The sequence below is a fragment of the Floridaenema fluviatile BLCC-F154 genome, from assembly GCF_041929135.1.
Classification (GTDB): Bacteria; Cyanobacteriota; Cyanobacteriia; order Cyanobacteriales; family Aerosakkonemataceae; genus Floridanema; species Floridanema fluviatile.
Genome location: NZ_JBHFNS010000019.1, coordinates 172,892 through 288,234, shown reverse-complemented (window position 1 = coordinate 288,234; position 115,343 = coordinate 172,892). Strand labels below are relative to the sequence as shown.

Sequence of the window (115,343 nt, the reverse complement as noted above, 5' to 3'; positions counted from 1 at the left end):
TAGAATCTACAGGTCGTCTCTTAGCAAGAGATGAAGTCCCCGCCCAAGACTATTCTGAAGAAGGCGAAGACATCGATGGTTTAATAGCTACTGATGAGATGGGATACGACGACGACGACTTCGGTGATGATGACATCGGAGAGTTAGAAGAAGAAGTTTAATCTTTGAAGGCAGAAGGTAGAGATGGGGAGGTGGGGAGGTCGGGAGATGGGGAAATTTTGAATTGTAGGGGCGGGTTTAGTAGGTAAATTTATACTCACAACAGAAAACTTAACAACGAAACCCGCCAACACAGAGTTTTGAGTTTTTAATTCTCCTCCCCTCTGCCCCCCTGCGCCCCTGCCCTTGGAGCCCCTCTGCCTTTTCCCATGACCAAAATCAATTTAGAGTGTGGAGTGAAGTAATTTCCGTGGATGCTAAATCACTAGATAGCAGGTTACTCAAGTTATCAGGAGTGAATCTGTCTGTAATCCTAGCAGTTGTATTGAGTTTAATTGCAATTTTTCTGGATGGGAAAACAGGTAGATATTTAAACTCAGGAGTTTCTTTGACACTGCCGTTTTGGGTTTGCGCCATAGCAACAGCTGGGTTAGGCTACTGGGTAGTACCAATTTTGCGATCGCTAAAAGCTGGACAAGTAATTCGCGAAGATGGGCCGCAAACTCATTTAAAAAAAGGTGGAACTCCCACAATGGGAGGGATATTTTTTATCCCCGTCGGTGTGATTATTTCCTTAGTTTGGTCAGCTTTAACTTTAGGAGTAAAAGATTTCGGAACGGTAGCAGCAGTTTCCGCTTTGACGATCGGTTATGCTTTTATTGGTTGGTTAGATGATTGGCAAATTTTACGCCAAAAATCCAACAAAGGCATTTCCCCGAAAATGAAATTAGCTTTGCAAGTTGGTTTTGCCATCTTATTTTGTCTCTGGTTAATTTGGCAGCAACCAGCAAATATTACCACCATCAATTTACCATTCGGGTTAGCATTACCTTTGGGTTTATTGTTTTGGCCTTTAGGAGTTTTTGTCTTAGTCGCAGAAAGCAACGCTACAAATTTAACTGATGGAGTAGATGGGTTAGCAGGTGGACTTTGTGCGATCGTATTTTTCGGATTAGCAACCCTAGTCGCCCCAACTCATCCCGGATTAATGATATTTTGCGCCTGTTTAAGTGGCAGCTGTTTAGGTTTTTTAGCCCACAATCGTAACCCAGCAAAAGTATTCATGGGCGATACAGGTTCCCTAGCATTAGGAGGTGCTTTAGCATCTGTAGCCCTATTAAGTAACACGCTTTGGAGTTTATTTATCCTTAGCGGAATCTTCTTTATCGAAACCCTTTCTGTAATGGCACAAGTTAGTTATTACAAAGCAACAAAAGGACCCGATGGAGTCGGAAAACGACTGTTTAAAATGGCCCCATTACATCACCATTTAGAACTTTCTGGTTGGTCAGAACTTCAAGTCGTTGCCACTTTTTACACCATCAACGGAATTTTATATCTCCTCTGTTTGTTGATTCGTTAGTGTTTGATTGGGGACTGGGGACTTGGGACTGGGGACTGGGAAGAGAGTTTTAAATTGTAGGGGTGGGTTTAGCAGATAAGTCTGTAATCCCAACAGCAAAATTAACAACAAAACCCACCCTGAAAGAGTTTTAAGTTTTGAATTCTGTTCCCATCTCCCCAATCCCCAGTCCCCAATCCCCATTCCCCAATCCCCAGTCCCCAATCCCCAAAAAGCCAAAATGAGCGACCAAATATTACCAAAAATTTCGGTAGTGATCCCAATTTATAACGGGGAAAATGATTTACCGGATTTAATTAATTGCTTACAATTACAAACTTATCCGATCGAACAAGTAGAGTATTTTTTAGTAGATAATGCTAGTAGCGATCGCACCTCAACCATTATCCAAAACGCCACCCAAAACTTCCCCCAAATTCACTACTTAGCCGAAACCAAAATTCAAAGTTCCTACGCCGCACGCAACGCCGGAATTCGCGCCGCTAGCGGTCAAATTATCGCCTTTACTGACGCTGACTGTCGTCCCCAACCCCAATGGTTAACCGAATTAATTGCACCATTTCAAAACCCTAACATTGGCATTGTTGCCGGGGAAATTATCGGCTTACCCGGAAAAACCATCTTAGAAAAATATGCCGAAAATCAGGATGTATTATCTCAAAAATATACCTTAGCACATCCATTTTTACCTTACGGTCAAACAGCAAATCTAGCAATTAGAAAAGAAATTTTTGTCCAAATCGGCTTATTTCGTCCTTACTTAACCACTGGCGGAGATGCCGATATTTGTTGGCGAATTCAACAAGAAACTCAGTGGAAAATTGACTTCGCCCCCAGCGCAATTGTTCAACATCGCCATCGGTCTACATTAACAGAATTTCAAAGTCAATGGCGCAGATACGGAAAATCAAACCGCTATTTACATGAACTTTACGGCATAAAATTAATGGCGAATGTTCCGAAAACAGAATACATCTATAGTTTGAGTAGATGGATTGTTAAAGAAGTACCAATCACCAGCGTCAAAGCAATTTTCGGTAAAGCTAATTTTTTAGACTTACTCAATACTCCTTTAACTTTAGTCAGCAAAGGAGCAAGATTTTCAGGACAACAGTCAGCACAACTTCCTGAAACAGCAAAAATAATTGAAAAAATAGAATAAACTGCGGGAAAAACTAACTAAAAGGGAGAATTACAACCTTTTCCCCTGACTATTTCGCTTTTCCCTGAATAAATTTCGCTACATTGAATATAGTAAATTCTGAAGGTGATAAGGTGGTACAGATGCCAGGTCAACTATTACTAGTCGATGATGAACCCGGACTAAGAGAAGCCGTCCAAGCTTATCTAGAAGATAGTGAATTCAACGTTAATGTTGCTAGTAATGCTACCGAAGGTTGGGAAAAACTGCAAAGCAATCCTCCTGACTTGGTAATCACAGATATTATGATGCCTCAAGTAGACGGCTATCAGTTTCTCAAGCAAATGCGCGAAGATCCCAGGTTTAAATCATTACCAGTGGTATTTCTGACAGCTAGGGGAATGACGAAAGACCGCATTCAAGGATATCAAGCTGGTTGTGATGCTTATCTTTCCAAACCCTTTGACCCGGATGAGTTAGTCGCCATTGTCGAGAATTTGTTGGAACGTCGATCGTCTGCTGAAAAAGGGTCAGAAGGTACAGATATTGAAGATATTGCCCGACAATTGGCGGAAATTAGGGAATTATTGAAGCAAAGACCTACGATCGCTCAATCCGAGACTCACATTAAAATTGATTTGACCCCCAGAGAACAAAGTGTCCTAGACTTAGTAGCACAAGGGCTGATGAATAAAGAAATTGCCCGTCGTTTAGAAACCAGCGTTCGCAACGTCGAAAAATACGTGAGTCGCCTATTTAGTAAGACGGGCACTAATAGCCGCACTGAATTAGTCCGCTATGCCTTAGAACATGGTTTAACTAAGTGAACTTTCTTTTTTGTTTGGTACTGGGGACTGGGGACTAGGGACTGGGAAACGTTGAGTGTTGAGTTTTGAATTTTAATTTGTCTCCTCTGCCCCCTGCCCCTAGAAACTCTAAAGGCGCAATAGTAAATTAAGCCCATGAGTATCAGTACCGCAAGTATTCAACAACTTATATGTGGCACTTAACTGTTCCACTTGTTTAGTTTGTTCGGGACTGGTACACCAAGGATTAGGATTGCCGTAAGCATAATAAGTCTCTACTCCATCAATACCCAAATAGGCGGCTTCGGGAATTAAAACAGTTGCAGTCTTACGATATCGTGCTGGGTGTGCCAGTACCGCTAAACCAGCAGCCTGATGAATAGCTGCAATTACATTTACTGCTTCAGCTTCTTCATCCATTGGACTCGCGCCTAGTAAATAGGTCAACATTGACGGATGTTTTGGGTTAAAGCCGTAACCCAAAATATGCACTTCGGTTCCCAGAAGTTGGGCGGTAATTTCGATCCCAGTCCAGAAACGAGGTGCTGAGGTTTCCGGGTGAGAATGTTTCCATTCTTCCAGCCAACTTAGGGCTTGATAGAAACCATTAACGCTGTGATGATCTGTGATAGCAAATCCTTTCAAGCCAATAGCGATCGCTTGTTCCACCAACTGTTGAGGTTCTAACTTACCATCAGAACATCTAGTGTGGAGATGAAAGTTAAATTGCAGCGGACAACTCTCGGCATTGACAGTCTGAAAGACTTCTTTGAGTGTTGCCACATCTTGCGCCGCTAGTTGGGCTGAGTCCAAAAACTGGTTTCCCAGTGGGTTGCAAATTGCTGTCATAGAACTAGAGCAGTTAGTGCTAAGCTAGATTGCTAAAAAAAGTAACTAACTGTTAAGACTAAGTTAGCAAATTTACCAGCAGAAGGCAGAGGCAGGGGGACACAGGGGCACAGGGGAAGTTCATTAACTCAAAACTCAAGACTTAAAACTTCCTCCTTCTACATCTTGTTCCGGTTTTGCCAAGCGAGTTCTAGCAGTTCTGCCCAGCGTTTTTGGACTTGTTTCAGGGTGCATTTTAGGGCGGTGGCGATCGCTCGATCGTTAACTTGTTTACGCTTTAATTCCAAAAGTTGTTGCTGTTGGGGTGACAGTTTCTCCCAAAACAGTTCCCATTGGACAGAAGACATACCCAGCTTTTGATCGAGATCTGCACCTAACCATTGATGGACTAACTGCCAGCGATCGGAACGAGCAAACTTTTCCACATAATACTTAAAGCGTTGTTGTAAGTAATCTCGCTGACGGGGAGACAAACCGAGAATTTCATCAATTTCTGGCGCTGACAAATCTTGCAGTTTTAAAATCAGATATTTCACGCATTCTGGTTGTTCTTGTGCTTCCAGATATTGAATCAACTCAGTAATTAAATTTTCTCGCAACAGTTCTTCCGAACGATCGTTACTTTCCGATACCATCGAACTCCGCACTTGTTGTAATGCTGATTCTTGAATCGATGCGCCAGTATCTTCACCTTTAGTTGACTCAGCAGCTAACTCAATATCTATTGCTGTTTCCGCTGGTTGACGATGGGAAAAAGTTTGGGCTCGTAACACAATTAATTGCTGAGAAAAACCAGCTTTTAGAGAAATTTTCCGTCTAGCATATTGTTCAGTAAACGCTAAATATTCCGCAATTTCTAGAGAATGGCGCGGCGTGTAATTTTCCGGGAGTTCAGCTTCTTTACGGAAAACTTTCAGCGACTCGATATAAAAGTTTTGCAGGAAATCTTCGATCAGGTTGTAACGAGCTTGAAAGCTGACTGGCGATCGCATCGGGTTAATATAACGGTAGACAATTGCCGCTAAAGTACTATGTAACTCAATCCGACCTTGCCGAGAACCGAGATGATAATAAGACAAACATTTTTGGACTCGGTGTTTGATTAAAGAAATTTGCCAAGAACGCACTTCACCGGAATTTTGAATCCGAGAACTTTGTTCACAAATTCTCGCTACTTCCTTGGCAATTCGACTCGCTACCCCCTGCATAGAAGCAGGAGAAACTTTCCCCATCTCACTATTTTTAATTTGTGACTGTAGTTCATTACAAACCTGGTAAGTCAGAACTGACCTATCTAAAGCTGACTCATTAGCAAGCAAATCAACATCTATGTTTGCCGAATTTATTAAAGTTGTAGCACAAGGTAAATTCATATATTCCACTCTCATAATTAACCTGAAAAAATTTTCTTGTTTTAACTGTCTACACTTAAAATTTAGGTAAATACGGTTTATAAATGTTCAGGCAATGTGTCACTGTCACAAGCTTTTTATTTTCCTTCGTTAGACCTTCCATCCCAACTAGGTACTTACCCCAATATAAAAAACCGCTAAATTACTTACATAGAGAGAAGTTTCAGCATTTTGACTCAGTAGAATTTCCCCTGTTCCACTTCTCAAATTTACTCGTGCAAAGTGGACAATTTCTCAACTGGTAGATATTGCAGATGGGCAGGGGGACAGAGGAGACAAGGAGACAAGGGGACTCTTTAACTCAAAACTCAAAACTCCCCCATCTCCCCATCTCCCCACCTCCTTATCAAAAAAGCACTCTTTGCGTTTCATCCCTAGCTTTTAAGCTAGGGATGAAACGCGACGAAAGTGGTTTTAACCCGTTCGTCAGTATCCGCTTAGAATCCCCTAGACTTTAGTCAGGGGAGTGTCAACCCATTACCCAAGCGGCGACATTTTCCCATCCTATTCCTTGGCGGATAATTTCTGGTGTTTCGCTCGTGAGGTCTAGAATTGTTGAACCTTCATAACGTGGTTCTTCGCCATTATCAACTATGATATCTACTAATTTTTCTAAGTAGTCGAACAGTTGCACTTGAGAGAAGTAACCATTTTTTTCGATCGAAATTGGCGCTGACTCTTCTTGATCTAACACATGGGCGGAAGTGGAAATAATCGGATTACCCACTGCATTCAGCAAAGCTAGACACACCGGATGATCTGGAACTCGGATTCCGGTAGTTTTCCGCTTCGGATTCATCACGATTTGGGGTACTAGCTTGGTGGTCGGTAAAATGAAGGTGTAGGGCCCTGGAATCAAGCGTTTCATAATCCTGTACGCTGTATCTGTGACAAAAGCGTAGCTAGCCACATCAGATAAGGAAGGACAGAGGAACGTCAGTGGTTTGTCATTTGACATTTGTTTGATACGTCTCACCCGTTCAATTGCTGATTTAGAAGATATATCGCACCCGATCGCATAAACTGTATCTGTCGGATATAGCATCACTGCCCCACTTTTCAGATCGTCCTTGATTTGGTCTATAATGCGGGTTTGCGGTGTCTCTGGGTGAACTTGGTAAACTGTAGCCATAACAATTCCACTAGTAACTATTTATCATGAAAAATTATCCATGACTATGAGAGAGAAGTACAACAAACCGCTGTCTATTAACAGCTAATCGTCTACAATTTTTTACATTATCAATTCAGTTCTCAAGCTTTCAAAGTACCATCTGGGGTACTTTTATGAAATTTGTTCATTTGTGATTAACCAATGACTAATGACAATTGACCGATGACCAATAACAAAGGCAAATGAAAAAAGTAGCTTACCTGGAATGCCCCACTGGAATTGCTGGTGATATGTGTTTAGGCGCACTAGTTCATGCTGGTGTTCCTCTGGATTATTTAATCGAAAAGTTGAGTCTTTTGGGAATTTCTAATGAATACCAATTAAGGACGGAGTTGGTGCATCGCAATGGTCAGGAAGCGACGAAATTTCATGTGGATTTAACTGACGATCGCGACCCTCATCACCATGAAGATCATCATCATATTCATGCCCGCCATTTGCCAGAAATAGAAAAGATGATTTTAGCAGCCAGATTGCCAAGTCAGGCAGAAAAAATGAGTTTAGCTGTGTTTCGCAAATTGGCAGAAGCAGAAGGTGCAGTTCATGGTGTAGCGCCGGAAAAAGTGCATTTTCATGAAGTGGGGGCGACGGATGCGATCGTTGATATTGTTGGGACTTGTTTGGGTTTAGATTGGTTAGGAATTGAGCAATTTTATTGTTCGCCTTTGCCCACAGGTGGAGGTACAATTAAAGCGGCTCACGGTCAAATGCCAGTCCCAACTCCGGCAGTGTTAAAGTTGTGGTCATATCGTCAAGTTCCAGTTTATAGTAACGGAATTGAGAAAGAATTAGTTACGCCAACTGGTGCTGCGATCGCCATTACTCTCGCCTCTAATTTTGGTTCTCCTCCCCCAATGACAATTCAAAAAATTGGATTAGGTGCAGGTTCTCGGCAATTACCTATTCCCAATATTCTCAGATTATGGATTGGTGAAGAAACAACTTCAGCTACTATTAATAATTCTACCACAACCAGTGCTGAATTAGAAACAATCGCGGTTTTGGAAACTCAAATTGATGATTTGAGTCCGCAAGCGATCGCCTACACTTTTGACACTCTATTAACAGCTGGCGCTTTAGACGTTTTCACCCAACCAATAATCATGAAAAAATCCCGCCAAGGCGTATTATTAACCGTCATCTGTCATCCCGAAAAACAATCACTTTGCCAAACAATTCTATTCCGAGAAACCACAACTCTAGGAATTCGCCATTCCCTCCAACAAAGATCAATTCTCCAACGAGAAATCCAAAAAGTCTCAACCCCTTATGGCGAAATCAGAGTGAAAATCGCCGGAACAAAGGGCAAGATCACCAACATTCAACCAGAATACGAAGACTGCGCCCAATTAGCCAAACAAAATAACATTAGTTGGCGAGAAATACATCGAATAGCCTTACAAAATTGGCATAAACTTAACTCCAGCAATTAAATTGTAGGGTGCGTTAGCAAAAAGTAACGCACCATCTAAACTCAACAGTGCTGACAGGTAAAAATTCCCCATCAGCAAATACTAAAATTAAACAATCAAACTACCAGAGTAGAGATTAGCAACCTCTTGATCTCTTGCTAAAGCAAATGCCCGCCGAACCGCAGCATCAGTATTAACTAAACCATAACCAAAAGTCGTATCCCGACCAGGATCGCCCAAATCAAAAGCAGTATCAATCAACACTTGCCGCAATTGTCCGCCAGTTAATTGAGGATTCACACTCCACACCAAAGAAGCCATTCCCGCCATATTCGGATTAGCGCAGGAAGTACCACCGAAGAATGAGCCATTACCAGATGAATTGATCGCGGGAGAATCAGTAGGTGCTACTAACGTCAAATTCGAGCCACGATTAGAGTAAATAGCCAAATTCACAGAAGAAGCATTTTTGAAGCCATTGACTACTTCTGTACCTTCTGCTGTATAGTACCAAGCATTTGCTTCTCCTCCAGGTCTCAGAGCACCAACAGACATGACGTTACTCAATGTAGTTTCAAATGCAGCTACACCGCTAACACTAGTTAAATAAGTATCTATCTCCCCGATATCATTTCCTCGTGGACCTCCATTACCAGCAGCTACAGCAAAGAAAGCAGTATCGCCATAAGAACTGATTAAATCTTGCAATTGTTTCTCAGTATATTTGCCACCACCAGTGAGCCAATATTTAGCTTGAATTCCACCTTGGAACACTACTCGTTCATAACCTTTTTCTTTGGCGTAATTCATGGTTCTTTCAATTGCTGTTTTCAGGTCTATGCCACCTTCATAAAGGTTATTCACATATACATTGCTGTTCCAGTTAACACCAGCTACGCCAAAATTGTTATTAGCGGTTGATGCCATCACGCTGATTGCTTGTTGTCCATGCGCTTTTTCGGGAGCGCCATCTTCAACTTTGGTTTCATCGTAGTCCAAACGAGACAAGTCTGTTGCACCATTGGCTATGGCACTTAAAGTAATCCCACTATCCAAAGAAACTAACAATACTTTATTAGATCCTTGGGTAAAGCGCCAAGCACTAGGAACATCAGTAACAAAGGAATTCCACTGTTCCGAGAAGGAAAGATCGTTAGGACGGACTTGCAATTCTAACTGCGAATTGTCAGCAAATTTCAGGTATTCAATTCCTTGGAAATAGATTTCTCGACCATCAGCCAAAGTCAAATAATCAAAAGCAGTACCACCGAAAATCGCTTGATTGTTTGTGGAACCAGATAAAGGATTGAAAGCACTTAAATTCAAGCCATTAATGCTAGTAACATTGGTTGGTAGAACGTTGAGATTGAGAGTATCTGTACCTCCTCGTCCCAAAACAACTGTAGCGGTTGCGGGTGTACCTGCGTAATCTAATGTTTTACCAGTAAAGTCACCATCAACGCGACTTACTGGCAAAATATTTACAGTTAAGTCTGGAGAAATAGCTTCTTGACCTGCATTATTCCGCGCCACCGTCCGCAGTTGATAATTACCAGCACCAACGGAAACTAAATTCACCAACTGATTGGATAAACTAGCACCAGCACCTAAATCTACAGTAGAAACAACCGTATTGTTGGCTAATATTTCCAAGCGCACATTGGCGAGAGAATCAGCATTAGCTACGTTGTAATCTAAGCGAATCGCACCACCTTGGAAAATAGTATTGGGAGTGTTATCACCAGAAGCATCACTAACTCGGAAATTAGTAAAAGAGGCGTTACTTGCTTGGTTATCTATAGGGTCAAAATCACCACCCTTTATTTCTTCTTCATTAGTAGCCGTACTAGAGATAGGAATAGCTTTGAAATCGCGTAACTCACCAGTTGAAGAGTTGTTATTTTCATTTGTCTCATTCACAGCGGCAGTTGAATCTACCACCATACCGATATAGTATGTCTTGTCGCCACTCCAGAAAGAGTTGTCAGCTTCAGGTAATTTCAGGCTAGCTGTTAGATTTGCGGTATTTGTATTACCTGTTAAGCCGTTAATTGCCGAACTACCTAAGAAAATATCGCTGGGGGTAATTGAGGGAGATTGAGACAGATAAAATCCAACTGTAAATTCTCCTGCGTCTACGGGTTGGGTATTCTGCACAGTAAACTGAACATCTAAGTTACTGCCAGCTGTTAGCGATCCTTGTGCGATGTTAAAGGAAGCTCCAGATAAGTCTGGTAAAGGAGTTAATGGAGCAGCATTAGTAGACAAATTCAGGTTGTAATTAGTGTTGCCGCTGTAGGGATATACTCGAACAAAATAAGTTCCTGGGTCTAAACCTGCAACATTAATTATTTCCGCGTCGGTATCGAAATTTTCGGAAGAAGCGACTATTTCGCCGCCATCTATTAACCCAATTACATCATCTATAATGCCGTTGTTATTCAGGTCTTGAATTAGTTTTAAGTCAGCGTCAGCACTTAGGTTATCAACAACAATGTTGACATCGCTGCGAGTGTCGAGGGTGAAGCGGTAGAAGTCATCTTGGTCAACGACACCAACAAAGTCACTATAATTTTGTGGGTTGGTGAGTGTTCCAATGTCACGCGCAGTATTTAGGGTGTTACCTGCGTTATCTATGGGGATTTCGGCAGGAGTGGCTGATATGCTTAGGTTGTAGTTAGTATCACCTTCATATTGTTCAACGCCAACAAAGTAGGTTCCGGCTGTGAGTAAGGTGTTGATTGCTTCTGCTTCAGTGCCGATGTTGGTGGAAAATTCTAATAGTTCGTTGTCGTCGATTAGGTTGTTGCCGTTTTGGTCTTGAATTAATAATAAGTCTGCGTCTGCACTCAGACCGTTGAGGGCAATGTCAAGTTGGCTGACTTTATCTAAGCTGAAGCGGTATAGGTCGAGGGGGTTGTTATTGCCTACGAAGTCGCTAATATTTGTACTGCCTAAGATACCTAATTCGCGTGCTGTATTTAAGTTGATGTTAAAGGAGTCGGGGGGGAAACCCAAACGTCCTTCTGCTAATCCAAATTCTAAGAAGTGTTTAATTGGGCTTAAGCCGGGGCGAGTGACGGCTGCGGCTACGTCGGGATTTTCTTGTAAGTAAAATATTGGGTCGAAGTCGGGCCCAAAGTAGCGATTTTCATATTGCCCAAAGTTGATGAAGTGTCTAATGGGGGTGAGGGGGTTGGCTGTGTTGGCTGATGCGGTTACAGCTTGCGCTACATCAGGGTTGTCTTCCAGGTAGAGGTCTGTGTAAAATTCGCTGATGGGGTCGCGGTTTTCAAATTGACCTGCTCTGATGAAGTGTTCGCTAGCATTGATTGTGCCTGTGGCAACTGCGGCATCAATGTCTGGGTGGAAGGATAAATAAAAGTCAGTGTTAAAAAATACGTTGGGACTGCGGTTTTCGTTTTGACCTAATTGTAGGAAGTGGTCTAATCCTCTGGCGAAAAGGCCGGATTGTACTGCTTGGGCTACGTCTGGGTTTTGTCGCAGGTAATAAGATTCGTCGAAAAATCCACTGGGATTGCGATTTTCAAATATTCCCAATCCATAAAAATGTGCTGCACCGCTGGCAAACAAGCCTGACTGTACTGCTTGTGCTACGTCTGTGTTCTGCCATAAATAATCATTTTCATTGAACAAGTCGTTGATTTCTAGCATAAAATGTGGAGCTTGTACTCATTCAAAAGGTAGATAAATAAGATTATGTCTGTGATCTTTGCTACATTCCATTTCGTTTAATAAAAGTTATTTTTATTTCGTTAAGGTTTAATTTTATCAATAGACCTCTCTAATAAGGCAGGATGCAAAGGCAGGCAGGATGCCTACCCTACAAGAGTTATTGGAGATGTCTAATAGAAATAAATCTGACTTTGAGAGCGGATATTTGTTATGTTTAAAAATTCGCTAATTCTCTAATTAATTAATCGGTAAATGTTTTTACGGAGAGAGCGATCGCAAAATATAACCACTACATAAATTAACCTCAATTTTTTCTGTAAATGATGCTAGTTTCGGTTAAGCATTTGGGTAATATAGGCTAGGTTTTCTCAGATTATTTATCTCTTAGCGCCAGCAAAATATAGCTGATTCTCTCAACCAGAAAACCTTTTAGAGCAAAATATGTTGGTATCGGGAAGTGCTCTACTTCAACCCAGAAATGTCTTTATGCGTGCAGCATAAAGTGAATTATTGACATTATGCCTACCGGAAACTTTTCAGATTTTATCGATGTTAAATTTTACCGCCAAAGCAATCCTGATTTGGTTAATTTGACTGATGCTCAACTATTAAACCACTTCAATACAGTAGGGATCGATCAAGGCAGAGTTTTTTCACCTTTTATTGACTTGAAATTTTATCAGCAAAACAACTCGGAATTAGCTGGTTTAAAAAATCGTCAATTGTTTGAGCATTTAGTCAATACAGGAATTAATGAAGGCAAAAGTTTTTCACCTTATTTAGACCTCAAGTATTACCGCCAAAATAACCCAGATTTGGCTAGTTCAACTAACAAACAACTTTGGGATCATTTCACTACAATTGGTTTTGCCCAAGGTCGAGCAGGTTCACCAATTGCTTACAATAGTACCTCTGGTTTTGGTTTAGTAAATGCTGCTGCTGCTGTTGCAGAGGCTACCGGACAAAACCCATTTCCAGAAGTAGCTAATTTAGGCGGAAATAGTTGGGATTTGGACGCAATTAAAGCGCCAGAAACTTGGAGCAAAGGTTACACTGGTCAAGGAATTGTTGTTGCTGTTGTCGATAGTGGAGTTGATTATAAACACAGCGATTTAGATGGCAATATTTGGGTTAATCCTAGAGAAATTGCTGGCAACCAAAAGGATGATGACGGCAACGGTTATATAGATGATATCAGAGGTTGGGATTTCGTTACTGATGATAACGACCCAATGGATTTAGACGGACATGGTACTCATGTTGCAGGTACAATTGCTGCTGAAAAAAATGGTTTTGGCGCAACAGGAGTAGCACCCAATGCCAAAATTATGCCGATTAGAGTGCTCGATGGATCTGGCAATGGTTCTGTGATGGATGTGGCTGCGGGAATTCGTTACGCTGCGGATAATGGTGCAAAAGTAATTAATCTTAGTTTAGGTGGGCCTTATGGCACAGCAGCAGAAGCTTCAGCTATTAAATATGCAGCAGAAAAAGGAGCAGTTGTAGTTTCTGCGGCAGGTAATGAACGCCAACTTCAACCGGGTTATCCAGCTAGATATGCTTCGCATTTTGGTATTGCTGTAGGTGCGGTAAATAGAAATAATCAAAAGGCCAGTTTTTCTGATTTGGCAGGAACGTTACCTTTAGATTATGTGGATGCTCCAGGGGTGAGTATTTACTCTACTTTTTTGGGTAATAGCTACAGAAATATGAGTGGTACATCAATGGCATCGCCTCATATTGCGGGAGTAGCAGCATTAGTTTTAAGTGCTAATCCCAATCTCACACCTGTACAGGTGGAAAACATTTTAACTACTACTGCTAATTCCACTGTTGTTCAGTCAGCAAGTCAGGTTTCTAGTAGTAGTCTTTCTACTAATTCTAGCGGAGTTGCTAGTGCTAATGTTGATAGTTTGACTGGAGAAAAAATTGATGTAGTCACTGGTGATTTTATTGCGGAAAATGTGCCAGCAACTAAGAGCATAGCTAGGGTGGATTCAGATTTAATTTTCCGAATTCAAGGTGAGGTTGATTCTTTAGTACCTATTCAGGAAAGTTTCCGTATTGCAGATTTGAGTAATGAACTTCATTCTCTTGGTAATAGTATGCGGGTGAGAGTTCAGGATATTTTGTGCGATCGCGGACTAAACACAAACACTAACAACACCTGGACACAGATAACTGAAACCGAACAATTGTTCACCTAAAAAAAGTTTGTTGTGAGGACTTCAGTCCTCTTCTTCCAAAAGTTAAGGACTGAAGTCCCTACAACAAACTAGAAAATTTTCAGAGAATTTCTACTACTTCTCCAATAGCAGTAGTTGCTTTTAAAGCTGTGTTAGAAACCAAGGAGTGAGCGAGGGTTGTCGGATGTATTAAATCCCAGAATAAATATTGATTGGGATTCACTCCATCTGGAATCGTAAAACCAGCTACAGTTGGGTCAGCACCTGCTCCTGGGACTACATTATTCGTGACATTTGTGAAGCCGAAAGCAGCGGGATTGGCGATCGCATTATTAAACAAACTAAATACATCAACCGGAATAACATTGATGTTGGGATTTTGTTCCAAAGCTGCCAAACTCGCAGTTAAATTTGTGTCATGTGCCGTAGATATTAAAGTTAAACCTTGTTGAAATTGTGGCCCTTGGCTAGCTGGGCCAGGAAGTAAACCTAAATTTGGTAAATTGGGAATCATGAAGTTTCTTGCACCTACAGCAGCAAGTTTTGTTACTGCTGTAGTTAAATTATTTACCACAGTTGTTACATCTGTGATTCCTAATCCTAAATAATCATTAGCACCCGCATATACTACATAAAGTGCATTAGGATCGGCAGTCAAATTAGCAGCAGTAAAACCATCAATTTGTTGTTGTAATCCAGGTAAAGGAGGTAAGCCAGTAATATTCCCCGAATTTTCCGTACCAGTTGTTGCACCACCAAGGGCAAAATTATTAGCTGGATTCTGAGTTAATCCTAATGTTGGTGCTAAGTATTCTACCCAAACTGGTCCATTAGAAAAACGCCCATTAAAATAAGGTGGACTTGGCGGAACTGCGCCTTGAGTTAAGGCAAATATATTACCGTCATCGGAAAGACTATCGCCAAAAACAAACATTTGGCTAAACAGAAGGCGGGGAATTCTGCCTTCAAATTGACCATACTGAATATAGTGTTCTACTCCAGTAATTATGTCTGTTTGTACTGCTTGAGCAACATCTGAATTCCGTTGCAAATAAAAGCTGTTATCGAAAAAGCGGCTAGGATTTCGCCCTTCTTCTGCACCATATTGAATATAGTGTTGAATCCCGGTGATTTCATCTCTGCTAACTGCTGCATTAACATCAGCATTATTGGTCAAATAAAAGCTGTTACTGAATAGAGAAAAAGGGTTTCTTCCTTCGTTTTGTCCGGCATTAATAAAATGGGCAAATGCTGTAGTGATATTAGCATTTACTACATTAGCCACATCAGAATTTTGTTGCAGATAATAAGCCGTATCGAAAAAAGCACCGGGATTTCGTTTTTCAAATTGACCAAATTGTAAAAAGTGTTCTAAACCATTGCGGAAAAAACCGTTGGCAATAGCTGCTGCTACATCCGGGTTAGTATTGGTATAAAAGGTTTCATTAAATAGGTCGCTGTTAGTTAACATAATGTCTTTCCCTCATTGACAAAAACCACCTGAGATTAATTAACATCTGCTTGCTAGTAGTAACCGGATAAATTTTGCTGCGGATTAGCTTTTAAATTTCGGGCTTTAAGTAGACAAACTGAAGTATTAGGAAAAACTCCCGTTTGTTATTTAAAGCTGCCAAGACTCAATTCGTCGGTTAAATTTCCTCAGCAATTAACTAGTCTCTCAAAGGCGACATTAATCTCTTAAGTATTGGCGATTATCATACCACTTGTAGTGAACTTGATTAAATTTTTATGATAAATTCTGTTAAATATCAACATAAAACCCAAAATTACTTAACTAAAGTTTTATAAAGTATTGGTATTTAGCGATCGCAAATAGCTTAAATACTAAATAGAACAGTTGCCAAACATCCGCCTGTTAAATGGGCATTTTGGGGCTGATTCAATGTCCGAAAAATTGTAAAAAAAGTCAAGGTGTCTATGAGTATTAACCTATTTGATCCAAACTTTTACCGGGCTGCTAATGATGGCTTGAGAGCACTAACAGACGAACAGGCTGTCGAGCATTTTATTAATTTCGGCTTAAACGAAGGTCGAGCTTTTTCCCCCTTTGTAGATCTAAAATTTTATCAGTCTAGTAATCCAGATTTGGCTGGTTTAGATAATCGACAACTTTTGACACATTTAGAAAACTTAGGAGTGCAAGAGGGAAGATTATTTTCACCTTTTGTAGATCTTGGTTTCTATCTAAACAGTAATAATGATTTAAAGGATGCGTTTGGGGAAAACCGGGAACAAGCACTAAGTCATTTACAAAATTTAGGAGTCAATGAAAGACGCAAATTTTCCCCGGTTGTTAATTTAGATTTTTATTTGGCAAACAATCCAATTCTTCTTGATGTTCAACCCCTTCAAAGTAATCGATCGCAACTTTTCTGGCATTTAATAATTAGCGGTTTCCGAGAAGGAAGATTATTTAGTGAATTTTTCGAGCCAACATTTTACTTACAAAACAATCCTGATGTTAATGCAGCATTTGGGGGCGATCGCTATCAAGCATTACAACACTTTCTCACTTACGGATTAAATGAAGGTAGAACTTTTTCTGTAGCTTTAGACTTGGATTACTATCGCCGATCGAGCCGAGATTTAGCAGCATCTAATTTAAGCGATCGGCAATTACTCGAACATTTCCAAATACTTGGAGTAAAGGAAAGACGCATTTCTTCGCCATTTTTTAATGGTGTTTACTACTTAGCTAATAATCAAGACTTGAGAAACGCTGGTTTTAATTCCCAGCAAGCATTTCAGCATTTTGTTGCTAACGGTTTAACAGAACTACGCAATGCTAACTTTAGCAATAATCTTCTTTTCAATGCCGTAGCTTCTGGAGATCCTACCGAAAATAGTGCTATTCTTTGGACAAGAACCACTGATGCCTTCACTCAACAAGGTAAAGTTAGCGATTTAGTAGTACAAGTTGCCATAGATCCGCTATTTACTAACATTAAAAGTAACATTGTTACCCAAACAAATCCCGATCGCGACTACACCATTAAAACAGACAACACCTTCTTACAAAGCAACACTCGCTATTACTATCGCTTCCTCGCACCCGGAGGACAAATCAGCCAAACCGGAACCTTTAAAACCGCACCCAACCCCACAGATAAAGTACCCCTTCGCATGGCTTTTAGTGCTGATACAGCAGGCGAATGGCGACCTTATAATTTAAGCAAAGAATTCGCTAACTTAAATTTAGATTTCTTTGTTTACTTAGGCGATGTAATTTATGAAACTAAAAGTGGCAATCCAGAAACTGGCTTAGGTAACTCTCCAGCCACAGCAGATCCTTTTACCGATCCGGCTCAAAGTTTAGCTGATTATCGTCGGAAATATTTAGAAAATTTGTTACCTGTAAATCCCGGTGGTTTCCCAGGTTTACAAACACTTTATGCTTCCCAAGCTAACTACACGCTATTAGATAATCACGAACTTGGCGATCGACAATTTGCTAATGGAGGTGCTCCTGCTGGTGTTCCTGCGGGTGCAGGTGTAGATGCGACAAATCCCATTTTCGATGTGAATAATACCGGGACTTTTATTAATAAAACTCCCGGATTTCAAGATGTAGTATTGCAAGCTTATAAAGACTATCAACCAATCAGAGAAGTCATAGCATCCACACCCAACGATCCGCGAACCGATGGCACTGATAAATTATATTTTTCTCAAAAATGGGGCGCAAATGCTGTTTTTATTAATGTAGACGATCGCTCTTATCGTGACATTCGCATGAGAAGAATTAACGATCAAGGAAGAACTGTAGATGACACAGGCGATCGAGCTAACAATCCCGATCGAACCATGTTAGGCGACACCCAACTTCAATGGCTAAAAGACACACTTTTACAAGCCAAAAATGACAACACCACCTGGAAAATTATCGCCATTTCCACACCAATAGATGAAAATGCCAGCACCAGCGGCAACAAAATCATCCCCTTAGACACCGGAAAAACTTGGATTGGTGGATATCGTGCCGAACGCAACGAAATACTCAAATTTATTGCCGATAATCAAATTAAAAACGTCGTATTTCTCAGCGCCGACGATCACGAATTTCGCGTTAACGAACTAACCTATTTCGATCCAGTCATAGGTTCTCGCGTTCAAGTTCCTAACACATTCACCGTAGTTGGTGGCCCCTTAGCCGCTTTTGGGCCCGGTTTAATTAGCGATCGTAGCTTTGAAAATATTAAATCTTTAGCCGATGGAATTGTCGCCCAACAGCAAGCAACAGGAGTAGATCCACTAGGATTAGATCCCAACTTCCCCGGCTTAGAAAATGTATTTCGCGAAGGCGATCCTAATGCAAATACACTGCGTCAACCAGTGGATTTCTACTCACCAGATACCTTCAATTACGTCACCCTTGATATTAGTACGGAAGGCAATAAACTCTCCGTAAACACTTACGGAATTAACCCTTACAAAGATAATACTTTCCCAGAACCCAACCCAGAAGATCCAGTAAGACGTATTCTTGGCTTTGACATTCAAGCCAGCCTCTAATAATTTTCAGTACGTTGTTGCGCTTTAGCAACATTATCCTAGTAGGAATAAGATTGCTAAAGCACAAAACAACGTACTCATTTCTAAGTAACTAATGACCAATAGCTAATTAGTCTACTCTTACAGAATTGCGATCGAAAGCTCTCTGACTACTATCTAAAGCTTGATCTGCCTTAGACTTCAAATATCCCGCAGTTTCTTCAGCATTCTTCTTCGCACTATTAGCTAAATTTTTGCTAGATTCTTGCAAAGAATCTGTCATTTTGTCAGTTGCTCTAGCTGTATCACGAGTAGCGTTTCTGGCATTTTGTTTGGCATTATCCAACACATTAGGTGCAGATTGAGCAGCATTTTGGGTATTTTCTTTCAAATTTTCAACACCCCGCTGAGTCCCTCTAGTCACACCTTTAGCAGTGTTTTTAGCTGATTCACCAACGTCTTCTGTCAGATTCTCAACTCTTTCATTTAAAGGCGTACCTTTGCGATAGTTTTCCGCATATTGGTCGAAGCTGTCAGCACCTTTTTGAATATTACCTTCAGCCTTCCTGACAATATCATTAGCCTTACTATTTGCAGCGGAAGTATTTGCCCTTGGATCGACATCACTATAGCTGTTCATCCCACCTCTGTAAGGAGAAGAAACAGCATTTGACGGAACTTCAGGTCTAGCATTCTTGTCCAAAGCTTTAGCTGGATTATCGCTACAAGCAGTAGTAACTATGAGTACAACTCCAGCCAGAAAAACGGTTAAAATTCGCAACAAACGAGTCGGATTGAGTAAAGAAATTATTTTGTTCATATTTCACTCCTTAAGTGTAGTGTTTGCAGTTAGTCAAGAGAAATTTTCTCATCCAGAAATTACCTTTCCTTACTAGGATTAACTTGTAATTCTGGCGAGCTAGGTTGTTCAAACTTATCTTTGATGAAAGCTGAAGCGTCGTTGAATGTTTCCCCTACTCTTTCTAAAATTCGCCCATCAGGATCGTTGCGATTAATTACACCTTGACGAGGTGCAGGAATTTGAGTAGCCGATTTCTCTAATTCTCTCTCTCCTCTAGGCCCAATATCGGGAGTTCTAGTGCTAGTAGCATCAGAACCTGGATAGAGTAAATCAGAAGCATCACTCTCAATATTCGCAGCGATTAATTGATGAGAAATTAGCTGAAGATCTGCTCTATTGCGTTCTTTATCGACGGTTTGACTATTCACCCTTGGATCGGTAGATGCCTTGAAATTTGTGTAGCCATCTCCGCCATTTTTGTGAGGATTATTTGCTCCTCCAGCTTGTACGGGTGGATTGTTTGGACGAGCGCCTCTGACATCACCAGGATTACAAGCAGTCATCAAAAATAGCGCAATTCCTGCTAAGAAAACAGTCAATATTTTGGTCAACTTCACCTTTTTAAAGAAATTAGTTAAACTTCTCACTAATCTCTCCCTCATTATTTTTTACCAACGCTTATTAACATAAAAATTAAAGAGTAATTTTTCCATCTAGCTGAGGTTACATTCTTTTTGAAACTTCCAGTAAGCATTTCTCTAACTAGAGAGAGATTCATACTAACAAAGAGCTTTAGGACAATTTCCTAAAGCCCTCTGATAGTAATATTTTTGCTGACAAGTTTTGATTAATTAGGACTTACGCAACTGGCACAATTAGTACAATTACTAGGGTGCGTCAGATCATAAATCTGAATTCACCAAATCAGGGTTTTAGCTTCTGACGCACCCTACAACTAATATTTTTGCTGACGAGTCTTAAATTAATATCTCGTACCAGGACGAGTTGCTTCATCAGGTTCACGGTAGCGTACTGATTCTTCATGTTTGTTGCGACCAGCTAAACCAGCTAAACCAATTAAACCTAATAAACCTAACCAACCCCAATCAAAAGTGTCTCTTTCATAATCCACAACTCGATTGGTCGGGGTGACAGGATCGGTGGTAGTGACTTGAGCGGAAACAGGTGATGTGAAAGGTATTGAAGCTATACTCAAAGTTACTAAGCTAGCGCCGAGAAACTTGGAAAGTTTGTCAGTTTTCATCTTAAAGTTCTCTCCCTATTTATCAAGTATTTACAGACTTACTACAGAATCCAAAACTACTGAGATATCTGAGTTGGTTTCATGCAAGCTAAGTGCATCGCTTTACTATGATGGTGCTAAATTACCTCAGAACCATCATCAATCTTCAGCTAGAGAATCTTTAACCCTAGAACTCACCCTTGAGACATAGACAAAATTAACAGTATTAATCTCCCTATTCTGGAGAATAAATAATTTAATTCAGAAGTTTCAGAATCATACAACCTAATGTATAATTAGCCTTCAGTTGGTAATTCTTCTTTGTTTAATTCTTCCTCTAATTGTTGCTCATCCAGAAGATAGCTCGGTATTTTATTTTCTTGCTTAAGTTGCGAGAAAATTCTCCAAGTATCCCAGTTCCAATTCCGATCGCTACCAGGATTATTAACCTTGGTTTCCCGCATATTTACTAAATTGTATTCCACATTTTCCGCATAAATGGCAAAGGTGATATTAAATAACTCTAGAAAGTAAATCACCCATTGGCATTCAGCTTCGGGATATTTCTGATAGTAATCAATTAATATAGCTACACAAGTTTCTAAGTGCGATCGCGAATTCGGCGACACTAAAATAATTTTTAGTAACACCACTACCAAAGTTAAAGGATTTCCCTGCGACAGCAATAAAACAAATAACTCTGCTGGATCTTCTCGATTTTCAGTTGTTAAAAAATCAATTACCCGATTGCAGCTTCTTAAAACTAATGCTTGATTTAATATTTCTTCATCACGATCGGCATAAATTGTGTCTAATTTAGCTGACAAATTTTGATTAAAAATATTCACAACTCTTGGATTTTTAACCGAAAATAGTAAATAATTACTGAGGCTTTTTTTATAAAACTTATAATTCATATTCTGCGTCTGTTTCATAAAAATATTCGCCAAACTAGTGTAGCTAAAAGGGCCACGCTTGACTAAAATCCTTTTAATCAGACGTAAAACTTCATCTCCCAACCCCGTAGGATTTGTTAGCTTCCTGTGATTACTAGCAGTAGACTGTGTATAAGCAGTATACATAGCCAAATCAAATTTAAACTTATCTTTTAACTCCTTAGAAAGCGCCCTAGCAGCTGCCCGTTGTTCCTCTGGATTTCGCAAATCCATATATTGCGGCACTAAAAGATAACAAGTATAACGATGTGCCCAATGTCCTTCTGTATCAAAACGCGAAGCAAATAACTTCAGTTCTTGATAATCCTTACTTTTAATAAAATTAATTAGCCAATAGCGAATCCGATTCAAATTTTGGGAAATAGTTTCCTCATGGATTTTCGGCTCATTAAAAGCTTCAATCAAATCTTGAATCGACTTCCGCCTTCTCGTAGCATCCCAATTGTTTATCAGAATGTAGCAAGAACGCTTTAGTGTATTTCTAAATTCAGTTTCGTCATTCTCAAAAACTATTTTGTAGACAGCTTGAATAACTTCCTGTTTAGCTACTTCACTTTGATAAATAAACAGATTTTTAAATTCTTGCAATACCATCTCTGGAGGCCACTGCCTAACTATTTTAAGCAGAAACCCATAAATAATATCTTGTGATTGTTGCAGACGTGAACCTTTACCGTTTATCTTGATGGGTGTATCCCGCCGATGCACCGGAGGTTGATGATCCATGAGTATTATATCTAAAGGTGGTAGTGCTTCCCAATTAGGTTGTGTAAAAGAAAGCTGATAACACCCTGATGGGATCTGATTGCAGTCTAGCTTAATCTCACTCAACTGCACAAGATTCCTAATTAAACTTTAATCTAGATGCTACATTATAGCTTAACATTAGCCAGGAGAAAATACTGTTGTAGTAAAAAAACTACTTAGTACTCAGCAACTTATTAACTTTAAAATGGGGGCAGAGGGACTTGAACCCTCACGACCTTTTACGGTCAACGGATTTTCATTCTCTTGCAGCTTTCGCTACTGCCTGAAACTATAACTCAGGCTTTAAGAATTGGACTCTCCCTTTACCCTCGGCTTTACGTTAGGGTAGCTCCCGTCGAGTCTCTGCACCTTCCAAAAAGTTTTGAGTTACTACTCTTTTTCCTTTTGGCTTGGCTCAGGATTGCCCTATCTGTCACCAGACTTAGGTTTCCCTGAATTTGAGAGCCGTCACTTGCAGGATTTCTCCTCCAAGGCTCAGTTTTCTAAGTCCGTAGCGTCTACCATTCCGCCACACCCCCGAACTTAGTTGGAATTTCCAACCTTTTCGGCTGGATATTTATCCTACCGCAAAACTTCGATTTGTACAAACATTTAGGAAAAATTTTTTTTGGGGAGGTGGGGAGATGGGAAGAAGTTACCTCGCAAAAAGAGGAAAACCAAGGAGCGATCTTTGGAATCCCCGTACCTTGAAGTCGGGGAGGATGTCAACCGTTACCCTTTTGCCTTCTGCTTTCTGTCTTCTTTTCTTGCCGATCGTCCTGTAAAATAATTGAGTAACCTTCCCTACCGCGCTGAGTAGTGTTGTTGCTGCTGTAGACAAGAAAGATTATGTTGATTGCACTTTTGTATCTGATTTTGGGTGGAGCTTATTTACTGGTAGTTCCTTTACTGCTGTTTTTCTATATGCAAAAACGCTGGTACACTTGTGGCTCTTTTGAGCGCGGTTTTATGTACTTTCTGGTGTTTTTCTTTTTTCCCGGTTTGTTGTTACTCGCGCCGTTCATAAATTACCGACCGCAACGGCGACAAATTGAAGCATAAAGTTTATTATTGGTCAACCCTAAATGCGTCGGATTGACATTATTTATCTAGGCTTGGGAATTTTCCTGGCTGGGGGATTAGCTTACTTACTCCTGCAATTGGTAGGTTTAGATAGTCAGCAAGCGGGGATTTGGAGTCAGGCTTTGCTGGTTTTTGGGTTAGTTGGTTGGTTGCTAACTTATCTGTTTCGCGCAGGCACGAAGCAGATGACTTACAATCAGCAGCTGAAAGATTATGAGGATGCTGTTTTGGAAAAGCGCCTTGCGGAAATGACTCCTGAAGAATTGGAAAAGCTTCAGGCAGAAATTGAAGCGGAAAAAAAATAGTTTGGTTAGTCTTTGGTAGTTGGGCGCAAGCAGGATGTTAAGATTAACATCCGGCAACTAACCGCTATTAGTTGAATTTTTGATTTATTAATTTTTGCCAAAATGACTTCTATTTCCGATCGCTTCCAGTTCTTACGCTCTCAATCCCAATGTGCTTTAATTCCTTTTATTACCGCTGGCGATCCGGATTTACACGCGACGGCTGAGGCATTAAAGGTTCTCGATCGCAATGGTGCTGATATTATTGAATTGGGGGTACCTTATTCCGATCCTTTAGCCGATGGACCCGTAATTCAAGCCGCAGCAACTAGAGCTTTACAAAAGGGGACAAAGTTGGATGACGTACTGAAAATGTTAGCCGATGTTATCCCTGAATTGACCGCACCGATCGTCCTATTCGCTTATTACAATCCGATTATTCATCGGGGAATCGAAAATTTTTTACAGCAACTTTCCCAGGTGGGAGTAAAAGGTTTAGTTGTTCCTGACTTACCTTTGGAAGAAGCGGAAAGTTTACTGCAACCTGCGAAGAAATTTGGCATCGAGGTGATTTTATTAGTCGCACCAACAAGTTCTCCCGAAAGAATTAAAGCAATTGCCCAAAAGTCCCAAGGTTTTATTTATTTGGTCAGTGTAACAGGTGTTACCGGAATGCGATCGGGACTAGAATCACGAGTAGAAAATTTACTGCAACAAATGCGCCAAATTACTGATAAACCGATCGGGATCGGTTTTGGTATTTCCGCACCGGAACACGCGAAACAAGTCAAAGATTGGGGCGCAGATGCCGCTATTGTCGGAAGTGCTTTTGTCAAGCGTTTGAACGATGGTACACCTAGCGCAGGATTAACAGCAATTGCTGAATTTTGTCAGCTTTTAAAACAAGCGATCGCTTAATTCTGTTACCTGAATCTATGACACAGTTATTTCCGAGATTAATATTATTATTGGGGTTGATACTGGTATTTTTGGGCACTCCAGTTACTTGGGTTTGTCCACCAGCAAACGCAGTGCTTCGACAATATCAAGCTGCACCCGGAGTCATGCAATATCAATCCCGGAATTCACTTCGAGATCCCGCAGGTTATGCTTGGCAATTAGTACTTTTTAAAGAATTTCCCCCCACTCAATCTACCCAATTTATTCTCCGGTTAGTAGGATTTCCCGGTATAGTAGATCTCGCTCATCCCCAATCACTACAAATTAATACTAACACTGGTAAATTACTCACAGCTACAGATTTGTTTGCTAGAGAATCTCCCGCACCTAATGTCGGTCAGTATAATGTTACTGATGTTATTACTCAACTCTCCCAAAACAGCTTTTTAAAGCTCACTATTCCCCTAGAAAATAACAACAATATTACTCTAAAAGTTCCATCCTCAGTAGTTACTGAATGGCAATGGTTCGCAACCGAAGTTAAATAAATTATTCTGCGTTTTTCACTAAGTTTTAGATATAAATCAGTTAAAATATATTTAACTGCAACGCAAAATATATTTTTCAATTACTAAAATTCCTATTAGTAATCTGTGGATTTTATCCCTATCAATTAGGCAAAATGCTTTGATTTTATAACGATTTGAGGCGATCGTAGAAGATTTTATAAATAATTAAACTCGCCGCTAGCCGACTACTAAAATCCTATTTGTCACTGTGAATAAGCGGAATTGTCCCCTAATTAAAACTTTCTTGACTGACGGGTTACAAAGTGAAATCAAAAATGAAATAGTAAAGTTTTGCTAAAAAAGGGAAGTAAAAGTATAAAATTTTTTAAAATAGAACCGAGTCAAGAAAAACCGATAGAGATAATTTACAGTGCAGATCATGTTAGATACTAAAGATTGTTTGGAAAACAAATGCCCGATTCAGTTTACCCTGGACTTAATTGGCAATAAGTGGTCTATCTTAATTCTGCGAGAACTTTTTTTAGGGTCGCGGCGCACCCACCAGTTTTTAGATGCCTTACCAGGAATTAGTAGTAAAACACTAACCATTCGACTGCGCGAATTAGAAGCTCATGGTTTAGTAGAACGCCAAGTCTATCCCGAAATTCCCCCGCGTGTAGAATACTCGCTGACAGACAAAGGTAGAGAAATTCAACCCGTAATGATTGCCTTATATCGCGTCGGACGGAACTGGTTAAAAGACGAAGCTTGTGTTTGTCCCTTGGAAAAAACCATATTTGCTGAATTGGAAACAGCCATTTAATCGGAATTTTTCCGCAGAAATTTCAGTTTAAAATTGATAATTAATTCACATTGACACTGCATCGTAAAAAAACGAGGATTCTTTAAAAGGAGAACCCACATCAGGCATTGCTCGTATCACAACTCCCAAAAAAACCGTTTACTCGGATTTCAGTGTGATGCGATGGGCGGTGTCAATTGCCCCTACTCCCTTCCAGCAGTGCGTAAACTGCTGATTGGGTCTACTTGTTGTAATTAAATTAACTTGCTAACCTAAACTCAGCAGCGACTAGCTACTGGACAAAGTGGTACATAAATATATACTTTTCTATAAACCATATAACGTTTTGTGCCAGTTCACAGACGAAAACCAAAGTCGGGAAACAACTCGGCAAACTCTGAAAGACTATATTCCCATTCCTGAAATCTACCCAGTAGGTCGCTTGGATCGAGATAGTGAAGGGCTACTATTACTGACAAATGATGGGAAACTGCAACATTTGTTGAGCGATCGCCGCTACAAACACCCACGCACCTACTGGGTACAAGTAGAACGAATCCCCGGAGAAATCGTCCTAGACCAACTGCGCCAAGGCGTAAAAGTCCAAGACTACCAAACTAGACCAGCATTAGTACAACTGTTGCCCAGCGAACCCACATTACCACCCCGCAATCCCCCAATTCGATTTCGCCAAAATGTCCCCACAGCTTGGCTAGAAATGACACTTACAGAAGGAAGAAATCGACAAGTGCGAAGAATGACCGCAGCAGTTGGGTATCCTACTTTAAGATTAGTCAGAGTAGCAATTGCCCATCTCCGTTGGCAAGATTTAGCCCCAGGAGAGTGGCGCAACTTAACAGCAGAAGAACTAAAACCCCTGTTGCGTCTGCACCAAGGAAATCAACGCCAGCCAAAATCTAAATTTTCTGTTTAATTTAAACTTTTAGCGAAATTCCGTCCCGATCTCCATCAATTACAATTCAAAATGCAAAAATGGGAAAGGAGAATATGGAACAGTTACCCTGAACATAGAGCTAAAAGTAAATCAAAGATCTCTAACTTTAGTTGTTGATTCTAGCGATCTGCGCCAAACTTTAGCCTGACTAACTCTGTTAGCTTTTTTCTATCCATCCTCGAATATTGAGGAAATCCTCAAATGCTGATCTGTCCACAATGTCAATTTGAAAATCCAGTCACTAATAAATTTTGCCAGCAGTGTGGTGCCTCTCTCACCCACAAAGCTTGTCCCGAATGTGGCGCACAAGTTACTTACAGCGCCAAAGAATGTCCCAAATGTGGCACATTTACGGGAACAGTTTGGCAAGCGATTATTTCACCTCGCACCGTGGCTCAAGTTTCAGTTTCTCCGAGTCGGGAAGTTAGCGAAACAGCTAATCCTTCCTTATCAGAGAAATCTGACCTAGAATTGCCTGATATACTTAGCAAGACTGAATCAGTTAATACGGAAATTCAAGTAAGCTGGGAAGAAGAACTGGCAGACCAAATACCAGACAAGAACTCAGCAGAAGCAATATCTGAATTCTCTCCAGAGCTATATTTAGACCAACAACAACGCTACCAACTCTTAGAACCACTACCGTCAGAAATTACAGAAGAAGTTAAGGTGCGAGTGTTAGATTGTCAACCTTTGCAAGCTTCACCGATCGAAGTTCTGATTCATCAGCAAAGTCAAGAACCAGAATTAGGGAAAGAACCGGATAGTAAGCAGATTATTGATTTATGGCAAACTGTACCGGAAATTGCCAAAGCTTATCTAGCTCTGAAAACAGAATTTGAACCGATCGTACCCACTCTTCACGATGCTTGGGTAGAGGACGATCGGGAAATTATCTTAATTGAAGATCGATCGCAATGGCCCACTTTAGTAGATTTGTGGAAAGACCATCAAATTCCCCAAATTCACTTGTTACAAATACTGCATGAAATGTCTTCTCTCTGGGTCGCCGCCGAAGCATGGCATTGTCAGCAAAGTTTATTAGATTTAAGCAATTTACGGATCGATGAAGACCAATCTCTAGGAATTCTACGATTAAATAAAGACCCAGTAGATACGGAATTGACAATGCCAGATTTAGGGCAAATTTGGCAAGAATTATTTCATCAGACCGATCGCACTTTGTTCGGTCCGATCGCCGCCTTAATTAATGACCTGAAACTCGAATCAATTTCGACAATTCAGGATTTGCGATCGCGCTTACAAGAAATCGCCGATGAACTCAGCGAATCAGCCCCACCAGTCCTGGAAACCAACGATTTTGACAGCAATCAAATCACTTCCCCTCCCCCCATCACCACCCCCTCAACAAAAGAACTCATAAATCCTTACTCTCTAATCAATCCAGAGGGTAGCGATGATATGCCCACAGTAGTATTACCCATGCAACTGCTAAGTTTAGAAGATGCAGGTCGTACCGACGTGGGTCGCCAAAGACGACATAATGAAGACTACTTCGGAGTCCAAACCAAACTCACTAAAATCGAAAACCCGATCGGGCGCAACATGGAAGCCCGCGGCTTATACATCCTCTGCGACGGCATGGGAGGACACGCCGGAGGCGAAATTGCTAGCGCCCTAGCTGTGAAAACCCTAATCGAATACTTTCACGAACACTGGAAAGACGACTTACCAGACGAAGACTGTATTCGTCAAGGTGTCCTAGAAGCCAATCAAGCCATCTACGATATCAATCAGCAAGATGCCCGTTCCGGTAGCGGACGCATGGGTACAACCTTAGTCATGGTTTTAATTCAAGAAACCGAAGTCGCTGTTGCCCATGTGGGAGACTCCCGCTTATATCGTCTCAGCCGCAGACAAGGGATCGAACAAATTACTGTAGATCACGAAGTCGGACAACGGGAAATTAAACGAGGAGTGCAACCAGAAATTGCCTATTCTCGTCCCGACGCTTATCAACTTACCCAAGCATTAGGGCCACGCAACGAACATTTCGTTGATCCCGATATCGAATTCTTTGAGTTAAATGAAGATACTCTCATGTTGTTATGCTCCGATGGTCTTTCAGATAACGACTTGATCGAAACCCATTGGCAAACACATCTTCAACCTTACTTAAGTTCGCGGAGCAATTTAGAAGAAAGCGTCAATAATTTAATCGAATTGGCTAACCAATATAATGGTCATGACAACATTACAGCCATCTTAATTCGGGCAAAAGTACGACCGGATTTAGATCAAGCTAGAGTAGGCAATAGTTAATAAGCTGTTACGCATTTAAATCACTTATTAACGAGTAGGGTGCGTCAGACGGTAAAGCCTATGTAGAAAGGAAAATATCTAAATCTGACGCACCCTACAATATGACTTTTAAATGCGTAACAGCTTAGCGATCCCCCTAGCGTAGGTCGGCAGAAACGATCGAGCAGTGGAAAATAGGTAAAAGGCTTAATTATAAAAGCCTTCTTCCCTCTCTCTGCCTTCTGGCGCTAGACTGCCGCTAGGCGGATCGCAGGTTAATCAATAGATTGTTATTCACCTAGCTTAAATGAGTAATGACATCTCCTGGTGCGGTTACACTGACCCTTTTACATCCAAAAAATTCGGCTCCCTTAGAAGAGTGGCGATTTGAGAAAGAGTCTATCATTCGCATTGGTCGCTCTCCAGAGAATCATATCGTGTTGACTGACAGCCGAGTTTCCCGTCACCATCTAGAATTGCGGTTGGTGGAAATTTCTGCATCTAGAATTGGCAACAGTTTAACCTCTACTGCTTGGCGATTAATTAATTTGGGCACGAATGGCACTTTTTTAGATGGAATTTTAGTTTCCCAAGCTTGGCTGAGAAATGGTTCGCTGATTCAGTTAGCTCAAGGAGGGCCAAAACTCAAGTTCCAAATGCACACTACCACCGCCCAACCTTTAGTAGTTACACCCCCAAAAAATACTTGTTCTCACGCGGGAAATTCCCCGAACAATGTATTCTGTATCCACTGCGGTCAACCATTGCGTGTCGAGCGTCAAATTCGCCAATATCATTTGTTACAGACTTTGGGACAGGGGGGAATGGGTACCACTTATTTGGCTTGGGCTCCCCAACTCCCTGGCAAAAAAGCCGCGGGTGGTGGGTTATTGGTGCTTAAGGAAATGAATGCGGATATGGCAGAAATCGCCAAAGCCCAAGAATTGTTTGAACGGGAAGCCCGGACTCTGAAAAACTTGAATCATTCGGGAATTCCCCAATTTTACGAGTTTTTTGTAGAAGCTGGGAAAAAGTATTTGGCTATGGAATTAATTCATGGTCAAGATTTGGAAAAGCGAGTTTACAAGGCTGGGCCAGTTTTACCGCAACAAGCGATCGAATGGATGATCCAAACCTGTAAAGTTTTGGATTACATCCACGAACAAGACCCACCTTTGATTCATCGCGATATTAAACCAGCTAATTTGATGGTGCGATCGCGAAATAACCAAATAGTAGTCCTCGATTTCGGCGCAGTTAAAGAAATTGGCACACCCTTGGGTACGCGCATTGGTGCAGAAGGTTACAGCGCCCCCGAACAAGACCGCGGACAACCCGTAACTCAATCTGACATTTACGCTGTGGGTGCAACCTTAATTTTTCTACTCACTGGCGAAAGTCCCCGCAAGTACTATCAACAGCAGGGTCGGATTTACTGCTTCGATCTGGAAAATGTGCCGACGATTACTCCCCGATTGCGGCAGGTGATTGAAAAAGCCACCCAACCGCATCTCAGAGAAAGATATCAATCTGCCCAGGAACTAGCGATCGCTCTAGCAGCTTGTGCCTAAGTAAATTTTGGCTGTGAAACTAAAAAACTAAATCTGATTGTTGCCAAAAGTTTTACTTATATCAATTCTCAGAAATGCTGCTCGGATCGATCGACGCATCAGGAGCGTCAATCAACTGTAGCCAACTTTCAGAGAAACGATATTAATCGTCGTCCCAGGCTTCCACTTCCAGCAAATCCTGAATTGGATCTTGCGTTGTAAAGCCAAAATCGAGCAACTCTTTTTTCCAAAAAGCCCATTCATCACCATAAAGTAGGGCTATTTTCCAAATACTATCAGTAGGCTTGATCAAGTTAGAAGCTATGAGAGATTCTACTTGACGTTGCAACTTCACCATTGGGTGAATAACTTGCTGAGTCATACACTCCATTAAAATTGATTTATTTTGGGAAAGATTCTGAACCAGAATCGCTTACCTTTTTTTGCTGTACCTGTGCGTTTAGTCTTGTGCAATCGGGAAGCGACCTTTCTAAAACATTAGCTTAGCACAGTTAAGTGCTACTAGTCTATTTTACTGAAAATTTATCTGTGAAGTTCACAACTTCGGTCAAACATCTATTTGTAGAGTACCTTACTGGATTACTCCGGGAAAATAACTCTATATTTAGTGTTTCTACCTAATTCCTCATTTGGAATCATTAAAATTACTTATGTATTTTGGGTTGAACGATCGAACTTAACGCCAAAATTCATCTCATTCAACCCAAAACCGCAACTTAAGAAGAAGCCAACGCCACCTTCGCCGAAGAATGCAGCGTTAAACCATACTCCAAACCTTCCACCACCGCCTGATAAGAAGCCTCCAAAATATTCGTCGAAACACCCACCGTCGTCCAGCGTTGCAAACCATTACTAGACTCAACCAAAACGCGAGTTTTCGCCGCAGTTCCCGTATTTCCGTCTAAAATTCTCACCTTGTAATCAGTTAACTCAAAATCAGCGATAACCGGATAAAAATTGACCAAAGCCTTGCGTAAAGCCGCATCCAACGCCGCCACAGGCCCATTACCTTCCGCAGCCTCCAAAATATCCTGATTATTCACCGACACCTTAATCGTCGCCAAAGCATAAGGAACACAAATCGAATCAGAATCGCAGGCAACAATATCACAATGAACCTGAAAACCTTTCAGTTCGTAAAACTTCTGGCGTTGTCCCAAAGCCTCCCGCATCAGCAACTCAAAACTAGCCTCAGCCGCCTCAAACTGATAACCTTGATTTTCCAGCACCTTCAACCGTTCCAAAATTTGCCGACAAGCCGGATTTTGCTTATCCAAATCAATCCCAAAAGTCCGAGCCTTCGCCAACACATTACTTAACCCTGCTTGGTCAGAAATCACAATCCGTCGCCGATTTCCCACCGTTTCCGGTTGAATATGCTCATAAGTGGCAGGATTTCGTTCCACTGCACTCACATGAATCCCGCCTTTGTGTGCAAACGCTGACAAACCGACAAAAGGCGAGTGTTCGTCAGGTGCTAAATTCGCAACTTCACTGACAAAACGGCTCACTTGAGTCAGTTGTCCCAGATTTTCTGCCGGAATGCAATCAAAACCTAACTTTAACTGTAAATTGGGGATCAAAGAACAAAGATTCGCATTGCCGCAGCGTTCCCCATAACCATTCATCGTCCCCTGCACCATTTTCACCCCAGCCAACACCCCAGCCAAAGCATTAGCCACTGCGGTATCAGAATCATTGTGAGTGTGAATGCCCATTTGAGGAAAATCGCCCTTCAGTTCCGGTAAAGCTTCTACCACTTCCTCAACAATGGTAGTAATTTCCGATGGCAACGTCCCGCCATTAGTGTCACAGAAAACCAGCCATTCCGCACCAGCATCAATAGCCGTTTTCAAAGTTTGTAAAGCGTATTCGGGATTATGTTTATAGCCATCAAACCAATGTTCGGCATCATAAATTACTCGTCTTCCTTGGCTGCGGAGATATTCGATCGTATCTCGAATCATCGCCAAATTTTCTTCTAAACTGGTCTTCAGGCTCTCTATAACGTGCAAATCCCAGGATTTACCGAAAATTGTCACCCAGCGAGTACCAGCCGCCAAAATCGCTTGCAGCAGCGAATCCTCAGCCGCCTTAATTCCCGGTCGGCGCGTCGAACAAAAAGCCGCCACCTCCGCCTGTCGCAGCGGTTGTTCCTGAAGTTTCCAGAAAAATTGTACATCCTTGGGATTAGCACCGGGCCATCCTCCCTCGATAAACGGAACGCCTAACTCATCCAACTGGCGAGCGATTCGCAGTTTATCTTCCAAAGATAAACAAAGTCCTTCGCGTTGAGCGCCATCGCGCAGCGTTGTATCGTAAATCCAAATTTGATTTGAAGTATTAGGGCTCATGGGTTAAAAAATGAAATGAGAAATATTGGGTTGATGAATTGAAAAAGGTAAAGGGAAAAAGAATTTCCAGCACTTTTACCCCTTCACCTTTGCCCTTTTCTCAGAATCAGAGCAACAAGTTTCTCTCAGGGGTAAATTCTTACCTAACAATTAGCCTACATCTGTATTTATGGAAAAGGGTAAGCTCGATCGTCCCCTCTCGTGTAAAGAAGTGCAAAAATATTCATAAAGTATTCAGGGTAATCTCTATGCCAAAAGTAACTGCCCAAGGAAAGACATTTGAATGCGCTCCCGGCGCAAATTTACGGAAAGTTTTACTCGAAAATGGCATTCCTCTGTACAATGGTCAAGCTGCCATGATTAACTGCCGTGGTATTGGTACCTGTGGTACTTGTGCCGTTAAGGTAGAAGGGGAAGTATCGGAAATCAGCTGGCGAGAAAAAACCCGTCTGGGACTTCCTCCCCATTCTTCGAGTAAAAACTTACGCTTGGCTTGCCAAACTAAAGTTTTAGGAGATGTGCAAGTCACCAAATTTGACGGGATGTGGGGACAAGGAGATCAAACTGTTTGGACTCCGCAGGGATAATTTTGGGGACTGGGGACTGGGGACTGGGGACTGGGTGAGTTTTGAGTTTTGAGTTTTGAATTATTCTCCCCTCTGCTCCTCTGCCCCTCTGCCCCTCTGCCCCTCTGCCCCTCTGCTCCCCATCTCCTCTGCATTGTTACATTTAATTCGGTGAGTATGAATAAAGTAAGTGACGTTCTAGTTATTGGTGGTGGAATTATTGGTCTTTCTTTGGCAATTGAATTGAAATTGCGAAACGCGAAAGTAACTGTTTTATCTAAAGATTTTCAGTCAGCAGCAACTCACGCGGCGGCGGGAATGTTAGCACCACAAGCGGAAAAAATTCCTCCTAGCCCCATGTTAGATTTGTGTCTGCAAAGTCGGGCAATTTATGCTGATTGGATTCGGAAATTAGAAGAAATTACAGGTTTAGAAACTGGTTATTGGCCTTGTGGAATTTTGGCTCCCGTTTATGAAATTAAAGAAGAATTCCTCACTTCTCAATGTTGGTTAAATCAGGCAGAAATTCGGCAACATCAACCTGATATCAGTTCCGAAGTTGCGGGTGGTTGGTGGTATCCTGATGATGGGCAAGTGGATAATCGGGCTTTGGCTCATTGTTTATGGATGGCAGCGCAACAGTTAGGAATTGCGGTTTTGGAAGGGGTTGCTGTTACAGAGTTTGTCCGGGAAAATCAGCAGATTAAATATGTGAAAACTTCTCAAGGTGAGTGGCAAGCTGAACGCTATGTTTTAGCTACTGGTGCTTGGGCGCAGGAGTTATTGCCGATTCCAGTTTACCCAACGAAGGGACAAATGTTATCGGTGCGGGTTTTGTCTTCTACTCAACCATTGAATCAGGTTTTATTCGGCGATGAAACTTACATTGTGCCGCGCAAAGATGGCAGAATAGTTATTGGTGCTACTAGTGAAAATGTTAGGTTTACTCCTGATAATACTCCCGCAGGTGTCCAAAAGTTAATCAGCGGAGCAACTCGACTTTATCCACCTTTAAAAAACTTGCCGATTTTAGAATTTTGGTGGGGATTTCGTCCAGCTACTCCTGATGAATTACCGATTTTGGGAACTAGTGCTTATGAAAATTTAACTTTGGCAACGGGGCATTATCGGAATGGTATTCTTTTGGCTCCAATTACGGCTCTGTTAATTGCTGATTTGCTGGAAAAAGAAATTTCTGATTCGCTCTTGAGTCATTTTCACTATACTAGGTTTAGCGAAAAGTAACTTTACATAAGTTAGGGAAGGGTGAAAAAATGTAAATTAAATTCAAATGATTTTCAGGGAAATTTTCAGGATAACTGACAAATTGAATTAACATTTAAGGTGCTAATTTAGTTAGAGTTGGTTCGATTCTTTTGCACAATATTTTTAGTAATTCTGTATCTAGCAATGCAAATTTTAGATAAATCTACCATTGATTCGATAGAAGCGATCGCAGATCAACCCCTCACCATCGCCGGAAAAACCTTTAAATCTCGCCTGATGACCGGAACAGGTAAATATCGTAGCATCCCGGAAATGCAGCAAAGCGTAATTGCTAGCGGCTGCGAAATTGTCACCGTCGCCGTCAGACGAGTGCAAACTAACGCCCCCGGACATGAAGGATTAGCAGAAGCCTTGGATTGGTCTAAAATTTGGATGTTACCTAATACCGCAGGCTGTCAAACCGCTGAAGATGCGATTCGGGTAGCCCGGTTAGGGCGAGAAATGGCAAAACTTTTGGGGCAAGAAGACAATAACTTTGTCAAATTGGAAGTTATCCCTGATCCCAAGTATCTTTTACCTGATCCCATTGGCACTTTGCAAGCGGCTGAAAAGTTAGTTAAAGAAGGCTTTGCCGTTCTACCTTATATTAATGCTGACCCATTGTTGGCTAAACACCTGGAAGAAGCGGGTTGTGCTACGGTGATGCCTTTGGGTTCTCCCATTGGTTCTGGTCAGGGGATCAAAAATGCTGCCAATATTCAGATAATTATTGACAATGCCAAAATTCCCGTAGTCGTAGATGCTGGAATTGGTACGCCCAGCGAAGCCGCCTCTGCAATGGAAATGGGCGCAGATGCCTTGTTAATTAATACCGCTATCGCCCAAGCCCAAAACTCCGCAGCAATGGCAAAAGCCATGAACTTAGCAGTTACCGCCGGAAGACTAGCCTACCTAGCTGGGCGCATCCCGGTAAAATCTTACGCCGTTGCTAGTTCTCCCGTCACGGGTACTATTAATTAGTTTAGGGCAGAGGGGCAGAGGGGAATTTTTAACTCAAAACTCAAAACTTTCCCCAGTCCCCAGTCCCCAGTCCCCAGTCCCCAGTCCCCAGTCCCCAGTCCCCAGTCCCCAGTCCCCAGAAGGTGAATATTAAGAAAATCTAAGATTGAGGCGAAAAATTCTGCAAAGTATTGTTACAATAAATAATAAGTTTAATAAAGGATTATTCTATGCCCTACACAACCGAAGAAGGTGGACGTTTAAACAATTTTGCAGTTGAGCCGAAAGTTTACCAAGCAACACCTCCGACTCAAGCAGAAAAGCGTAACTACGTGATTATGGGTGCGTTAGCGTTAGTGCTGGTAAGTGCTTTGATTTTCGTTGCCTTCTCGGTTTCGAGTGTAAGCTAACATTCCAGTTGCAAAATTAGTTACTAAAAGTAATTATGAGAATAACCAGGTATCTTAGCTATCAAGTTAGGATACCTGGTTTAACTGTTTGAGATTAACGGAAAAATCAGGTAGGATCGATCGGAAAGAGCTTTTTGATTGCATCCGAGATTAGTAAATTTAATTTATAATATTAGTTTGGATTTTAGTGTGTGAAATCTTCCCCTACTTCAGCAACGCTCAATTTAGAAGATATTTTCCCATTTCAGCTGGATAAATTCCAGTTAGATGCGATCGCATCCTTAAATGCAGGTCGTTCGGTTGTTGTTTGCGCCCCCACAGGTTCGGGGAAAACCTTAATAGGCGAATATGCCATTTATCGTGCGCTCCACAACAACGGGCGAGTATTTTACACCACTCCATTAAAAGCCCTTTCTAATCAAAAGTGGCGTGACTTTGGGCAACAGTTTGGTAGTCAGAATGTGGGGTTGTTGACGGGTGATACCTCAATTAATCGGGATGCGCCCATTTTAGTGATGACCACCGAGATTTTCCGTAATATGCTTTACGGAACTCCGATTGGTGAAGTTGGGACATCTTTAGTGGGAGTAGAAGCAGTAGTGTTGGACGAATGTCATTACATGAACGATCGCCAACGCGGTACAGTATGGGAAGAATCGATCATTTACTGCCCAAAAGAAATTCAACTCGTAGCACTTTCCGCCACCGTCGCCAACTCCCAACAACTAACAGATTGGATCACCGAAGTTCATGGGCCCACAGACTTAATTTACTCTAACTTTCGCCCGATTCCTTTAGAATTTTACTTCGGAAATCCCAAAGGCGTATTTCCCCTACTCAACCCAGAAAATAACAAAATCAATCCCCGCCTCAAACCTAAACCCGGACAACAAACTAGCGGCAAACGTCCCGAAAGCCCAAGTTTACCCTTTATTCTGAATCAATTACGCCAGCGGGATATGCTACCTGCAATTTACTTTATTTTTAGTCGTCGTGGTTGTGACCAAGCAGTAGCAGAAGTTGGAGAACTGACATTAGTTAATAAAACAGAACAAGAATTATTAAAAACTAAAATAGATGAATTTTTAGCCCGTTATCCTGAAGCAGCAAGAGTGGGACAAGTTGAACCTTTGTATCGGGGAATTGCTGCTCACCATGCGGGAATTTTACCAACTTGGAAAGGATTTGTCGAAGAACTATTTCAAGAAGGTTTAATTAAAGTAGTATTTGCCACCGAAACTTTAGCCGCTGGAATTAATATGCCAGCGAGAACCACTGTAATTTCTACCCTTTCCAAACGTACCGACAGAGGACATAGATTACTTACCGCCTCGGAATTTCTGCAAATGGCAGGTAGGGCAGGTAGAAGGGGAATGGATAAAAGAGGCTATGTTGTAACATTACAAACACCATTTGAAGGGTCGAAAGAAGCAGCTTATTTAGCAACATCAAAAGCTGACCCTTTGGTAAGTCAATTTACCCCTAGTTATGGCATGGTTTTGAACCTGCTGCAAACTCACACTTTAGAAGAAGCAAAAGAATTAATTGAACGTAGCTTTGGACAATATTTGTCAACATTGCACTTAGAACCGAATCGGAAAGCGGTGCAAAAGTTGCAAAAAGAAGTCGATCAACTGCAAAATCAAATGCAGCAAGTAAATCCAGATTTAATTGCTAACTATGAGAAATTACAACAAAGACTAAAGGCAGAAAAGCAATTATTAAAAACCTTACAACAACAATCGGTTGATATTTTATCTAGTGATATTACCACTGCTTTACCTTTTGCTGTTGCCGGAACTGTTCTTAGTCTTAAAGGTAAGCACGTTCCTGTTTCTACACCTATCCCGGCAGTTTTAGTTAATAAAAAACCTGGCCCTGGACAAACTCCTTATTTAATTTGTTTGGGTAAAGATAACCGTTGGTATGTGGTAGGAGTTCATGATGTAGTCGGTTTTCATGCAGAATTACCTCGCTTATCTAAGGTAGATAATTTGTCAGGACCACCACCAGAAATGCAGATAAAATTTGGTAGTGTGCGGTCAGGTGTGGAAGAAACTGAGACAATTGCCCGTTCAATTCCTGTACCTCCACCACCAGAAGAAGCGCCAGAAGTTGCGGCGCAACATCAAAGAGTTAAGGCGGTGGAAGCACAGTTAGAAAATCATCCAATTCTGCAATGGGGAAATCCAGGGACGTTAATTAAACGTAATCGGCGCTTGATTACTCTGCAAACTGAAATTAACTTATTGCAAGAAAAACTTCAGCAAGAATCCCAACGTCATTGGGAGGAATTCTTGGATTTAATTTTGATTTTACAAAGCTTTGGTTGCTTGGATGAATTAACTCCGACTTCGTTAGGACAAGCAGCGGCAGCGATTCGGGGAGATAATGAGTTATGGTTAGGATTGGCTTTAATGTCAGGCGAATTGGATGAATTAGACCCCCATCATTTAGCAGCAGCAGTAGCCGCTTTGGTAACAGAAACACCTCGCCCAGATTCGGAAAGCAGATATATTCCTTCTGGGGAAGTTCAGGAAGCTTTGAGTAAATTACGGGGAATTAGAAGGCAACTTTTCCAAGTACAAAGACGGCATAATGTAGCTTTACCTGTTTGGTTGGAAGATGAATTAATTGGGTTAGTGGAACAATGGGCTTTGGGAGTAGAGTGGGTGCAACTATGCGAAAATACTACTTTAGATGAAGGAGATGTGGTGCGGATGTTACGCCGAACTCTGGATTTTCTTTCACAAATACCTCATGTGCCGAATTTGCCGGATTCTATTAAGCGAAATACGAGTCGTGCTTTGCAATTAATGGATAGATTTCCGGTTAATGAAATTGTGGGTTAGTGGTGTTGTCTCTCAAATTTTTGCGGAAGTTTGCCCTAAAATCTACTAGGAATTACGCATTTGGTGCTAAATATGGTGAGATGGTGCGTTACACTGGCGTTAACGCACCCTACGGATAGTTTAAATGGGTATAAAGCCGTCTGATATGAATCTTTCACTTGTTGATTTATACGAAACTGACTTTTACGCTTGGACTCAAAGACAAGTAGAGTTGTTACGTAAGCGTGACCTAAATAATCTTGATATTGAAAATTTGATTGAGGAAATAGATTCTTTGGGGAAGCAGGAAAGGCGAGAATTAATCAATCGTTTGGGAGTTTTACTGGGACACTTGTTGAAGTGGGAATATCAACCTAATCGCAGGTCTAGAAGTTGGGTGGCGACAATTCGGGAACAGCGTTATAGAGTTCTCAAATTACTAGAAGAAAATCCTAGTTTAAAGCATTATCTGCCAGAAGCGATCGCACAAGCATATCAATCTGGTTTAGCTTTAGCTGTTAGAGGAACGGAAATGCCATTTAAAACATTTCCCTCTAGCAATTCTTATACTTGGTCACAAATAGAAAACCCTGATTTTTTACCGGGAATTAAACTCGATTCAGATCAAGATTTGCTTAATTAAGGCTACACAACCATTCCCCCAATAGTGGTAAATTCTGATTTAGTGTGAGGAAAAGTGTGAGGAAAAATGTGAGGAAAAGTGTTGCCTTCTGCCTTCTGCCTTCTGCCTTCTGCCTTTTCTCTTCTGCTGCTTTGGCGGAAGGGGTGAGTTTAGGTGTGGTGCGGAGTGGGGATAATGCTACGCAATGGATGGGGATTACGAATCGGTTGAATCAGAGTGGTGTGGCTTATTGTGTGGTGGATTTGCAGAGTGTGCAGCAAGCTACTGATTTGACGGGGACAAAGGTGCTATTTTTGCCGAATGTGGAAAGTTTATCACCACAACAGGCGATCGCACTTATGGAATGGATGAAAAAAGGCGGTCGCTTAATTGTTAGTGGCCCAGCAGGTAATCTTTCTGCGCCAGAAGTGCGCCAAATGTTGCGCGGTGTTTTGGGCGCATATTGGGCTTTTCCGCTTTCGGAACCTTCGACGCTGAAACCTAGCAAAACAGCTAATCAACAAAAAGATTCGGAATCTTCTCTCCGAGGTGTTGTTCACGGGGGAGTAGTGATTCCCACAACTTTGAGTAGTCAAACTGCTGCTACTTGGTCAGTTAAGGATAGTCCTCCAGCAGTGGTAAATACTAACCGGACAACTTTTTTCGGTTGGCGCTGGGGTGTGGATGCGGTGGCAAATGTCCAAACAGATTTAGCTTGGCTGAAATCAGCCCTCAATCGCTACGGGGTTAAATCTGTAAGTGGTGTATCTACCGCTACTGTGGGAAATTGCGTTTCTCCTAATGCTGTGCCTGTCGCCGTTGCGCCTGTGGTGCAGAGGAGCAGAGGAGCAGAGGGGCAGAGGGGCAGAGGAGCCGAGGGGCAGAGGGGCAGAGGGGTAGAGGAGCAGAGGGGCAGAGGAGTAGAGGGGCAGAGGGGAAATACTCTCCCAACCTCGCCACCTCTCAACCTTGCGACTTCCGTAGTTCCTAGCGCCCAGTCGCCAATCCCCAGTCCCCAATCGCCAATCCCTAATCCTCAATCCCGTAGGACAGGCATCCTGCCTGTCACTCCCAATCCCCAATCCCCAGTCCCCAATCCCCAATCCCCAATCCCCGACCCTACGGAAAGGGTGGCAGCTGCGGGGATTCGGGTTGCGCCTGGGGCAGAGGCGATTTCGCCGTCGGAGGCGATCGCAATGCGCCAAGAGTTAGAAAATTTAATTGGTAGGGTGGAGAGTGCTTTATTAACTGCTAATGCTGGGAATAATTCGGTGAGAATCGCCGAGGGAAAGGGGGGAAATACTCCGACTACGGTTGCTGCAACTGGTTTAACTAATAATCAGTTATCAGCAACAAATACGCTGCAACAAGCGCGAGAAGTTGTGCAATCTTTGCCGGGATTAATTGCTAATCGAGATTATGGTAATGCGCGGAGTCAGTGGTTAAAAAGTCGGCAAAGTTTGTATAATTTGTATCCGCTCGATCGCTTAGTCGAAAATTCGGAAATTCGGGCGATTTGGTTAGATAGAGGAACTATTGTTCAAGCTGGTTCAGAACAGGGTTTAGCTAAGGTTTTTGACCGTTTGGCACAAGCAGGAATTAATACAATTTTCTTTGAAGTTGTTAATGCTGGTTATTCAATTTATCCGAGCAAAGTTGCACCGGAACAAAACCCTTTAACTAAAGGTTGGGACCCGTTAGAAGCGGCGGTTAAATTGGCGCATGAACGGGGGATGGAGTTACACGCTTGGGTTTGGACTTTTGCGATCGGAAATCAACGCCACAATACAATTTTAAATCAACCACAAGATTATCTTGGCCCGGTATTAACAGCTAATCCAGGTTGGGCAAATTACGATCGCCAAGGTAACATTATTCCTGTAGGACAAACTAAGCCATTTTTAGATCCCGCAAATCCCGAAGCCAGACGTTATTTACTAAAGTTATTTGAAGAAATTGTTAGCCGCTATAAAGTAGATGGATTGCAATTAGATTACATTCGTTACCCATTTCAAGACCCCCAAAGGGGATTTATTTATGGTTATGGGGGAGCAGCAAGACAGCAATTTCAACAATTAACGGGTGTCGATCCAATTAATATTTATCCTAATCATCCGCTTTGGCAAAAATGGACTGAATTCCGCACCGAACAAGTTAATTCTTTTGTGGCAGAAGTTGCCCAAATGTTGCGCCAAAAACGGTCTGATTTAATTTTATCGGTGGCGGTTTTTGGTTATCCAGAAGCGCAAAGAATTCAAATGTTGCAACAACATTGGGAAGTTTGGGCAAGGCGAGGTGATGTTGATTTAGTTTTACCAATGGCTTATGCTCAAGATACGAATCGTTTTCAACAATTGGCACAACCTTGGTTAACTAGTGAAAGTTTAGGTTCTACTTTAGTTTTACCGGGAATTTTACTTTTGAATTTACCTGATTTGAGTGCGATCGATCAAATTCAATTAGTCAGAGATTCCCCAAATGGCGGTTACGCCTTGTTTGCAATGGAGCATTTTAGTAATAGTTTGCTAGGAATTTTTAACCGCACCCAACCAACAGTTAGACGGGATAATAAAGAACCATTCCCTTTGCGTCAACCTTTTGCAGCAGCAGCAAATCGATTGACAATTCTTCAGCGAGAATGGAACTTTTTATTAAGTTCAAATCAACTGTTAATGACGCAATCTGAAAGGGAACAATATAACACTCAAAGCACCGCACTTTTAAAAGCTTTAAATCGTTTAGCAGAAAAACCAAATGCCAGTAATTTGGATGCAGCGAAAAAAGCTTTAAAACTTTTTCGCTTTCAATTTAGCGGTTGGATGCGATTACATTCCATGAGAAATAACTATCAAGTGCAAACTTGGAATAATCGTTTAGCTAGTTTGGAAAGACTGCTGAATTATGGAGAAAGAATAGTGCTAAAAAGGTAAAGCTACGACTAAAGTCGCAACTACAAACAACAGGTTCGTAGTTGCGACTTTAGTCGTAATTAACTGCGATGCCAACGAGTACCTTCTGGGGTGTCAATTAAGGTGATTCCAGCAGCTTTTAATTGGTCACGAATGCGATCGCTCTCTCCAAAATTCTTCGCCTTTCGCGCCGCCTGTCGCTGTTGAATTAAATCCTCAATTTCCGCATCAGTTAACCCATCAGCAGATCGATCAGTTTCCGTTTCTGGTGTAACTTCTAAACCCAAAACATTCGCTAAACTAACTAAACTTTTCCATTGAGTTTCTAACTCTTCAGGAGAAGTTTTAGTTTTCCCTTCATGGACTAAGATATTACCTTCCTTACCCAATTCTTTCGCAATTTCAAATAAAACCGCTAAAGCAGCAGGAGAGTTGAAATCATCATCCATTGCTTCTTGAAAGCGTTGTTCGTAGGGGTTAGGGACTGGGGACTGGGGACTGGGGACTGGGGAAAGATTTTCCCAACCTAATTTTTTGCCGTATTCATAACCGAAAAGCAAACCTTCTTTTAAGGTATTCCAACTATTTTGGGCAGCTTGCATTGATTCGGTTGTAAAATCGATCGGCTTTCGATAATTTGCTTGCATCACAAACAATCTTATTGCCATTGGGTCGGGTGCATTTGGTGCATCTAATAACTGGCGAATTGTAGTGAAATTGCCCAAAGATTTAGACATTTTTTCCCCATCGACATTCACCATGCCATTGTGTAACCAATAGCTAGCTAAACTCTTACCTGTAACAGCTTCCGACTGAGCAATTTCATTTTCATGATGGGGAAAAACTAAATCAGCACCACCCACATGAATATCAATAGTTTCCCCCAAGCATTGACGCACCATCGCCGAACATTCAATATGCCATCCCGGACGACCAGCACCCCAAGGCGACTCCCAAGCAGGTTCTCCCGGTTTCGCCGCTTTCCACAAAGCAAAATCAAAAGGGTGTTTTTTCTTCGCCGCTTCCGGGTCTTCTACTTCAACTCTACCACTCGCCCCCGCTTGCATATCTGCCAAATTGCGACCGGAAAGTTTGCCATACTGGGAAAAATTCCCCACTGTGTAATAAACATCGCCAGCAGCGGGATAAGCAAAACCTTTGTGTTCTAATTCGTGAATTAATCGCTTAATTCCGTCTAAAGTATGAGTAGCACGAGGATATTCATCGGCTTTCATGATATTTAGCCGATCCATATCTTCAAAATAAGTTTGAATGTATTTTTCCGCTACGGCTTCCATTGAAGAATTTTCTTGCCGTGCTTTATTGAGAATTTTATCGTCAATATCCGTAAAATTTTGGATGTAGCGAACTTGATATCCTCGCCAAAGCAAATAGCGGCGCACCATATCCCAAACAATATAGGAACGCGCATGACCCAAATGGCAATAGTCGTACACCGTCACGCCGCAGCAGTACATTTTCACTTTACCTGGTTCTAGGGGTGTAAAGGTTTCTTTTCGACGAGTCAGGGTATTGTAAAGCGTTAGGGTCATAAAGCTAAATTGAGAAAAAATATTGACAGATTAACTAGCTTCCTAGTCTACAGGGGAAAATACTATTCTATTAACTCAAGTTGCTACTTACAAGTCTGACTCTTTCTTAGCCCCCCTTAATAAGGGGGGTTGGGGGGATCAAAACCTAGTAATCACAGCATTAGATCCCCCCTAACCCCCCTTATTAAGGGGGGAACTAAATAAATAAGGGGAACTAATAAATAAGGGGGAACTCCGAAAGAATTAATAACTAGCAACTTACGTTATTAGTTTATGATGACTCAGCAAAACCAATTTTGATTGCAGTAAAGTAAGTGTCATGTCTCAGAGTTTACAGGAGCGAATAGCAGCATTTCCTTTTTGGTATCACAAAATTGAGTTACCGGGTGGAATTGTTACGCCGGGATGGGCTCCGATAAATCAAGCTAGTTACGGTGTACCAAAAGATCTTACAGGTAAGCGGGTTTTGGATGTTGGCGCTTGGGATGGTTACTGGAGTTTTGAAGCTTTGAAACGGGGTGCTAAAGAGGTTGTTGCTATTGATGATTTTTCGGATTATCTAGGTCAGTTGGAGGAAAATCAACGCTGTGCTTGGGATACTTTCGATCTTTGTCGTGAGGCGCTTGGCTATAGTGAGGATATTTGTCAGCGAATAGAGATGTCTGTTTATGATGTCTCGGAGGAAAGGCTGGGTCGGTTTGATGTGGTTTTTTGTTTTGGGACTTTGTATCACTTGCGATATCCGCTGTTAGCTTTGGATAAGTTAGCTGGTTTATGTGATGATGAGTTATATCTAGAGTCAGCGATTTTAGATGATTTTAGCCCTTATCAAGGTGGTTTGGGTCATGGTTATTCGGGTAAGCAGATGGTTATGGAATTTTATCCCAATAATGAGTATGGGGGAAATTCTACTAATTACTGGGTGCCAACTTTAATGTGTCTAGCTAATATGCTAAAAGCAGCGGGATTTAATCAGGTGCAAGCTTGGAAGTTGGTTAAACAACCAACACAGGTGGGTTTGTGTCGAGGTTTTGCAGTGGGTAGCAAGGCTACTTAGTGATGATGTAGAACTTATCCTAGCTGAAATTTGCGGATAATTTGATTTAGGTTATCCTACTTTTTTTGAATTGTCTAACTTACTTTAGAACTATACTATGCAAACAGCAGCTTCTTCTGAACAAGCGATCGCAATGAACGCCCCAAAACAAGGTTTACCAGTGACAATTATTACTGGTTTTCTCGGTAGTGGCAAGACTACTTTACTCAATCACATTTTAACTAATCAACAAGGTTTAAAAACCGCAGTTCTCGTTAATGAGTTTGGCGAGGTTGGCATTGACAACGAGTTAATTATCTCCACTGGTGATGATATGGTGGAGTTAAGTAACGGTTGTATTTGCTGCACGATTAATAATGATTTGGTTAATGCAGTTTACAAGGTTTTGGAACGGGGAGATAAGGTAGATTATTTAGTAGTAGAAACTACTGGATTGGCAGATCCGCTACCTGTGGCTTTGACTTTTTTAGGAACTGAATTGCGCGATTTTACCAGATTGGATTCGATTATTACTGTAGTAGATGCAGCAAATTACAGTTTGGATTTGTTTAATTCCCAAGCTGCTTACAATCAGATTGCTTATGGCGATGTGATTTTATTAAATAAGTCTGATTTGGTGGATGAGGCAGATTTAGATTTGTTGGAAGTTAAGATTCGGGATATTAAAGAAGGCGCAAGAATTCTGCGAACAACTAAGTCAGAAGTGCCTCTGGCTTTAATTCTCAGTGTGGGTTTATTTGAATCTGATAAATATTTTGAATCTTCCGAATCAAAGCACGAAGATCATCACCACCACGATCGTGACCACGATCATTCTAATTGCGATCATGACCACGGTCATTGCACCCACGATCATCATGACCATGACCACGATCATCATCACCACCATCATCATCATTCCGATCATTTAGAAAATGATGGTTTTACTTCGATTTCTTTTGCTAGCGATCGACCTTTGGCAATTAAGAAGTTTCAATATTTCTTAGATAATCAATTGCCAGATACGGTATTTCGTGCTAAGGGAATTCTTTGGTTTGATGAAAGTCCGAGACGGCATATTTTCCACCTTTGTGGTAAGCGTTTCACAATGGATGATGAAGATTGGAAAGGCGATCCAAAAAATCAATTGGTGTTGATTGGTCAAAATTTAGATATTGAGACTTTGAAAGAACAATTGGAAAAATGTCTCTGTATTCCCACCGCGAATCGTGGTAAAGGTTTTGGGAAATAGTTGTTTAGTAAAGTAGGTAGTAGCAAAATTTTTACCTATTACCTACTATCCCATAAGAAATGACAAAAGACGAATAACTAAATTATGCGTGTGGTAATTCAGCGAGTTAAGTCTTCGCAAGTGGAAGTTGAGGGTGAAGTTGTTGGGAAAATTGGGCGCGGACTCAATCTTTTAGTGGGAATTTCAAGTAATGATACGGAAGCTGAATTAGATTGGATGGTGCGAAAGTGTTTGGAGTTGCGGATTTTTCCTGATGGGGAAAATGGCGATCGCTTCTCGAAATCTGTCCAAGAAATTAACGGGGAACTTTTGGTAATTAGTCAATTTACTTTGTATGGTGATTGTCGTAAAGGTCGCCGTCCTTCTTTCGATAAGTCAGCGACACCTCAACCTGCAAAAGAATTGTACGATCGCTTTGTCCAAAAGTTGCGCCAAAGCGGACTCAAAGTAGAAACAGGAATATTTGGGGCAATGATGGATGTTTTAATTGTTAATGATGGCCCTGTAACTTTGCTATTAGAAAAAGAAAGTACTCAAAAAATCCCAGTCCCGTAGGACAGGCATCCTGCCTGTCATTCCCAGTCCCCAAAAGCAAAATTTTGCTCGGAACTACCAGAGATTAATTAACATTTATTAGCTTAAGAACGGGACTGACGGGGCTCGAACCCGCAACTTCCGCCGTGACAGGGCGGTGCTCTAACCAATTGAACTACAGTCCCTCGGTGTTTTTTGTTTTTTCGCTGTCTCTTTCGACGCGATCTCTATTCTGCCAACTGTTTTAGAATTTGTCAATGGTTTTTTTAGTGATTTTTTCTAAATTCTATGAATCTACGGGATGCCACTGAGTCTGACCTGCCAGTAATTGTAGAAATATACAATGCTTCAATTCCGGGAAGGATTGCGGCTGGGGATGTTCAGCCTGTGACGGTGGAAAGTCGCCAAGCTTGGTTTCGGGAGCACACGCCAGATAGTAGACCTGTGTGGGTAGCGGAAATAGATGGGGTAATTGTGGGCTGGCTGAGTTTCCAACCGTTTTGTTATAACCGACCCGCTTACCGATATACGGCAGAGTTGAGTATTTACATTTCGGTAAATCATCGAGGCTGTGGTGTGGGAGGAAAACTTTTAAAAGCTGCGATCGACAAAAGTCCAGCACTAGGGATTAAAACTTTAATCGGCTATATTTTTGCCCATAATCAACCAAGTTTGCGCTTATTCGAGAAAATGGGTTTCCAACAATGGGGTTATCTTCCGGGTGTTGGGGAACTCGATGGCATAGAAAGGAACTTGGTGATTATGGGCTTACGTTTAAGCTCTACGCTTTAATTTTTTGCCCATGTAAGTTAGAACGGCAAATCCGGCGATCGCACTGGGTTCGGGAACTCTTTTCGGCTGCGGGATCTCTTGGGGAGTCAGCAAACTCTCAAGTTCTTTGTTTGAGATAACCAGCGATGATAGTTGATCTTCTGGAGTCACCGAGTTTTCAATTTCTGCCTCTGGGGTGACTGTGGGTGATGTGCTGGACTCTGACTCTGATGGTATTGTTGGCAAGGTTAAACCGAGTGCTGTAGCAATGTTTTCATTGAGGATGCGATCGCCAAATTCATTTTCTCTAACTAAACCAAAGGGGCTAAAATAGTCCCACATTGACCAGCCAATATTGTATTTTTCAAATAGCGATCGCACGTCTCCCAACCAAGCAACACGATCTTCGGGACGAACAAAATTACGATAGACACCAAACTCATTTGCCGTCAATAGCACGTTATGTTCTTGCGCCCAGTTTGCAGCTTGAGCAATTCGCCTTTCTAGTCTGGCTGCATCCCACTGTTGATTGCAATAATCCTGTGCCCAAATTTTAGCTGTTTCGTCAACTATTTCCCCTACAGCTGCGGCACAAACTTCTTCGTTGAAAGGATAGGGAAGATTTTTAATAAAGGCAAGTTCCTCATCAAGCCAGGTGATACCCTGATGGGTAAATATCATCGGATCGTAGAAGTGAAAGTTATAAACATACTTTTCACTAGGTTTGTTTATTTCTGCAACTGTTTCTTCTCCGGGTTCTACAGGCGTTGAGTTCTCTTCTAACGTGGTGTCTACTGTTGAAGTTTCCTCTTTTATAGGAGTCAATTCCAACAAACTATTAATAGTTTCTCCCCAATCATGACCTTTCAAAATTATGGTGTGATTCGGTGCTTCTTTGTTAATCGCATCTACTAGTTTTCTCTGCACTACATTCCAACGTTCTACTGGATCGATCGTCGGATCATTTTGGAGAAAGTAATTAAAAGATGGTTCATTGATTACTTCCAGAAATACTTGCTCTGGATTGCGGCTACTTAAGTGTTTAGCTAAACTGCCCCAAAACTGTGTCACGCTATCTACAAAAGTGTCATCTGTTGCCAGTTTTTCCTTGAAATCATTCTTGGGATGTAAGTCAATAATTACTGACAAATCATTTGCTTGAATCAGATCGAGTGCTCGATCTAAATCACTAAGGTAATCAGTCTTTAATACTGCGGGGTTGCTTTCATCAAAGAGGAATTCAGGTGCGATCGGTAAACGAACGTGCTCAAATCCTAAACTTTTGATCGATCGCAGGTCTTCTTGAGTGAAGTGATTCGGATTGAATTTATTAGTGTTTGTAAACCATTCGCTCAGGTTTATCCCACGTTTGAGTTCTGGGAAACGTGAATTAACAAGAAGATTTTCGTTTTCTGACTCTTGAGCAATTAATGATTCTCCTAATGTTCCTGCTTGGATGTTGGGAACTCCATTTAGCAAGTAACAAAATAGTGTCAACGGAAACACATAATACCATTTCATTTGGTTTTTCCTGGTAGATTGCCACTGGTTAATCAGCTTACATATTACATTGTATTTCCCGTTTTATCGATTTTTTTATTTGGGTAAACTTATTCGACAATGAGTAATTAGTTAATGGTTATTTGGCAGCAATGAACACAAATTTTATTGCGAAAGTTAGCCTTTTTAAGTTAATAAAAATGCTCGTCAGTTTTTAACGCCAAACCTTACTTAATCAGCAAATTCAGGTTGGCTAGAGTGATTCTAGATCGATGTAATTAAGTGGTTTTGGCAGTAATTTAATAGCGATTTACAGTACTCCTACGTACCTTATCAAAAAAAATACTGAGATGAAAGTAAAATTCTACTTTCATACTTAAAGATTGTGTAAAGCTTTGATATAATTTCTGTAAAGATTGGACGACTGAAGTTGATACTACGAATCTACCAAAGCGCCGCCACAACTGGAACCGGAACCAGCGGTACAACCATAACAATAGTTTGCTGTTTGTACTTGGGTAATTAAGTCTAAAGTTCCGGCTTTTAATAACTTCGCAACTGTCACAGTTTCACCATCGGGAGTTTTAGCTGGTAAGTTTTCCATTTGGTTAAAGTCGCAGTCATAAACGTTACCCAAATAATCAATAGATAACTCATTGCGGCACATTAAATTGGCGATCGTACTCGGATTAAAATTTGACTCCAAGAAATTTAGATAGGGAGTATGAAGCTGTTGTTTTTCTAAATGTAGCTTGGTTCTGCCGATCGGTAAATTAGTAATCGTCAACAAGCTATTAAAACAAACATCAAAATGTTCTTGCAAGAACATTTTGTAATCTGTTTCTAACTTGTCTTGACTGGGAGTTAAAGAAAAGTTTTCGCTATTAGGCACAGGCGGATTATAAACTAAATCCAGAATTAAATTCGGATTTCTACCGTAACCCAACTCATTCAACCATTGCAGCGCCTTAATTGAAGCATCATACACACCTTTACCACGCATTTTATCCACATTATCTTGCAAATAGCAAGGTAAAGAAGCAACTATTTTCAATTGATTATCAGCACAATATTCAGGAAGATCGCCAAAACCATCCACAAAATAAATAGTAAGATTAGACCTGACAATTACTTGTTTTCCGGTTTCTCTAGCCGCTGCTACCAACGGCTTAAAACCATAGTTCATTTCTGGCGCACCACCAGTCAAATCAACAATCTTGATTTGGGGAAATTGATAAATCAAATCAATTAATTGTTGACAAACTTCTGAGGAAAGTTCTTCAGTCCGTTTTGGCCCAGCTTCTACATGACAATGATGGCAAGCCAAATTACAACGTTTACCTAAATTAATTTGTAAAACTTCTATTTGTCTTTTAGTTAAAGGCGCACTCAGTTTTTTACTAAAATTTATCACAGCTAACTTTTCCTCTCTACGTAGGGTGCGTTATTGATAACGTAACGCACCATTTCACTTTAATCACCGACGCAAACAATTAACAACAACCGCCGCCAGTGTAATGCCAAGTAGAATCAGTAATTAAAATTTCCTTACTAGGTAATGAACCTAACTTTTTCGCGGTTTTATCACAAACTGCTGCGGGTACACCACGTTGTAACAAATGTCCAGCCGAGTCGTCAAAAAACTCTTCTGCACCTAGATAAATGGCAGTTCTACCTGTAAAAACACAAGCGCCATCTTCAGGAATTAGCACCTTAAAAGCTACCGAGTCGAGACTTTCTAAAACTAACGGTTCTGTCAAATTATAACTTTGACAATCTAAAACTCGGTAGGGGCGTTTGGCACGAATTTCTACTTGTCCAAATCCAACATCAACTAAGTGTTGAATATACTCTTGATAGGTTAACGCACCAGATAAACACATCGCTCGTAAACGTTCATCTTGGCGCAAATGTTCGGGAATTGGACTGGTAGCAATAGGGTCACTCATAATTAAGCGTCCCCCAGGTTTCAAAACGCGATATGCTTCTTGAAGAGCTTTAGTTAAATCGGCTGGTTCAAAGATATTAAATAAACAATTTTGCGCTACGACATCTACAGAAGCATCGGCAACTGGCAGATTAAAAGCATCACCTGTACGAATTTCGACGAAGCTAACATCAAACCAAGGGTTTTGTTGAGCAGCAATTTCTAAATTTCGCGTTGCGGCTTGACGCATTGCTTCTACAGGATCGACGGCGATTACTGCGCCGGGACGACGACAAAAATAAGCAAATTGTAAGGCTTCTAAACCGCCACCGACACCGACATAAAGTGTTGTTGGTTCGCCTGCTAATTCTGTAGGATGAACGGTACTACCACAACCATAATTCATTTCCTGCATTTGTTTAGGAATTTTTAATCCTGGTAATTGCAGGGGACTACTTTGCACGCAACATAGACCAACTTGTGGTTGTTCTGCTACTTCGGTGTAAAATTTTACGGTCGTTTCTAAATAGCTCATTTTCGATCGAAACAGAGAGATGATATTAGCTTAGTTTAAATCTATAAAAATGAATCTAGCGAATGGCTGAGGAACTTGCGGGTATAAAACTGTGTCATTATAATTACTTTCTGCTTAGAGTTAAATCATTGGGAGAATTTGAATAATGAATAAATTTCAGCAAGGGGCAATAGTTTTAACTAGTTTAGTTTTTCCTTGGTTGGGAGTGCAGGTCACTCAGGCGGCTACTCCGGTTGGTGATGTGGGAAAAGTTTCTTCGCGCCAGTCTCAAAGCATTCAAGTTTTAGCACAAGCAACGGCACTGAATTTGACTCAGCAAGGTAGCGGTACACTCAAAATTGGCAACCGTCCGACTAGACGTATTGAACGTGCATCGGTGATTGTTCGACCAAATGGAACTGTTGATTTAGGTTTAACTTATGCTGATGGCAGTGGGACGATTCGGTTTGGTGGTCGGTTAGTTTCCCGAAGTGCAAATACTTTGAGAATTTCGCTGACTAGTTCTGGTAATGCTGATGCTTCGGGGGAAGTTACGGTTTCCTACGGGCTACCTAATTCGATAAATTCAATGTCGGGTAGGGGTCGTTTGGATGGTCAGCCTTTAACTTTTGAGTTTAGTAACGGTTCTCAGGATAATGCTGCTGGTCAGGGGATGAATTTCTCGCAAGCGGGAAGTGGTTTATTTACTTTGCAGGGTCGTCCGAATCGAAATATTAGTAGGGCTTGGGTAACTGTTCAACCAAATGGCAAGGCTGAGTTAGTTTTCTTGTTAGCAGATGGAAATCAAGCCCGGTTTTCTGGTGATTTGGTGAATAAAGATGCCCAGTCGCTAAATATTCGGGTTACTAGTTCGGGAATGGCTGATGCTTCTGGAAATATGCGGGTGGAGTACGGTGCTAATAATTCGATTAATACTATTTTTGGGGCTGGAAAACTCGATGGTCAGGATTTTTCAGTTCAGTTTAGCCGCTAGGCAGTGAGGAAAAAACCTGGGTTTGGCAGATAACTGATAGAGATAATTCAATACTTATCCTGGTAGAGTCTCAATGATTAGTTAACAATTACCAAAGCCATTCCCGGTTTTTATGAAGTTATGTGTAGTCAGTTTTTTGGCAAGAGTTAGGTTGAAACCTGGAAAAATAAAATTTTTTTACTTTGGGAACTCAATGGTAGAAAAAGTAGGTAACGGGAGAAGATTCTAAAGAATTTCTGCATTTGGCGAGAATCTAGAAAGTGATGTTTATCCTGTTAATTAAGGAGCGTGAAGGAAATGAATTATGGTTACTGCTCTACAACAAAAAACATCACCAGAATCTAAAGACAAAGCATTAGTTCTGTGGTTTGAAGAAGTAGGAATTGCTGATATTCCCTTAGTAGGTGGAAAGAATGCCTCTCTGGGAGAAATGATTCAAGAATTAACACCGAAAGGAATAAGTGTTCCTACGGGTTTTGCGACAACAGCTTATGCTTATCGGTACTTTGTTAAAGGTGCTGGATTAGAAGAAAAGCTACGGCAAATTTTCTCGGATTTGGATGTTGAGGATGTTAATAATTTAAGAGAACGTGGCAAACAAGCACGGGCTTTAATCCTCGATACACCGTTCCCACCAGATTTGCAAGCGGCGATCGCATCAGCATATCAAAAACTATGCGAACGCTACGGTTACAATAGCGAATTATGCGATCGATTTGAAGGCGAAGCCAAAGAACAATGTGAAGCCCAAAGTCAAGACGTTGACGTAGCTGTACGTTCATCTGCGACTGCGGAAGACTTGCCAGATGCCAGTTTTGCAGGTCAACAAGAAACTTATTTGAACGTACATGGAGTCAGATCGGTTTTAGAAGCTTGTCACAGATGTTTTGCTTCTATTTTTACTGACCGTGCTATTTCTTATCGGACAATTAAAGGCTTCGATCATTTTGAAGTTGCCTTGTCAGTTGGTGTACAAAAGATGGTGCGTTCTGACTTAGCTTCTTCTGGTGTTATGTTCTCAATTGACACAGAAACAGGCTTCAAGAATGCTGCTTTAGTTACAGCCGCTTATGGGTTAGGTGAAAACGTAGTTCAAGGTGCGGTTAACCCCGATGAATATTTCGTTTTTAAACCTACTTTAAAAGAAGGATTCCGCCCAATTCTGGAAAAACGCTTGGGTACGAAAGAGATCAAAATGATCTACGATGTCGGTGGTACTAAACTGACGAAAAACGTATCAGTAGCTCAATCAGAAAGAGTTAAATTTGCTCTCACTGATGACGAAATTCTTACATTGGGTAAATGGGCTTGCATAATTGAAGACCACTATTCAGCGGTTCGCGGTACTTATACACCGATGGACATTGAATGGGCAAAAGATGGTTTAAATGGCGGACTTTATATCGTTCAAGCTCGTCCAGAAACCGTTCAATCGCAGAAATCTGGTAGCGTCCTGCGTAACTTCAAATTGAATGGCACAGGAAATATATTGACTACCGGACGTGCAGTTGGGGAAATGATTGGTCAAGGTAAGGCTCGTGTCATTCTCGACGTGCATAATCTTGATGAATTCCAAGCTGGTGAAGTTTTAGTTACCAATAAGACTGACCCGGATTGGGAACCAATTATGAAGAAAGCTAGTGCGATCGTAACCAACCAAGGTGGACGGACTTGCCACGCCGCGATTATTGCTCGTGAAATGGGTATTCCGGCGATCGTAGGTTGCGGCAATGCTACTGGTTTGCTCAAATCTGGTCAAGAAATTACCGTTTCTTGTTCGGAAGGTGAAGAAGGACGGGTTTACGAAGGTTTAGTACCTTTTGAAATCATTGAAACCCAACTGGATAACCTGCCAGAAATCAAGACTAAGATTTTGATGAACGTTGGTAATCCAGAAGAAGCTTTTGGTTTATCCTCGATTCCTTGTGATGGTGTTGGTCTAGCTCGCTTAGAATTCATTATCGCCAATCACATTAAATGTCACCCATTGGCATTGTTGAAGTTTGACGAATTAGAAGATAAAGCAGCGAAGTGGGAAATTCAACAATTGACCGCTCTCTACGAAAATAAAGCTGACTTCTTCGTAGATAAGCTAGCTCATGGTATCGGGATGATTGCGGCAGCATTCTATCCGAATCCAGTGGTGCTGCGGATGTCTGACTTCAAGAGCAATGAATATGCTAACTTGCTGGGTGGACGAGAATTCGAGCCCAAAGAAGAAAACCCAATGATCGGTTGGCGTGGTGCTTCTCGTTACTACGATCCCAATTATCGCGATGCTTACGGTTTGGAATGTGTCGCCGTGAAACGAGTCCGCGATGAAATGGGTCTAACCAACGTGATTCCCATGATTCCGTTCTGCCGCACTCCTGATGAAGGACGTAAGGTATTGGCAGAAATGGAAAAATATGGCTTGAAACGGGGCGAAAATGGCTTGCAAGTCTACGTGATGTGCGAAATTCCGAATAACGTGATCATGGCAGACGAGTTTAGCGAAGTGTTTGATGGGTTCTCGATCGGTTCTAACGACTTAACCCAGTTAACATTGGGATTAGATCGTGACTCTGCTTTAGTGGCTCACATTTTCGACGAACGCAACCCTGGCATTAAAGAAATGGTGCGGTTGGTGATCGAAAAAGCTAAGAAGAATAACCGTAAGATTGGTATCTGCGGTCAAGCACCTTCTGACTATCCAGAGTTTGCCCGCTTCTTGGTAGAACAAGGTATTGATTCCATCAGCTTAAATCCTGACTCAGTGATTAAGACCATGCTTGACATCGCCAAAATGGAAAGCGGCAGCTGATAACTAAAGTTTGGTTATAGAGATTTGCGTCTCTACAGTCTCTACAAAGGCATGGCTCTAGCGGGTTGTTCTGCTAGAGCTTTTCTTATTAAGGATAAAGAATAATTGATTTGTGTTCGCTCTTACAAAAATCAATAATCTTTTCTTTTATCCTTGAGGTTTTAATTTTTGCCTTATGCTTGAATCGGTAAAAAACCTCTACGCGACAAAACCTCTGAACAACCTCGAAAACTTTATGTTTAAAAAGATTCTGGTAGCAATGGATTCTTTGGAAACAAGCAATGATATTCTGGCAGCAGCTTTGTTTATGGCGAAAACCAGTAATGCGGAATTAATGCTGTTGCACGTCCTCAGTCCTTTTGAGGAGGGTTATCCCAATATGAGTATTCAAGTGAGTAAAAGTTCTCACTTGAATACTCATCAGGAGACGATTAGTAGTTATTTAAAACAGCGGGAGAACTTTGAACAACAAAGCTTGGCGTTGTTGCGATCGCATTTGGTGCAAGCGATCGCAAAAGGCATTAAAGCTGAGATGACCCAAAATTTTGGCGATCCCAAGTGGAACATTTGCGATCTGGCTCGCACTTGGGGGGCTGATTTAATCGTCATGGGAAGACGGGCTAACTACGATCTTAAAGATGCGATTCATGGCAGTGTCAGTAACTATGTGTTGCATAATTCTCAATGTGCCGTACTTACCCTACAACAGCAACACTAACTTGGCTGCTAACAATAGTGAAATATGAGGTAATTTATCACCTAATAAGCGCCACTATTTCTATTAAATACAATGAAGATAGTTTTGATAATCAACTTTAGGTCATACATGAGACTCCAATTCTGTTGATATTTCAAATCTAAACGGATCACATCTTCAAAGTTGCGAATTTGCGATCTACCGTTGACTTGCCATTCTCCAGTCATACCTGGTTTAACATCTAAACGCTGCCATTCAGGGACATCATACTTTTCTACTTCGTCGGGTGTAGGTGGTCTAGTGCCAACTAAACTCATTTCGCCAATTAAGACATTCCAAAACTGGGGAATTTCATCTAAACTAGTTTTTCGCAAAAACCGACCGACTTTAGTAATTCGGGGATCGTTATCGTTTTTGAATAATGGTCCAGCTAGTTGGTTTTGGACTTGTGATTTCATTTGTTCTGCATTGACACACATGGAACGGAATTTCCACATCCGAAATTTTTTGCCCATCCAACCACAGCGAATTTGACCGAATAAAATTGGCCCCTGACTGTCTAGTTTAATGGCAATGGCAATGGGAATAAATAAAATGGCTGTAATTCCTAATCCTACTATTGCGCCGACAACATCAAGGGATCTTTTAATCCAAGAATAAATAGAAGGATGAGTAGGTGGGGGTACAATTTCATTTTGATTGGTAGATTTTGCTGGTTGTTGGGCGATCGCACTTTGTTCTATCGGCAAAACTTCATTCAGTCCAGTCAGAGATAAAACTGCCATGACTTGTGGACGCACGTCCCGCAATACTAATTCAATTCCCTGTTCTTTTGTAATTTTAAAATTGCTGACTAAGGCTCCTAAACCACTACTATCCATAAAAGTGGTATGACTAAAATCGAAAATAATTTTACTCGGTGGAGTTTCTGCTTGACAAAGTTCGTGACAGGTTTTTCTAAATTCCACAGCTTCTAAAACTGTTAAGCGCGGTGGTACTTGAATCAGTGTAGTTTCTTTCAATACAATTACCTCTCAATAAATAGTTCTAATGGCAAGTAACTATGTTAACTAAAAGCAAAATCTGGTCTTGATATTAGTGTGCCTAAAATCCGGTAATTTTTCCAGATAAGTTGTTAAGCTTTATCAAAGATTTCTAGGTTTTTCTGACAAGCTCTTCACAATTGGTGGTTACATAAGGATTGAGTAGGTATTTGTCATAATTGGGCGCAAACTAATTTTACTAAAAGTTATGACAAATTGCCAAAATTAGGTGACAATATGGAACGTGCAGCCTATAGTTAGGTAAAAAGCGATGAATTTCGGAAAAATCCAGAAAGTTTTGGCTCCGTTTTTACTGGGCTTGTTGTTGTTAGTGTCTTCTTGTGCAACACAAGCTCCCTCGCGCTACGAGCAAGCTCAAAATGCTAGCACGGGTAGAAATGCTACTCCAGCGGTAGTGAAGACATCTACCCAAGGCGCACAGTTTAATAAATATTTTCCTAAATCGACTGGTGGTTATCAAGTAGTACCAGCCCAAGAGAAGAAAGGTTTTGCAGAATACAAATTGAAAAAAGATGGTAAAGATGTGGCTGTGCTTTCGGTTTCTGATACGGTGAATAACCCTTCAGCGAAGCAGAAATTCCAAAGTAGTGGAAAAACAATTGCTGGTTATCCAGCGGCTAATATTGGAAGTAATGGAACAGCTGTTTTGGTGGGCGATCGCTATCAGGTAAAAGTGCAATCTCGTGACTCATCTTTTACGCAAAGCGATCGCGAAGCATGGTTGCAAAAATTCAATCTCCGTGCTATTGCGGCGTTGAAATAAACTTTTGGCAATTTCAGATTATCAAACTACTAAAACAAGGAAGTTGTTGTGAGCAAACCTATTTACGAGTTGGTTGATGAACTCCCTACTGGTGGGTTAACGGTAATGTCGTTGCGATCGCTAGATTTTGTGATTCCCGGAGAGTGGCAAAATCTAGTAGGTTTTGATAATACGATTCGCACGGTGACTGGGGAAACAGACGAGGAGATAATTCAGCAAATTGGCGATCGGGCAGTTACTTTATATAACGACAAATCCCAAGGTTATCAAACTGCATTGTGGCTGTACCAAACTGTTACTAGTGGCTCAAAATTATTGGGTACAGCAGCATTAGCAAATAAAGTTGGAGAAAAGGTTGCTTTATTGGGTTTTCTGGATAAACTCACCCCGAAAGCTGACAAAGCCCAAACCATTGACTTAGCAGTAAAATTAGTCGTGGAATTAGTCGCTTTTTGTCAAATAAACGGGATTCCTGGTGATAGTATTGGCGACTTTTTAGCAGCTTTAGGAGACTATAGCGGCGAGTCTTTAATGCGGATGGCGGCGCTAGTTTGCTTTGATGGTTTAATTCCCTTGGGGCCAGATTTTATCCAAAAAGTCTTGTCTAATTTTAACACCATGAGTCCCCAAGAATTGCAAAACAATCAAAGCTTTAATAGCGTGAAAGATTTAATTCCCGGAGGTAGTACAGAAGGGAAGAAAAACTTCATTGCGGAAAGCTTTAATTCGGTTTCTGGGTGGATGAGTGATTTTGTCAATTCTCATAATTTAACTCCGCAAAATGTAGCGCACAATTTATCCAGCTTTATTGACGTTGCTGATGATAAATTAGATTATCTGGCTGCTTTTCTGGATGTTTCAACTAATTATTATGAACATACAGGAATTCAAACTTTAGCACGACGTTTGGTTGAAAGAGCATCGGCAGAAATTTAGGAAGAAAGGGAACAGGATAAATTGTTTAATTGATTTCTTGTACCTGCGTTTGTAGCCCGCCTGCGAATCAATTCGCAGGCTAATAGCTCAATTCCATTAAAATGGACTGAAAGCATAAAAAGCTTACTAAGTATCTTAGTTCTGCTGAGTTAATTGTCTCTTGAAATTTCTGTTATTTGGGCAGATTTGAACCTTTTTCGAGTTTGGGCTGTCTAAATAGAGAGTTGAATAAGTGATAAACTATGCCACAAACTAAAAGAATTGATGAATTAGTAGATAATTTGCCGACGAAAAACACAACGGTTTATTTGTTGCAAGGGTTAGATTTTATTGTGCCTGGGGAGTGGGAAAATATTGTCGGTTTTGATAATATGATTCGGGCGGTGACGGGGAAGAAAGACAAAGATAAGATTAAGAAGATACGCGATCGCGCCCTGAAAATATACAATGATGAATCACAAGGTTATCAGCGGGCAATTTGGTTGTATCAGATTGCGGATACAGCGGATAGTGCGATGGGGGCGATGGCGATCGCAAACAAACTAAGTGAAAAAGTTAGCTTTCTCTCATTTTTAAATAAACTAACACCGAAATCCGATGTAATTCAAAGCGCCGATCTCGGTTTAAAATTAGTCATTGAACTATTAGCTTTCTCTGCCATTCATCAAATCCCCGTTACCAACTTTGGCGCTTTTGCCAATGGTTTAAGTAAGTATAGCGGACAATCATTAATGCGAATAGCGGCATTAGTTTCCGTAGATGCTTTAGTTCCCCTTGGCCCTGATTTTATCAGAAAAGTACATACAAACTTGACTAGTATCAACCCAGCCACTTTACAACAAAACCCAACTTTTCAAAGCATTAGTGGCATGATTCCGGGAAATAGCACAACCGAAAAGTTAGGATTCATGGAACAAAATTTCACTGCCGTACAAGGGTGGATGAATAACTTTGTGCAATCCCATCAATTAACACCACAAAATGTAGTTAGTCACTTAAAACAATACATTGATTTTGCCGATGATAAATTAGATTACGTTGCCGCATTTTTAGACGTAGCAACCAATTATTATCAGCATACAGGAACACAAAGCGTAGCAAGGCATTTGATTGAAAAAGCTGCTGATTAACCGCTAAAAAACTTAGTTAATAATCCAAAGAGCGGCGCTTACATCTGCCGCTCTTTTTGCTTGCCCAAAAGCGATTATGGAATACGATAATATTAATTTAATCAGTCGTTGGTTCAAAATCGATCGTGGCTACACCACTCAACATTAACGAAGCTTTGTTGCAAGAGGCGCTGGCACTTGATGACCAGACAACTGTGGATGCCCTAGTCGAAACCGCACTGCGCGAATACATCCAGCGTCGCAAGCGGCTCAAAGTATTAGACCTCTTTGGCACTATTGATTACGACGAAGGCTACGACTACAAACAACAACGTCAGCAGAAATGAGCGTGATTGTTGATACTTCAAAATCATAACTCTCGAATTACCCGACAAGGATTTCCCGCAGCAACCACATTTTCAGGAATATTTTTTGTTACCACGCTTCCGGCACCAATAGTAGTATTGTCACCAATTGTCACACCCGGACAAATAATTGCCCCTCCACCAATCCAAACATTATTACCGATTTTTATTGGTGCAGCGAGTTCCTTTCCTGTTAACCGAATTTTTGGGTCTACTGGATGATAAGCTGTGTAAATTTGCACATAAGGCGCACACAAAACATTATCGCCAATATGCACTGTATTGCAATCTAAAATTACGCAACCATAATTCATGTAAAAGTTGTCACCAACATAAATATGACAACCATAATCGCAGTAGAAATTAGGAATAATTTGGGGGTTTTTTCCTACTTTAGCGAATAGTTGGTGGAGGAGTTGCGATCGCAAATTCCTCTCCTCCTCCCCCGTATTATTAAACAAACGAGTCAGCCGACAAGCCTCCAAATGCAAAGCCTGTAACTCCGCATCCGCAGCAACGTACAACTCACCAGCAAGCATTTTTTCTCTTTCTGTTTTCGGCTGTTCCATAATTTGGAGGTGGGGAGGTGGGGAGGTGGGGGAATGGGGAGAAGAGGAGAATAAGAATAATTCAAAACTCTGTAAGGGCGGGTTTTGTTTTAATTCTTATGTTTTGATTATAGAAATAATCTGCTAAACCCGCCCCTACAAACTCAAAACTTTCCCAGTCCCCTTCATACCTTACTTGCTCTCAATTGTCCACAAGCGGCATCAGCTTCCAAACCTCTAGAATAGCGCACGCTGACAGCAATATGTTTGTTTTGTAAAACACTCATAAAAGCTTGAATTCGCTTAGCATTTGGGCGTTGATAATCTGCTTCCTGAATGGGATTATAAGGAATTAAATTTACATGACTTTGGAAACCACGCAAATGTTTTGCTAACTCTTCCGCTTGTTCCGGTAAATCATTCACTCCTGCTAACAGGATATATTCAAAAGTTACTCTTCGCTTAGTAATTTGTACATATTCTCGACACTCATCAAGCAAATTTTCCAAAGTGTAATGTTGAGCAGTTGGAATCAATTTTTCCCGCAAACTTTGGTTAGAAGCGTGTAAACTTACCGCTAAAGTAACTTGTAAATGATATTCAGCTAATTGGCGAATCTTTCCGGGAATACCGACAGTAGAAACTGTAATATTTCTCTGTCCAATACCAACATCTTCGTTGAGAGATTTAACTGCCCCGACTACATTTTCTAGATTAATTAAAGGTTCGCCCATGCCCATAAAGACGATGTTGCTGACGCGCCTTTGAAAGTCTTCTTGAACGGTCAAAACTTGGTCAATGATTTCATGTTTGGCGAGGTTACGTTTAAAACCGCCTTTTCCAGTGGCGCAGAAATCGCACGCCATTGGGCAACCAACTTGGGAAGAAACGCAAACTGTGAGGCGTTTTTCTGTGGGAATGCCTACGGTTTCAACTATTTGATTATCGGCTAATTGCAAGAGATATTTAACTGTTTCATCTGGGGCAACTGAACGATAATGTGTAGTTGACCTACCAAGAGAAACATCAGCTAAATTATCGCGCCATTGTTTCGGAAAAACTGTTATTTCGGCAAGGCTTTTTGCCCCTTTCTCGTATATCCATTGATACAGCTGTTTTCCCCGATAAGCTGGTTGCCCTTGCTGCTGTACCCAATCAGTTAATTCTGCCAGAGTTGCACCCAAGAGGGTTGGGGGGGTGGGGAGGTGGGGGGAATTAAGTTTTACTTTTTCTGTTTCCCCTGTTTTGGCTTGTACTTTTTTTGTAAGTTTATTTTGTACCATAATGTTTATTTGTGATTTGTTATTTGTCATTAGACCTCTGCAACAAAGAATCTCAAAGGCAGGCAGGATGCCTACCCTACAAGGGTTATTGGAGATGTCTATTAGTCATTAATCATTGGCTATGTTGACTAATGACTAATGACTAATGACTAATGAGCAATGACTAATTAAACTGTTACTACGGTTTCTGTTTGAGTTGTATTTATTGCACCAGAATAAATCAATCCTCGCTGCATATCCAGAGTTAAAATTGCGCCGTCGCGGATGCAATGAGTGGCATTTTTCACGCCAACTATTACCGGGATGCCTAAACGCAAACCAATCACAGCGGCATGACTGGTGAGACTGTCGTCTTCGGTGATGATACCTGCGGCTTTGCGGATGGCATCGACGTATTCGGCACTAGTACGGGAGGCAACTAAGATTTCTCCGGGGTTAAAGTTGGAGACATCGGCAGAGTTGGCTGCTACTCTTGCCCTACCGCTAACAGAACCTGTGCCCAAAGCTGTACCTTTGCCGAGTACTGCGGTTACTACTTCCACTTTAATCAAATCTGTGGAACCGGATACGCCTTGCAGAGTTCCGGCAGTCATTACTACTAAGTCACCTTCGTTAACTAGATGATTTTCCCTAGCTACATTGAGGGCAGCTTGGAAGGTTTGACTGGTGGAAGGTAAATCTAAAACCAATAATGGTTTCACGCCCCAAACTAATTGTAGTTGTCGGGCAACATCGACGTGGGGTGTTACTGCTAAAATCGGGGTTTTGGGGCGGAATTTGGAAACGTTTCTGGCTGTTGCCCCTGATTTGGTCAAACTCATGATTGCTGTCGCGTCTAGCTGTTCGGCTATGTGTCCGACTGCTTGGCTGATGGCGTTGGGGATGGAAGGACTGGTGTTTTCGATCGTGGCGACGGTGGGTTGTTGGGCTTTTTCTTGTTCGATTCTGACGGCGATGCGTGCCATTGTCGCTACGGCTTCTACGGGGTATTTCCCGACTGCGGTTTCGTTGGATAGCATGACGGCATCTGTGCCGTCGAGGATGGCGTTGGCTACGTCGGAGATTTCGGCGCGAGTGGGACGGGGGCTACTTACCATGCTATCTAGCATTTGGGTGGCGGTGATGATGGGGATTCCTAGACGGTTGGCGAGGACGATTAACCGTTTTTGCAGGATGGGTACGTCTTCGGCTGGTAGTTCTACGCCTAAGTCGCCTCTGGCGATCATTACGCCGTCGCATAATGGGAGGATGGCTTCCATTTGTTCGATCGCTTCATGCTTTTCTATTTTGGCGATCACTGGCACTTGTTTTCCGGCGCTGAAAATCAATTCTTTAATTTCCAGTACGTCTTGAGGGTTTCGCACGAAACTTAATGCTACCCAGTCTACTCCTTGGTCTAAGCCGAACATTAAGTCTTTCCGGTCTTTGTCGGTTAAGGCTTTGATGGAAAGGTAGACTCCGGGAAAGTTTACGCCTTTGCTGTTGGAAAGGACTCCGCCAACCACGACGGTACAATGTAGTTCTTGGGTGGTGCGATCGACTTTTTCCACTACCATTTCTACTTTGCCATCGTCTAGGAGGATGGTAGCGCCTTCGGGGACTTCTTCGGCTAGTCGATCGTAGGTGACGGAACTGATTTCTTCTGTGCCTAATACTTGACGATTAGTTAAAGTAAAGCGATCGCCTTTCTTGACTAACACAGATCCTTGTTCAAATTGCCCTAATCTGATTTTCGGGCCTTGTAAGTCTTGCAGTATCCCCACTGGCTGATTAAGCTCAAAGGAAGTTTGCCGAATTAGACGAATACTCCGTTGATGGTCTTCGTGAGTACCGTGAGAAAAGTTTAGGCGTAAGGTGGTAGCACCTGATTCAATTAAAGCACGCAAAACTTCGGGTGTCCGGGTCGCTGGGCCAATTGTGGCAACTATTTTTGTTCTTCGCAGGTATTTTTCAGATGGCATTTTGACTTATCCACAGGGCTAGAAGGCTAGAAGGCGGCAAAGGATGGGGTAGTTATGAGTTTTCAGTTTTAACTTGGCGGAAATTTCTTAATCTAACACTTTAGTGCTCACAACTCTTCACTCTACCGTAATCAGTAATCAACAAACTTTATTGTTTGAGTGCCAGTATCGTATACTACGCGATGGAAGTTAACAGGAGAAATGATACTGATGTCGGAGGCACAGAAGCCGCTGACAGTACCAAAGGAGTTGTTGCAACCTCCCGGCGGTTTTAATCCTACGCTACTGATGTTTTTTACCGCTTTGGTAATGGTAATACTTTCCACTTGCGGTTATTGGTGTTGGGGATGGCCTGATTGGTGCTGTTTTTTGATTAATGTGATTGCTTTGCACATGGTAGGGACTGTGATTCATGATGCTTCTCACAATGCTGCTCATCGCGATCGCGCCATCAATGCTATGTTAGGGCATGGTAGCGCCTTAATGTTAGGTTTTGCTTTTCCAGTTTTTACCAGGGTACATATTCAGCATCACGCTCATGTCAATGACCCGGATAATGACCCTGACCATTTTGTTTCTACTGGTGGGCCATTATGGTTAATTGCGGCGAGGTTTTTTTATCACGAAGTTTTCTTTTTCAAGCGGCGTTTATGGCGCAAATATGAGTTGTGGGAATGGTTTTTTAGCAGGTTGTTTGTTGCCACTATTGTTTTTATTGCTTGCCAACATGGATTTTTAGGCTATGTTTTGAATTTCTGGTTTTGCCCTGCTTTGGTAGTTGGTTTGGCGTTAGGGTTATTTTTTGATTATTTACCCCATCGTCCTTTTCAGGAGCGCGATCGCTGGAAAAATGCTAGAGTCTACCCTAGCCCGATTCTTAACATCCTGATTTTAGGTCAAAACTATCACCTAATTCATCATTTGTGGCCTTCTATTCCCTGGTATCATTACCAAACAGCTTACCGTGCTACTCAGCCTCTTTTAGATGAAAAGGGCTGTTACCAAACTTTGGGTTTGTTCCAAGGTAAGGATTTTTGGAGTTTTGTCTACGACATCTTTTTAGGAATTCGTTTTCACGGTAAAAAGAAATCTCCTCAACCTTTGGAAGAGGCTTAGCAAAATTTACCATATCATAATTTGATTGAGATTTAATAACTCCCTAGAAGCAAGAATTTAATCTTGCTTTTTTTTTAACTTGCAACTCATCAGTTCTAGTGTATAATCTCTCCCAACTAAGTTTTACCACCAGAGGAAAATATGCTTGATGCCAATGAACTGTTTAATGAGACTTACTATCTCGATAACCATTTAGATCTTTCTGTAGCTTTGAGTAATGGTGTGATTAGTAGTGGTTTTACTCACTTTAACACCATTGGGAAATTAGAAAATCGCAGTCCCAGCGATTTATTTGATACTAACTTTTATTTGCAAACTTATTCCGATGTTGCTTTAGCGGTTCAGAATAACACAATTACCCCTTTTGACCACTTTATTTTATATGGTCAATTGGAAGGACGCAACCCTAATCCTGAATTTGAGACAGTTGTTTATTTACAAGAAAACCCAGATGTGGCGGCGGCGGTACAAAGAGATGAAATTACTGCTTTTCAACATTTTGTTGAGTATGGTATCGCTGAAGGACGATCGCCCGCCAGCATTTTTAACCAACCTAATACCGAAAAGTGGACTTTCTCCTTACCAAATTACACCATTGAACACCAAGGAATCAATAACTTAAATATCAATGTTGAATATACTTACAAAGATGGGATTACTTATTCGGAGTACCCGGATTTCGTGCCGATTTATCAAAGTGTCGATCGGTTTTTAGTGAATTATCCCAACGAAACTGATTTTTGGGAAATTCTCAACAAAAACCTCACGGAAAAACTGCTAACGGAAAATCCAACAATGCAGTCTGTGACTGTTGATATTGATGTTTTACCGAGTGTTTCTTTACCTTATCAACGTTCTAGTACCGTTACTCGTGACAGGCAAGGAAAACTAGAGGAGAAATGGAATTTTACGATTCCGCAATATACGATCGAACACCAAGGATTAAGCAGTTTAAACATTGATGTTGATTATACCTTAAAACCAGGGATAAGTAATAGTGAATATCCCGATTTTGTCCCGATTTATAACCGGATCGATAACTTCCTGATTAACTATCCTAACGAAACAGATTTTTGGGAAATCGTCAATAAGAATTTGACTCAGCAAATTCTTTCAGAAAATCCGGTATTTGCCGACTTGAAAGTTAACTTAGAAGTGCTGCCAACTAACAGTTTACCATATATCAGAAGTAGCACTGTTACTCGGACTCAACCAGAGTTATTAAATGTACCGGAAACGTTTTTGGTGGCAAATACAAGAGGTAACAATGTAGTCAGATTTGATGCGAAAACGGGTGCATTTTTGGGTGAATTCATTACTGCTGGTAGTGGTGGGTTGTTCTCTCCTGATAACATTATTGTAGGGCCAGATGGTAATAATGATGGCATCAGCGACCTTTATATTACTAGCGGCGATAAACCTGCAAATTCTACAGCCGAAGGTGCTTCGGGAGTTTTGCGTTTTGATGGGAGAACGGGGGCATTTATCGATCGCTTTGTCACCGACGATCCCAGCACTCCTAACATTGACGAAACAGGTGGTTTATTACGTCCTTACGGTTCAGTCTTTGGTCCCGATGGTAAACTTTATGTTAGCAGTTTCTTGACTGACCAAATTTTACGTTACGACGGCACAACTGGGGAATTTATTGATGTTTTCGCTACCGGAAATCAACAATTTGGGGGATTAAATGGCCCGAATGGAATGATTTTTGGCCCTGATGGTTATCTCTACATTACTACTCAAGGAAGTGTGGCGATAAATGGTGTAGCAGATTTCAGTGCTGGCTTACCAAGTCAGGTGTTACGTTATGATATAAAAACCGGAGAAGCGAGGGTAATTGCTTCTCCTGAAGCTACACCGGGCAATGGTTTTGTCAGTCTTTTAGGATTAGCTTTTGGCCCTAATGATGGTCTGCTTTACGTTAGTGATTTCGCTAATGGTATCCGCAAATATAATGTCCAGACTGGGGAATTGTTGGGTGTAATTTCGACGAATTACACGGGAACAGATGCAAGTAATAATTTCACTGGCGGATTGACTTTTGCGGAAGATGGTAATGTTTATACTGTGGGTTTTGATAATCGAAATGGGGCGAATAATATTGGGGCAATTTTAGGTTTTAACCCGGTAACAGGAGCAAGTATTCCGGCAGCAAATAATCCTAATAGCAATACTTTTGTTGGGCCAGATCCTACTTTGAATCGTCCGATCGGGATTCTTTCCTATATTCCCACAACTACGGGAAATTTACGCGAAGAATGGGGTTTTAAATTCCAAAATTACCCAATTCAACATCAAGGTTTGAATAATTTAAATATTGATGTTGATTATGTCTACAAACAGGGAATCAAAAATAATGAATACCCGGATTTTGTACCAATTTATCAAGGAATAGATGAGTATTTACAGAATTACCCTAATCAGACTGATTTTTGGGAAATTTTGAATAAAAATGTGACTCAGAAAGTTTTGGTAGAAAATCTATCAATTGATGAAGTATCGATTAACTGGAATGTGTTGCCATCAGTAGCTTTACCTTACAATCGTTCTAGTATTGTGACGCGAAATCGCCAAGGGTTGCTAGAGGAGAAATGGAACTTTAAAATTCCTGAATATCCGATTTTGCATCAAGGTTTAAATACTTTAAATGTGGATGTGAATTACACCTTTAAAGAAGGGATAAGTGATGCTGAATATCCTGATTTTGTGCCGATTTACCTGCGGGTAGATGAGGTGTTGCGAAATTACCCAGATGAAAATCAATTTTGGGAAATTGTGAACCGAAATTTGACGAGTTTGGTGTTAAGAGAAAATCCGGTATTGGCTGATGCTACTATTGGGGTGAGTATTTTACCAACGGAAAGCTTGCCTTATAATCGGGGTAGTTCGGTGGTGCGATCGTAAATTCTAAAAAGTAAGTAGTTGCACTTCAGCTGGCGCTGAAGCGCAACTAACTACATTAAATGTTTAGAGAGTTTTGTCTCTTTTGTCAACGATGACTACTTCTGCATCGCCATCTTTATCTAAGTCACGAGTTGCAGTTGCATTTCTATCTACAGCAACGTCTCTTTCTACTACTCGATCGGTTTTGGCGACAGGTCGGGTGTTAAGATCGGGAGCATTGTAGATGTGGAAATCTTCAATGTGGCGATCGTGTAAGATCGATTCAACATTACGCAGATCGTCATCTGTACCGCTAACCATTAATAAATAATCGCCAGCTTGAACGCGATCGTTGTAAGTCTTAGCATTCTCTTCAGGAATACCCAAACCTACCAAAGCGCCAATAATACCACCAGAAGCAGCACCAATTCCTGCACCCGCTAAAGTGGAAGCAATAGCAGAGATTTCTGCGCCAGCTGCCAAAATTGGGCCCACGCCAGGAACCGCTAATAAACCGACACCTACTAAGAAACCACCTAAACCACCTAAAACTGTACCAGCGGTTGCACCTGCTGCGGCTCCTTCTTTCGCTTCATTACCGTGTTTTTCGGTTACTTCGTCAGCACCTTTGACATCTTCGATATGGCGAGCGATTAAGGAAACTCTTTCCATATCATAATTAGAATCTTTTAAGGCGCGAATTGCATCTTCAAGATCTCTACGATTTTTGAATACACCTACGGCGCGTTTGTATTGTGCATTGGAAGCCATTCTATTGTCGATCATGTTTTTTCCTTGTTTGAATTCAACTATTTAACTTGTTACTAAGTGCGTTGGACTTAGTTCTCAAAAACGGTCTTTTGATTTTGAGTAATTATTGAGGTACAGCAGAGGGATAGACCGAATCAGCTACTATTACAGGTCGGTTTTTGTATCTAGCCAAAAACTCATTAATCTGATTAGCATTCCAACCTAAATTTGCTTGCTGTAATAGTTCAGCAGTCGGTTGACGTGCTACGCCTGTCACCACAACTTTTTCACCCTCTTGAATGGGTCCACCTTGGAGATTGCGGTTGACACCAACAACTACCACGCCGATGTCATCAACCCAACCTTGTTCCATGAGAGCGAAACCGTTAGCATTAGGACTTTCCAACTTTCTCACTTCACCTGGAACCGCAATATTTTTGTTGAAATAGCCTGCGGGAGTTTTAAACAAGTCTTCAGGAGTGGGAGCTAACGCCAAAGATTTAGCAATAACTGCGGGTTGACGTTCGTAGTTGACATACAGTTCGTTTTCTAAATCCAAACCATATTCTCTTTCCACGTCAGCAATAACTAGTGGCTCCACTGTACCTGTCGCTTGCACCGGGATGTCTCTTCCGGGAACTAAGAAAGTCTGACCTGTGGCATTAACAACTAAAATTGGTTTGCCATCATTGTTGTTCATCACAAAAGCAGATTTACCCACTGCTTCTGTCACTTGACTTCTGATGGTAACTTCTTGACCAACTGTTTGATTTTTTGCGGAAACTTCGGCGACATCTTCGGTTGTAACGTTGGTTCTGCCTTCTCTAATTTCTTCGTTATTATTAGTGCAGGCGGGAAGTAATAAAGTGGTTACACCTAGAGCGATCGCTCCTAAAGAAATTCCGGCTTTTTTGCTCCAGTGAGCGATCGAGTATTCTTGGTTACTCATGTAATTCTCCTTGAATTAACTACTTCTTTTGCTCAGTGAAAAGCAACGCATTGGTTATTAGGTAATGAATGCGTAATTGATGAATCTCAATTCCTACGCTGTGAAGATTCAGTTCTCTTAATTGATTGAGATAAATATTGACTTTCTTTACTGATTAGCTACAAAAGCTAATGCTTAAGATCTGAGCAGCAGGCTCAACAATCTAGATGACTTTACTTATGTTGCCAAATAAGGTTAATGGTTTGTTATCGCCTACCTTCCTCAGATTATGTCGAAATCCTTGAGGCTAACTCTATCAGCAGAGTGACTTTGCCTATCTGACTAATTGTAGATTTCTCAGCCGTAGAGAAGTGTTAAGTCTGTGCGATTTTGTTAATTTGGTTTGTGAAGTAAAGCACAAGTTGAAATTTTGAGTTAAAAATTTGTTATGAAAAAGTCGCTGGTTTTTGTTGGTTTAACGATCCCAGTTGTTTTGATTCCGAATCAACTGTTAGGTTCTCATAAATTGCTCGCACAACAAAGCGATAATTATAGTTTACAAAGGCAGTGTAAAGCGCCATTACAGACACCAATGCCGATGGAAGCAGTAGCGCAAGAAGCTTTAGTAGCTTGCGATCTTTTATTAACTAAAACTCCAGAAAATAGCCCGAATTTGGTTAATATTTTAGCCAATAAAGCTTTTGCTTTACAAGTGTTGGGTAGGTATGAGGAGGCGATCGCAATTTGGGATCAAGTAATATATATAGATCCTCAGCGTGGATCTCATCGAGCGAATGTAGTTAGAGATTTAGAAATATATTCCCGGTGGTTTCCGAACACACCAATTCAAATTTCTGATTCCTGGGTAAAAGCGTTAGCGGAAGCGTTAAGGCTAACTAGAGCAAAGATGAAACAGCCAGATTATCCTGTATATAGTGATTGGAAACTGTCACCGAAAGCTATTGCTATCTATTCTAGAGTTTGCGCTAAACAAGTTCTTTTACCAGAACAATTTGCTGCCGATCCTGCTTTAGCAAGGTCAATAGTTGAGTGTGGACTGCGGGTATTTATGAATCGAGAATATTACCAAAATCAGAAAAATGAATTAGAGGCTGCTAGAAGTGCTGTTGCTATATTTTTGTATGGGACAGCCGATCCTAGTATCATTAACAAATTGCCTGAAACCGTTTCATTTCTGCAAGAAGTAGTTAAGAATTATCAACAATTACGTTCTACTTCTCAGCGTTAGTTATAAATTAAAAAAGGAGGAGTTGTTTATATTCAGGAGTTTTTGTTTGTGGTTCATTGGATTGATTTGATAGGAGGATTTGATTTAAGATTGATTTAGCGATCGCTTCTACCATCGGTACACAAACAGAATTACCAATTTGCTTGTAACTTTCTCCTAAATTAGGATGAATTTTAAAAGTTTCGGGAAATCCCATTATTCGGTAACATTCGTTAATTGTTAATTTTCTCACAATATCTTTCTCAGGAATATAGATAAAAAATCTCCCGGAAGTTTCTTGAGATGGAAGTGTGGGATGAACGCCATCTATGGAATAAATTCTATTAGGTTGTCGATGAACTCTGGATAAATGTTCTGTATTAGGTCTAACTCCGGTTTTCCAAGTACCTTTATTGCGATAACCAACAAACAAAAGTCCTGATTCTTGTAACTTGGGACTTTCAATTAAAGTATATTCTGATTTATCTAAAATTTCAAAATTACCTGTCTCGTCTAAAAAATCTCTAAGTCGAGGCGGAAATTGTCTTTTGATTCGGGAAAAGTTGAATTCTTTACCTTTGCTAGCAATAATAATAATTCTTTCTCGATGTTGGGGAACGCCGAAATTTCTGGCATTGAGAATTTGATAGGTTACATTGTAGCCTAAGTTACGCAGACTGGTGAGAATAACTTTGAGGGTGTTGGTGCGATCGTGATGAATTAAATGCTTAACATTTTCCAATACAATCACTTTTGGTTGTTTCGCTTCGACAATTCTACAAATCTCAAAAAACAACGTTCCTCTCGTATCTTCAAATCCCAGCTTTTTCCCGCAAATACTGAAAGGTTGACAAGGAAAACCTGCAATCAAAACATCAAAATCGTCTAAAGCATTTGGCTGAATTTTTGTAACATCATCAAAGGGATTTTCGTTAAAATTATTTTGGTAAACATCTTGGCAATTTTGATTGATTTCGCAGGAGAAAATACATTTAAATCCAGCTTGTTCAAAGCCCAATCTAAATCCACCAATTCCAGCGAATAAATCTATAAATTTCATTAAGTTATGCCTAAAGTAATGGTAAATACCTAGAGGTTATTATACCGAAAAACTTTAGTAACTGGCGATCGACAAACCAAGTTTACTCAAGGTTTACCTGAGAGGAATTGCGCGAGAAATAAATTTTTTCCGTTTCGGGTAGTATTTTGGTTTAATTTTGCGGGGAACTGATTCTGGCATCTTTCTAAAAGATGCTGCTAAACCGCAGAAAACATTAAAGTAAAAGATATACCATAAAGCTGCGAAACCGTCTTTCAAGCCAATTTTTTTCCCTTCTTCATAAGTTCTGCCGTAATAGCTAATGGGAACTTCATAAACTGCACATCCCATTTTAGCTAGTTTGGCTACTTTGGCAGTTACTTCAATTTCAAATCCAAAACCACAGGATGTTATTAACATATTACGGATGATATCTCCGCGGAAAGCTTTGTAGCAGGTTTCCACATCCGTCATATTCAGGTTAGTGAATAAATTGGATAAAAAAGTGAGAACTTTATTACCTAAATAATGATAAAAATACAAAACGCGAGCAGCTTTACGAACCAGAAACCGAGAACCGTATACTACATCAGCATAATTATCAATAATTGGCTGAATCAGTTGCGGTATTTCTTCTGGATCGTATTCTAAATCGGCATCTTGAACTATAACAATATCTCCTTTAGTGAGGAGAAATCCTTGTTTCAAGGCTGCTGTTTTCCCCGCATTTTGATGATTTCTAATAAAACGGACTTGGGGGTAAATATCAGTTAGTTCAAAGCCGATTGCTGGAGTTCGATCGGTTGAACCATCATCCACGATGACAATTTCCAATAGGTTTGGGATAGTCAAAACCCTTTGAACTACCGCTTCTAAGGTAGACTCTTCGTTATAAACGGGGATGACCACTGATAAACAGTTATGGCGATCGCGATCTAGGTATTTCATGAGTCGATAGAGAAGCTAGATATCTTTAGCTTACCCATTTGATTCTATTTTCATATCATTGTGCCCCTAAAGAAATTAAGGGGGTCCGATCGCAATGGATAATTTACTGGTAATTGCTGGATTTAATTTGCTGTGGGAAATCTACTTAATAACTCTTCCCGATTAGATTGCATAATCAATTGAGTTACTTCTTTAGTTGGTAATTGAATCAAAGGTTCAATTATTTGGGATAATTCAGGATCAAGTTCCCCAAATTTAGCCTCTAGCATACCTTCAATTGTTAGACGCTTTCCTTGTTGTATTCCTTGCTGTATCCCTTGTTCTTCTCCTCTTTTTAAAGCGTCTTGTTCCCATTGAATGTACAAAGGTGATAACTTCATAATTAAACTCCTTTCTTCTGAGTCTAAAGTTTCTGTGATTTGTAAGTTAGCTTGGAAATTGGTTAGTAAGGTGAGAATGTTCGATCGCAACGGATGATTTACTGGTAGTAGCTGTATTTCATCAATTGCCTCTTCTTGCACTTTCCCTTTACCTAAAAGTCTTAGCCAAAGGGTTCTTTCTGTTTTCGGTAATTGATGAATTACCACAATCCCCGTCCTGAGATACTCAGGTAACATTCACTTCACAAAATACAAGCATAAATATCGCAACATTTACCCAAAGGTCTTTTCTGTACGCATTGCCACTAGCGTTTGAGCAATAACCCAACTATTGTAAAAATGGCGATGCTTACAACAACCCACAACAACCACTTTATCCAAATCCAATTAGAAGTATGAGAAGTTCTTTGAAGAAGATTACCAATAGTTGAACTGATACTGGAGTTGAGGCGAGAAATTTCGTTGTTGCATTTCTCCACGCATTGATTGAGTCCAAGTGCTGCATAAATTTCTCGTGCCTGCTGGATCGTTTTTACGGCTTCAGATCGCGAATCGAATTTTGCGAGGGTAAGGGCTTTGATATCAAGAGATTGAGCTTCACTAGCGCGAGCGCCGATTTCACGCCCAATTTCCAAAGATTGCTCAATCAACTCGATCGCTCTTTGATATTGCCCTAAAGATTTGTAAGCATTGCTGAGATTGTTGAGGCATTCGCTAACACCTGCGCGAGCGCCGATTTCACGCCTAATCTCCAAAGATTGCTCAATCAACTCGATCGCTCTTTGATGTTGCCCGAAAAAATGATAAGCAGTACCGAGATTGTTCAGGGATTCAGCAACACCTGGGCAAGCGCCGAGTTCACGCCTAATCTCCAAAGACTGGTTATAGAACTCGATCGCTCTTTGGTATTGATATAAAAATTTGTAAGCATCGCCGAGACTGTTGAGGGATTCAGCAACACCTGCACAAGCGTTGATTTCACGCCTAATCTCCAAAGACAGTTCAACAAACTTGATCGCTCTTTGGTATTGCCCTAAATAGATGTAAGTAGCGCCGAGACTGTTGAGGGATTCAGCAACACCTGCACAAGCGTCGATTTCACGCCTAATCTCCAAAGACTGCTCAACAAAGTCGATCGCTCTTTGATATTGCCCTAAATAGATGTAAGTAGCACCGAGATTATTAAGGGATTCGGCAATGCTGGCGCGAGCGCCGATTTCATGCCCAATTTCCAAAGACTGCTCAAAAAACTCGATCGCTCTTTGGTATTGCCGTAAATAGATGTAAGTAGCACCGAGATTATTAAGGGATTCGGCAATGCTGGTGCGATCGTTAATTTCATGCCCAATTTCCAAAGATTGCTCAACCAACTCGATCGCTCTTTGATATTGCCCTAAATAGATGTAAGTAGCACCGAGATTATTAAGGGATTCGGCAATGCTGGCGCGATCGTTAATTTCATGCCCAATTTCCAAAGACTGCTCAACCAACTCGATCGCTCTTTGATATTGCCCTAAATAGATGTAAGTAGCACCGAGATTATTAAGGGATTCGGCAATGCTGGCGCGATCGTTAATCTCGCGTGCAATTTCTAAAGCTCTTTGATTACAAGTTATAGCTTTTGTAAATTGTGATTGGGAATCATAAAAATTAGCCAATTTTCTCAGAGAGTTAACTAGAGCCGATCGATCTTGCAACTGCTCTTGGCTGGTAATAGCCTGATGGAAAGCATCAATCGCCTGGTGCCGCTCCCGGTCTAAGTTCTCTGCTTCTCCCTGCCTAATCCGCTGTGCATACACCTGCCCCAAGAACTCATATAATGTTGCTAAGTTGGCTGATTCCGGCTCAGTTGCTTCTAATTGAGCAATCTGTTCCTGCAACTCCGACAACTGCGGCAAAAACTCCTCATCTGGCTGTGGTTCCACTTGCCTCACCTTTGATTGCGTTATATATAAAATAATTTTAATCTTAGGATATTAATTGGACAAAACTATAACATAAACTTCAAAAACCGCAGATAAATTTAAGTAACCTCTATACTAACTTTTCCTGGAAAATCACCCGGTATTCTCAACTATTTTTATTCTCTTTTGATCGGGAAACAAAGCTGATAATTCCTGATTATATTGCATAACCAAAGGATTTTAGATTCTAGACGGAATCATCAATCCCAAATCTAAAATCTAAAATCCCAAATTGCCTTACGCACCTTCGCGCAATTTATCTAAAACTCCGCGATCTTCTAAGGTGGAAGTGTCACCAGAAACGTCTTGTCCGGCGGCTAAATTACGCAGTAAGCGGCGCATAATTTTACCGGAACGAGTTTTTGGTAAGGCTTCGGTAAAGCGAATTTCTCCGGGACGTGCGATCGCACCAATTTCACCAACAACGTGCTTTTTCAGTTCCTTAGCTAGTTCATCAGAAGCAGTAAAAGTACTGTCTAAAGTTACAAAAGCAACGATTTCTTCGCCTTTTAATTCATCGGGTTTTCCGACAACTGCGGCTTCGGCAACTGCGGGGTGAGACACCAAAGCTGACTCAATTTCCATTGTGCCTAAACGGTGTCCGGCAACGTTAATTACATCATCAACACGACCCATTACCCAATAGTAACCGTCTTCATCTTTGCGAGCACCATCGCCAGCAAAATAAGTGTAATTACCATCTTTTGGCGGGATATGTTCCCAATAAGTTCTACGGAAGCGATCGGGATCTCCATACACAGTTCGCATCATTCCGGGCCAAGGATATTTTACCGAAAGATAACCGCCTTCATTATCGCCGACGATATTACCATCCAAGTCCATGACATCAGCAATAATTCCGGGGAAAGGACGAGTTGCAGAACCAGGTTTTGTCGGAATTGCACCTGGTAATGCAGTAATCATAATTCCGCCTGTTTCGGTTTGCCACCAAGTATCAACAATTGGACAACGTTCGCCACCAATTACTTTGTAATACCACATCCAAGCTTCGGGATTAATTGGTTCTCCCACAGTTCCTAATAATCTTAAAGATGAGAGATTTCTGGCTTTGGGAAAATGTTCTCCCATCTTAATAAATGACCTAATTGCTGTTGGTGCAGTATAAAAAATAGTGACTCCATATTTCTCAATTACATCCCAAAAACAACCGGGATTAGAATTACGTGGCGCACCTTCATACATAACTGTGGTGGCACCGTTGGACAGAGGGCCATAAACTATGTAACTATGTCCGGTGATCCAACCTACATCAGCAGTACACCAGTAAACGTCGGTGTCTTGCAGGTCGAAAATCCATTTGGTTGTAATATGGCTGTAAAGGTTGTAGCCGCCTGTGGTGTGGACTACGCCTTTCGGTTTTCCGGTGCTGCCGCTGGTGTACAAAATGAATAACATATCTTCGCTATCCATTGGTTCGGCGGGACAGTTGGCGGAAACTCCCTTTTGTAAATCATCCCACCAGTGGTCGCGTCCGGGTTCCATGTGGATTTGTTGTCCGGTACGCTTGACGACTAGGACATTTTGAACGGTGGGTACGCCTTCTGCTAATGCTTTGTCTACTTGCTCTTTCAGGGGGACGATCGCATCTTTGCGCCAACCACCATCAGCCGTAACTACTACTTTAGCTTGTCCGTCGATTAACCGATCGCGCAATGCCTCGGCACTAAACCCGCCAAATACTACTGTATGTGCTGCGCCAATTCGGGCACAAGCTAACATGGCGATCGCTGCTTCCGGGATCATGGGCATATAAATGCCAACGCGATCGCCTTTTTCTACTCCCAATTGTTTCAAAACATTGGCAAATTGGCAAACTTCTCGGTGCAGTTGGGCGTAAGTTAAAGTGCGCGAGTCTCCCGGTTCTCCTTCCCAAATTAACGCCGCTTTATTCTTCCGCCAAGTAGTTAAATGACGGTCTAAGCAGTTGTAAGAAATGTTAATTTTTCCGTTGACAAACCATTTCGCGAAGGGTGGTTGCCAGTCTAACACCTGATCCCACTTTTGGAACCAGTCTAACTCTTTTTCTGCCAATTCTCCCCAAAATTGTTGAGGATCGGCTTGGGCGCGATCGTATAATTGCTGATACTCCTCCAAACTCTTAATATGAGCGTTTTGGGAAAATTCAGCTGAGGGATGAAATAAGCGTTTTTCTTGGAGAATTGATTCTATCGTCGATTGAGGCATAGTTCTTAGCTAGATGTCAAAATTTGCCACCTTGGTTGGTAGCTGAGTATACCTTTTTCAACATACTTTGTTTCTTGACAAATTTATATAAAAGAATGTTTAGATTTTCCCGGTTGCTTGGGTAAACTGACACCAATTAGCATTTAGATCTAACTGATATCTAGTTTATTCAGGGATAGCTTTATCCGATCGACCAGTAATAAATTAAAATTTATTTTAATTTACGGCGACTCAATCAACGATCCTAGATAATTGGAATTAGCTCAACAAAACAACAGAGAAATATAGGTTAAGGAGCATAGTTATGACAGAATATAATGATTAGATGTTGTCTTCTTTTTTAAAGGATATGTGGCGCTGATTCCGGTACAAATTGCTACCTTGATTTATTTTGGATATTGGTATTGGATGAAACCGAAAAAAGATGGGTTGCCAAAAGATCAAACATCTGATTAACTCAATAAAAGCCTGATTCTAAGTCGGTTTTTATCTGTTTGTGTTTAGGTACAAGTTATGTATGATTTGGCAGTTATTGGTGGGGGAATTGTTGGTTTGGCTACGGGGATGGCGATCGCGCAAAAACACCCAAATTCTCGAATATTAGTGTTAGAAAAAGAAAGTAGCTGGGCATATCATCAAACTGGACATAACAGCGGTGTAATTCATTCGGGAATCTATTATAAACCAGGGAGTCTAAAAGCGAAACTTTCCCATTCTGGCAATCTCTCAATGGTAAATTTTTGTCAACAGCATGACATTGCTCACGAAGTCTGCGGTAAGGTAATTGTTGCCACTACTCAGGATGAGTTACCTTTATTAGAAAATCTCTACAAACGAGGTTTAGAAAACAACTTAAATGTCACTAAACTGAGTGCGGAGGAAGTTCAAGAAATTGAACCTCATGTTAGTTGCTTGGCAGGAATTAAAGTGCCAACAACTGGAATAGTTGACTATCGAGAAGTTTGCTTAAAATACGCTGAGTTAATTCAAATTCAAGGAGGAGATTTACGGCTTAATACCAAAGTCTTAAAGATTATTAACACTAATACTGGTCAAATTTTAGAAACCGATCGAGGTAGTTATGAGACTAAGTTTACCATTAATTGTGCGGGTTTGCAGAGCGATCGCATAGCCAAATTAGGTGGAGTCAATCCCCAAGCAAAAATCATCCCATTTCGGGGAGAATACTATGAATTAACTCCCGAAAAACGCCATTTAGTGAAAAACCTCATTTATCCAGTTCCCAACCCAGAATTTCCCTTTTTGGGGGTGCATTTCACCCGGATGATTGATGGTAGCGTTCACGCTGGACCCAATGCGGTTTTAGGTTGGCGACGGGAAGGTTACAAAAAAACGGATTTTGACTTAAAAGATTTTCTTGAAATTATCACCTATCCAGGGTTGTGGAAGTTAGCAGCTAAGTATTATGACGAAGGAATTCAAGAAATTATTCGCTCTTTTAGTAAAGCAGTTTTTGTGCAAAGTTTGCAACGATTGATTCCTGAAATTCGATCGGAAGATGTAATTCCGACTCATGCAGGAGTTCGCGCCCAAGCATTAATGAATGATGGGTTTTTAGTGGATGATTTTTTGATTATTAAAGGGGAAAATGCCATGCACATTTGTAATGCGCCTTCGCCAGCGGCGACTGCTTCTATTGAAATTGGAAAAGCAATTGTTGCAGAAATTGAGATTAGTTAATCAGGACACAATTGAAACATCATTCCACCAACAATCGCCAAGCTTTAATCGCTTCTGTTTTCCCTTTTGCCATTATCGGTTCACAAGATTCAACCCTTAATTTTCCTGGCATCGCTTTATACACTTCATCGGAAATGGTAATTGCACCAGCAGGGGTGGCGCTTTCCAATCTTTTTGCTGTATTAACTACATCACCAATTACGGTGTAGGTACGGACATCTTTACTGCCGAATAATCCTTCTATGACATCACCGCAATGGAGGGCACAGCCTGCACCTAAACCGTGTTTTTTGAGAATAATTTCTGCTGCTTGACACATATATTTAGCTGCGGCAATTCCTTGCTGAGGTGTGGCATAAATCGCCATAATTTCATCGGCTGTGAGAGTGATTCGTAGGGGTTGATACTGTGCTGCACCCGGTTCTACGTTACGGTAGTAGGAGTTGAGAACGGAAGCAACGGTGTCTGGTGCAGTTTGTTCGCACCAAGCGGTAAAACCGCGAATATCCATAAATACGATCGTGCGATCGCGCCGTTGAAAAGCCAATTCTTCTGGATTAGTAACTGCGGTGAGTACCGCATGACTTCCCATCCCCCATTCTGCTAAATTCCGCAGTAGTTGAGCCGTTTTTTGCAATTCTTGGCGCTGAGATGTTAGCCTTGCTGTTTGCAATCCCAAAATAAGACCGAGAAACACCATACTTTCAATCAAAAACTTATGGGTTGGTAGCTGAGAAAATTTGCGAAAATGTTCCCAACTAAATGTTGGCTCAGTGCTCTTAGAACTTAGCACCATATAAAGCGCAACAATCATAAAAGTGCGGCTCAAACTTTCCAGGGGAATAATCAATGATGCTGCACTTGGTATCCAATGAAATCTGATTCCTTGCAAAGTGGCAATAGCTAAAGAAAACAGCCACAAAACATAATGATTTGGTTCGTGGAAAAATTCCATCCCATCCAGAAAAAGATCGCTTATTGTATATAAAAATGGCCCGATTAAATTTCCCCAAAACCGATGGCTATTGCTTCCGGCTAAATACCAAGCTTGCAGAAAAATTGCCCCAGCAATTAGATAATGAGTAGGTTCTATTAAATAGTCAATCCAACTAGATAAAGAAATTTCGGAAAAAGCATTAAATATTAAAAAATAGCCACTATTTGTCAGGAGTTCGTTGAAAAATGCACTGATACGAGTTCCTTTTAACTGGGCTTCTAATAAATCTTTGGGCTGGGTTATCGACTGTCTAAACACTGGCGGTAAATCCCTATTTAGATAAAGTACTGAGGTATGTTTGCGATTTTATTTTCTTTAGTTAGATAACAGACACACCCAGTACTAATCACTCCTAAGCAGTTAATAATTAACCCGCTTTCACGACAACAGAGTTACCTTCAATTTTTGCTTGATAAGTTGCCAAAGGTTTCTTAGCTGGGCCTTTTAAAACTTTCCCATCAGGGGCAAATTCTGCATCATGACAAGGGCAATCAAAATACTTTTCGCTTTTCTTCCACTTGACTGTACAACCCTCATGAGGACAAGTAGGATTAACAGCAATTAAACTGTTAGAATCATTGGGATTCCTAATTACTAAAACTGAGCCAACGGGAGATTTTTTATTCAGAATTTGCCCGTCTTTATCCAGTGATGCTACAGTCCCAACAGATTTAAAACCGCTAGATTGGGCAATAGTAAATGATCTATTTGTTTCGGGAGTTTCAGCATTAGCGGAGTTGTGGGAGTCGGGGAGAAAAGTGGCGATCGCAACTGGTAAAGAACTAGCAACTGCACCGACACTCACCCAGCCGAAAAATTCACGACGGTTCATAAGTAATTGTTAGTTAATGTTGGTAAAATCTATGCACCATTACCTATGACGGCACAACAACCCCGGAATAAATCTAGGGAAGCTATAACTTTTCTGGTGCAAGTTCTGAGGAAAAATCAAGCATTAATGCCGATGTAATAAATTATACTATATTTTCGACAATTAATGCTTCGTTCCGATTTAGACTATCTTCAGGAACAAATTTTCGGGTTCTCCGCATTCAGGACAGTTTTTAAAGTCAATTACTGCTACTGTCAACCCACAGTCGGGACAGACATAGAAAGTCTTAGTACCACCTTTCCAAGCTGTCAAATTATTCAAAGCTTCCGTATAGTATTTGGCGTGTCCTTCTTCAGCATTTCTAGCAAATTCCAAAGTCCGAACTGCATCTTTGTTATTTTCTTTCTCAGCTTGTTTGATGAAATCAGGATACATTGTATCGCGTTCGTAAGATTCGCCTTTAATTGCTTCTTGGAGGTTTTCACTAGTAGATTTTACCACCGGAGTTTCAATCTTATTAGTGGGTGTAGCGCCCATTTTTTTTATTACTTTGGCATGGTGTTCGCTGTGAATTTCTTCTGCACGCGCCGCTGCACGGAAGAGACTTGCTACTTTTCCATAACCTTCTTCATCGGCTTTTTTAGCAAAGGCAAGATAGCGAACATGAGCATTTGATTCACCATTATAAGCCGCTTGTAAATTTTTCAAAGTTGCTGATTCTTGAGTTTTATTAGCAACCTGTGTTACTTGAGGTTGAGTTGTTTCTTTGGTAGGTTCAACAACCGCACTTGGCGGTGGAGAAGTGCAGCTGGTGAGGGAAATAATTCCTAATGTAGTCGCAGAAAATAAAATGCTGAATTTCTTGGCAATTTGGCGCATACCAACCGCAGGTTTCATGATAGAATCTCCTTAGATGAGTCAATACATTTGGGATGTTTGGGTTGTGATTCAGGAAATTACTCCAAACAAAATTTTGAGCCAAGCACAGGAATTAGTCAGAGTTGAAAATTCAACTTTTTCAACTCTCCACTTGACATCAATAATCAGCTAGCTGACTAGTGAAGTATTAAGATTTATCGCCTAAATTTTCGGAAGTGCGGCGTTTGTTGAATAAGCCTGTCATGCTTAAACCTGTCACCAGTAAACCAATTAATCCTAAGCCGTTTAAAACGGGATAAATAGTATCTAATTTGAGGATTTTCATGGTGTGAATTCGCATCAAAAAATGAGCGATGTCATCAAGTCCAAACCATTCATCAAAAATGGTGTAGCCGATGCCAGTAATTACGGTTAAAATTAATGGTAGGGAACAAGCGATCGCAATTTGCCGATGATATTTCCGAAAAACTCGATTCATAATTTACCTCAATAATCAATAACAAAGCTGTATACTGATGTTTCAAGTTCTGTGCTGTACCAGCCGGACAATTACAGAATATAACTAAAAGGTAAAGAACTAGGGTAGACAGAAAAATTTTCCTAATTGCTAATAATTTGCAATTTTTAAATTCAAGTTTTGGGATCGGAAATTACTGGGAGACGCACGCGAAAACAGCTACCAACGCCTAGTTGACTAGTGACAGTTATTTCGCCATGATGATATTGAGCAATGGCTTGGGCGATCGCTAAACCCATTCCCAAACCCCCTTCTCGACGAGTTCTAGCTTTATCCGCACGCCAAAAGCGATCGAATACAAAGGGCAAATTTTCTGAGGCAATTCCGATTCCCGTATCTTCTACACCGACTATTACAGATCTATCAAAGCAGTTCATAAAAACAGTAACTTTTCCGCCTTTTGGGGTATATTGCAGTGCATTTTCGATTAAATTAGTAAATAAACGAATTAATTTAGTTCCATCTCCTTGGACAAAAATATCTGTTAATAAATCCGACTTTAGAGTAATTTCCCGATCCTCTGCTGGCAATTCTAAAAAATCTACTAAATCTTCTAAAATTTCACCTATAGGAATGGGAATTAACTCCTGATTAATCGTTGCTGTTTGTGCATCCATCCGCGCCAACAGCAGTAAATCTTCTACTAAACTACTCATTTGTTGGGTAGCAGAAGCGATCGCAGCTAACTTTTTCTCATCTGCTGGATGAATTCTTTCGGGATGACTTCGCATCACATCCACCGAAGTTTTAATTGCTGTTAAAGGACTGCGTAATTCATGAGAAGCATCAGCAGTAAACTGTTTTAATTGTTGAAAACTTTTGATAATTGGTTTCAAAGATTGTCTAGTTAACCATAACCCACCAATACCAGTCATCGTAAGGGCAAAAATGCTTCCTAAACCTAAACCCCAACGCAATTTACTTAGTACTACTTCCACTTCTTGAGTAGTTTCACTAGTGCGAATATAACCCTCTAATTTTTGGTTTCCTTTCTCCTTACTATAAGCTGCAATTGTTACCGTGCGAATCTGACCATTATTAATAGTTTCAAAGCCGGGATGGAGAGAAGAATTAGGTAAAATTGTTCCAGAATTTCCCAATAGTTTAGCTTCAGCATCAAACCATTCCACACCTTGATCTGGTTCCCGTAAATTATGCCAAGGAATATCTAAATCTCCATCACCATCTAAGCGGCGGAAAACTTGTGTATGCCGATGTTTATCAGCATTATAGACTTGTTTTTCTTGCTGATATTGTTCTTTAATTTCTGTAAAATTATGTGCAGCAGCTTGAGCTAAAACTATTAATCGCTGATCTATCTGCTGATAAAGAATATCAGCAAAAAACTCATATATCGCTACTGTAGATGTACCAATAATTGCTACCATTACCGTTAAGTAAGATAGCAACAAACGCCAGTGTAAATTTTGAAATTTAGTATCATTAACAGATGATTTGTAGTTGCTCATTAGTCACACCTCCGAGATTAGTAGGGTGCGTTAGTGACAACGTAACGCACCATCCCAGCTGACGCACCCAACAAAATCTAATTAAACCTAGCCAACAATTCTGCACGGGACAAATTCAATAATAAAGCAGTTGAATCTGCTGCTGGTAATGCCAACAAGGGTTCAATAATTGCGGTTAATTCTTCATCTAAGTCCCCAAATTTTGCCCTCAATAAATTTTCCACAAAAATTCGCTGTCCCTGGCGAACCCCTCGCTCAATACCTCGCTCAATACCTTGTTCAATACCTCGCTCAATACCTCGCTCAATACCTCGCTCAAGACCTTGTTCAATACCTTGTTCAATACCTTGCTGAGTAGCTTCAGCTAAACGTTTTTCGTAAAGTGGTGACAAACGCATAATTAAATCTTGCTCCTCTGGTGCTAAATTTTGGTTTACTTCTAATATAGTCTTGAGGTTGCTTAACAACTCCAACACCACTATTCGTAACGGGTCATTTTCGGGAATTTTTGCTAAGTCATCAATTGCTTGTTGCTGGACTCTCCCCTTACCTAAAATTCGTAACCAAAGTGTTTCTGGGGTTGGCGGTAATTGATGAATCACTACAATTCCCGTTTTCAAATGGGGGTGAAGAAAATAAACTCCGCTGCCCCAGTTATCTAGATCAAGTGTAGCGCCAAAACCTGATAATAGGGACTCTGAGGCAGTGGGAGAAATTATCCAAAGATGAGGTAATTCTGTTTCTTCAACGCGGGTATTGTTTCGTCTTGCTTGGCGTTCTAAAAAAGCAAAAACATCAAACAGTTTGCCCATACAGCTACGGATATTACCTAGATCGATCGCATTACGAAAAGGTTCAAAAATTGCTGCCCTAGTCGCCAAGCGTCCTAGTAATCCTAATTCGGTTGTCCAAGTAACTTGCGCCGCTGGTGCAAACCAAACATCGATTTCTCGAACTTCACTAGCAATACTACGACTTGTTTCTACTTCTCCTAATGGTGATAACAATTCTTTGAGATAATCTTTTGCAAATTGGTCATAAGGAAATACAGTCATTCGATTTTGGATTTTGGATTTTAGACTTTAGATTAATATATAACCAATAACTAAATTTGTTTCATTCGATAACCTAAACCATAAACTGTCTCAATTAAATCAGCAGGTGCGCCAGCAGCTTTTAACTTTTTGCGTAAATCTTTTAAGTGAACTTTTACGGTTTCTTCTGCTGGCGGATCTTCAAATGTCCAAAGATGATCTATGATATCGCTACGGCTGAGAACTCGGCTCCCATTCCGCAGGAATAATTTTAGTAAAGCATATTCTTTTGGGGTCAAATGTAGTAATTTTCCAGCATAATTTACCTGGCATTTACTAGGATCTAGACGCAGTTTTTCCCACTCTAAAACTGGTGGTAAGGTAGGATTTCCTCTTCGGAGTAAAGCGCGTATTCTTGCTGACAATTCTGGTAAATCAAAGGGTTTTACTACATAGTCATCTGCACCAGCATCTAATCCCATTACTTTATCAGTGCTGCTGTCTTTAGCAGTTAACATTAGTACAGGTGTGTTGATGTTATTATGGCGTAACTTGCGACATAAATTAATTCCATCTAATTTGGGTAACATAACATCTAATAAGATTAAATCGTAGGTGCATAGTTGAATAAATTCCCAACCTGCTTCTCCATCAGCAGCAATATCAACAGTGTAATGTCGATCGGTAAGTGCTTCTTTTAATGCGTCGGCGATGCGATCGTCATCTTCAACTAACAAAATTCTCATCAGATTTGATTACTTATTGATTTATCCCCACACCAAGTAAAACATGATGTGAGGCTATTTACAAATAAGTTAAAGAAGTTGAGTTTCTGGTTCCAATTCTTCGGTTTGTTCCAAGATTAGCCAAATTTGTTGTAACAAGTTATCTAGTCCAGAACGGGTAGCAGAGGAAATAAGAAAAACTTGATTTCCGCTTAATTCTTGCAATTGTTGACGCAGATTTTCTAAGTCGGTTTGTGCGGGATCGATCGCATCAATTTTACTCAAAGCCAACAGTTGCGGACGTTCCATTAAACCCCGATCGTAAGCTGATAATTCCTCTTGAATTGTGCGATAATTGCCGATCGGATCTTCCGCCGTTACATCAATTAAATGCAGCAATAACCGAGTCCGTTCAATATGACGTAAAAAATCATGCCCTAAACCTACACCTAAATGAGCACCTTCAATCAATCCGGGAATATCCGCAAAAACGGCACCATCACCATCCGGTTTTTGAACTACACCTAAATTCGGAACTAAAGTAGTAAAAGGGTAGTCAGCAATTTTGGGTTTAGCAGCAGAAATCGTGGAAATTAAAGTAGATTTTCCTGCATTTGGCAACCCAATAATTCCCACTTCAGCTAACAGTTTTAATTCCAAACGTAAAAGCCGCTGTTCTCCCGGCAAACCTGGTAAAGCATATTCAGGAGCACGGTTACGATTACTGAGAAAATGCTGATTTCCTAACCCACCTTTGCCACCTTGCGCCACACAAAGAGTTTGCCCAGCTTCTACAATATCTCCCAAAATTTCGTCAGTTTCAGCATCATAAACCACTGTACCGCAGGGGACTTGGATAATCCGATCGCTTCCATTCGCCCCAGTGCGATTATTCGGCCCCCCACGGGCACCATCCTCAGCCTTAAATCGATGATTGTATTTAAAATCCAGCAAAGTTTGCAAATCTGATGTAGCAACGAGAATACAAGAACCGCCTTTGCCTCCATTTCCGCCCGAAGGTCCACCAGCTGGAACATATTTTTCTCGCCGAAATGCTACAATTCCATCGCCACCTTTACCAGCCTCGACTTCAATTTCTACTCGATCGATAAATTGCATAATCGTCCTTTTTAACTAACTTTCTGTACTCAATTCCTTTGGTTACTCAGCAATAGGGAATTTTAGTTATAACCTGAAAAACTCAGCTGTTTTTACAGTTTCCAAAGCTTATGCTACCATTCTGCTCTGTGCGTTTTCATTGTCATCAGCCGTCAATCTAAAAGCAAAAATCTCCCATTAAAAATCATTATGACTTTACCAGAATTTGGACTGTTTCTTATTTCAATTATCAGCAGTGTTGCCGGACAATTTTTCCTCAAAGCAGGTGCATCAAAGTTGGGGAGAGTCGATGCCAGCAACTTCTTCTCTCATGTTTTGGGAATTATGACTATTCCAGAACTATTGATTGGCTTAACTTGTTACGCTTTGGGCGCTATTGCTTATATTTTAGTACTTACTAGGGTAAAACTTAGCGTTGCTGGGCCATCTATAGCTTTAGTATATGTTTTTTCCTTACTGATGGGCTATTTTATTTTTAAGGAACCGATTCCCATTAGTCGGGCGATCGGTCTAGGTTTAATTGTCTGTGGTGTAATCCTAGTAATTTGGAAAAACTGAGTGGTGCGTTAGCGATAGCGTAACGCACCATCATGGCTAAAGCCTTGACAACAAACTGAAAAAAGGGTGTCTGTGACACCCAAATATTTTTGCAAAAAAAGCATTCTTTTCTTATAGTTTCTGCCTTTTGGCATTAGTTATTAGCCGGAGCCATAAAACCTAAAGTCAGGCTATCATGGGCAAGGAAGTGAGCTAAATGAAATGCTCTGTCTTCTGTCTCAAGCAGGATTTTTTCATACAAATAACGAGTGGCGCGATCGCCTAAACTCTCTGCTTGTGCTGCTTGACTTCTAATTACTTTAATCACAGCTTGTTCAGCTTGCAAATCGTTTTCTACCATCGAACGGCTAGTATAAATACCGTCAGTTTCGGGAGTAAAACAACATAATTCCGCAAGTTTGGTGAAACTAGCAACAGGAACACCGCCTAAGCCATTCAAACGTTCACCAATTTCATGAATATGTCCTTCTACTTCTCCATAGCTATCTTGAAAGAATTGATGCAGAGAATAGAACTCACTACCTTCAACTACAAAGTGATGTTTCTGATATTGCAGATACAACGCTTGAAAGCTAGCTAAGGCAATATTTAATCCTTCACATACAGGTGCAGTAACGGATTTTTCCAACAAAACTGGATTGTCAGCGATCTGATCGACGGCCTGTTTCAAACCTACAGCTTGGGTCATATTTTCCCCTTTTCCTGTTACTTAAGGAGTCTGGTTGCAGCTATTGACAATTTATCATTTTCCGCTTAAGAGTCAACTAGTGTTTCAGCAATTGATGAAAATCTTTATCAATAATTAAGGGTTGATTAAGCTAGAGATTGGCTGAAAGAATCATCAACTGATTTGGCAATGTCTATCTATGTCAGGAAATGACTACACTTACCAACAGTAAAAAATAAAAATTTTACTTTTTAGTTAGATGAGAATGATTAACACTCTGTTATGGGGAGAAACTTAAGATTTGCTGAGTTTCGCTGCCATAACTGCCCCATGTCGCCACCACTGAGATCCACTAATCCAACAGCGTGAAGGTAGATGTCCCGCTGGGGCTGATAAGCTAAATTTTAAGTAGGAATTATTGGTGTGGTGTGAGGGCCAACCAACCGTCGCACAAAACCGTCCATAATCATCATTAACACTGTGAAAAATGTATGTTTGGACACTGAAACCGAAGCGTCCTTGGCTGTACTTTACCCACAGGCGATCGATAGTTTGTAAATCATCTTCAGGCAATTTCTCTATATCACTAAGTTGTAGGTAAGCATTAGTTGATTTACCGACCGCTAAACACATAACAACCCAAGTTTCTTGGTTAGCTTCTTTCCATTTACCAGCAGCTAACAAATGCTGTAACTTGGTGTAATCAACTCCGACTTCCGAGATTAACTTATCTCCTTGAGGTTTGGCAGTGTAGCGGCGAAAAATATTAGTAAAAAGGTTGTTTGTTACAGGTGATACAGGTTGAATTTTCGGCGGAGTTGGTGGTAGGCTAGTCATAGCTTGTAAGACATCGCCGACACTTTGATAACGCTGATTAACCGCAGGTTTAATTAATTTATCGAGGATTTTACTGAGGCGATCGCTCACCGAACTACCTTTCGGTAAAAAATCTTGCCAAACCCAAGTATTATTAGCAATATCAGTTAAATCAAAAGGAGACATCCCAGTTAATAAATGAATGCAAGTCACACCTAAACTATAAAGATCGCTAGCAGGTAAAGCCTTACCCTTCATTTGTTCCGGCGCGACATATTCCGCCGTACCCACCGCAGTTCCAGTGCGAAACAAAGCACTATCAGTAATTAGCTTAGCTACCCCAAAATCAATTAAAACTAACTTTCCATCTGTTTGACGACGGATAATATTTGCGGGTTTAATATCTCGGTGAATCACTCGTTGATCGTGGATAAACTTTAACACCGGAACCAAATCTTTGAGTAACTCCCAAATTTGAGATTCATTAAATAACCCCTGTTCCTGCAACTCCTTATCTAAAGTTTTTCCGGGAATAAACTCTTGGACTAAATAAAGCTGTTTTTGCTGTTCAAAATGCGCTAATAACGATGGTATTTGCGGATGTTTCCCTAACTCTATTAAACGTTCTGCTTCTTGACGAAATAACTGTACCGCTTTCTTCACAACTAAAGTATTTCTACTTTGCAAATAAAGTTGCTTTACCACACAGCGATCTCGATCGGGCATTCCTTCATCTATTGCCAAAAAAGTTTTACCAAAACCACCTTGTCCGATTAGTTGCATCGGGCGATATCGATTTTTTAATAGTAACAGAGAACCACAACTCAGGCAGAATTTGGCATTATCTGGGTTGACAGGACTAAAACATCCTGGGGTGAGACAGTAAGACATAGTAGCAGCAACCAACAAATAAATTAACTATACAATTAACATAATTAAATTATGCAGTTTATAAACACTGATGAAAAGAAAATTTACTAATGCTACGATATTTCAGAGGTCTGAGGTTATTTCATGTTATCAGTTGCCCAGTGTAATAAGTTGAATAACTAACTATTGCTGTTCTGCTTGGTAAATATAAAATCTGTGTCCAACTGCTAACGTGCCAAAATGGTAAGAAGGCAATAAGTCAGAGGGGAAGAAAGGCGAAACTTTAGTAATTGACAACTCAGTTTTGTAAATACTAAACAGAATAAAGTTATATCTTTCTGTACTTTGAGAAATGAAATCTTTAATTTCTGATTGATTAGAGTTAACTAATCTTTTGCATTCTCGTTTCAAGGACTTTCCCCAAATTTTCGGTGCTTGGGGACAGACGTTTTTTTGCAAGTAGTCGGTGAGTTGCTCTTTAGCATACTCCTCGTACTCTGACTCACTGGGATTGCTGATGGCTAAGGACACCAGTAATCCGGTTAAAATGGCAGTACCCAGAGATTGGGGAATTTTGCAGCTTTTCATGAATTTACTGTGTCCGCGTGTGCTCAGAGTTAGCTTACCACTGAAAAAATTTTTTCGTCTCTGGTCAAGGACTTGATCCGAATCGGAAAAGAGTGCTATGATAAATAATGGCAAGGCGAGCGTAGCCAAGTGGTTAAGGCAGTGGATTGTGGTTCCACCACTCGGGGGTTCGAGTCCCCTCGTTCGCCCTTCTGATGTCGAATAACAAATTATTTGTCGTCATTAACAAATTAATGTCGTTGGATAGGCAGTAACAAATTACGAATCGTGAATCACAGCCCGAATTCAATTCGGGGGAGTGCCTCAATGTCATTCTTAGCAGATTTTATAGATAGCAATTTTGCTGTCAGTGACTCACCTATTAGTTATTGGTATCAAGGATATTGTCCCCAAACTGGGGATTTATTGAAGTTACCTCGCACGCCGTTAGCGGAGGCGATCGCCAAAAGTTTAATGCAGCAAATGAAGACAGACGATCGCTTTTCCCGTGAGGGCAAAATGTATGGCATATTAATTGTAGAATTGCCTAATGGGGAATTAGAAGTTTTCAAAGCTTTTTCGGGACTGCTTAATGGTTGTAGTGTGGTAGAAGGTTGGGTTCCGCCAATTCCGGGGAGAGAGGAATTAGTATTAGAAGAAACTCGCACTTTAGAGCAATTAGAAGCAATTAAAAAGGAATTAATTAGGCTGAAGCAACTCCCGGAAAGACAAGAGTATGAAAGGCTATTTGGTGAGTTTGAGGAAAAGTTGGGGAAAATTAGCGATCGCCACCAGCAAACTAAACAAAAACGCCAAGAAAAACGCCAAATTCTCTGCCAAACTCTCAACGGAGAAGCACTTAACCAAGCTTTAGAAGAACTCAATAATCAAAGTCGTTTAGAAGGAATTGAAAAACGGCAATTTAAACGCCAAAAAGATGCTGTTTTACAACCTATTAAAGAGTTAATTGCTCAAGCAGATGCCCAAATTCGAGAATTAAAAAAGCAGCGTCAAGAATTATCTCGTCATTTACAAACCCAAATGCACGCTGTTTACTCTTTAACTAATTTTTCGGGGAAATCTCTTACTTTGCAACAATTAATGCCTAGAGGTTTACCTACTGGAACGGGTGATTGTTGCGCTCCTAAATTGCTACATTATGCTGCGAATCATAATCTGAAACCCTTGGCAATGGCGGAATTTTGGTGGGGTAAAAGTTCAGTGAATGGGGATAAAATCGCTGGAGAATTTTATGGGGCTTGCGTTGAAAGATGTCAGCCATTAATGGGTTTTTTATTATCGGGAATGACTCCTAAAGAAGCAAGGGAAAAAATTGAGATACTTTACGAAGATGAATGGTTAATTGCGGTAAATAAACCTGCGGGATTACTTTCTGTACCAGGACGTTACAGCTATAATCAAGATAGTGTTGTTAGTCGGTTGCGTCAGCTGTTACCTGATGGAATGATGTTGACTGCTGTGCATCGTTTGGATCGAGGAACTTCGGGAGTTTTGTTGTTAGCACGTCACCGGGAAAGTTATCGCCTATTGAGTCAACAGTTTCAAGAAAGACAGGTGCGGAAGGTTTATGAAGCGGTGCTTTCTGGTGTTTTGTTAATTGACAAAGGTGCGATCGAGTTACCGCTTTGGGGAGATCCAGAAAATCGCCCGTTGCAGACTGTTAATTGGCAATATGGTAAACCGAGTGTAACTCATTTTCAGGTAATTTCTAGGGAGATGAATTACACTCGTGTTGAGTTTTTTCCGGTGACAGGACGTACTCATCAAATTAGGGTTCATGCTGCTGATGAACAGGGGTTAGGAATGGTGATTTTAGGCGATCGACTTTATGGTTGTAATGCTAATGTGAATCGCTTACATTTACACGCCAAAGAAATTTGTTTTCAGCATCCCCATTTAGGAAAAAGTTTATCTGTTCAAGTAAACACTCCGTTTTGAAATATAATTTAGGTGCTGATTTCCCTAGTGTTTCTAAATTGGTTAAAGATTAATATTGCGACTAAGGCGATCGCACTTAAAATAGCAATAATCCAAATTACAGGATTAGCGAAATTACGCAAAGCAATTGCTACCTCAGCCCAAACAAAGACTAATGTAAAAGCAATATCTCCTCTTTGAATGGCAACAATGGCAGCAATAACTGTAGCAATAATCAGCATAATTGCAGTCCATCCAGTATCATTAATAACTCCTCCATCCCAACCAGAAATGTAAAGCGCCGCAGCTACATTGACAATTGTTGCTACGGAAATCCAACCAAGATAAATACTAAAGGGAATTTGGGCGAACCATCTTCTTTCCCGCGATGCTTGCAATCGGTTATTTCTTAATAGCAAATAGATTCTGATTAATGGCAAGAGAATAATTAACATTGCCAGTACAGAAGGCCAAAACAACTGCACGGTAAATAAGTATACCCAAAGAATTTGCGCCAAACTAGCAAGAATTACCAAAGCATTAACTTGTTTAATTGTGGATCTACTTCGCTGAGAAGGGCGAAGTTGATAAATGCTGTAGGCAATTAATCCTAAGTAAATTAATCCCCAAATTGCAAAGGCATAATTGGCGGGAATTATCAGTACACCTTGTAAAATTGTGTTAGCAATATCACCAATATTTCTGCCTCCGGGTGGGAAAAAGTTTGATAAGCTGTTAACAATTATGGTGGCGAAGATGGTGATTAGAGTGGCGATCGCTAATCCCAATCCAGAATTAGATTCTTGTCTCGATGCGTTCATAAGTTTGATTTACTAATTAAACTAGGAATATTTCAGTTTACAAAGGTGAGTTACATTGCAGCAACCAGAATTTGAAGATAATTCCTCAGTGTTCCCACTTCAGCGAGTGCTAGGAAGTCTCAGCGCCTACCGTTGGACTGCACTGGGAGCAGTACTTAGTTCGTTGCTTTTAACAGCAGCTTATGCGATCACTCCGCAACTTTTTCGCTGGGCGATCGATGAAGGTATTACTGACAATGACCTGAAAGTTGTATTTTACAGTGCTGCCTGGATGGTTGTAGCAGCGATCGCACGCGGTTTATTTAACTTTGGGCAAAGTTTTTGGGCAGAAACTACCGCTCAAGGAGTTGTTTACGATTTGCGAAATCAGATTTTTACTAAAATTCAAAACTTGAGTTTCAGCTATCACGATCAAGCACAAACTTCGCAGTTATTAACTCGTGTTACTAGCGATATTGAACAAATTCGTACTTTTTTAAGTACTAGTTTAATGCAAGTAATTAGTGCAATAGTAACGCTATTTACTATTGCTACAATCTTGCTGATTATGAATTGGGAATTGGCATTAATTACTTTAACAGTTGTCCCAATGTCAGCATTCTTGATGGCACGATTTTTGCAAAAAAATAGCAAACTGTTTGGACAAGTACAACAAGAATTGGGAAATCTAAACACTGTATTACAAGAAAATTTATTTGGTGTAAGAGTGGTGAAGGCATTTGTGCGGGAATCAGCGGAAACTCAGCGTTATACAAGGCTAAATGATGCTTTGCTGAAAACCAATATGAGGACTATTCTCGCGATTCGTAATACTTTCCCATTCATCTTTTTGTTGAGTAATATCGTCTCAGTAATTGTGATTGGTTATGGCGGTATCGCAGTGATTAGAGATAAATTTTCTCTTGGCGAATTAGTGGCGTTTAATTCTTATTTACTGTTAATTTTACAACCTGTTTTGTTAATTGGTTTTGCGGCTCCAGCGATCGCTGGAGCCGCTGCTTCTGCTCAAAGAGTTTATGAAGTAGTAGATGCGAAAATTGAAATTCGCGATCGCTCCAATGCTGTACCATTTGAAATGTGTGGCGGGAGAATCACCTTTGAAAATGTTTGTTTCCGCTACCCAGGAGCGACTACAGAAGCCCTTAAAGGTGTTTCTTTTGAAACCAAACCTAAAGAATTAATCGCTATTTTAGGGATGACTGGTTCGGGGAAAAGCACAATTATTAACTTAATTCCTCGATTTTATGATGTTACTTCTGGTGCGGTTCGGATTGATGGGCGAGATGTGAGAGATTTTACTTTAGCAAGTTTGCGATCGCACATTGGCATTGTTTTTCAAGAAACCACATTATTTTCTGGTACGATTCGAGAAAATATTACTTATGCCAAACATAATGCCACAATGGAACAGGTAATTGAGGTAGCAAAAACTGCTCAAATTCACGATTTTATTATGAGTTTACCTGATGGTTACGAAACAATTGTTGGCGAACGAGGCGTAGGTTTGTCGGGTGGACAAAAGCAGAGAATTGCGATCGCTCGTACCCTACTAACAGATTACAGCATTCTGATTTTAGATGATAGCACTTCGGCGGTTGATGCAAAAACTGCGGCGCAAATTCAAGAAGAACTTGATTATTTAATGCGCCAAAAAACCTGTACAGCTTTTGTGATTGCTCAAAGAATTAGCACGGTGAAAAATGCCGATCGCATTTTGTTAATGGATAAAGGAAGATTAGTCGCCCAAGGAACTCATGAAGAATTAATGAGAACTAGCCCGTTATATGGAGCAATTTTAGAATCCCAAGTAAAGCAAACAATTCAAACATAAATTATGCCAAAGAAAGCATACCATAGAGAAACATTCTTGCATTATGTTGCAGGCTGTTTAAAGTATCAAGGATTACCTAACAGCCTGGAAGATAGGGAAAATGCTGTAGGTCAAAATGTAAAAAACTTATGAGGAATTAGGATGAGAAGTCACAGTTCAGTTGTTGGAGCGGAGCAAAAAGTAACTCAGCAATCGAAAACATTAGAGCGTTTTTTGCAGTACCTCCGACCTTATCGGAAAGATATCCCCATTGCTATAACTTTAGTATCGATCGGTGCGATCACACAATCCGTTGGCCCTTTCTTAATTGGTTGGTCAATTGACAATTTAATTGCCCAAGGAAACGTGCGCGGATTGTTTTTAATGTTGGGAATATTGGTACTAATTTACATTTTGGGTATTGCAGCAATTCGAGAACAAATTATGCGAATTGGCTGGATTATGCAAGGGCTACTCGCGCAACTGCGACAAGATATTTTTCTAAAAATTCAAAGTTTGCCTGTGAGTTTTTTCGATCGCAGCGAAGCAGGCGATTTAATGAGCCGTTTGCTTAATGATGTGAACACAGTTAATCAGGCATTTGGACAAACAGTTGCTCAAATGTTAGGTAACTTATTGAGCTTATTTGCCATTATTATTGCCATGTTTGCGATTAACTGGAAACTGGCATTATTGAGTAATTTTGTTGTGCCTTTAATGATTTTTACTACCGGATTTTTCTCCCAATGGGCGAGAAAGAAATTTCGCGTTACCAGAGAAACAATTGGCGAACTTTCTACTAAATTGGAAGAAGGAATTACCAGTGTCCGAGAAGCTCAAGCTTTCAATCGCATTGATTTAAATATTCGCGAGTTTGCTCTGTTAAATGCAGCTAATCGTGATGCCAATATTCAAGCAGTAGCAATTACCTCCGCCTTTTTACCTTCCATTGATTTTCTCAACACTTTAGCCACTGGCGCAGTATTAGCTTATGGCGGTTATTTAGCGGTGACTGGCGCTGCTACTGTGGGAGTTGTTACGGCTTTTTTAATCTACGTGCAGCAGTTCTTTCGCCCAATTCAAATCCTCAGTCAATTTTACACTCAAGCTCAATCTGCGATCGCCGGATTAGAGCGAATTTTCCTTTTATTAGATGAACCAGCAGAACTTCAAGATGCCCTTAATGCTCAAGAAATGCCCCAGATTAAAGGTGAGGTAAAATTTGAAAATGTCTCTTTTGGTTATAATCCAAATCAATTGGTACTTAAACAAGTAAATTTACAAGCTCAACCAGGAGAAACGATCGCTTTAGTTGGGCCAACTGGAGCCGGGAAAACGACAATTATTAACTTAATTTTGCGGTTTTATGATGTTTCTGATGGGGCGGTTAAAATCGATAATATTGATGTCAAAGGTGTGACTCAGGCGAGTTTACGCCGTCAAATGGGGATTGTTTTACAAGATAATATTTTGTTTAGTGGAACTGTGGCGGAAAATATCGCTTTTGGTTGTCCTAATGCGACGCAAGCTGATATTGAAGCGGCTGCACAATTAGCAAATGTGCATGAATTTATCACTTCATTATCCGAAGGATATATGACTCAATTAGGTGAAAGAGGCGCACCTTTAAGTCAGGGACAAAGACAGTTAGTTAGTATTGCTCGTGCGGTATTAATTAATCCGCGAATTCTAATTTTAGATGAAGCTACTAGTAGTATTGATACTAGAACCGAAGCTTTAGTCCAAGATGCGATCGCACGCCTATTAAAAGGACGTACCAGCTTTGTAATTGCTCACCGTCTGAGCACAGTAACTAAAGCAGATCAAGTATTAGTAATTCAACAAGGAGAAATTGTTGAACGAGGAACTCACCAAGAACTCATAGCCAAACAGGGAATTTACGCTAATCTCTATGCTTTGCAATTAGGGGCAAATTCTACTCGATAGATCTTGCATTTTTGGGGGAGTTGTCTACTATAATCAAGGTAACTTTACAAAACTAAACAACATGATTAGTACTGTAGTTGCTCCCGATCAAGTACTCCAACAATTAAATTGGCGGTATGCTACTAAAAAGTTCGATCCAAACAAAAAGATCTCTGCTGAAGTTTGGAAAACCCTGGAACAAAGTTTAGTACTCGCACCTTCCTCGTTTGGTTTACAACCTTGGAAGTTTTTTGTAGTAGATAATCCCGAACTTCGCCAAAAATTAGTCGAACATTCTTGGGGACAAACACAGGTTGTTGAAGCTTCCCATTTGGTAGTTTTAGCGATTAAAAAAGATATAAATGACGCAGATGTAGACCATTACATTGAAAAGATGTCTGAAGTGCGTCAAGTACCTATAGATTCTTTGCAAGGCTTCAGCAACGTAGTTAAAAATTTCCTGAAAAATCCTCCTGTCAAACTTGATGAATGGGCTGCTAGACAAGTTTATATTGCTTTGGGTCAATTAATGACTGCTGCGGCAATGTTAGAAATTGATACTTGTCCAATGGAAGGTTTTAATCCTATTAAATACAACGAATTATTAGGATTAACCGAGCAAGGATATTCAGCAGTTGTAGTTTGTCCGTTGGGTTATCGTGCAGCAGATGATAAATATGCTGCTCTGCCAAAAGTGCGTTTTCCTACTGAAGAAGTAGTTGAGTATATTTAGGCAAAAAATAAAGTAGAGACGTTTCATGAAACGTCTCTACTGTTTTCAATTATTCTAGTCAGAAGTTTGTTCAGGAATGAACTTTAATGCTACTCCATTCATACAATAACGTTGACCAGTAGGTTTTGGCCCATCATTAAAAACGTGACCCAAATGCCCACCGCAACGGCGACAATGAACTTCAGTTCTAGTCATGAAAAAAGAGCGATCGACAGTTGTTTCGATCGCACCATCAATGGGCGCAAAAAAGCTAGGCCAACCAGTACCACTGTTGAATTTAGTATCAGCAGTAAACAGGGGTAACTCACAACCAGCACAGACAAAAGTACCTTTGTCGTAAACTTTATCTAAGGGACTGGTGCCTGCTCTTTCTGTACCATGTTTCCGCAACACATTAAATTGCTCGGGCGTTAAGATTTCTCGCCATTCTTGTTCGGTTTTCGTAACTTCAAATTCTTGCTTAGATGTGGTCATGGTATTTATGGCAAAGTTAGTAGATTCAGCAATTGGCTAAGGTTTCTACTTTCACTTTACCGCAAATTTTCCCAAAATTCAGAAGCTACTTTTGCTTTCAGACTGATTCAACTGGGAGATTTGGGAGGATAAATTCTTCAGATCAGTTAGGGAAAAAACTTGGCTACTATTTAAGAGTCGCGGTTTGTTTTTAGCCAAACTCTGACGGCGTAGCACCAAGTTACAAATTTTGCACATGAGCAATTACCCTAGAGATTGTACATGGAAATTTAGTCAGTTTTAATCCTTTCTGACAATGTAGTAATCGTTTTGCAAATCGTGTTCTAGTTGTTTAACTTCTACATGAGTGAATCCGGCATCAGCTAACATTTGTAATGCCTTTTCTTGCCCCCACATTGTACCCAGTCCCATGCCACCATCTGCCAGAGAAACTGTCATGCAGTGCATACAGGAAACAGTGTAAAGGAATGGGGCAATTGGATGATCTAAGTTATCATTTACTTCGGTGGCGGCATGGATATCTTGCATTAAATAAACGCCATCAGGACGTAAGGCTTTGTGAATGTTCTGTAAAACAACATCAGGTTTTGCTTGATCGTGAATTGCGTCAAAGGTGGTTATTAAATGATAGCGATCGCTTTCGTTAAAAGTAGCAGCATCTTTAATTTGAAAGCGAACATTATTCAATCTTTTTTGTTGAGCTTCAGCGGTAGCAGTGGCGATCGCTTCTGACGAAATATCGTATCCCCAAAATTTACTATTAGGAAATAACTCCGCCAATTTAGTTATCGCTCGACCCCTACCACAACCAACATCTAACACATTAATTCCATGAGCCAAAGCCTCTTTTATTCCCGGAATTAATGGCAAAATATACTCTTCTAAAGCAGCTACTACCGTTTGTCCGCTTTCTTCCGCCATGACTTCATGAAAGCGTTTATATTCGGAATAAGGTACACCACCACCTTGGGAAAAACAATCTACAATTTTGTCTTCTACTGTTCCTAAAACAGAAATAAATTGGGCGATCGGAGCCATATTATTTGCTCCTGCTGACTTAGTTAAAAAAGCTGAATGTTCAGGAGGTAAATAGTAAGTTTTTTCCGCCGGATCGTAATCAATTAACTGTCCTGTTACCATTGCTCCTAACCATTCTCGGACATACCTTTCATTTAAGCCTGCGGTATCAGCAATTTCCTGGCTAGTAGCAGGTGGTAATTCTGCTAAAGTATCAAACAATTTGGTACGATGACCGACAGAAATCATTAGCGCCAGTGCGCCATCATTGAGAACGCCAAGGATGCGATCGGTAAATATTTCTGCTTTCGTTGCATCAAAAGTTTGTGTTGTCATCATTATTTAACCCTCCTTTACTCGATATTGACAAATTGGGAGTTTACAGTTGATGATTGGTTCAGAGAGATTTAATTAAGGATAATGCGTTTATTATTTTTCTCACTTTAATCTGGCGATGTTTAAAGGTTAGGTAAAAGTCGGGAAGAAATAGGGAAGATGAAAAGCTAAAAATAGCGATCGTAGTGGGTAAGTACATAGTTGGTTAGGTGATAATTGTCACTTTTAAGATCGGAAAATAGATAATTCTCTCTGACTATTGTCGATTTAAACCCACTTTGAACAGTAATAATTAATGCTGTTGAATCTTCTCTTTCCGGTTGTGAAACTTTAGTATTTACGACGGAAGTAGTATTTTTCTATGAATTTAAATCAAGAGAAACAACAACCAACTATTCACACAGAAAGATTGATTTTGCGCCCGTTTATGCTAAGTGATGCGCCAGAAGTGCAAAGGTTAGCGAGCGATCGGGCGATCGCAGCTGTCACTTTAACCATTCCTCACCCTTATGAAGATGGAATGGCTGAAGATTGGATTAAAACTCATTCAAAAGCTTTTGTAGAAGGGAAAGAGGTTGTTTTTGCTATTACATTTCCTGAGACTAATATATTATGTGGCGCAATTGGTTTACTAATAAATCGAGAGCATAATCGTGCTGAATTAGGTTATTGGATTGGTCAGCCTTTTTGGGGAAATGGTTATTGCACTGAAGCAGCTTTAGCTATAGTAAAATATGGCTTTGAATCTTTGGGATTACATCGCATTCATTCTTCCCATTTTTCTAGTAATCCTGCTTCTGGTAGAGTGATGCAAAAAATCGGAATGCGTTATGAAGGTTGTCTGCGTCAACATCTTTTGAAATGGGGAAATTTTGAGGATAGAGTACAATACGGCATTCTTAAAAGTGAGTGGAAAATTTAGTTTTTTGAACCGCAGAGGCGCAGAGAACGCAGAGAAGAATATCTGTAGTTATTGAGGTGAATTAAATGTTGAAGTTTTACTTTAGTCCGATTTCTTTAAATGCTCGTCGTGTTTGGGTAGCTTTGTTGGAAAAACAAATTACTTTTGAGCCTGTACAAATGAAGTTAGATGGCGATCATTTTCAACCGGAATTTACGGCGATTAACCCTTTACAACGGGTTCCTGTAATTATTGATGATGGCTTTACAGTAGTAGAATCTTTGGCGATTTTGGATTATTTAGAAGCGAAATACCCAACACCATCTTTGATACCAAAAGAACCTCAAACAATGGCAAAAGTTCGCATGGTAGAAATGGTTGCTGTTAATGAATTTCAACCTGCTACTTTGCCACTTACTAAACAAATGGTTGGTTTAGAGGTGGAATACTCTAAAATTGCAGCCACAAAACAGCGAATTAATACAATATTACAGTTTTACGAAAATTTGTTGGGAGACAACACTTATTTTGCTGGAGAAATGTTTAGTTTAGCTGAAGTTGTAGCGGGAACTTTGCTGCAATCTTTACCGATGTTTGGCATGGCGATCGACATTTACCCTAAACTAAATAACTGGTTACAAAGATTGCAACAACGAGAAAGTTTCCAACAGACAACTGCTTCACCCGAACAGATTGAAGCCGTACTTCCCCAAATTAAAAAGATTTTAGCAACTCGCTAATTTCAAAGTCCGTTGTAACGACTTCAGTCAGTTACTTGCGAGAGTGAATGACTGAAGTCGTTACAACGAACTTAGGGATTTTATGGTTTTTTAGGGCCAACCTTTATATTCTTCTAAATCTTCTCCACCAACGCCAATTGCTGTGTTAAAGATAGTGGCATCAGTGATGTTCAAATCATTCATGGAAGCGCCATAAACATTCGCGTCATTAATAGTAGCGTTAGCAAAGTTAACGCCATCAAGATTAGTTTGGCGCATATCTGCATTAGTCAGGAAAGCTTCGGTTAAATTAGCTCCCATTAAGTTAGCACCAGATAAATCTGCTCCTTCTAAATTGGTATTTGTGAGATTAGCATTTTTCAGATTAGCTTCTCTCAAATCAGCACCAATTAAGTGTGCGCCACTCAAATCTGCTCCTGACAAATCACAGTTAGCACATTCCCCAGTTGACAATAACTTTTGGACATGAAGCGGATTGAAAGCCAACACTGGGTTAGTCAAAAACAGGGGTGCGATTAAGCCTAATGTCGCTAAATGAAAGAATCTCATTGTCTCCCCCTTTCCACAATTTGGTTTACTTAGATTCCTCACTCTTCTATTGTCTCACTAAATCTAATTTCGGTCTCGATCTTTACCACAATCTTAATGTGACAGCAGAAAGACTGTACCGTTGATCTAGATCACTGAGATTTAACAAAATTAAAGTGATTAAGAAAATCATAGGATTATTTTTTGCATCTTGAATCGTTCAAATTGAGTATTTTTGCGATCGACTATTTCCCTTTCAACTACCGAAAAGCCCATTTTTAAGAAGAAATGTTTCGAGATGTGACTGGCTTCGGTATGTAAGCGTGGCACATTTTGAGTAATAGCATAATCTTCTAATTGCTGGTAAATCTTGGTGGCGTAACCTTTTCTACTAACGCGAGTAGCTGTATAAAGAAAAGCAACACGATCGAGAGGGTTTAATTGTCCAAAAGCTACCAATTCTCCTTTGTCAAGTGCCACAATGGTTAAACCTTGACTAAGTAAATGGTGAAATTCTTCTAAGTCTTCGGGAAATGATGACCAAACTTCAATTTGTTTGGCATTATAAGCTGTTGAGCCGATGCCAATTACCGCATCTCGATAAATTGCTGCTAAAATTTCGACATCTGATGGCTGATACTCGCGAATTGACATTTTAGTTCCCTACTTGGTTGTCAGCACTTCATAAACTTTTATAATAATTCTAATTATGTAATTTAGAGAGGTCTTAGAGTTGAGCGACAAAAATTTAGTAGAACAAGCATGGATAGCACTGGAAAAGTCAATTATTTATTACCAAGGAAGACCGATCGGTACTATAGCTGCTTGCGATCCTGATATTGCAGCGTTAAATTACGATCAATGTTTTATTCGTGACTTTGTTTCTTCTGCACTGATTTTTTTAATTAAAGGCAGAAGTGATATTGTGCGTAATTTCTTAGAAGAAACATTGAAATTACAGCCGAAAAAAACACAGTTAGATTCCGCTACCCCTAGTCGGGGGTTGATGCCAGCTAGTTTTAAGATTATTTTAGTTCATGGACAAGAATATTTAAAAGCTGACTTTGGTGAACACGCGATCGGTCGAGTTGCGCCCGCTGATGCTGGTTTGTGGTGGATTATTTTGTTACGTGCTTATGCGATCGCTACTGACGATTATTCTTTAGTTAAAAGAGAGGATTTTCAACAAGGAATTCGTTTAATTTTGCAACTTTGTTTAGCAACTCGATTTGATATGTATCCGATGTTGTTAGTTCCTGATGCAGCTAGTATGATCGATCGCCGCATGGGATTATACGGACATCCTTTAGATATTCAATCGTTATTTTATGCCGCACTTCGCGCCAGTTTGGAACTTTTAACCCCCCATCAAGAAAATCAAACAATTATTCAGGCAGTACATTATCGGTTGCCACCTTTATTAAAGCAATTACGGGAAAATTATTGGTTGGATATTGATAGATTGAATGTAATTTATCGCTATCAAGTTGAAGAATACGGCGAACAAGCACTCAACCAGTTTAATATTTATTCTGATTCCATTCCGTTTTATAAATTAGCTAAATGGTTGCCGGAAGCAGGAGGTTATTTAGCGGGAAATTTAGGCCCTTCGCAATTGGATAGTCGCTTCTTTGCTTTAGGTAATTTAATGGCAATTATTGTTTCTTTAACTGATGAAGAACAGTCCCAGAGAATTCTGAATTTGATTGAATTGCGCTGGACTGATTTAATCGGTAATATGCCAATGAAATTGTGCTATCCAGCAGTGGAAGATACAGAATGGAAAATTGTTACTGGTGCCGATCCAAAAAATCGCCCTTGGTCATATCATAATGGTGGAAGTTGGCCTGTTTTACTTTGGATGTTAACAGCGGCAGCGAAAAAAATGGATCGAGGTGAATTAGCACATCATGCGATCGCGATCGCGGAACGCCGCCTCTTGAAAGATCATTGGCCCGAATATTACGACGGTCAAGATGGTAGATTAATTGGTAAAGAAGCGAGAAAATACCAAACTTGGACAATTGCAGGTTACTTATTAGCTAAGGAGTTTATTGCTAATCCAGATTACTTAAATTTAGTAACTTTCCCCTTTGAAAATGTCTCAGTCTAGCAATTTTACTGTTGTTTTAACTATGAAAATTTTCCCTTGGTTACAATTATCTACAGCGATCGCTTTTGTTAGTGCGATCGTCACACCTCAACCAAGTTTCGGACAAAATGTTACTTTCTTCTGTGGCACTATTAATGGTTCTCCTGCTACTATTGCCCGTACTGGCACACAAGAAATACCGTTAATTATCTGGGATATTACTAACTCAGGTCAAGGAAGTAGTCCACGACAACGCTGCGAAGAAGCTTCTACTAATTTTCAAAATTATCGCAATGAAGGCACTTTTAATTACATTACCACAGAAAGAAAAGATGGGCGGTTAGTAGTTTGTTTTGCCACAAAAGAAAATGAACCTTGTCGCGGTATATTGTTTCCCTTAAATCCTAACGAAACAAATCCGAGAAATGCTTTACAAAGAATTTTTCGGATTCGAGTTGTTTCAAGTGCTCCAATTAATGAAACAGGCGATCGACTCTACATTAGCTTAGATCGGTTTCTCCGAGGTGGATATCCTAGTTTAATTCCTAATAATCGACCAAATCCTCGACCTCAACCTAGTCCTAATACTAGTCCTTCTCCCAACTGACGGTGAAAAACAAATGAAGCTTTATTATCAGTTATCGGCAGCATTAATGGGCTCAGTAGTGATAATTTCACAACCATTAATGGTAGTTTCGCAAAGTTCAGTAGATGAACAGGCGATCGCTAGTATGGCAAGAGAAATCACCGTCGTAATTAATGGACAAAATCCCGGTTCCGGTGTAATTATTGGCAAACAAAATAACACTTATTATGTTCTCACTGCCAAGCACGTAGTCGCTACTCAAGATGAATATGAAATCGTTACTTCTGATGCTATTAAACACCCTTTAAACTATAGCAAAGTGCAAAAAATTCCTGGTGTTGATTTAGCTTTAGTGCAGTTTACTAGTAATAACAATTACCGGGTTGCTCAATTAGGAAATTCTGCTAATATTACAGAAGGCGTAACAGTTTTTACATCAGGTTGGCCCCATCCCGGACGGGCAATTACTCAAAGAATTTACCAATTAACTAAGGGTAATATTTCTGGTCGTCCCTTAGAAAGTTTAGAAGATGGCTATGAATTAGTTTACACTAATATTACTCGTTCCGGCATGAGTGGTGGCCCTGTTTTAGATGCCCAAGGTCGAGTAATTGGGATTCACGGAAGGGGCGAAGGAGAATCGATTTTCAACCCTGATACTGGACAAACAATTGATGTGAAATCAGGCTTTAATTTAGCAATTCCGATTAACTCATTCTTGAAAATTGCTGCTCAAAATGGAATTAAAATACCTTATTTAGGAGATGATTTTACTTTAGTAAATACTTTATCTGATACTAAAAAAGTTGTATCCGTTGCTATTAGTTCCGATGGTCAAACGATCGCCAGTGGTTTAGCAGATGGCAGCATTAAATTATGGCACAAAAACACTGGCAAAGAATTGCGTACTTTGATTGGACATTCTCGCAGCGTTCATTCTCTAGCTATTAGTGCTGATGGTCAAACTCTTGCTAGTGGCAGTCGAGACACAACGATTAAAATCTGGAATATTCAAACTGGAAAATTGCTGCATACGCTAACAGAAACTCCCGGTTTAATTGTGTCAGTGGCAATTAGTCCAGATGGACAAACGATCGCTAGTGGTAGCGTGGAAGATAGAGTTATTAGAATTTGGAACTTACATTCTGGGAAATTACTACATAGTTTAACCGGACATTCTTATCCAATTTGGTCGATCGCTTTTACTCCAGACAGTCAAACTCTTGTTAGCAGTAGTGTCGATCGAACTATTAAAATTTGGGATGTAAGCAAAGGTCAATTACTGCGTACTCTCACCGGACATTTAAACATTATTAAATCTGTCGCTGTTAGTCCTTACGGAGCAATTATTGCTAGTGGAACTTATAGTAATAAAGACGTTACCGGAGGAGTAAATAGTACTGAAGATGATTCAACTATTAAAATTTGGAATCGCAATACTGGCGAATTATTGCGGACTTTGAAAGGACATTCAGGGACAATTTCTTCTTTAGCGATCGATCCCTTTGGACATATCCTTGCTAGTGGCAGTTATGATGGTACTATCAAAATTTGGAGCTTGCATACTGGACAATTATTACATACTTTAGATGTGAAGAATCGCCAAGGATCTCCTGTGGAAGTGTTATCGATCGCTTTTGGCGGAGACGCGCAAACTTTAATTAGCGGAAGTGCAGATGGCACAGTAAAAATTTGGCAAATAACTAAACCTTAAAAGAGTTTAAATCAGGGAATAAAACAAGATGAAACATAACTTTTTTAATGGATTATCAGCAGCAATAGTTGGTGCAACAATAGTAATAAATCAGCCACAAAGCACCGCCCCGCAAACATCAACCGAACAAATAGTATCCGCTGTTGCTAAAGATATCACTGTAATTATTAACGGACAAAATCCCGGTTCTGGCGTAATAATTTCCCAAAGAAATAACACTTACTACGTCTTAACTGCCAAGCACGTTGTTGCCACCCAAGATGAATATGAAATAATTACACCTGATGGTAAACAACATAAATTAGACTATCGCACAGTGAAAAAATTCCCCGGAGTAGACTTAGCAATGCTGCAATTTACTAGCGATCGAAAATATCGCATTGCCCTGTTAGGTAACTCCGATAGAATCAAAGAAGGGGCGACAGTTTATACTTCTGGTTGGCCCCATCCGGGAAGAGCAATAACAGAAAGAATTTATCAAGTTACCCAAGGAAAAGTTTCCGGTCGTCCCTTAAAACCTTTAGAAGATGGCTATGCTTTAGTTTACACAAATATTACGCGATCGGGAATGAGTGGCGGGCCAGTTTTAGATGATGAAGGGCACGTAATTGCGATTCACGGTAGGGCAGAAGGAGAATCAATAATTAATCCCGATACTGGGCAAACAATTGATGTGAAATCCGGCTTCAATTTAGGCATTCCTATTAATAGTTTCTGGGAAATAGCATCTAAACATAATATTAATTTGACCTACTCTTTGGTCAACTTTACTTTGTCTAAAAGTATCAAAACCACGCATAAAGCAGGAATTGTAGAAGTAGCTATTACTCCTGATGGACAAAATTTTGTCACTGGCAATAGTCAAGGGGAAATTCAACTATGGAACTTACAAACTGGAGAAGTACAAAAAACTATTGGTACCCATCCAGATGCAGTTACTTATGTTTTAATTAGTCCTGATGGACAAACTTTAGTAACTGGAGATGGCAAAACAATTAAAATTTGGCATCTCCGCACAGGTCAATTGAAAACTACTTTATCAGGAATTGCTCAGGAAATTAGTCCTAACGGTCAAATTTTGGCTGGTCGCACAGTCGAAGAGAAGACTAAAAGATATATACATTTATGGAATTTGCAAACTGGAGAACCAATCAAGTTTATCAAAGTAATAGAAGCACCTTTTACTTTCACTCCTAACGGTCAAATCGTACTTTATAATCGCTCAGAAGTGCAACTGTGGGATTTCAACACAGAAAAAGTACTAAATAATTTTAGAATTGCCGGACAAGAGCATCGTTCAACGGGCATATTAAACTGTGTTACTGTTAGTCCAGATGGTAAAACTTTAGCTGCGGAATGGTATGGTGGTAGAGTGAGACTTTGGAATTTAGAAACCGGAGAATTTATTCGCACTTTATCCGATCCTCCCAGCGGTGGAGATCATGTTTGTTTTTCTCGAACTTTTGATCCTAATGGACAAATTTATTTCAGTGGTAGTAGATTTGCTGCTAGTCGGAGTGTTTATATGTGGAATTTGCAAACTGGAAGGAGATTTCATTTACCAAAAGCTAATGCACCGATCGCACTTAGCCCCGATGGAAGAACAATTATTACTGCTGAACATATCGACGGTTCATCGTTTCATTTGATGAAAATTTGGCGATCGCCTGGGAGTTGAATCGATCGTTAAACTTCTTGTAAATTATGAAATCTTATTTTTTTACCACAGATATCCACAGATGAACACAGATAAACACAGATGAATAGTAGAGATTTTCTATATTTTGCAAGATGTATAATGCAGACAAAAAAAGCTTTTACCCATAGTTTTTTTACTGTGATTCTCTTGATTGTGCTATCTTCAACAACAAATTATTTAGCTCAGGCGCAAACTTCTGTAAACCAACAACAAACCGAAGTAAATCGATTATTTCAACAAGGTATTGAACAATATCAAATAGGTAATTTTTCCGCTGCTTTACAAACTTACCAACAGGTTCTACAACTGCAAAAAAATTCAAATAATCAAGCAGGTGTTGCTAAAACACTTAATAATATAGGTCAAGTTTATACAAGTTTAAGTGAATACGATCGAGCTTTAGACGTATTACAACAAGCTTTAATAATTCGGCAAAAACTCAACGATAAAGCTGGAATTGGCGAAACTCTCAATAACCTGGGTTTCGTTTATCGCTTGTTAGGCGAATATTCCAAAGCTTTAGAATTACATCAACAAAGTTTAGCTATTGCTAAACAAATTCAAAAACCTGCAATTGCAGGGGAAGCATTGCACAATATTGCTGCTGTTTATGCGGCGCAAGGTAACTATAATCAAGCTTTAGAATTATATCAACAAGCGTTAATTATTCGGCAACAAGTTGGAGATAAACGAGATGAAGGACGTACTTTAAATAACATTGGGGGCGTATATTTTAGTGTAGGGGAATATCAATCAGCAATTAATTACTATCAACAAGCTTTAGCCATTCGCAGAACGCTTAAAGATCGAGCAGGTATCGGGAGAATTACTAGTAATATTGCTTTAATTTATCGTCAGTTAGGCGATTATGAAAGAGCTTTAGAATTTTATCAGCAAGCTTTGCCAGTCTTGCGAGAAATCGGAGATAAAGCTAGTGTTGGTAACACTTTAAATGGGATGGGAATTATTTATGAAAATCAGGGAAAGTATGAGCAAGCTTTAGAAATTTATCAACAATCTTTGCAAATTGCTCAAGAAATTGGCGATCGCCCCGGAATCGGCAATACTTTAGATAATATTGGTGGAATTTTATATAGTCAGGGAAAGTACGCTCAAGCTTTGAAATCCTATCAGGAAGCCTTAACAATTCGGCAACAAATAGGTGATAAATTAGGTTTAGGAAATTCCTTAAATAATCTCGGTGGAGTTTACTTTAATTTAGGACAATATCCCAAAGCATTAAAGTATTTGCAGCAAGCTTTAACTGTAAGGCGAGAAATTGGGGATAAAGCGGGAGAGGGGAGAAATTTGCAGGCGATCGGGAATATTTACGAACAACAAAAAGAGTATAATCAAGCATTAGAATATTATCGCCAAGCCTTAGCTATTTCTCAAAAAATTAGCGACAAATCAGCAGAAGGTAGCACCTTAGAAAATCTCGGCAATATTTACGCAAATTTAGGAGACTATTCCCAAGCCGAAAACTTTTTAAATCAATCATTATCCATCCGTCAAAATATTGGCGACAAAGCCGGAAAAGGACGAACTTTAAATAGTATCGCCAGCGTTAAATTTAAACAAAAACAATATTCGCAATCCTTAGAAAACTTACAAAAAGGATTAGCTATTCTTCAAGAAGTAGGCGATAAAAATGCTGAAAGTATTACTTTAAGTAATATTGGTTATGTCTTAGAACAACAAAATAAACCCACATTAGCAATTGTTTTCTACAAACAAGCTGTTAATATCACTGAAGCAATTCGCCAAGATTTAAAAGTATTATCAACTGAACAACAACAATCATTTACTAATACAATTACCGACACCTACCGCAACTTAGCTGACTTGTTACTTAAACAAGATAGAATTCTGGAAGCACAACAGGTTTTAGATTTACTCAAAGTCCAAGAATTAAATGATTATTTGCGAAACGTGCGTGGAAATGAAAAAACCGCCCAAGGAGTTGATTTATTATCTCAAGAACAGCAGATTACAGAAAAGTATAACCAAGCAGTAAAACTGGGTAAAGAACTTGCACAATTACGCAACATTCCAGATAATCAGAGAACATCAGCACAACAACAAAGAATCGCTGAATTGGACAAAACTCAACAACAAATTCGCGCCGATTTTAACGAATTCATTCGTTCCCCAGAAATAGTTAACCTCTCCCAAGAACTGAGTCGCGCCTCTAAAAATCAAAACCTAGATTTACCGAATTTAAATCGCTTGCAACGTTCCTTACAACAGTTACCACAATCAACAGTAATTCTTTATCCTTTAATTTTAGACGATCGCATAGAATTAATCTTAGTTACAGCTTACTCTCCCCCAATCCGTCGTTCAATTCCTGTCAAACGTACACAAATAAATCAAGCAATAGTCGAGTTTCGTGGCACATTGCAAAACCCAGAAATAGACGCTACAAAATCAGCAAAACAGTTTTATGATTGGTTAATCAAACCAATAGAAAATCAACTTATTCAAGCCGAAACAAAAACCATTATTTACGCCCCAGATGGACAATTACGTTATATTCCTTTAGCCGCCCTTTTTGATGGCAAACAATGGTTAGTACAGCGATTCCAAATTAACAATATAACCGCCGCAACTTTAAGTAACTTTAATGCAACACCTAAACCTAACCCCCGCATTTTAGCAGCAGCTTTTAGCCAAGGAAATTACACAGTCAAAGCGGGAAGTAGACAATTAACTTTTGCCGGATTACCCTTTGCTGCCAGGGAAGTAAAAAATTTAGCAGCTACCGTTCCTAATACTACTAAATTATTAGATAATGACTTTAGTCCTGCGACGATAATTCCTCGCTTAAATGAGTACAACATCGTCCATTTAGCCACTCACGCCGCCTTTTTAACAGGTTCGCCAGAAGACTCATTTATCTTATTTGGAAATGGCGAATTTGTCACCCTACGAGATGTGGAAACTTGGTCACTTTCTAATGTAGATTTAGTAGTGTTAAGTGCTTGTGAAACAGGATTAGGGGGAAAATTAGGAAATGGAGAGGAAATTTTAGGTTTTGGTTATCAAATTCAATTAGCAGGTGCTTTAGCTTCTATTTCCTCATTATGGGCGGTTTCCGATGGCGGAACTCAAGCTTTAATGGACTCATTTTATCGGGAATTAACGACAGGAAATGTTAGTAAAGCAGAGGCTTTAAGACGATCGCAAATTGCTCTAATAACAGGTAACTACCAACCAGCAACAAAACAGCAACAAATCATCATCCAACCAGCTACTCCCAGCAACATAATCCAACGCCTAAATCACCCATATTACTGGGCACCATTCATCCTAATTGGCAACATTTAAAAAAAGTTCGTAGTAATGACTTCAGTCGTTCTCTTAACTAATACAACCAATGGCTATACTCAGCTTCCACATCTTTCATATCCTCATAAAGCCAAACCATCCGATCGATAAACCACAATTTCCCTAAATAAACCAAAATCACCCCTAATAAAGTAGGCCAAACATTCAAAGCAGACAACCCCCAAATCAAAAAAATCACTCCCGATGTAGAAACAACGCTAAGAATATTAGGAACTCGTTGATGATGTTTAGGTACTGGAATATTGTCCCGATTTAACCAAACTCGCTCACCCAAAACCGCTTTAGAAGCCCAATTATTTGTTGAATTTGGTTTAGGAAAAATTCGGGGATTTAACCACATCCAACCCATAACAATTGTCACCGGAATCAAACACCACCAACCCAACCAAACCCGACTCCAAATTGCCAAAATCAGCAAAGGTAAAACAGTAAACCTTGTCCAAACACTCCAAGGGTTAGCATGACGCGCCCAAGTCGCTTCATCCATCTGAAAACTTGCTGCTATATTTCTTTCTAAAGTCATTGAATCAACTCCATTGTTGAACACAAATTACCATGCACATTGAAACTTTAGCGATTCACGCCGGACATCAAACAGACCCAGCTACAGGCGCACTAGTAACACCTATTTATCTTTCTACAACATTTGAGCGTTCATCAGACGGAACTTATCCCCAAGGTTATGATTATATTCGCAGCAATAACCCCAATCGAGAAGCTTTAGAAAAATGTGTTTCTCAGTTAGAAAATGGAGCAGTTGCAGCGGCTTTTGCTTCCGGTTCTGCGGCAACAATGAGCGTGTTTCAAGCTCTTTCTCCTGGCGATCATTTAATTGCCCCAAATGATATTTATTCGGGTACATCTTTGCTCCTAAAAGATATTTTAGCACCTTGGGGATTAGCCGTAACTTTCACTGATTTAACTAATCTTGATTTAGTTACTGAAGCGATACAACCAAATACTAAATTAATTTGGGTAGAAACACCTTCCAATCCTTTGCTAAAAATTACCGATATTGCCAAAATCTCGGAAATTGCTCATCAAATAAACGCTTTATGTGTTTGTGATAATACTTGGGCTTCTCCTGTAGGGCAAAGTCCTTTAAATTTAGGTGCAGATTTAGTGGTTCATGCTACTACTAAATACCTTGGTGGACACAGTGACGTTTTGGGAGGTGTAGTTATTAGTAAAACTGAAAATGAGTTTTTTGAGAAAATTAGAAAAATTCAAAAAGTTGGGGGTGCGGTAGCTGCTCCTTTTGATTGTTGGTTAGTAATGCGGGGAATTCAAACTTTACCTTACCGAATGCGTGCTCATTCCCAAAATGCTTTAAAAGTGGCGGAATTTTTAACTGATCATTCCCAAATAGAACAAGTTTATTATCCTGGTTTAAAGCAGCATTCAGGACATGAAATAGCTTTAAAACAAATGTCATTGTTTGGGGGAATGATTTCTTGTCAGGTGAAAGGTGGAAAAGAGAAAGCTTTTGCTGTTGCTGGTAAAGTAAAAATTTTTACTAGGGCTACTAGTTTGGGGGGTGTGGAAAGTTTAATTGAACACCGCGCATCGATCGAAGGAAAAGGAACAAAAACACCAGAAAATTTATTGCGTTTATCTATTGGTTTAGAACATCCTGATGATTTAATTAACGATCTTGCTCAAGCGTTGGAATGATTTTTTTGGTGAGTGGAAGGGCGAAGGGTGGAGATCGCCCTTTCATCATCATCAATTAACAAATAATTTACACTCCTCATTCCTTTCATTAACGGCAATAGCCCAAATTGTCCGCCTGAACATAGCCTTTAAAAGGAACACTAATTGGCACCCAACCATTTTCCCCTAAACTCTCAATTGTAACTCTGCGCCCATTAGCAACAAGTCCCAAACTAGGCGTATCAGCAGAAGGCGCTTGCCAAACACTAGTTCCTCTTTCCGCAACTACTCGACGGCAGCTAGTTGGAGGTGGAACTGTTGCGACATCACAAGGGCTAAGAAAATTAGCAAATACATAGCCGTCTAAAGGTGCTGTAATTGGCACCCAGCCATTATCACCTTCATTTGCAATTGTTACATTGCGTCCGTTATTGATAATTCCAATCGCCTGACTATTTACTGTTGGTTGTTGCCGCACATAAAGACCACTTCTGGCACTAACCTGACGACAACTTTCCGAAACTTGCGCTACTAAATATTCGCTTTGATTCTGTGTGGTTATGCTTTCCGAACTAGCAGGTTTAACTTCCTGATTTTGATTTAAACTAACAGCAAGACTGGGAGCAGTAAAAGCTGTTGCTGATAACAACAACGAACTCACGATCGCTGAATATTTTGGCAAATTTTTTGCTTTCATTTTCATAAGGTTTACTCTCTGGGAATGTACATACTAATAAGTTTAGAAACAAGCTAGTTCCTCTCTCATCTTCTAGAAGAAGGAGGAAAACACCATCCAAATGGTATAAATTTAATTTGATTTTTTATTTTTATTAATAAAATGCTCCGACTGTTAACACACAGCCAGAGTTGTCAGTTTTTTATTATTTGGTAATCCATGAATTAAATTTGATTAGCTATAAACGCGAGGTTTACGTGCGCCGACAGAAGCACCAATCATCGCAGCTATCAACCCTAGTAAAGATCCAAATAAAAATGACCAAGCTGCCCTTGCTGTACTACCAGCAATATTGCGAGCTTGAGCAGCGTCTATATTAGGTGTTTGAGTACCCAATTGTCCTGCATTAGAAGCTATGACACCAAAGGTTCCAGATATACCGCTAACTAATAACCAAGAACTCAATGCTAAGGTAGTTGCCCAAAGAATTGCTCCATTTAAAAGAGCCGTTTTCTTATTCATTGGACCACAACTCAATGCCATAATCCAACCGCCTAAAAATAAGGCAATTAGTAAACTAATAATTGACCAAATTCCAACCCCAAAACCAACATCGCCCGCATTTGCACCACCAGCGCCAAGACTTAAGCCAATAGCTGCTCCTAAAGCACTTAAAATTAATTGGGTGCTAATCGCGATCGCTATTCCTCCTAAGATTGGGCCCCATCTTACGCGATCGTGATAATCAACTACAGGATTGATAATTGCAGGTTCAACGACTTGATTACTTGGTCGTTCTGAATAGTAGGTCATAAAAAATTCAATCCGTTATCTTAACTACATTTCTTCTTGTTCTCAAATAAATTCTAAGTAATAGTAAATAAATATCCTATCTATCCTTGGTTAGAATAAATTTCTTATTTAATGTATCTTAATTTAACAGCTTAACGACCGCAAACAATGTGTCAATCTATATTTTTACGATTAAAGTTGATTAATAATTATATGTTTTATCATACCGGATATCTAATGAATTAAGTAAATCCATCTATCAAAAGATAGAAATATTGAGAAAAATTTGTTTTTGCGATCGCTACCTTTTCCTTCATAAGAAAGAAGTCTCAACTTTGAAACCTCTCTACAGTGGTGACATAACTTGATGTCGATAGGATAGAAAAGTAAATGTTACTCTACAAAGTTGAAGATTTTAACCCCAACTACCGCACCGAAGCTTTTGATGGCAGAGAATTCAAGGGCTTAGATGTCTACGCCGGAAACAACGATGAAAAAATTGGCAAAATAGATAATGGATTAGTAGATGAAACAGGACGTTTCCGTTATTTTGTAGTTGATACAGGTTCCTGGATTTTTGGAAAAAAAGTTTTAGTTCCTGTTGGTCTGTGTCGAATTGATTTTCGTTCCAATCGTGTTTATGCTACAGGTTTGCAGAATAAAAAGCAAGCCGAAAGATTGCCGAGATATGAAGATGGAATGTCAGTTGATTATGACTACGAAGAAGAAGTACGGAATATTTATCGTACTCCAACTGTAGAAGCTACTCCACCTGTAGAAGCGTCCTTACCTGTAGAATCAACTGGAATTGCAGGTGTAGCTACTCCAGTTTCTCGACCTCAACCAGTGGTTAAAGAAGATTACGATCGCCAAGCCTACACTTATGAAAAAGAGCCTGCAATGTACAATATCAACGAGCAGGATCACCAAGACTTTAAACTTTACGAAGAACGATTAGTTACCAGTAAAAGCCGTCGGAAAGCTGGCGAAGTAACTGTTGGTAAGCACG

At 40.4% G+C, this 115,343-nt stretch carries 95 protein-coding genes, 2 tRNA genes and 1 pseudogene (2 of these 98 running past the window's edge); 52 read left to right on the top strand and 46 right to left on the bottom strand.

Translation table 11 applies throughout. The features are described 5' to 3' along the window. The 4 genes from ACE1B6_RS05390 to ACE1B6_RS05375 form a co-directional block, all read left to right on the top strand. Positions 1–161 carry the 3' portion of a DUF3134 domain-containing protein gene (locus ACE1B6_RS05390; protein WP_413256219.1) on the top strand. 91 nt of this gene lie to the left of the window's left edge, so 161 of the gene's 252 nt are visible here — the last part of the coding sequence; its start codon lies off the left edge, out of view; it ends in the stop codon at positions 159–161. Between the two features lie 248 nt (positions 162–409). Continuing rightward, positions 410–1,522: a phospho-N-acetylmuramoyl-pentapeptide-transferase gene (gene mraY / locus ACE1B6_RS05385; RefSeq protein ID WP_413256218.1), complete on the top strand. Its 1,113-nt coding sequence runs from the start codon at positions 410–412 to the stop codon at positions 1,520–1,522. Between the two features lie 220 nt (positions 1,523–1,742). Next, positions 1,743–2,684 carry a glycosyltransferase family 2 protein gene (locus ACE1B6_RS05380; RefSeq protein ID WP_413256217.1) on the top strand — a complete coding sequence of 314 codons (942 nt, stop codon included), beginning with the start codon at positions 1,743–1,745 and terminating at the stop codon, positions 2,682–2,684. Positions 2,685–2,806: 122 nt separating this feature from the next. Beyond that, entirely contained in the window at positions 2,807–3,490 is a 684-nt protein-coding gene (locus ACE1B6_RS05375) for a response regulator (protein WP_413256216.1), read from the top strand. 108 nt (positions 3,491–3,598) lie between these two features. Here ACE1B6_RS05375 and ACE1B6_RS05370 read toward each other — a convergent pair whose 3' ends face one another. From ACE1B6_RS05370 to ACE1B6_RS05360, 3 genes are all read right to left on the bottom strand, one after another. After that, positions 3,599–4,318, bottom strand: a complete 720-nt coding sequence (locus tag ACE1B6_RS05370; protein ID WP_413256215.1) for a PHP domain-containing protein — start codon at positions 4,316–4,318, stop codon at positions 3,599–3,601. A 158-nt stretch (positions 4,319–4,476) separates the two neighbouring features. After that, entirely contained in the window at positions 4,477–5,706 is a 1,230-nt protein-coding gene (locus tag ACE1B6_RS05365; protein WP_459562970.1) for a hypothetical protein, read from the bottom strand. Between the two features lie 493 nt (positions 5,707–6,199). Beyond that, entirely contained in the window at positions 6,200–6,862 is a 663-nt protein-coding gene (locus tag ACE1B6_RS05360; RefSeq protein ID WP_413256213.1) for an L-threonylcarbamoyladenylate synthase, read from the bottom strand. Positions 6,863–7,086: 224 nt separating this feature from the next. On the opposite strand from ACE1B6_RS05360, the gene larC reads away from it, so the two are divergent. Beyond that, positions 7,087–8,337: a nickel pincer cofactor biosynthesis protein LarC gene (gene larC / locus ACE1B6_RS05355; protein ID WP_413256212.1), complete on the top strand. Its 1,251-nt coding sequence runs from the start codon at positions 7,087–7,089 to the stop codon at positions 8,335–8,337. A gap of 87 nt (positions 8,338–8,424) precedes the next feature. Here the strand turns inward: larC and ACE1B6_RS05350 are convergent, their stop codons facing one another. Further along, positions 8,425–11,991, bottom strand: a complete 3,567-nt coding sequence (locus tag ACE1B6_RS05350) for a S8 family serine peptidase (protein ID WP_413256211.1) — start codon at positions 11,989–11,991, stop codon at positions 8,425–8,427. 539 nt (positions 11,992–12,530) lie between these two features. On the opposite strand from ACE1B6_RS05350, the gene ACE1B6_RS05345 reads away from it, so the two are divergent. Continuing rightward, positions 12,531–14,219: a S8 family peptidase gene (locus ACE1B6_RS05345; RefSeq protein WP_413256210.1), complete on the top strand. Its 1,689-nt coding sequence runs from the start codon at positions 12,531–12,533 to the stop codon at positions 14,217–14,219. 79 nt (positions 14,220–14,298) lie between these two features. Here the strand turns inward: ACE1B6_RS05345 and ACE1B6_RS05340 are convergent, their stop codons facing one another. Then, positions 14,299–15,669 (bottom strand): SGNH/GDSL hydrolase family protein, encoded by a 1,371-nt coding sequence (locus ACE1B6_RS05340; protein WP_413256209.1) that lies wholly within the window; start codon positions 15,667–15,669, stop codon positions 14,299–14,301. 467 nt (positions 15,670–16,136) lie between these two features. Between ACE1B6_RS05340 and ACE1B6_RS05335 the strand changes: the two genes are divergently transcribed. Further along, entirely contained in the window at positions 16,137–18,731 is a 2,595-nt protein-coding gene (locus ACE1B6_RS05335; RefSeq protein WP_413256208.1) for an alkaline phosphatase D family protein, read from the top strand. A gap of 109 nt (positions 18,732–18,840) precedes the next feature. Here the strand turns inward: ACE1B6_RS05335 and ACE1B6_RS05330 are convergent, their stop codons facing one another. The 4 genes from ACE1B6_RS05330 to ACE1B6_RS05315 all read right to left on the bottom strand — a co-directional run bounded on the left by ACE1B6_RS05330 (position 18,841) and on the right by ACE1B6_RS05315 (position 22,437). Further along, positions 18,841–19,530, bottom strand: coding sequence for a DUF6658 family protein (locus ACE1B6_RS05330; protein WP_413256207.1), 690 nt, complete (start codon positions 19,528–19,530; stop codon positions 18,841–18,843). 59 nt (positions 19,531–19,589) lie between these two features. Continuing rightward, entirely contained in the window at positions 19,590–20,174 is a 585-nt protein-coding gene (locus ACE1B6_RS05325; protein WP_413256206.1) for a DUF6658 family protein, read from the bottom strand. A 320-nt stretch (positions 20,175–20,494) separates the two neighbouring features. Continuing rightward, positions 20,495–20,776, bottom strand: a complete 282-nt coding sequence (locus tag ACE1B6_RS05320; protein ID WP_413256205.1) for a WGxxGxxG family protein — start codon at positions 20,774–20,776, stop codon at positions 20,495–20,497. A 275-nt stretch (positions 20,777–21,051) separates the two neighbouring features. Continuing rightward, positions 21,052–22,437, bottom strand: coding sequence for a hypothetical protein (locus ACE1B6_RS05315; RefSeq protein ID WP_413256204.1), 1,386 nt, complete (start codon positions 22,435–22,437; stop codon positions 21,052–21,054). A gap of 870 nt (positions 22,438–23,307) precedes the next feature. On the opposite strand from ACE1B6_RS05315, the gene ndhL reads away from it, so the two are divergent. From ndhL to ACE1B6_RS05275, 8 genes are all read left to right on the top strand, one after another. Further along, positions 23,308–23,520, top strand: a complete 213-nt coding sequence (ndhL, locus tag ACE1B6_RS05310) for an NAD(P)H-quinone oxidoreductase subunit L (RefSeq protein WP_413256203.1) — start codon at positions 23,308–23,310, stop codon at positions 23,518–23,520. Between the two features lie 23 nt (positions 23,521–23,543). Next, complete coding sequence (locus ACE1B6_RS05305) at positions 23,544–23,846, top strand: DUF3007 family protein (RefSeq protein WP_413256202.1); 303 nt, start codon at positions 23,544–23,546, stop codon at positions 23,844–23,846. 102 nt (positions 23,847–23,948) lie between these two features. Further along, positions 23,949–24,743, top strand: a complete 795-nt coding sequence (gene trpA, locus ACE1B6_RS05300) for a tryptophan synthase subunit alpha (RefSeq protein WP_413256201.1) — start codon at positions 23,949–23,951, stop codon at positions 24,741–24,743. Beyond that, complete coding sequence (locus tag ACE1B6_RS05295) at positions 24,713–25,273, top strand: DUF3122 domain-containing protein (protein WP_413256200.1); 561 nt, start codon at positions 24,713–24,715, stop codon at positions 25,271–25,273. The genes trpA and ACE1B6_RS05295 overlap by 31 nt, the downstream gene beginning before the upstream one ends. A 400-nt stretch (positions 25,274–25,673) precedes the next feature. Then, positions 25,674–26,057: a winged helix-turn-helix transcriptional regulator gene (locus ACE1B6_RS05290; RefSeq protein ID WP_413256199.1), complete on the top strand. Its 384-nt coding sequence runs from the start codon at positions 25,674–25,676 to the stop codon at positions 26,055–26,057. Between the two features lie 283 nt (positions 26,058–26,340). Continuing rightward, entirely contained in the window at positions 26,341–26,970 is a 630-nt protein-coding gene (locus ACE1B6_RS05285; protein ID WP_413256198.1) for a pseudouridine synthase, read from the top strand. A gap of 222 nt (positions 26,971–27,192) precedes the next feature. Next, the gene (locus ACE1B6_RS05280) at positions 27,193–29,274 is read left to right on the top strand and encodes a serine/threonine phosphatase (RefSeq protein ID WP_413256197.1); all 2,082 of its coding nucleotides are present in this window, start codon (positions 27,193–27,195) and stop codon (positions 29,272–29,274) included. 293 nt (positions 29,275–29,567) lie between these two features. Then, complete coding sequence (locus tag ACE1B6_RS05275; RefSeq protein WP_413256196.1) at positions 29,568–30,824, top strand: protein kinase domain-containing protein; 1,257 nt, start codon at positions 29,568–29,570, stop codon at positions 30,822–30,824. A 142-nt stretch (positions 30,825–30,966) separates the two neighbouring features. Here ACE1B6_RS05275 and ACE1B6_RS05270 read toward each other — a convergent pair whose 3' ends face one another. After that, positions 30,967–31,185 carry a DUF4327 family protein gene (locus ACE1B6_RS05270; RefSeq protein WP_413256195.1) on the bottom strand — a complete coding sequence of 73 codons (219 nt, stop codon included), beginning with the start codon at positions 31,183–31,185 and terminating at the stop codon, positions 30,967–30,969. A 355-nt stretch (positions 31,186–31,540) separates the two neighbouring features. After that, complete coding sequence (cimA, locus tag ACE1B6_RS05265; RefSeq protein WP_413256194.1) at positions 31,541–33,178, bottom strand: citramalate synthase; 1,638 nt, start codon at positions 33,176–33,178, stop codon at positions 31,541–31,543. Between the two features lie 248 nt (positions 33,179–33,426). Here cimA and ACE1B6_RS05260 point away from each other — a divergent pair, with 248 nt between their 5' ends. From ACE1B6_RS05260 to ACE1B6_RS05230, 7 genes and pseudogenes are all read left to right on the top strand, one after another. Further along, a complete protein-coding gene (locus ACE1B6_RS05260) occupies positions 33,427–33,765 on the top strand; it encodes a 2Fe-2S iron-sulfur cluster-binding protein (protein ID WP_413256193.1) in 339 nt (112 codons plus the stop codon). Positions 33,766–33,921: 156 nt separating this feature from the next. Then, positions 33,922–34,986: pseudogene (gene thiO / locus ACE1B6_RS05255) on the top strand (glycine oxidase ThiO); the annotation flags it as partial. Positions 34,987–35,154: 168 nt separating this feature from the next. After that, positions 35,155–35,991: a thiazole synthase gene (locus tag ACE1B6_RS05250; RefSeq protein WP_413256191.1), complete on the top strand. Its 837-nt coding sequence runs from the start codon at positions 35,155–35,157 to the stop codon at positions 35,989–35,991. A 209-nt stretch (positions 35,992–36,200) separates the two neighbouring features. Beyond that, positions 36,201–36,380: a photosystem II assembly protein Psb34 gene (gene psb34 / locus ACE1B6_RS05245; protein WP_413256190.1), complete on the top strand. Its 180-nt coding sequence runs from the start codon at positions 36,201–36,203 to the stop codon at positions 36,378–36,380. A gap of 191 nt (positions 36,381–36,571) precedes the next feature. Beyond that, a complete protein-coding gene (locus ACE1B6_RS05240; RefSeq protein ID WP_413256189.1) occupies positions 36,572–39,232 on the top strand; it encodes a DEAD/DEAH box helicase in 2,661 nt (886 codons plus the stop codon). 145 nt (positions 39,233–39,377) lie between these two features. Further along, on the top strand, positions 39,378–39,854 hold the full coding sequence (locus ACE1B6_RS05235) for a DUF29 domain-containing protein (protein ID WP_413256188.1): 477 nt from the start codon (positions 39,378–39,380) through the stop codon (positions 39,852–39,854). A 68-nt stretch (positions 39,855–39,922) separates the two neighbouring features. Further along, positions 39,923–42,763: a glycoside hydrolase family 10 protein gene (locus tag ACE1B6_RS05230; RefSeq protein WP_413256187.1), complete on the top strand. Its 2,841-nt coding sequence runs from the start codon at positions 39,923–39,925 to the stop codon at positions 42,761–42,763. Between the two features lie 59 nt (positions 42,764–42,822). On the opposite strand, the gene cysS is transcribed toward ACE1B6_RS05230, so the two are convergent. Continuing rightward, on the bottom strand, positions 42,823–44,295 hold the full coding sequence (gene cysS, locus ACE1B6_RS05225) for a cysteine--tRNA ligase (protein WP_413256186.1): 1,473 nt from the start codon (positions 44,293–44,295) through the stop codon (positions 42,823–42,825). A gap of 319 nt (positions 44,296–44,614) precedes the next feature. Here cysS and ACE1B6_RS05220 point away from each other — a divergent pair, with 319 nt between their 5' ends. The 3 genes from ACE1B6_RS05220 (at position 44,615) to dtd (ending at position 47,138) form a co-directional block, all read left to right on the top strand. Further along, on the top strand, positions 44,615–45,352 hold the full coding sequence (locus ACE1B6_RS05220) for a DUF1698 domain-containing protein (RefSeq protein WP_413256185.1): 738 nt from the start codon (positions 44,615–44,617) through the stop codon (positions 45,350–45,352). Positions 45,353–45,449: 97 nt separating this feature from the next. After that, positions 45,450–46,583: a CobW family GTP-binding protein gene (locus tag ACE1B6_RS05215; protein ID WP_413256184.1), complete on the top strand. Its 1,134-nt coding sequence runs from the start codon at positions 45,450–45,452 to the stop codon at positions 46,581–46,583. Between the two features lie 84 nt (positions 46,584–46,667). Further along, positions 46,668–47,138 carry a D-aminoacyl-tRNA deacylase gene (dtd, locus tag ACE1B6_RS05210; RefSeq protein ID WP_413256183.1) on the top strand — a complete coding sequence of 157 codons (471 nt, stop codon included), beginning with the start codon at positions 46,668–46,670 and terminating at the stop codon, positions 47,136–47,138. A 90-nt stretch (positions 47,139–47,228) separates the two neighbouring features. Here dtd and ACE1B6_RS05205 read toward each other — a convergent pair. Continuing rightward, positions 47,229–47,302 (bottom strand) — tRNA-Asp (locus ACE1B6_RS05205). Positions 47,303–47,405: 103 nt separating this feature from the next. Between ACE1B6_RS05205 and ACE1B6_RS05200 the strand changes: the two genes are divergently transcribed. Beyond that, complete coding sequence (locus ACE1B6_RS05200; RefSeq protein ID WP_413256182.1) at positions 47,406–47,909, top strand: GNAT family N-acetyltransferase; 504 nt, start codon at positions 47,406–47,408, stop codon at positions 47,907–47,909. Here the strand turns inward: ACE1B6_RS05200 and ACE1B6_RS05195 are convergent. The 3 genes from ACE1B6_RS05195 to arsM form a co-directional block, all read right to left on the bottom strand. Continuing rightward, positions 47,892–49,409 carry a glycoside hydrolase family 5 protein gene (locus ACE1B6_RS05195; RefSeq protein ID WP_413256181.1) on the bottom strand — a complete coding sequence of 506 codons (1,518 nt, stop codon included), beginning with the start codon at positions 49,407–49,409 and terminating at the stop codon, positions 47,892–47,894. The two genes, ACE1B6_RS05200 and ACE1B6_RS05195, sit on opposite strands and share 18 nt — an antisense overlap. Before the next feature lie 415 nt (positions 49,410–49,824). After that, positions 49,825–50,802 (bottom strand): arsenosugar biosynthesis radical SAM (seleno)protein ArsS, encoded by a 978-nt coding sequence (arsS, locus tag ACE1B6_RS05190; protein ID WP_413256180.1) that lies wholly within the window; start codon positions 50,800–50,802, stop codon positions 49,825–49,827. A 79-nt stretch (positions 50,803–50,881) separates the two neighbouring features. Continuing rightward, positions 50,882–51,850, bottom strand: coding sequence for an arsenosugar biosynthesis arsenite methyltransferase ArsM (gene arsM, locus ACE1B6_RS05185; protein WP_413256179.1), 969 nt, complete (start codon positions 51,848–51,850; stop codon positions 50,882–50,884). A gap of 145 nt (positions 51,851–51,995) precedes the next feature. Here arsM and ACE1B6_RS05180 point away from each other — a divergent pair, with 145 nt between their 5' ends. The 3 genes from ACE1B6_RS05180 to ACE1B6_RS05170 all read left to right on the top strand — a co-directional run bounded on the left by ACE1B6_RS05180 (position 51,996) and on the right by ACE1B6_RS05170 (position 56,344). Next, positions 51,996–52,823 carry a hypothetical protein gene (locus ACE1B6_RS05180; RefSeq protein WP_413256178.1) on the top strand — a complete coding sequence of 276 codons (828 nt, stop codon included), beginning with the start codon at positions 51,996–51,998 and terminating at the stop codon, positions 52,821–52,823. Positions 52,824–53,127: 304 nt separating this feature from the next. Further along, on the top strand, positions 53,128–55,626 hold the full coding sequence (gene ppsA, locus ACE1B6_RS05175; protein WP_413256177.1) for a phosphoenolpyruvate synthase: 2,499 nt from the start codon (positions 53,128–53,130) through the stop codon (positions 55,624–55,626). A gap of 235 nt (positions 55,627–55,861) precedes the next feature. Beyond that, positions 55,862–56,344 (top strand): universal stress protein, encoded by a 483-nt coding sequence (locus ACE1B6_RS05170; RefSeq protein ID WP_413256176.1) that lies wholly within the window; start codon positions 55,862–55,864, stop codon positions 56,342–56,344. A 41-nt stretch (positions 56,345–56,385) separates the two neighbouring features. Here the strand turns inward: ACE1B6_RS05170 and ACE1B6_RS05165 are convergent, their stop codons facing one another. Beyond that, positions 56,386–57,345, bottom strand: a complete 960-nt coding sequence (locus ACE1B6_RS05165) for an anti-sigma factor antagonist (RefSeq protein ID WP_413256175.1) — start codon at positions 57,343–57,345, stop codon at positions 56,386–56,388. A gap of 292 nt (positions 57,346–57,637) precedes the next feature. On the opposite strand from ACE1B6_RS05165, the gene ACE1B6_RS05160 reads away from it, so the two are divergent. The 4 genes from ACE1B6_RS05160 to ACE1B6_RS05145 all read left to right on the top strand — a co-directional run bounded on the left by ACE1B6_RS05160 (position 57,638) and on the right by ACE1B6_RS05145 (position 60,542). After that, positions 57,638–58,150: a hypothetical protein gene (locus tag ACE1B6_RS05160; protein ID WP_413256174.1), complete on the top strand. Its 513-nt coding sequence runs from the start codon at positions 57,638–57,640 to the stop codon at positions 58,148–58,150. Positions 58,151–58,198: 48 nt separating this feature from the next. Further along, positions 58,199–59,086, top strand: coding sequence for a hypothetical protein (locus ACE1B6_RS05155; protein WP_413256173.1), 888 nt, complete (start codon positions 58,199–58,201; stop codon positions 59,084–59,086). A 242-nt stretch (positions 59,087–59,328) separates the two neighbouring features. Continuing rightward, entirely contained in the window at positions 59,329–60,216 is an 888-nt protein-coding gene (locus tag ACE1B6_RS05150) for a hypothetical protein (RefSeq protein WP_413256172.1), read from the top strand. Positions 60,217–60,341: 125 nt separating this feature from the next. Then, positions 60,342–60,542, top strand: a complete 201-nt coding sequence (locus ACE1B6_RS05145) for a type II toxin-antitoxin system VapB family antitoxin (protein ID WP_413256171.1) — start codon at positions 60,342–60,344, stop codon at positions 60,540–60,542. 23 nt (positions 60,543–60,565) lie between these two features. On the opposite strand, the gene ACE1B6_RS05140 is transcribed toward ACE1B6_RS05145, so the two are convergent. From ACE1B6_RS05140 to pyk, 3 genes are all read right to left on the bottom strand, one after another. Continuing rightward, complete coding sequence (locus tag ACE1B6_RS05140) at positions 60,566–61,129, bottom strand: sugar O-acetyltransferase (protein ID WP_413256170.1); 564 nt, start codon at positions 61,127–61,129, stop codon at positions 60,566–60,568. Between the two features lie 164 nt (positions 61,130–61,293). Then, positions 61,294–62,391: a dual-specificity RNA methyltransferase RlmN gene (rlmN, locus tag ACE1B6_RS05135; protein ID WP_413256169.1), complete on the bottom strand. Its 1,098-nt coding sequence runs from the start codon at positions 62,389–62,391 to the stop codon at positions 61,294–61,296. 167 nt (positions 62,392–62,558) lie between these two features. After that, on the bottom strand, positions 62,559–64,352 hold the full coding sequence (gene pyk / locus ACE1B6_RS05130; RefSeq protein ID WP_413256168.1) for a pyruvate kinase: 1,794 nt from the start codon (positions 64,350–64,352) through the stop codon (positions 62,559–62,561). 210 nt (positions 64,353–64,562) lie between these two features. Between pyk and crtR the strand changes: the two genes are divergently transcribed. Beyond that, complete coding sequence (gene crtR / locus ACE1B6_RS05125) at positions 64,563–65,468, top strand: beta-carotene hydroxylase (RefSeq protein ID WP_413256167.1); 906 nt, start codon at positions 64,563–64,565, stop codon at positions 65,466–65,468. Positions 65,469–65,609: 141 nt separating this feature from the next. Then, positions 65,610–68,375 (top strand): hypothetical protein, encoded by a 2,766-nt coding sequence (locus ACE1B6_RS05120; RefSeq protein WP_413256166.1) that lies wholly within the window; start codon positions 65,610–65,612, stop codon positions 68,373–68,375. A 63-nt stretch (positions 68,376–68,438) separates the two neighbouring features. Here ACE1B6_RS05120 and ACE1B6_RS05115 read toward each other — a convergent pair whose 3' ends face one another. Beyond that, entirely contained in the window at positions 68,439–69,140 is a 702-nt protein-coding gene (locus ACE1B6_RS05115; RefSeq protein WP_413256165.1) for a signal transduction histidine kinase (STHK), LytS, read from the bottom strand. An 88-nt stretch (positions 69,141–69,228) separates the two neighbouring features. Next, complete coding sequence (locus tag ACE1B6_RS05110; protein WP_413256164.1) at positions 69,229–70,053, bottom strand: hypothetical protein; 825 nt, start codon at positions 70,051–70,053, stop codon at positions 69,229–69,231. A gap of 427 nt (positions 70,054–70,480) precedes the next feature. On the opposite strand from ACE1B6_RS05110, the gene ACE1B6_RS05105 reads away from it, so the two are divergent. Next, positions 70,481–71,281 carry a hypothetical protein gene (locus tag ACE1B6_RS05105; protein ID WP_413256163.1) on the top strand — a complete coding sequence of 267 codons (801 nt, stop codon included), beginning with the start codon at positions 70,481–70,483 and terminating at the stop codon, positions 71,279–71,281. Positions 71,282–71,288: 7 nt separating this feature from the next. Here the strand turns inward: ACE1B6_RS05105 and ACE1B6_RS05100 are convergent, their stop codons facing one another. The 5 genes from ACE1B6_RS05100 to acs form a co-directional block, all read right to left on the bottom strand. Then, entirely contained in the window at positions 71,289–72,320 is a 1,032-nt protein-coding gene (locus ACE1B6_RS05100) for a DNA cytosine methyltransferase (RefSeq protein ID WP_413256162.1), read from the bottom strand. Between the two features lie 93 nt (positions 72,321–72,413). Beyond that, positions 72,414–73,247 carry a glycosyltransferase family 2 protein gene (locus ACE1B6_RS05095; RefSeq protein WP_413256161.1) on the bottom strand — a complete coding sequence of 278 codons (834 nt, stop codon included), beginning with the start codon at positions 73,245–73,247 and terminating at the stop codon, positions 72,414–72,416. 122 nt (positions 73,248–73,369) lie between these two features. Continuing rightward, a complete protein-coding gene (locus ACE1B6_RS05090; protein ID WP_413256160.1) occupies positions 73,370–73,864 on the bottom strand; it encodes a hypothetical protein in 495 nt (164 codons plus the stop codon). Between the two features lie 68 nt (positions 73,865–73,932). Next, the gene (locus ACE1B6_RS05085; protein ID WP_413256159.1) at positions 73,933–75,552 is read right to left on the bottom strand and encodes a tetratricopeptide repeat protein; all 1,620 of its coding nucleotides are present in this window, start codon (positions 75,550–75,552) and stop codon (positions 73,933–73,935) included. A 276-nt stretch (positions 75,553–75,828) separates the two neighbouring features. Next, the gene (gene acs / locus ACE1B6_RS05080; RefSeq protein ID WP_413256158.1) at positions 75,829–77,796 is read right to left on the bottom strand and encodes an acetate--CoA ligase; all 1,968 of its coding nucleotides are present in this window, start codon (positions 77,794–77,796) and stop codon (positions 75,829–75,831) included. A gap of 513 nt (positions 77,797–78,309) precedes the next feature. Between acs and lhgO the strand changes: the two genes are divergently transcribed. Further along, positions 78,310–79,497: an L-2-hydroxyglutarate oxidase gene (gene lhgO, locus ACE1B6_RS05075; protein WP_413256157.1), complete on the top strand. Its 1,188-nt coding sequence runs from the start codon at positions 78,310–78,312 to the stop codon at positions 79,495–79,497. 19 nt (positions 79,498–79,516) lie between these two features. Here the strand turns inward: lhgO and ACE1B6_RS05070 are convergent, their stop codons facing one another. From ACE1B6_RS05070 to obgE, 8 genes are all read right to left on the bottom strand, one after another. Further along, positions 79,517–80,752, bottom strand: a complete 1,236-nt coding sequence (locus tag ACE1B6_RS05070) for an adenylate/guanylate cyclase domain-containing protein (RefSeq protein ID WP_413256156.1) — start codon at positions 80,750–80,752, stop codon at positions 79,517–79,519. 109 nt (positions 80,753–80,861) lie between these two features. After that, positions 80,862–81,326 (bottom strand): ubiquinol-cytochrome c reductase iron-sulfur subunit, encoded by a 465-nt coding sequence (locus ACE1B6_RS05065; protein WP_413256155.1) that lies wholly within the window; start codon positions 81,324–81,326, stop codon positions 80,862–80,864. A gap of 180 nt (positions 81,327–81,506) precedes the next feature. Beyond that, positions 81,507–82,223 carry a rubrerythrin family protein gene (locus ACE1B6_RS05060; protein WP_413256154.1) on the bottom strand — a complete coding sequence of 239 codons (717 nt, stop codon included), beginning with the start codon at positions 82,221–82,223 and terminating at the stop codon, positions 81,507–81,509. A gap of 169 nt (positions 82,224–82,392) precedes the next feature. Continuing rightward, positions 82,393–82,683 carry a peptidase gene (locus ACE1B6_RS05055; RefSeq protein WP_413256153.1) on the bottom strand — a complete coding sequence of 97 codons (291 nt, stop codon included), beginning with the start codon at positions 82,681–82,683 and terminating at the stop codon, positions 82,393–82,395. Positions 82,684–82,835: 152 nt separating this feature from the next. Continuing rightward, positions 82,836–84,191 carry a sensor histidine kinase gene (locus tag ACE1B6_RS05050; protein ID WP_413256152.1) on the bottom strand — a complete coding sequence of 452 codons (1,356 nt, stop codon included), beginning with the start codon at positions 84,189–84,191 and terminating at the stop codon, positions 82,836–82,838. A 77-nt stretch (positions 84,192–84,268) separates the two neighbouring features. Then, on the bottom strand, positions 84,269–85,246 hold the full coding sequence (locus ACE1B6_RS05045) for a FliH/SctL family protein (RefSeq protein WP_413256151.1): 978 nt from the start codon (positions 85,244–85,246) through the stop codon (positions 84,269–84,271). A gap of 50 nt (positions 85,247–85,296) precedes the next feature. Further along, complete coding sequence (locus ACE1B6_RS05040) at positions 85,297–85,971, bottom strand: response regulator transcription factor (protein ID WP_413256150.1); 675 nt, start codon at positions 85,969–85,971, stop codon at positions 85,297–85,299. Between the two features lie 69 nt (positions 85,972–86,040). Continuing rightward, entirely contained in the window at positions 86,041–87,069 is a 1,029-nt protein-coding gene (gene obgE, locus ACE1B6_RS05035) for a GTPase ObgE (RefSeq protein ID WP_413256149.1), read from the bottom strand. 189 nt (positions 87,070–87,258) lie between these two features. Between obgE and ACE1B6_RS05030 the strand changes: the two genes are divergently transcribed. Beyond that, complete coding sequence (locus ACE1B6_RS05030) at positions 87,259–87,627, top strand: EamA family transporter (RefSeq protein WP_413256148.1); 369 nt, start codon at positions 87,259–87,261, stop codon at positions 87,625–87,627. Between the two features lie 133 nt (positions 87,628–87,760). Here the strand turns inward: ACE1B6_RS05030 and dpsA are convergent, their stop codons facing one another. The 3 genes from dpsA to ACE1B6_RS05015 form a co-directional block, all read right to left on the bottom strand. Then, the gene (dpsA, locus tag ACE1B6_RS05025; protein WP_413256147.1) at positions 87,761–88,315 is read right to left on the bottom strand and encodes a DNA starvation/stress protection protein DpsA; all 555 of its coding nucleotides are present in this window, start codon (positions 88,313–88,315) and stop codon (positions 87,761–87,763) included. Between the two features lie 273 nt (positions 88,316–88,588). Beyond that, positions 88,589–90,001, bottom strand: coding sequence for a protein kinase domain-containing protein (locus ACE1B6_RS05020; RefSeq protein WP_413256146.1), 1,413 nt, complete (start codon positions 89,999–90,001; stop codon positions 88,589–88,591). 162 nt (positions 90,002–90,163) lie between these two features. Beyond that, the gene (locus ACE1B6_RS05015) at positions 90,164–90,568 is read right to left on the bottom strand and encodes a DUF4359 domain-containing protein (protein ID WP_413256145.1); all 405 of its coding nucleotides are present in this window, start codon (positions 90,566–90,568) and stop codon (positions 90,164–90,166) included. Positions 90,569–90,683: 115 nt separating this feature from the next. Between ACE1B6_RS05015 and ACE1B6_RS05010 the strand changes: the two genes are divergently transcribed. Further along, a tRNA-His gene (locus ACE1B6_RS05010) sits at positions 90,684–90,756 on the top strand. A gap of 118 nt (positions 90,757–90,874) precedes the next feature. Beyond that, complete coding sequence (locus tag ACE1B6_RS05005; protein ID WP_413256144.1) at positions 90,875–92,506, top strand: RluA family pseudouridine synthase; 1,632 nt, start codon at positions 90,875–90,877, stop codon at positions 92,504–92,506. An 8-nt stretch (positions 92,507–92,514) separates the two neighbouring features. Here ACE1B6_RS05005 and ACE1B6_RS05000 read toward each other — a convergent pair whose 3' ends face one another. Then, positions 92,515–93,306 (bottom strand): tryptophan-rich sensory protein, encoded by a 792-nt coding sequence (locus tag ACE1B6_RS05000; RefSeq protein ID WP_413256143.1) that lies wholly within the window; start codon positions 93,304–93,306, stop codon positions 92,515–92,517. 55 nt (positions 93,307–93,361) lie between these two features. Here ACE1B6_RS05000 and ACE1B6_RS04995 point away from each other — a divergent pair, with 55 nt between their 5' ends. The 3 genes from ACE1B6_RS04995 (at position 93,362) to ACE1B6_RS04985 (ending at position 97,775) form a co-directional block, all read left to right on the top strand. Further along, positions 93,362–95,137, top strand: a complete 1,776-nt coding sequence (locus ACE1B6_RS04995) for an ABC transporter ATP-binding protein (protein WP_413256142.1) — start codon at positions 93,362–93,364, stop codon at positions 95,135–95,137. A 141-nt stretch (positions 95,138–95,278) separates the two neighbouring features. Next, complete coding sequence (locus ACE1B6_RS04990) at positions 95,279–97,063, top strand: ABC transporter ATP-binding protein (RefSeq protein ID WP_413256141.1); 1,785 nt, start codon at positions 95,279–95,281, stop codon at positions 97,061–97,063. Positions 97,064–97,124: 61 nt separating this feature from the next. Beyond that, complete coding sequence (locus tag ACE1B6_RS04985; RefSeq protein WP_413256140.1) at positions 97,125–97,775, top strand: NAD(P)H-dependent oxidoreductase; 651 nt, start codon at positions 97,125–97,127, stop codon at positions 97,773–97,775. Positions 97,776–97,829: 54 nt separating this feature from the next. Here the strand turns inward: ACE1B6_RS04985 and msrB are convergent, their stop codons facing one another. Both msrB and ACE1B6_RS04975 read right to left on the bottom strand, forming a co-directional pair. Then, on the bottom strand, positions 97,830–98,249 hold the full coding sequence (gene msrB, locus ACE1B6_RS04980; RefSeq protein ID WP_413256139.1) for a peptide-methionine (R)-S-oxide reductase MsrB: 420 nt from the start codon (positions 98,247–98,249) through the stop codon (positions 97,830–97,832). Between the two features lie 279 nt (positions 98,250–98,528). Then, positions 98,529–99,602: a class I SAM-dependent methyltransferase gene (locus ACE1B6_RS04975; protein WP_459562974.1), complete on the bottom strand. Its 1,074-nt coding sequence runs from the start codon at positions 99,600–99,602 to the stop codon at positions 98,529–98,531. Between the two features lie 361 nt (positions 99,603–99,963). Between ACE1B6_RS04975 and ACE1B6_RS04970 the strand changes: the two genes are divergently transcribed. Both ACE1B6_RS04970 and ACE1B6_RS04965 read left to right on the top strand, forming a co-directional pair. Next, a complete protein-coding gene (locus tag ACE1B6_RS04970) occupies positions 99,964–100,524 on the top strand; it encodes a GNAT family N-acetyltransferase (RefSeq protein WP_413256137.1) in 561 nt (186 codons plus the stop codon). Positions 100,525–100,589: 65 nt separating this feature from the next. Further along, positions 100,590–101,243 carry a glutathione S-transferase family protein gene (locus ACE1B6_RS04965; RefSeq protein ID WP_413256136.1) on the top strand — a complete coding sequence of 218 codons (654 nt, stop codon included), beginning with the start codon at positions 100,590–100,592 and terminating at the stop codon, positions 101,241–101,243. A 90-nt stretch (positions 101,244–101,333) separates the two neighbouring features. Here ACE1B6_RS04965 and ACE1B6_RS04960 read toward each other — a convergent pair whose 3' ends face one another. After that, on the bottom strand, positions 101,334–101,792 hold the full coding sequence (locus tag ACE1B6_RS04960) for a pentapeptide repeat-containing protein (RefSeq protein WP_413256135.1): 459 nt from the start codon (positions 101,790–101,792) through the stop codon (positions 101,334–101,336). Positions 101,793–101,960: 168 nt separating this feature from the next. After that, the gene (locus tag ACE1B6_RS04955) at positions 101,961–102,425 is read right to left on the bottom strand and encodes a GNAT family N-acetyltransferase (RefSeq protein ID WP_413256134.1); all 465 of its coding nucleotides are present in this window, start codon (positions 102,423–102,425) and stop codon (positions 101,961–101,963) included. 79 nt (positions 102,426–102,504) lie between these two features. Here ACE1B6_RS04955 and ACE1B6_RS04950 point away from each other — a divergent pair, with 79 nt between their 5' ends. The 5 genes from ACE1B6_RS04950 to ACE1B6_RS04930 all read left to right on the top strand — a co-directional run bounded on the left by ACE1B6_RS04950 (position 102,505) and on the right by ACE1B6_RS04930 (position 111,192). Beyond that, entirely contained in the window at positions 102,505–103,884 is a 1,380-nt protein-coding gene (locus ACE1B6_RS04950) for a glycoside hydrolase 100 family protein (protein ID WP_413256133.1), read from the top strand. A 22-nt stretch (positions 103,885–103,906) separates the two neighbouring features. Then, on the top strand, positions 103,907–104,470 hold the full coding sequence (locus ACE1B6_RS04945; RefSeq protein ID WP_413256132.1) for a COP23 domain-containing protein: 564 nt from the start codon (positions 103,907–103,909) through the stop codon (positions 104,468–104,470). A 13-nt stretch (positions 104,471–104,483) separates the two neighbouring features. Continuing rightward, on the top strand, positions 104,484–106,163 hold the full coding sequence (locus ACE1B6_RS04940; protein WP_413256131.1) for a WD40 domain-containing protein: 1,680 nt from the start codon (positions 104,484–104,486) through the stop codon (positions 106,161–106,163). Positions 106,164–106,191: 28 nt separating this feature from the next. After that, positions 106,192–107,841: a trypsin-like peptidase domain-containing protein gene (locus ACE1B6_RS04935; RefSeq protein WP_413256130.1), complete on the top strand. Its 1,650-nt coding sequence runs from the start codon at positions 106,192–106,194 to the stop codon at positions 107,839–107,841. A gap of 120 nt (positions 107,842–107,961) precedes the next feature. Further along, complete coding sequence (locus ACE1B6_RS04930; RefSeq protein WP_413256129.1) at positions 107,962–111,192, top strand: tetratricopeptide repeat protein; 3,231 nt, start codon at positions 107,962–107,964, stop codon at positions 111,190–111,192. Positions 111,193–111,229: 37 nt separating this feature from the next. Here the strand turns inward: ACE1B6_RS04930 and ACE1B6_RS04925 are convergent, their stop codons facing one another. Then, positions 111,230–111,736 (bottom strand): DUF6653 family protein, encoded by a 507-nt coding sequence (locus ACE1B6_RS04925; RefSeq protein WP_413256128.1) that lies wholly within the window; start codon positions 111,734–111,736, stop codon positions 111,230–111,232. A 32-nt stretch (positions 111,737–111,768) separates the two neighbouring features. Between ACE1B6_RS04925 and ACE1B6_RS04920 the strand changes: the two genes are divergently transcribed. Further along, on the top strand, positions 111,769–112,887 hold the full coding sequence (locus ACE1B6_RS04920) for a trans-sulfuration enzyme family protein (protein WP_413256127.1): 1,119 nt from the start codon (positions 111,769–111,771) through the stop codon (positions 112,885–112,887). Between the two features lie 88 nt (positions 112,888–112,975). Here ACE1B6_RS04920 and ACE1B6_RS04915 read toward each other — a convergent pair whose 3' ends face one another. Both ACE1B6_RS04915 and ACE1B6_RS04910 read right to left on the bottom strand, forming a co-directional pair. Then, the gene (locus tag ACE1B6_RS04915; protein ID WP_413256126.1) at positions 112,976–113,563 is read right to left on the bottom strand and encodes an SH3 domain-containing protein; all 588 of its coding nucleotides are present in this window, start codon (positions 113,561–113,563) and stop codon (positions 112,976–112,978) included. A gap of 213 nt (positions 113,564–113,776) precedes the next feature. Then, entirely contained in the window at positions 113,777–114,355 is a 579-nt protein-coding gene (locus ACE1B6_RS04910; protein WP_413256125.1) for a hypothetical protein, read from the bottom strand. Between the two features lie 369 nt (positions 114,356–114,724). Between ACE1B6_RS04910 and ACE1B6_RS04905 the strand changes: the two genes are divergently transcribed. Then, positions 114,725–115,343, top strand: the 5' portion of a protein-coding gene (locus ACE1B6_RS04905; RefSeq protein WP_413256124.1) for a DUF2382 domain-containing protein. It continues 317 nt past the right edge of the window; the window shows 619 of its 936 coding nt (coding positions 1–619); the start codon lies at positions 114,725–114,727; its stop codon lies off the right edge, out of view.

Bases quoted from the DNA above. Each gene is read 5' to 3' on its own strand.
- ACE1B6_RS05200 (WP_413256182.1), top strand. From the start codon at position 47,406: ATGAATCTACGGGATGCCACTGAGTCTGACCTGCCAGTAATTGTAGAA.
- ACE1B6_RS05365 (WP_459562970.1), bottom strand. From the start codon at position 5,706: ATGAGAGTGGAATATATGAATTTACCTTGTGCTACAACTTTAATAAAT.
- crtR (WP_413256167.1), top strand. From the start codon at position 64,563: ATGTCGGAGGCACAGAAGCCGCTGACAGTACCAAAGGAGTTGTTGCAA.
- ppsA (WP_413256177.1), top strand. From the start codon at position 53,128: ATGGTTACTGCTCTACAACAAAAAACATCACCAGAATCTAAAGACAAA.
- ACE1B6_RS05220 (WP_413256185.1), top strand. From the start codon at position 44,615: ATGTCTCAGAGTTTACAGGAGCGAATAGCAGCATTTCCTTTTTGGTAT.
- ndhL (WP_413256203.1), top strand. From the start codon at position 23,308: ATGTTGATTGCACTTTTGTATCTGATTTTGGGTGGAGCTTATTTACTG.
- ACE1B6_RS05050 (WP_413256152.1), bottom strand. From the start codon at position 84,191: ATGAGCAACTACAAATCATCTGTTAATGATACTAAATTTCAAAATTTA.
- ACE1B6_RS05015 (WP_413256145.1), bottom strand. From the start codon at position 90,568: ATGAAAAGCTGCAAAATTCCCCAATCTCTGGGTACTGCCATTTTAACC.
- ACE1B6_RS04990 (WP_413256141.1), top strand. From the start codon at position 95,279: ATGAGAAGTCACAGTTCAGTTGTTGGAGCGGAGCAAAAAGTAACTCAG.
- ACE1B6_RS05250 (WP_413256191.1), top strand. From the start codon at position 35,155: ATGCAAATTTTAGATAAATCTACCATTGATTCGATAGAAGCGATCGCA.
- ACE1B6_RS05280 (WP_413256197.1), top strand. From the start codon at position 27,193: ATGCTGATCTGTCCACAATGTCAATTTGAAAATCCAGTCACTAATAAA.
- ACE1B6_RS05030 (WP_413256148.1), top strand. From the start codon at position 87,259: ATGACTTTACCAGAATTTGGACTGTTTCTTATTTCAATTATCAGCAGT.
- ACE1B6_RS05315 (WP_413256204.1), bottom strand. From the start codon at position 22,437: ATGGATCATCAACCTCCGGTGCATCGGCGGGATACACCCATCAAGATA.
- ACE1B6_RS05040 (WP_413256150.1), bottom strand. From the start codon at position 85,971: ATGAGAATTTTGTTAGTTGAAGATGACGATCGCATCGCCGACGCATTA.
- msrB (WP_413256139.1), bottom strand. From the start codon at position 98,249: ATGACCACATCTAAGCAAGAATTTGAAGTTACGAAAACCGAACAAGAA.
- ACE1B6_RS05335 (WP_413256208.1), top strand. From the start codon at position 16,137: ATGAGTATTAACCTATTTGATCCAAACTTTTACCGGGCTGCTAATGAT.
- ACE1B6_RS05090 (WP_413256160.1), bottom strand. From the start codon at position 73,864: ATGTTACCTGAGTATCTCAGGACGGGGATTGTGGTAATTCATCAATTA.
- ACE1B6_RS04915 (WP_413256126.1), bottom strand. From the start codon at position 113,563: ATGAAAGCAAAAAATTTGCCAAAATATTCAGCGATCGTGAGTTCGTTG.
- ACE1B6_RS05000 (WP_413256143.1), bottom strand. From the start codon at position 93,306: ATGAACGCATCGAGACAAGAATCTAATTCTGGATTGGGATTAGCGATC.
- ACE1B6_RS04945 (WP_413256132.1), top strand. From the start codon at position 103,907: ATGAAAATTTTCCCTTGGTTACAATTATCTACAGCGATCGCTTTTGTT.
- ACE1B6_RS04955 (WP_413256134.1), bottom strand. From the start codon at position 102,425: ATGTCAATTCGCGAGTATCAGCCATCAGATGTCGAAATTTTAGCAGCA.
- ACE1B6_RS05305 (WP_413256202.1), top strand. From the start codon at position 23,544: ATGCGTCGGATTGACATTATTTATCTAGGCTTGGGAATTTTCCTGGCT.
- ACE1B6_RS04960 (WP_413256135.1), bottom strand. From the start codon at position 101,792: ATGAGATTCTTTCATTTAGCGACATTAGGCTTAATCGCACCCCTGTTT.
- ACE1B6_RS05140 (WP_413256170.1), bottom strand. From the start codon at position 61,129: ATGGAACAGCCGAAAACAGAAAGAGAAAAAATGCTTGCTGGTGAGTTG.
- cysS (WP_413256186.1), bottom strand. From the start codon at position 44,295: ATGACCCTAACGCTTTACAATACCCTGACTCGTCGAAAAGAAACCTTT.
- lhgO (WP_413256157.1), top strand. From the start codon at position 78,310: ATGTATGATTTGGCAGTTATTGGTGGGGGAATTGTTGGTTTGGCTACG.
- ACE1B6_RS05345 (WP_413256210.1), top strand. From the start codon at position 12,531: ATGCCTACCGGAAACTTTTCAGATTTTATCGATGTTAAATTTTACCGC.
- ACE1B6_RS05150 (WP_413256172.1), top strand. From the start codon at position 59,329: ATGCCACAAACTAAAAGAATTGATGAATTAGTAGATAATTTGCCGACG.
- ACE1B6_RS05170 (WP_413256176.1), top strand. From the start codon at position 55,862: ATGTTTAAAAAGATTCTGGTAGCAATGGATTCTTTGGAAACAAGCAAT.
- ACE1B6_RS04975 (WP_459562974.1), bottom strand. From the start codon at position 99,602: ATGACAACACAAACTTTTGATGCAACGAAAGCAGAAATATTTACCGAT.
- ACE1B6_RS05275 (WP_413256196.1), top strand. From the start codon at position 29,568: ATGACATCTCCTGGTGCGGTTACACTGACCCTTTTACATCCAAAAAAT.
- ACE1B6_RS05005 (WP_413256144.1), top strand. From the start codon at position 90,875: ATGTCATTCTTAGCAGATTTTATAGATAGCAATTTTGCTGTCAGTGAC.
- acs (WP_413256158.1), bottom strand. From the start codon at position 77,796: ATGCCTCAATCGACGATAGAATCAATTCTCCAAGAAAAACGCTTATTT.
- trpA (WP_413256201.1), top strand. From the start codon at position 23,949: ATGACTTCTATTTCCGATCGCTTCCAGTTCTTACGCTCTCAATCCCAA.
- ACE1B6_RS04925 (WP_413256128.1), bottom strand. From the start codon at position 111,736: ATGACTTTAGAAAGAAATATAGCAGCAAGTTTTCAGATGGATGAAGCG.
- ACE1B6_RS05360 (WP_413256213.1), bottom strand. From the start codon at position 6,862: ATGGCTACAGTTTACCAAGTTCACCCAGAGACACCGCAAACCCGCATT.
- dpsA (WP_413256147.1), bottom strand. From the start codon at position 88,315: ATGACCCAAGCTGTAGGTTTGAAACAGGCCGTCGATCAGATCGCTGAC.
- ACE1B6_RS05325 (WP_413256206.1), bottom strand. From the start codon at position 20,174: ATGAGGGAGAGATTAGTGAGAAGTTTAACTAATTTCTTTAAAAAGGTG.
- ACE1B6_RS04940 (WP_413256131.1), top strand. From the start codon at position 104,484: ATGAAGCTTTATTATCAGTTATCGGCAGCATTAATGGGCTCAGTAGTG.
- ACE1B6_RS04920 (WP_413256127.1), top strand. From the start codon at position 111,769: ATGCACATTGAAACTTTAGCGATTCACGCCGGACATCAAACAGACCCA.
- ACE1B6_RS05105 (WP_413256163.1), top strand. From the start codon at position 70,481: ATGAAAAAGTCGCTGGTTTTTGTTGGTTTAACGATCCCAGTTGTTTTG.
- ACE1B6_RS05110 (WP_413256164.1), bottom strand. From the start codon at position 70,053: ATGAGTAACCAAGAATACTCGATCGCTCACTGGAGCAAAAAAGCCGGA.
- ACE1B6_RS04985 (WP_413256140.1), top strand. From the start codon at position 97,125: ATGATTAGTACTGTAGTTGCTCCCGATCAAGTACTCCAACAATTAAAT.
- ACE1B6_RS05055 (WP_413256153.1), bottom strand. From the start codon at position 82,683: ATGAATCGAGTTTTTCGGAAATATCATCGGCAAATTGCGATCGCTTGT.
- ACE1B6_RS05290 (WP_413256199.1), top strand. From the start codon at position 25,674: ATGTTAGATACTAAAGATTGTTTGGAAAACAAATGCCCGATTCAGTTT.
- ACE1B6_RS04930 (WP_413256129.1), top strand. From the start codon at position 107,962: ATGCAGACAAAAAAAGCTTTTACCCATAGTTTTTTTACTGTGATTCTC.
- ACE1B6_RS05060 (WP_413256154.1), bottom strand. From the start codon at position 82,223: ATGAAACCTGCGGTTGGTATGCGCCAAATTGCCAAGAAATTCAGCATT.
- ACE1B6_RS05320 (WP_413256205.1), bottom strand. From the start codon at position 20,776: ATGAAAACTGACAAACTTTCCAAGTTTCTCGGCGCTAGCTTAGTAACT.
- ACE1B6_RS04935 (WP_413256130.1), top strand. From the start codon at position 106,192: ATGAAACATAACTTTTTTAATGGATTATCAGCAGCAATAGTTGGTGCA.
- ACE1B6_RS04970 (WP_413256137.1), top strand. From the start codon at position 99,964: ATGAATTTAAATCAAGAGAAACAACAACCAACTATTCACACAGAAAGA.
- ACE1B6_RS05180 (WP_413256178.1), top strand. From the start codon at position 51,996: ATGAATAAATTTCAGCAAGGGGCAATAGTTTTAACTAGTTTAGTTTTT.
- rlmN (WP_413256169.1), bottom strand. From the start codon at position 62,391: ATGGTACAAAATAAACTTACAAAAAAAGTACAAGCCAAAACAGGGGAA.
- ACE1B6_RS05065 (WP_413256155.1), bottom strand. From the start codon at position 81,326: ATGAACCGTCGTGAATTTTTCGGCTGGGTGAGTGTCGGTGCAGTTGCT.
- ACE1B6_RS05340 (WP_413256209.1), bottom strand. From the start codon at position 15,669: ATGTTAACTAACAGCGACCTATTTAATGAAACCTTTTATACCAATACT.
- ACE1B6_RS05235 (WP_413256188.1), top strand. From the start codon at position 39,378: ATGAATCTTTCACTTGTTGATTTATACGAAACTGACTTTTACGCTTGG.
- dtd (WP_413256183.1), top strand. From the start codon at position 46,668: ATGCGTGTGGTAATTCAGCGAGTTAAGTCTTCGCAAGTGGAAGTTGAG.
- ACE1B6_RS05095 (WP_413256161.1), bottom strand. From the start codon at position 73,247: ATGAAATACCTAGATCGCGATCGCCATAACTGTTTATCAGTGGTCATC.
- ACE1B6_RS05020 (WP_413256146.1), bottom strand. From the start codon at position 90,001: ATGTCTTACTGTCTCACCCCAGGATGTTTTAGTCCTGTCAACCCAGAT.
- pyk (WP_413256168.1), bottom strand. From the start codon at position 64,352: ATGCCATCTGAAAAATACCTGCGAAGAACAAAAATAGTTGCCACAATT.
- ACE1B6_RS05045 (WP_413256151.1), bottom strand. From the start codon at position 85,246: ATGACTGTATTTCCTTATGACCAATTTGCAAAAGATTATCTCAAAGAA.
- ACE1B6_RS05330 (WP_413256207.1), bottom strand. From the start codon at position 19,530: ATGAACAAAATAATTTCTTTACTCAATCCGACTCGTTTGTTGCGAATT.
- ACE1B6_RS05120 (WP_413256166.1), top strand. From the start codon at position 65,610: ATGCTTGATGCCAATGAACTGTTTAATGAGACTTACTATCTCGATAAC.
- larC (WP_413256212.1), top strand. From the start codon at position 7,087: ATGAAAAAAGTAGCTTACCTGGAATGCCCCACTGGAATTGCTGGTGAT.
- psb34 (WP_413256190.1), top strand. From the start codon at position 36,201: ATGCCCTACACAACCGAAGAAGGTGGACGTTTAAACAATTTTGCAGTT.
- ACE1B6_RS04965 (WP_413256136.1), top strand. From the start codon at position 100,590: ATGTTGAAGTTTTACTTTAGTCCGATTTCTTTAAATGCTCGTCGTGTT.
- arsM (WP_413256179.1), bottom strand. From the start codon at position 51,850: ATGAGCTATTTAGAAACGACCGTAAAATTTTACACCGAAGTAGCAGAA.
- ACE1B6_RS05195 (WP_413256181.1), bottom strand. From the start codon at position 49,409: ATGAAATGGTATTATGTGTTTCCGTTGACACTATTTTGTTACTTGCTA.
- ACE1B6_RS05215 (WP_413256184.1), top strand. From the start codon at position 45,450: ATGCAAACAGCAGCTTCTTCTGAACAAGCGATCGCAATGAACGCCCCA.
- ACE1B6_RS05375 (WP_413256216.1), top strand. From the start codon at position 2,807: ATGCCAGGTCAACTATTACTAGTCGATGATGAACCCGGACTAAGAGAA.
- ACE1B6_RS05115 (WP_413256165.1), bottom strand. From the start codon at position 69,140: ATGATCGACAATAGAATGGCTTCCAATGCACAATACAAACGCGCCGTA.
- ACE1B6_RS04910 (WP_413256125.1), bottom strand. From the start codon at position 114,355: ATGACCTACTATTCAGAACGACCAAGTAATCAAGTCGTTGAACCTGCA.
- cimA (WP_413256194.1), bottom strand. From the start codon at position 33,178: ATGAGCCCTAATACTTCAAATCAAATTTGGATTTACGATACAACGCTG.
- ACE1B6_RS05380 (WP_413256217.1), top strand. From the start codon at position 1,743: ATGAGCGACCAAATATTACCAAAAATTTCGGTAGTGATCCCAATTTAT.
- ACE1B6_RS05100 (WP_413256162.1), bottom strand. From the start codon at position 72,320: ATGAAATTTATAGATTTATTCGCTGGAATTGGTGGATTTAGATTGGGC.
- ACE1B6_RS05370 (WP_413256215.1), bottom strand. From the start codon at position 4,318: ATGACAGCAATTTGCAACCCACTGGGAAACCAGTTTTTGGACTCAGCC.
- obgE (WP_413256149.1), bottom strand. From the start codon at position 87,069: ATGCAATTTATCGATCGAGTAGAAATTGAAGTCGAGGCTGGTAAAGGT.
- ACE1B6_RS05260 (WP_413256193.1), top strand. From the start codon at position 33,427: ATGCCAAAAGTAACTGCCCAAGGAAAGACATTTGAATGCGCTCCCGGC.
- ACE1B6_RS05350 (WP_413256211.1), bottom strand. From the start codon at position 11,991: ATGCTAGAAATCAACGACTTGTTCAATGAAAATGATTATTTATGGCAG.
- ACE1B6_RS05160 (WP_413256174.1), top strand. From the start codon at position 57,638: ATGAATTTCGGAAAAATCCAGAAAGTTTTGGCTCCGTTTTTACTGGGC.
- ACE1B6_RS05270 (WP_413256195.1), bottom strand. From the start codon at position 31,185: ATGACTCAGCAAGTTATTCACCCAATGGTGAAGTTGCAACGTCAAGTA.